At 71.2% G+C, this 115,343-nt stretch carries 88 protein-coding genes, 1 tRNA gene and 1 pseudogene (2 of these 90 running past the window's edge); 56 read left to right on the top strand and 34 right to left on the bottom strand.

The genetic code is table 11. The features are described 5' to 3' along the window. From ACZ60E_RS07450 to ACZ60E_RS07440, 3 genes are all read right to left on the bottom strand, one after another. Positions 1 to 926, bottom strand: partial view of an FAD-dependent oxidoreductase gene (locus tag ACZ60E_RS07450; protein WP_469438902.1) — the 5' portion only. It extends 706 nt beyond the left edge of the window; only the first 926 of its 1,632 coding nucleotides appear in the window; the start codon lies at positions 924 to 926; the stop codon falls past the left edge of the window. A gap of 50 nt (positions 927 to 976) precedes the next feature. Next, positions 977 to 1,948 carry an AurF N-oxygenase family protein gene (locus tag ACZ60E_RS07445; protein WP_384804768.1) on the bottom strand — a complete coding sequence of 324 codons (972 nt, stop codon included), beginning with the start codon at positions 1,946 to 1,948 and terminating at the stop codon, positions 977 to 979. A 122-nt stretch (positions 1,949 to 2,070) separates the two neighbouring features. Then, entirely contained in the window at positions 2,071 to 3,606 is a 1,536-nt protein-coding gene (locus ACZ60E_RS07440) for a flavin-containing monooxygenase (protein WP_469438901.1), read from the bottom strand. Positions 3,607 to 4,017: 411 nt separating this feature from the next. On the opposite strand from ACZ60E_RS07440, the gene ACZ60E_RS07435 reads away from it, so the two are divergent. The 16 genes from ACZ60E_RS07435 (at position 4,018) to ACZ60E_RS07360 (ending at position 24,948) form a co-directional block, all read left to right on the top strand. After that, positions 4,018 to 5,199 carry an ROK family transcriptional regulator gene (locus ACZ60E_RS07435; protein WP_107016858.1) on the top strand — a complete coding sequence of 394 codons (1,182 nt, stop codon included), beginning with the start codon at positions 4,018 to 4,020 and terminating at the stop codon, positions 5,197 to 5,199. Between the two features lie 196 nt (positions 5,200 to 5,395). Continuing rightward, entirely contained in the window at positions 5,396 to 6,913 is a 1,518-nt protein-coding gene (locus tag ACZ60E_RS07430; RefSeq protein WP_469438900.1) for a sugar ABC transporter ATP-binding protein, read from the top strand. After that, a complete protein-coding gene (locus ACZ60E_RS07425) occupies positions 6,910 to 7,929 on the top strand; it encodes an ABC transporter permease (RefSeq protein WP_384804762.1) in 1,020 nt (339 codons plus the stop codon). The genes ACZ60E_RS07430 and ACZ60E_RS07425 overlap by 4 nt, the downstream gene beginning before the upstream one ends. Positions 7,930 to 8,042: 113 nt before the next feature. Then, positions 8,043 to 9,080 carry a substrate-binding domain-containing protein gene (locus ACZ60E_RS07420; RefSeq protein WP_107016861.1) on the top strand — a complete coding sequence of 346 codons (1,038 nt, stop codon included), beginning with the start codon at positions 8,043 to 8,045 and terminating at the stop codon, positions 9,078 to 9,080. 156 nt (positions 9,081 to 9,236) lie between these two features. Further along, positions 9,237 to 10,469 carry a Gfo/Idh/MocA family protein gene (locus ACZ60E_RS07415; protein ID WP_469438899.1) on the top strand — a complete coding sequence of 411 codons (1,233 nt, stop codon included), beginning with the start codon at positions 9,237 to 9,239 and terminating at the stop codon, positions 10,467 to 10,469. A 15-nt stretch (positions 10,470 to 10,484) separates the two neighbouring features. Then, complete coding sequence (locus ACZ60E_RS07410; protein ID WP_384804758.1) at positions 10,485 to 11,489, top strand: sugar phosphate isomerase/epimerase family protein; 1,005 nt, start codon at positions 10,485 to 10,487, stop codon at positions 11,487 to 11,489. Positions 11,490 to 11,579: 90 nt separating this feature from the next. Beyond that, complete coding sequence (locus ACZ60E_RS07405; RefSeq protein ID WP_469438898.1) at positions 11,580 to 14,141, top strand: PQQ-dependent sugar dehydrogenase; 2,562 nt, start codon at positions 11,580 to 11,582, stop codon at positions 14,139 to 14,141. Positions 14,142 to 14,176: 35 nt separating this feature from the next. Continuing rightward, positions 14,177 to 15,562, top strand: a complete 1,386-nt coding sequence (locus ACZ60E_RS07400; protein WP_469438897.1) for a ThuA domain-containing protein — start codon at positions 14,177 to 14,179, stop codon at positions 15,560 to 15,562. Positions 15,563 to 15,685: 123 nt separating this feature from the next. Beyond that, on the top strand, positions 15,686 to 16,897 hold the full coding sequence (locus tag ACZ60E_RS07395) for an inositol-3-phosphate synthase (RefSeq protein WP_469438896.1): 1,212 nt from the start codon (positions 15,686 to 15,688) through the stop codon (positions 16,895 to 16,897). Positions 16,898 to 17,190: 293 nt separating this feature from the next. Beyond that, positions 17,191 to 18,294 (top strand): SCO3242 family prenyltransferase, encoded by a 1,104-nt coding sequence (locus tag ACZ60E_RS07390; RefSeq protein ID WP_469439010.1) that lies wholly within the window; start codon positions 17,191 to 17,193, stop codon positions 18,292 to 18,294. Continuing rightward, complete coding sequence (locus ACZ60E_RS07385; RefSeq protein ID WP_469438895.1) at positions 18,291 to 19,271, top strand: sugar phosphate isomerase/epimerase family protein; 981 nt, start codon at positions 18,291 to 18,293, stop codon at positions 19,269 to 19,271. The genes ACZ60E_RS07390 and ACZ60E_RS07385 overlap by 4 nt, the downstream gene beginning before the upstream one ends. Next, positions 19,268 to 20,005, top strand: a complete 738-nt coding sequence (locus ACZ60E_RS07380) for an EboA domain-containing protein (RefSeq protein ID WP_469438894.1) — start codon at positions 19,268 to 19,270, stop codon at positions 20,003 to 20,005. Before ACZ60E_RS07385 ends, ACZ60E_RS07380 begins: the two co-directional genes overlap by 4 nt. Further along, positions 20,005 to 20,910 (top strand): TatD family hydrolase, encoded by a 906-nt coding sequence (locus tag ACZ60E_RS07375; protein ID WP_469438893.1) that lies wholly within the window; start codon positions 20,005 to 20,007, stop codon positions 20,908 to 20,910. Before ACZ60E_RS07380 ends, ACZ60E_RS07375 begins: the two co-directional genes overlap by 1 nt. Before the next feature lie 3 nt (positions 20,911 to 20,913). Continuing rightward, entirely contained in the window at positions 20,914 to 22,083 is a 1,170-nt protein-coding gene (eboE, locus tag ACZ60E_RS07370) for a metabolite traffic protein EboE (RefSeq protein ID WP_469438892.1), read from the top strand. A gap of 89 nt (positions 22,084 to 22,172) precedes the next feature. After that, entirely contained in the window at positions 22,173 to 23,579 is a 1,407-nt protein-coding gene (locus ACZ60E_RS07365; protein ID WP_469439009.1) for a nucleotide pyrophosphatase/phosphodiesterase family protein, read from the top strand. Between the two features lie 187 nt (positions 23,580 to 23,766). Beyond that, complete coding sequence (locus ACZ60E_RS07360; protein ID WP_469438891.1) at positions 23,767 to 24,948, top strand: sugar phosphate isomerase/epimerase family protein; 1,182 nt, start codon at positions 23,767 to 23,769, stop codon at positions 24,946 to 24,948. 238 nt (positions 24,949 to 25,186) lie between these two features. Here the strand turns inward: ACZ60E_RS07360 and ACZ60E_RS07355 are convergent, their stop codons facing one another. From ACZ60E_RS07355 to ACZ60E_RS07340, 4 genes are all read right to left on the bottom strand, one after another. Continuing rightward, positions 25,187 to 26,575, bottom strand: coding sequence for an OFA family MFS transporter (locus ACZ60E_RS07355; protein WP_384804738.1), 1,389 nt, complete (start codon positions 26,573 to 26,575; stop codon positions 25,187 to 25,189). 123 nt (positions 26,576 to 26,698) lie between these two features. Then, positions 26,699 to 28,843 (bottom strand): acetate--CoA ligase family protein, encoded by a 2,145-nt coding sequence (locus ACZ60E_RS07350; RefSeq protein WP_469438890.1) that lies wholly within the window; start codon positions 28,841 to 28,843, stop codon positions 26,699 to 26,701. A gap of 3 nt (positions 28,844 to 28,846) precedes the next feature. Further along, entirely contained in the window at positions 28,847 to 30,100 is a 1,254-nt protein-coding gene (gene frc, locus ACZ60E_RS07345) for a formyl-CoA transferase (RefSeq protein WP_384804865.1), read from the bottom strand. Positions 30,101 to 30,131: 31 nt separating this feature from the next. Next, the gene (locus tag ACZ60E_RS07340) at positions 30,132 to 31,817 is read right to left on the bottom strand and encodes a thiamine pyrophosphate-binding protein (protein ID WP_469438889.1); all 1,686 of its coding nucleotides are present in this window, start codon (positions 31,815 to 31,817) and stop codon (positions 30,132 to 30,134) included. 187 nt (positions 31,818 to 32,004) lie between these two features. Between ACZ60E_RS07340 and sucC the strand changes: the two genes are divergently transcribed. The 5 genes from sucC (at position 32,005) to ACZ60E_RS07315 (ending at position 37,059) form a co-directional block, all read left to right on the top strand. Further along, a complete protein-coding gene (gene sucC / locus ACZ60E_RS07335) occupies positions 32,005 to 33,135 on the top strand; it encodes an ADP-forming succinate--CoA ligase subunit beta (protein WP_469438888.1) in 1,131 nt (376 codons plus the stop codon). A gap of 11 nt (positions 33,136 to 33,146) precedes the next feature. Then, positions 33,147 to 34,046 (top strand): succinate--CoA ligase subunit alpha, encoded by a 900-nt coding sequence (gene sucD / locus ACZ60E_RS07330; RefSeq protein ID WP_469438887.1) that lies wholly within the window; start codon positions 33,147 to 33,149, stop codon positions 34,044 to 34,046. 221 nt (positions 34,047 to 34,267) lie between these two features. Then, positions 34,268 to 35,833 (top strand): aldehyde dehydrogenase family protein, encoded by a 1,566-nt coding sequence (locus ACZ60E_RS07325; protein WP_469438886.1) that lies wholly within the window; start codon positions 34,268 to 34,270, stop codon positions 35,831 to 35,833. Between the two features lie 203 nt (positions 35,834 to 36,036). Beyond that, positions 36,037 to 36,121, top strand: a tRNA-Leu gene (locus ACZ60E_RS07320). 239 nt (positions 36,122 to 36,360) lie between these two features. Beyond that, positions 36,361 to 37,059, top strand: a complete 699-nt coding sequence (locus tag ACZ60E_RS07315) for a response regulator (RefSeq protein ID WP_453793686.1) — start codon at positions 36,361 to 36,363, stop codon at positions 37,057 to 37,059. A 3-nt stretch (positions 37,060 to 37,062) separates the two neighbouring features. On the opposite strand, the gene ACZ60E_RS07310 is transcribed toward ACZ60E_RS07315, so the two are convergent. Both ACZ60E_RS07310 and ACZ60E_RS07305 read right to left on the bottom strand, forming a co-directional pair. Continuing rightward, positions 37,063 to 38,715, bottom strand: coding sequence for an aKG-HExxH-type peptide beta-hydroxylase (locus tag ACZ60E_RS07310; RefSeq protein ID WP_469438885.1), 1,653 nt, complete (start codon positions 38,713 to 38,715; stop codon positions 37,063 to 37,065). 105 nt (positions 38,716 to 38,820) lie between these two features. Then, the gene (locus ACZ60E_RS07305; protein WP_263973071.1) at positions 38,821 to 38,955 is read right to left on the bottom strand and encodes a hypothetical protein; all 135 of its coding nucleotides are present in this window, start codon (positions 38,953 to 38,955) and stop codon (positions 38,821 to 38,823) included. A gap of 392 nt (positions 38,956 to 39,347) precedes the next feature. Between ACZ60E_RS07305 and ACZ60E_RS07300 the strand changes: the two genes are divergently transcribed. From ACZ60E_RS07300 to fusA, 4 genes are all read left to right on the top strand, one after another. Then, entirely contained in the window at positions 39,348 to 40,988 is a 1,641-nt protein-coding gene (locus tag ACZ60E_RS07300; RefSeq protein ID WP_469438884.1) for a serine/threonine-protein kinase, read from the top strand. Then, positions 40,989 to 41,828: an N-formylglutamate amidohydrolase gene (locus tag ACZ60E_RS07295; RefSeq protein WP_469438883.1), complete on the top strand. Its 840-nt coding sequence runs from the start codon at positions 40,989 to 40,991 to the stop codon at positions 41,826 to 41,828. A gap of 1 nt (position 41,829) precedes the next feature. Further along, complete coding sequence (locus ACZ60E_RS07290) at positions 41,830 to 42,714, top strand: DUF429 domain-containing protein (protein ID WP_469438882.1); 885 nt, start codon at positions 41,830 to 41,832, stop codon at positions 42,712 to 42,714. Positions 42,715 to 43,035: 321 nt separating this feature from the next. Further along, positions 43,036 to 45,180, top strand: a complete 2,145-nt coding sequence (gene fusA / locus ACZ60E_RS07285; RefSeq protein ID WP_469438881.1) for an elongation factor G — start codon at positions 43,036 to 43,038, stop codon at positions 45,178 to 45,180. A 339-nt stretch (positions 45,181 to 45,519) separates the two neighbouring features. Here the strand turns inward: fusA and ACZ60E_RS07280 are convergent, their stop codons facing one another. After that, positions 45,520 to 48,216, bottom strand: a complete 2,697-nt coding sequence (locus ACZ60E_RS07280) for a hypothetical protein (RefSeq protein WP_469438880.1) — start codon at positions 48,214 to 48,216, stop codon at positions 45,520 to 45,522. Positions 48,217 to 48,800: 584 nt separating this feature from the next. Here ACZ60E_RS07280 and ACZ60E_RS07275 point away from each other — a divergent pair. The 5 genes from ACZ60E_RS07275 (at position 48,801) to ACZ60E_RS07255 (ending at position 53,451) form a co-directional block, all read left to right on the top strand. Then, positions 48,801 to 50,687: a sensor histidine kinase gene (locus tag ACZ60E_RS07275; protein WP_469438879.1), complete on the top strand. Its 1,887-nt coding sequence runs from the start codon at positions 48,801 to 48,803 to the stop codon at positions 50,685 to 50,687. 185 nt (positions 50,688 to 50,872) lie between these two features. Continuing rightward, complete coding sequence (locus ACZ60E_RS07270; protein ID WP_210888142.1) at positions 50,873 to 51,280, top strand: roadblock/LC7 domain-containing protein; 408 nt, start codon at positions 50,873 to 50,875, stop codon at positions 51,278 to 51,280. Further along, positions 51,277 to 51,639 (top strand): DUF742 domain-containing protein, encoded by a 363-nt coding sequence (locus ACZ60E_RS07265; protein ID WP_384804710.1) that lies wholly within the window; start codon positions 51,277 to 51,279, stop codon positions 51,637 to 51,639. Before ACZ60E_RS07270 ends, ACZ60E_RS07265 begins: the two co-directional genes overlap by 4 nt. Next, the gene (locus ACZ60E_RS07260; protein WP_469438878.1) at positions 51,620 to 52,237 is read left to right on the top strand and encodes a GTP-binding protein; all 618 of its coding nucleotides are present in this window, start codon (positions 51,620 to 51,622) and stop codon (positions 52,235 to 52,237) included. Before ACZ60E_RS07265 ends, ACZ60E_RS07260 begins: the two co-directional genes overlap by 20 nt. After that, entirely contained in the window at positions 52,234 to 53,451 is a 1,218-nt protein-coding gene (locus tag ACZ60E_RS07255; protein ID WP_384804706.1) for a cytochrome P450, read from the top strand. The genes ACZ60E_RS07260 and ACZ60E_RS07255 overlap by 4 nt, the downstream gene beginning before the upstream one ends. Before the next feature lie 55 nt (positions 53,452 to 53,506). Here the strand turns inward: ACZ60E_RS07255 and ACZ60E_RS07250 are convergent, their stop codons facing one another. The 6 genes from ACZ60E_RS07250 to ACZ60E_RS07225 form a co-directional block, all read right to left on the bottom strand. Then, positions 53,507 to 54,307: an ABC transporter ATP-binding protein gene (locus tag ACZ60E_RS07250; protein ID WP_469438877.1), complete on the bottom strand. Its 801-nt coding sequence runs from the start codon at positions 54,305 to 54,307 to the stop codon at positions 53,507 to 53,509. Beyond that, on the bottom strand, positions 54,304 to 55,128 hold the full coding sequence (locus ACZ60E_RS07245) for an ATP-binding cassette domain-containing protein (RefSeq protein WP_469438876.1): 825 nt from the start codon (positions 55,126 to 55,128) through the stop codon (positions 54,304 to 54,306). The genes ACZ60E_RS07250 and ACZ60E_RS07245 overlap by 4 nt, the downstream gene beginning before the upstream one ends. Beyond that, positions 55,125 to 56,006 (bottom strand): ABC transporter permease, encoded by an 882-nt coding sequence (locus ACZ60E_RS07240; RefSeq protein ID WP_453794531.1) that lies wholly within the window; start codon positions 56,004 to 56,006, stop codon positions 55,125 to 55,127. Before ACZ60E_RS07240 ends, ACZ60E_RS07245 begins: the two co-directional genes overlap by 4 nt. Further along, positions 56,003 to 56,968 (bottom strand): ABC transporter permease, encoded by a 966-nt coding sequence (locus ACZ60E_RS07235; RefSeq protein WP_384804698.1) that lies wholly within the window; start codon positions 56,966 to 56,968, stop codon positions 56,003 to 56,005. Before ACZ60E_RS07235 ends, ACZ60E_RS07240 begins: the two co-directional genes overlap by 4 nt. Continuing rightward, a complete protein-coding gene (locus ACZ60E_RS07230) occupies positions 56,968 to 58,494 on the bottom strand; it encodes an ABC transporter substrate-binding protein (protein WP_384804696.1) in 1,527 nt (508 codons plus the stop codon). Before ACZ60E_RS07230 ends, ACZ60E_RS07235 begins: the two co-directional genes overlap by 1 nt. A gap of 83 nt (positions 58,495 to 58,577) precedes the next feature. Beyond that, entirely contained in the window at positions 58,578 to 59,306 is a 729-nt protein-coding gene (locus ACZ60E_RS07225) for a DUF1684 domain-containing protein (RefSeq protein WP_469438875.1), read from the bottom strand. A 409-nt stretch (positions 59,307 to 59,715) separates the two neighbouring features. Here ACZ60E_RS07225 and ACZ60E_RS07220 point away from each other — a divergent pair, with 409 nt between their 5' ends. Both ACZ60E_RS07220 and ACZ60E_RS07215 read left to right on the top strand, forming a co-directional pair. Further along, positions 59,716 to 61,746, top strand: coding sequence for a glycosyltransferase (locus tag ACZ60E_RS07220; protein WP_469438874.1), 2,031 nt, complete (start codon positions 59,716 to 59,718; stop codon positions 61,744 to 61,746). Positions 61,747 to 61,789: 43 nt separating this feature from the next. Continuing rightward, a complete protein-coding gene (locus ACZ60E_RS07215) occupies positions 61,790 to 63,007 on the top strand; it encodes an LCP family protein (RefSeq protein ID WP_469438873.1) in 1,218 nt (405 codons plus the stop codon). Here ACZ60E_RS07215 and ACZ60E_RS07210 read toward each other — a convergent pair. Then, positions 62,958 to 64,205, bottom strand: coding sequence for a N(5)-(carboxyethyl)ornithine synthase (locus tag ACZ60E_RS07210; protein WP_469438872.1), 1,248 nt, complete (start codon positions 64,203 to 64,205; stop codon positions 62,958 to 62,960). The two genes, ACZ60E_RS07215 and ACZ60E_RS07210, sit on opposite strands and share 50 nt — an antisense overlap. A gap of 552 nt (positions 64,206 to 64,757) precedes the next feature. Here ACZ60E_RS07210 and ACZ60E_RS07205 point away from each other — a divergent pair. Continuing rightward, positions 64,758 to 64,961 (top strand): cold-shock protein, encoded by a 204-nt coding sequence (locus ACZ60E_RS07205; RefSeq protein ID WP_384804684.1) that lies wholly within the window; start codon positions 64,758 to 64,760, stop codon positions 64,959 to 64,961. A 123-nt stretch (positions 64,962 to 65,084) separates the two neighbouring features. Continuing rightward, on the top strand, positions 65,085 to 66,185 hold the full coding sequence (locus ACZ60E_RS07200; protein ID WP_453794536.1) for a fatty acid desaturase family protein: 1,101 nt from the start codon (positions 65,085 to 65,087) through the stop codon (positions 66,183 to 66,185). Position 66,186: 1 nt separating this feature from the next. Here ACZ60E_RS07200 and ACZ60E_RS07195 read toward each other — a convergent pair whose 3' ends face one another. The 3 genes from ACZ60E_RS07195 to ACZ60E_RS07185 form a co-directional block, all read right to left on the bottom strand. Beyond that, positions 66,187 to 66,858, bottom strand: coding sequence for a response regulator (locus ACZ60E_RS07195; RefSeq protein ID WP_453794537.1), 672 nt, complete (start codon positions 66,856 to 66,858; stop codon positions 66,187 to 66,189). Next, positions 66,827 to 68,206, bottom strand: a complete 1,380-nt coding sequence (locus ACZ60E_RS07190) for a sensor histidine kinase (protein WP_469438871.1) — start codon at positions 68,204 to 68,206, stop codon at positions 66,827 to 66,829. Before ACZ60E_RS07190 ends, ACZ60E_RS07195 begins: the two co-directional genes overlap by 32 nt. 127 nt (positions 68,207 to 68,333) lie before the next feature. Further along, positions 68,334 to 68,912 carry a TetR/AcrR family transcriptional regulator gene (locus tag ACZ60E_RS07185; RefSeq protein ID WP_384804676.1) on the bottom strand — a complete coding sequence of 193 codons (579 nt, stop codon included), beginning with the start codon at positions 68,910 to 68,912 and terminating at the stop codon, positions 68,334 to 68,336. A gap of 357 nt (positions 68,913 to 69,269) precedes the next feature. On the opposite strand from ACZ60E_RS07185, the gene ACZ60E_RS07180 reads away from it, so the two are divergent. Beyond that, on the top strand, positions 69,270 to 70,757 hold the full coding sequence (locus tag ACZ60E_RS07180) for an MFS transporter (protein ID WP_469438870.1): 1,488 nt from the start codon (positions 69,270 to 69,272) through the stop codon (positions 70,755 to 70,757). 44 nt (positions 70,758 to 70,801) lie between these two features. On the opposite strand, the gene ACZ60E_RS07175 is transcribed toward ACZ60E_RS07180, so the two are convergent. Then, the gene (locus tag ACZ60E_RS07175) at positions 70,802 to 71,713 is read right to left on the bottom strand and encodes a helix-turn-helix domain-containing protein (RefSeq protein WP_469438869.1); all 912 of its coding nucleotides are present in this window, start codon (positions 71,711 to 71,713) and stop codon (positions 70,802 to 70,804) included. A 166-nt stretch (positions 71,714 to 71,879) separates the two neighbouring features. Between ACZ60E_RS07175 and ACZ60E_RS07170 the strand changes: the two genes are divergently transcribed. Beyond that, on the top strand, positions 71,880 to 72,752 hold the full coding sequence (locus ACZ60E_RS07170) for an oxidoreductase (protein WP_385833366.1): 873 nt from the start codon (positions 71,880 to 71,882) through the stop codon (positions 72,750 to 72,752). A 250-nt stretch (positions 72,753 to 73,002) separates the two neighbouring features. On the opposite strand, the gene ACZ60E_RS07165 is transcribed toward ACZ60E_RS07170, so the two are convergent. Next, the gene (locus tag ACZ60E_RS07165) at positions 73,003 to 73,776 is read right to left on the bottom strand and encodes a CDP-alcohol phosphatidyltransferase family protein (RefSeq protein ID WP_469438868.1); all 774 of its coding nucleotides are present in this window, start codon (positions 73,774 to 73,776) and stop codon (positions 73,003 to 73,005) included. A gap of 144 nt (positions 73,777 to 73,920) precedes the next feature. Between ACZ60E_RS07165 and ACZ60E_RS07160 the strand changes: the two genes are divergently transcribed. The 5 genes and pseudogenes from ACZ60E_RS07160 to ACZ60E_RS07140 all read left to right on the top strand — a co-directional run. Beyond that, on the top strand, positions 73,921 to 74,913 hold the full coding sequence (locus tag ACZ60E_RS07160; protein WP_469438867.1) for a zinc-dependent alcohol dehydrogenase: 993 nt from the start codon (positions 73,921 to 73,923) through the stop codon (positions 74,911 to 74,913). Positions 74,914 to 75,234: 321 nt separating this feature from the next. Beyond that, positions 75,235 to 75,633, top strand: a complete 399-nt coding sequence (locus tag ACZ60E_RS07155; protein WP_055513514.1) for a 6-pyruvoyl trahydropterin synthase family protein — start codon at positions 75,235 to 75,237, stop codon at positions 75,631 to 75,633. A gap of 23 nt (positions 75,634 to 75,656) precedes the next feature. After that, a complete protein-coding gene (locus ACZ60E_RS07150; RefSeq protein WP_469439008.1) occupies positions 75,657 to 76,757 on the top strand; it encodes a glycosyltransferase family 4 protein in 1,101 nt (366 codons plus the stop codon). After that, the gene (locus ACZ60E_RS07145) at positions 76,754 to 77,749 is read left to right on the top strand and encodes a class I SAM-dependent methyltransferase (RefSeq protein ID WP_469438866.1); all 996 of its coding nucleotides are present in this window, start codon (positions 76,754 to 76,756) and stop codon (positions 77,747 to 77,749) included. The genes ACZ60E_RS07150 and ACZ60E_RS07145 overlap by 4 nt, the downstream gene beginning before the upstream one ends. Then, positions 77,749 to 78,741 (top strand): annotated as a pseudogene (locus ACZ60E_RS07140) (lysylphosphatidylglycerol synthase transmembrane domain-containing protein); the annotation flags it as partial. The gene ACZ60E_RS07145 and the pseudogene ACZ60E_RS07140, both read left to right, overlap by 1 nt. A gap of 212 nt (positions 78,742 to 78,953) precedes the next feature. Here ACZ60E_RS07140 and ACZ60E_RS07135 read toward each other — a convergent pair. Continuing rightward, positions 78,954 to 79,772, bottom strand: a complete 819-nt coding sequence (locus ACZ60E_RS07135) for a creatininase family protein (protein ID WP_469438865.1) — start codon at positions 79,770 to 79,772, stop codon at positions 78,954 to 78,956. A gap of 39 nt (positions 79,773 to 79,811) precedes the next feature. On the opposite strand from ACZ60E_RS07135, the gene ribA reads away from it, so the two are divergent. From ribA to ACZ60E_RS07115, 4 genes are all read left to right on the top strand, one after another. Continuing rightward, the gene (ribA, locus tag ACZ60E_RS07130; protein WP_210888079.1) at positions 79,812 to 80,480 is read left to right on the top strand and encodes a GTP cyclohydrolase II; all 669 of its coding nucleotides are present in this window, start codon (positions 79,812 to 79,814) and stop codon (positions 80,478 to 80,480) included. A 127-nt stretch (positions 80,481 to 80,607) separates the two neighbouring features. After that, positions 80,608 to 81,753 carry an NAD(P)/FAD-dependent oxidoreductase gene (locus ACZ60E_RS07125; protein ID WP_469439007.1) on the top strand — a complete coding sequence of 382 codons (1,146 nt, stop codon included), beginning with the start codon at positions 80,608 to 80,610 and terminating at the stop codon, positions 81,751 to 81,753. After that, entirely contained in the window at positions 81,750 to 82,841 is a 1,092-nt protein-coding gene (locus ACZ60E_RS07120) for a saccharopine dehydrogenase (protein ID WP_469438864.1), read from the top strand. The genes ACZ60E_RS07125 and ACZ60E_RS07120 overlap by 4 nt, the downstream gene beginning before the upstream one ends. Beyond that, positions 82,834 to 84,027: a saccharopine dehydrogenase family protein gene (locus ACZ60E_RS07115; RefSeq protein WP_469438863.1), complete on the top strand. Its 1,194-nt coding sequence runs from the start codon at positions 82,834 to 82,836 to the stop codon at positions 84,025 to 84,027. The genes ACZ60E_RS07120 and ACZ60E_RS07115 overlap by 8 nt, the downstream gene beginning before the upstream one ends. An 11-nt stretch (positions 84,028 to 84,038) precedes the next feature. Here ACZ60E_RS07115 and ACZ60E_RS07110 read toward each other — a convergent pair whose 3' ends face one another. Further along, positions 84,039 to 85,268, bottom strand: a complete 1,230-nt coding sequence (locus tag ACZ60E_RS07110; RefSeq protein ID WP_469438862.1) for a serine hydrolase domain-containing protein — start codon at positions 85,266 to 85,268, stop codon at positions 84,039 to 84,041. Positions 85,269 to 85,778: 510 nt separating this feature from the next. Between ACZ60E_RS07110 and tgmA the strand changes: the two genes are divergently transcribed. Both tgmA and tgmB read left to right on the top strand, forming a co-directional pair. Then, positions 85,779 to 85,970, top strand: coding sequence for a putative ATP-grasp-modified RiPP (gene tgmA / locus ACZ60E_RS07105; protein ID WP_107016910.1), 192 nt, complete (start codon positions 85,779 to 85,781; stop codon positions 85,968 to 85,970). Positions 85,971 to 85,986: 16 nt separating this feature from the next. After that, positions 85,987 to 86,985: an ATP-grasp ribosomal peptide maturase gene (tgmB, locus tag ACZ60E_RS07100; RefSeq protein WP_469438861.1), complete on the top strand. Its 999-nt coding sequence runs from the start codon at positions 85,987 to 85,989 to the stop codon at positions 86,983 to 86,985. A 351-nt stretch (positions 86,986 to 87,336) separates the two neighbouring features. On the opposite strand, the gene ACZ60E_RS07095 is transcribed toward tgmB, so the two are convergent. Further along, positions 87,337 to 89,346, bottom strand: coding sequence for a phosphatase PAP2 family protein (locus tag ACZ60E_RS07095; protein WP_469438860.1), 2,010 nt, complete (start codon positions 89,344 to 89,346; stop codon positions 87,337 to 87,339). Between the two features lie 139 nt (positions 89,347 to 89,485). After that, entirely contained in the window at positions 89,486 to 90,532 is a 1,047-nt protein-coding gene (locus ACZ60E_RS07090) for an N-acetylglucosamine kinase (RefSeq protein WP_469438859.1), read from the bottom strand. A gap of 271 nt (positions 90,533 to 90,803) precedes the next feature. On the opposite strand from ACZ60E_RS07090, the gene ACZ60E_RS07085 reads away from it, so the two are divergent. The 5 genes from ACZ60E_RS07085 to ACZ60E_RS07065 all read left to right on the top strand — a co-directional run bounded on the left by ACZ60E_RS07085 (position 90,804) and on the right by ACZ60E_RS07065 (position 97,739). After that, the gene (locus ACZ60E_RS07085; protein WP_469438858.1) at positions 90,804 to 91,925 is read left to right on the top strand and encodes an ROK family protein; all 1,122 of its coding nucleotides are present in this window, start codon (positions 90,804 to 90,806) and stop codon (positions 91,923 to 91,925) included. A gap of 375 nt (positions 91,926 to 92,300) precedes the next feature. Further along, positions 92,301 to 93,632, top strand: a complete 1,332-nt coding sequence (locus ACZ60E_RS07080; protein ID WP_469438857.1) for an ABC transporter substrate-binding protein — start codon at positions 92,301 to 92,303, stop codon at positions 93,630 to 93,632. A gap of 289 nt (positions 93,633 to 93,921) precedes the next feature. Continuing rightward, the gene (locus tag ACZ60E_RS07075; RefSeq protein ID WP_384804644.1) at positions 93,922 to 94,899 is read left to right on the top strand and encodes a carbohydrate ABC transporter permease; all 978 of its coding nucleotides are present in this window, start codon (positions 93,922 to 93,924) and stop codon (positions 94,897 to 94,899) included. Between the two features lie 65 nt (positions 94,900 to 94,964). After that, positions 94,965 to 95,873 carry a carbohydrate ABC transporter permease gene (locus ACZ60E_RS07070; protein WP_384804642.1) on the top strand — a complete coding sequence of 303 codons (909 nt, stop codon included), beginning with the start codon at positions 94,965 to 94,967 and terminating at the stop codon, positions 95,871 to 95,873. A 6-nt stretch (positions 95,874 to 95,879) separates the two neighbouring features. Continuing rightward, on the top strand, positions 95,880 to 97,739 hold the full coding sequence (locus tag ACZ60E_RS07065) for a hypothetical protein (protein ID WP_469439006.1): 1,860 nt from the start codon (positions 95,880 to 95,882) through the stop codon (positions 97,737 to 97,739). A gap of 150 nt (positions 97,740 to 97,889) precedes the next feature. Here ACZ60E_RS07065 and ACZ60E_RS07060 read toward each other — a convergent pair whose 3' ends face one another. Together ACZ60E_RS07060 and ACZ60E_RS07055 are read right to left on the bottom strand one after the other, a co-directional pair. After that, on the bottom strand, positions 97,890 to 99,245 hold the full coding sequence (locus ACZ60E_RS07060; RefSeq protein ID WP_469438856.1) for an MFS transporter: 1,356 nt from the start codon (positions 99,243 to 99,245) through the stop codon (positions 97,890 to 97,892). A 240-nt stretch (positions 99,246 to 99,485) separates the two neighbouring features. Next, the gene (locus ACZ60E_RS07055; RefSeq protein ID WP_469438855.1) at positions 99,486 to 100,151 is read right to left on the bottom strand and encodes a TetR/AcrR family transcriptional regulator; all 666 of its coding nucleotides are present in this window, start codon (positions 100,149 to 100,151) and stop codon (positions 99,486 to 99,488) included. 194 nt (positions 100,152 to 100,345) lie between these two features. Between ACZ60E_RS07055 and ACZ60E_RS07050 the strand changes: the two genes are divergently transcribed. The 3 genes from ACZ60E_RS07050 (at position 100,346) to ACZ60E_RS07040 (ending at position 105,056) form a co-directional block, all read left to right on the top strand. Next, positions 100,346 to 101,224 (top strand): shikimate dehydrogenase, encoded by an 879-nt coding sequence (locus ACZ60E_RS07050; protein WP_469439005.1) that lies wholly within the window; start codon positions 100,346 to 100,348, stop codon positions 101,222 to 101,224. 287 nt (positions 101,225 to 101,511) lie between these two features. After that, entirely contained in the window at positions 101,512 to 103,362 is a 1,851-nt protein-coding gene (locus ACZ60E_RS07045) for a bifunctional sugar phosphate isomerase/epimerase/4-hydroxyphenylpyruvate dioxygenase family protein (RefSeq protein ID WP_469438854.1), read from the top strand. Between the two features lie 131 nt (positions 103,363 to 103,493). Continuing rightward, on the top strand, positions 103,494 to 105,056 hold the full coding sequence (locus ACZ60E_RS07040) for an acetolactate synthase large subunit (protein ID WP_469438853.1): 1,563 nt from the start codon (positions 103,494 to 103,496) through the stop codon (positions 105,054 to 105,056). 72 nt (positions 105,057 to 105,128) lie between these two features. On the opposite strand, the gene ACZ60E_RS07035 is transcribed toward ACZ60E_RS07040, so the two are convergent. Then, positions 105,129 to 106,508: a hypothetical protein gene (locus ACZ60E_RS07035; RefSeq protein ID WP_469438852.1), complete on the bottom strand. Its 1,380-nt coding sequence runs from the start codon at positions 106,506 to 106,508 to the stop codon at positions 105,129 to 105,131. After that, the gene (locus ACZ60E_RS07030; protein WP_469438851.1) at positions 106,495 to 109,395 is read right to left on the bottom strand and encodes a peroxidase family protein; all 2,901 of its coding nucleotides are present in this window, start codon (positions 109,393 to 109,395) and stop codon (positions 106,495 to 106,497) included. The genes ACZ60E_RS07035 and ACZ60E_RS07030 overlap by 14 nt, the downstream gene beginning before the upstream one ends. Positions 109,396 to 110,119: 724 nt before the next feature. Between ACZ60E_RS07030 and ACZ60E_RS07025 the strand changes: the two genes are divergently transcribed. Beyond that, a complete protein-coding gene (locus ACZ60E_RS07025) occupies positions 110,120 to 111,418 on the top strand; it encodes a lipase family protein (protein ID WP_469438850.1) in 1,299 nt (432 codons plus the stop codon). Positions 111,419 to 111,453: 35 nt separating this feature from the next. Here ACZ60E_RS07025 and ACZ60E_RS07020 read toward each other — a convergent pair whose 3' ends face one another. The 4 genes in view from ACZ60E_RS07020 to opcA are tightly spaced (at most 15 nt apart) and all read right to left on the bottom strand, a layout consistent with a single transcriptional unit that may run on beyond the window. Continuing rightward, complete coding sequence (locus ACZ60E_RS07020; RefSeq protein WP_384816470.1) at positions 111,454 to 112,041, bottom strand: histidine phosphatase family protein; 588 nt, start codon at positions 112,039 to 112,041, stop codon at positions 111,454 to 111,456. 5 nt (positions 112,042 to 112,046) lie between these two features. Next, a complete protein-coding gene (gene gnd, locus ACZ60E_RS07015; protein ID WP_469439004.1) occupies positions 112,047 to 112,925 on the bottom strand; it encodes a phosphogluconate dehydrogenase (NAD(+)-dependent, decarboxylating) in 879 nt (292 codons plus the stop codon). 15 nt (positions 112,926 to 112,940) lie between these two features. Then, the gene (pgi, locus tag ACZ60E_RS07010; protein WP_469438849.1) at positions 112,941 to 114,590 is read right to left on the bottom strand and encodes a glucose-6-phosphate isomerase; all 1,650 of its coding nucleotides are present in this window, start codon (positions 114,588 to 114,590) and stop codon (positions 112,941 to 112,943) included. Further along, positions 114,583 to 115,343, bottom strand: the 3' portion of a protein-coding gene (gene opcA, locus ACZ60E_RS07005) for a glucose-6-phosphate dehydrogenase assembly protein OpcA (RefSeq protein WP_469438848.1). It continues 172 nt past the right edge of the window; the window shows 761 of its 933 coding nt (coding positions 173–933); its start codon lies off the right edge, out of view — the gene reads right to left on this strand; the stop codon is at positions 114,583 to 114,585. Before opcA ends, pgi begins: the two co-directional genes overlap by 8 nt.

Here is a 115,343-nt window from a genome sequence, read left to right as displayed (position 1 = left end):
AGTTCGGGCACGGTGAAGGCCGCCTGGGCGGGGCCGCGCCGGCCCAGCAGAACGACCTCACGGACCTTGCTGGCGCGGAGCGCGGCGAGCGCGCGGTCGGAGATGTCGGTACGGGCCAGGACGTCGGGGTCGGCGGTGAGGATGCGGGCGACGTCGAGAGCGACGTTCCCGTTGCCGATGACGACGGCCCGCTCGGTGTCCAGGTCGTACGCGTCGTGCGCACGGTCGGGGTGGCCGTTGTACCAGGCGACGAAGTCCGTCGCGGAGGCGCTGCCCCGCAGGTCCTCGCCCTCGATACCGAGGCGCTTGTCGGTCGCGGCGCCCACTGCGTAGATCACCGCGTGGTGCTCGCGCAGGAGATCGGCGTGCGTGAGGTGGGTACCGACCTCGACGCCGAGGCGGTAGCCGAAGCCGGGCTGGGACTCGATGGTCCGGAAGAGCTGGGTGACCTGCTTGGTGTCCTGGTGGTCCGGTGCAACACCGGCCCGCGCGAGACCGTACGGCGTGGGGAGGCGGTCGTGGACCGTGACGCGTACACCGGGATGGCGCAGCAGCTCGTCGGCGGCGAAGAGACCGGCGGGACCCGCGCCGACGACGGCGACGGACAACTCGCCCGCCGGGAGCGCGCGTTGCCGGGGCACGACGTACATGGGTGTGCGGTCGGCGTGCGGGTTCTCCTTGTAGTAGGAGGCGTTCAGTTCCAGGAACGGCAACTCGGGCTCGCCGAGGGCCGTATGGGGCTTGAGCGCGTCCACCGGGCAGGCGGTCGTGCAGGCGCCGCAGTCCACGCAGGTGAGCGGATCGACGTACAGCATCTCGGCCGTCGCGAACCCGGCTTCGCCCGGCGCGGGGTGGATGCAGTTGACCGGACAGGCCAGCACGCAGGAGGCGTCGGCGCAGCAGGATCGGGTGACGACGTACGGCACGGCGGGCTGGTCTCCGTTCGGGGGAAAGGCGAGGCGCGACTGGTGGCGGCTCAGTCGGTGTGCAGGGCGGCGGGCTCACCGCGGAAGCGCGCCGGGCGGCCGTCGATGCGCAGGGCCTTCCACAGGGGCCGGGACACCTTGTTCATCAGGCCGATGTCCTGGGCGAGCATCCGCACGTCGGAGAAGAGGTCGTGGAGCATGCGCTGCCCGGCCTCGGACTTCCAGAAGACGTCCTTGACCACCCAGGCCGGGATGCCGACCTGCGCGGCGGACTTCCGGTCGGGGATCATGATGACGTCGCACAGGGACCGCATGATCAGCGGGAAGAGGACGGACAGGGCGCCGCGGCGGACCTTGCCGAAGCGCGGCACCCGCAGACGCAGGAACTCATGCGCGAAGGAGATGTGCCGGGCCTCCTCGGCGATGTGGATCTGCATGATCCGCTGCGGGAGGGGGTGCACCGGCTCCCCGCTGCGCAGGGCGCCCTTCTGCAGATGGTCGATGGGCTCCTCGCCGGCCAGGATGCCGGTGAAGAACGCCTCGGGGTAGAGCGAACCGGCCAGCGGCAGGATGCGGCTGAGCTGCCGGAACCAGCGCTTGCCGCCCGCGGTGTCCACGCCGGTGCGGTTGACCAGCTCCTGGAACATCTGGGTGTGGTGGGTCTCCTCGGTGATCTCGTGGGTGAGATACCTGAACTCCTGGTCCCGGTTGTCCAGTTGGTAGATGTAGTCGAGGGCTCCGCGCATGAGGAGGTTCTCGAACTGCATGCCGACCTTCGCGATCACCGCCCAGCGCCAGATCCCGATCCGGATGCGGGCTTCGAGCGACTGCTCCTGGTACCAGGGGTGGGCGCCCAGGGCGTCCGCGCTGGTGAGCACCCAGCGCGGGTCGTCGAGGTCCACGGCGAACTCGGGGTCGTCCCACCTGATGTCGACGAAGGCGTTGAAGTTGACGTTCACGGAGCCCTCGGACAGGGTCCGCAGGCGCTCGTCGTAGAGCTTCCTGGTCAGGTGCGCTGTCATCTTCGTCCTCGGTTGTCTGCTCGGCCGCCATGGGGGGGGAGGCGGGTGCGCGGGCCGGTGCGTTGCTGTGCAGTCGTACGGGGCTGGGGGCGGGGTTCTTTTTTGGGGGGCGGGTCGGACGGTCAGGCGACGCGGGGGGCTTCCTGGGCGCCGGCCGCGGTGTCCGTCGCGGGCGTGCGTACGGAGGTCTGCGGCCCCGCCGTGGTGAAGTGCAGCGGGCCGTCCTCGATGGGGGCGTCCCGGAGCATGGCGCGGTCGCGGTAGTAGCTGTTCCACAGTCGCCACGGGGCGCGGGTGCCCTGGCGCGGCATGACCTCGTCGGCGCGGGTGATGTAGCCGGAGGTCAGCGCCTCACCCATGACGGAGGCCGCCGAGCGGTCACCGTCGGAGGCCACCGGGGTGGCCACGTCATGCCCTTCGCGCCGCATGTGCGCGATGAGCCGGGCGGTGTAGTCGGCCGCCAGGTCCGCCTTCAGGGTCCAGGAGGCGTTGGTGTAGCCGATGACGAGGGACATGTTGGGGACGCCCTCCAGCAGGACCGCCTTGTAGAGGACGCGGTCCTTGACGTCCACCGGGCGGCCGTCGACGGTGAGCGCCATGCCGCCCAGGAGGCGGACGTTCAGGCCCGTGGCGGTCACGACGATGTCGGCCTTCAGCTCCTCGCCGGACTTCAGCCGGATGCCGTCGGCGGTGAAGGTGTCGATGTGGCCGGTGGCGATCGACGCCTTCCTGCTCCTGAGCACCTTGAACAGGTCGCCGCCGGGGACGACGCACAGCCGCTGGTCCCAGGGCTTGTACGCCGGGCTGAAGTGGCGCATGTCGACGCCCTTGCCGGCCCGGACCCGGACCAGCCCGAGAAGAATCCTGCGGGCGAGACGGGGGTACTTGCGGCAGAAGACGTAACTCCCGCGCTGCAGCGCGATGTTGCGGGCGCGGGCGATCCTGTGCGTCAGCCGGGCCGGGGCGCGCAGCAGCTGCAGGACCCGGGTGAGCGGGTCGATCTCGGGCAGCCCGAGGACGTACGTGGGGGAGCGCTGCAGCATGGTGACGTGTGCCGCGTCGTCGGCCAACGCGGGCAGCAGGGTGATGGCGGTGGCCCCCGAACCGATGACGACCACGCGCTGCCCGTGGTGGTCGAGATCGGCCGGCCACTGCTGCGGATGGACCAGGGTGCCCCGGTAGTCGGCCTCGCCCGGGAACTGCGGCCGATAGGGGGTGTCGTAGTCGTAGTAGCCGGTCGATCCGATGACGTAGCCCGCGCTGTAGGACTCGCGCGCGCCGGTGCTCTCGTCCTCGACCTCGACGGTCCAGCGGCCGGTGGCGTGCGAGAAGTCTGCGCCGATCGCCCGGCGGCGGAAGCGGATGCGCTCCAGCACACCGTCGTGGGCCGCGGTGTCCTCGACGTACTGCCGGATCTGCGCGCCCTCGGCGAGGATGCGCGCGTCGTGCCAGGGGCGGAACCCGAATCCGAAGGTGTGCATGTCGGAGTCGGAGCGGACACCGGGATACCGGAAGAGGTCCCAGGTGCCACCGACGCGGGCACGGCGTTCCAGGACGACGAGCGACGCGCCCGGGACGGCACGCAGTACGTGGCATGCGGCACTGACACCGGAGATTCCGGCGCCGATGACCAGGACGTCGACGTGCTGCTGCTCCATCGCGAAGGATCCTCACTGACGACTGACGACTGACGGCTACTCAGAAACATGGCTCGACTTCAGCGCGCTCCCCGCAATTTACCTGCGACACCATGTTTCAGATACCCCCGGTAACGTGTCGTAAATCACAGTGGCGACCTCGCGGATGGTCGATTCGCGCCGGTCTGCACCCCATCAGGGGCGCGGGGAACTGCGCGACCAGCCCCGACGCACCCGCAGCCAAAAAACCACCCCCGGGCGGAGCCCGAACTGCCCCGCGAGCCCCCGGCGCACGCTTCTTTGTCCACTCAGTGGAAAAAGTAGGAGGTAATTCCTGCGCAACTTCTTCCCACCCCCGGCAGCCACTGCTACGTTCCCCTCGAAAGACAACGACGGCGGTGCCGATGAGGCGGGGAGGGGCTCGTGAGACGTATGACAGCGCGACCCGGGAACGCCCACCAGGCGCGCCTGCTCAGACTGCTGCGTGACGGCGGCCCCAACTCACGGGCGCAGCTGGGGGATCAGGTCGATCTCTCCCGGTCGAAACTGGCCGTGGAGGTCGAACGGCTCCTGGAGACCGGCCTCGTGGTGGCCGACGGACTCGCCGCCTCCCGCGGCGGCCGCAGGTCCCACAACATCCGGCTCGCTCCGGCGCTGCGTTTCCTGGGCGTCGACATCGGGGCCACGTCGATAGACGTCGCCGTCACCAACGCGGAGCTGGAGGTGCTGGGACACATCAACCAGCCCATGGACGTACGCGAGGGCCCGGTCGCGGTCTTCGAGCAGGTCCTGTCCATGGCGGCGAAGTTGAAGGCATCGGGACTCGCCGAGGGGTTCGACGGCGCCGGCATCGGGGTACCCGGTCCGGTTCGCTTCCCCGAGGGTGTCCCGGTCGCCCCGCCGATCATGCCGGGCTGGGACGGATTCCCCGTCCGCGAGGCGCTGAGTCAGGACCTCGGCTGCCCCGTCATGGTCGACAACGATGTGAACCTGATGGCGATGGGGGAGCAGCACGCGGGCGTGGCCCGCTCCGTGGGCGACTTCCTCTGCGTCAAGATCGGTACCGGTATCGGCTGCGGGATCGTCGTCGGCGGAGAGGTCTACCGCGGTACGACGGGCAGCGCGGGCGACATCGGCCACATCCAGGCCGTACCGGACGGCCGCCCGTGCGCGTGCGGCAACCGGGGCTGCCTGGAGGCCCACTTCAGCGGAGCGGCCCTGGCCCGCGACGCCACGGACGCTGCCCACCAGGGACTTTCCCAGGAACTCGCGGCACGACTGGAGGCGGCGGGCGCCCTGAGCGCCATCGACGTCGCCGCCGCCGCTGCCGCGGGGGACGCCACCGCGCTCGATCTGATCCGCGAGGGCGGTACCCGCACCGGCCAGGTCATCGCCGGACTCGTCAGCTTCTTCAACCCGGGCCTGGTGGTCATCGGCGGCGGAGTGACCGGCCTCGGCCACACCCTGCTCGCCGCGATCCGCACCCAGGTCTACCGCCAGTCGCTGCCTCTCGCGACCGGCAATCTGCCCATCGTCCTGGGGGAGTTGGGCCCCACCGCCGGAGTCATCGGCGCGGCCCGCCTCATCAGCGACCACCTGTTCTCACCCGCGTAACACCCGCTTCCAGAGCCGCACACACGCCACTTCTCCCTGAGCCGACCCCGGAACCAGCAGCCAGTCACCAGTAAGCGTCTCTCCCAGAGCCGCACTCTTCCCGAGCCGCATTCCTTCCGAGCCGCCACCCACCTGGCTTCGCCCTGCCTCACTCCGCCCTGCCCTGAAACCGGCCCACATGCCGAGGGGAACCGTCATGGCACCAGAACCACCCCTTCTCACGATGTCCGGCATCACCAAGTCGTTCCCCGGTGTCCGGGCCCTCGACGGCGTCGACCTCGACGTCCTGACCGGCGAAGTGCACTGCCTGCTCGGCCAGAACGGCGCCGGAAAGTCCACGCTCATCAAGGTCCTGGCCGGCGCCCACCAGCCGGACGACGGCGCCATCGGCTGGCGCGGCGAGCAGGTCACCCTGCGCTCGCCGATCGCCGCCATGCGCCTGGGCATCGCCACCATCTACCAGGAACTCGACCTGGTGGAGGGCCTGTCGGTGGCCGAGAACGTCTACCTCGGCCATGAACCGACCTCCGCCGGATTCGTCGTACGCGGCAAGGACGCACGGGCCTCAACTGCCGCGCTCCTCAAGCGACTCGGTCACCCCGAGATCGATCCGGGGCGGCTCGTCGGTGAACTGTCCGCCGCCCACCAGCAGATCGTCTCCATGGCCCGGGCGCTCTCCCACGACGTACGCCTCATCGTGATGGACGAACCGTCCGCGGCCCTGGACCCGGACGAGGTCGACAACCTCTTCCGCATCGTCGGGGACCTCACCGCCGAGGGCGTCGCCGTCGTCTACATCTCGCACCGCCTGGAGGAGATCCGCCGCATCGGCGACCGGGTCACCGTCCTCAAGGACGGCCGCGCGGTGGCGAACGGCCTGCCCGCGAAGTCGACGCCGACCCGTGAGGTCGTCGCGCTGATGACCGGCCGGAACGTCGAGTACGTCTTCCCGCCGCGCCCGGGGCACCAGGACCTGCCCGAGCCGGTGCTTGAGGTCCAAGGTCTCTCGCGTCAGGGCGAGTTCGAGTCGCTCGACCTCACCCTGCGCCCCGGCGAGATCGTCGGCCTCGCGGGACTCGTCGGCTCCGGCCGCTCCGAGATCCTGGAGACCATCTACGGCGCCCGTAAGCCCAGCACCGGACAAGTACGGGTGCAGGGAAAGCAGTTGAAGCCCGGCAGCGTCCGGGCCGCCGTCGCCGCAGGACTCGGCCTCGCCCCCGAGGAACGCAAGGCGCAGGCCCTGCTGATGCTGGAGTCCGTCACCCGGAACGTCTCCGTGTCCTCCATGTCCCGGTTCTCGTACGGGGGTTGGCTGGACCGGACCGCCGAACGGGACGCGGCGCGCAAGGCGACCCGCGAACTGTCGCTGCGCCCGGACAACCCGTCCGCCCTGATCCGCACCCTCTCCGGCGGCAACCAGCAGAAGGCGGTCCTCGCCCGCTGGCTGCTGCGCGGCTGCCGGGTGCTGCTGCTCGACGAACCCACCCGCGGCGTCGACGTCGGCGCCCGCGCCGAGCTGTACGCCGTCATCCGCCGCCTCGCCGACGAAGGCCTGGCCGTGCTCATGGTCTCCAGTGAAGTACCCGAGGTCCTCGGCCTCGCCGACCGCGTCCTGGTGCTCCGAGAGGGCCGGGTCATCCACCGGGCGCCCGCCCAGGAGCTCGACGAACACCGCGTACTCGACCTCGTCATGGAAGGAAGCCCGGCGTCATGACGCAGCCCGTGTCCCCGCCCCGGGACGACACCCCGAAGCTGTCATCGCAGGCGGAGCGCAGCCCCTGGCGGGCGGTCGTGGCCCGCGCCGACGTCCGCACCCTGTCACTGCTCGGCGTGCTCGCCGCCCTGATCCTCATCGGAGGCATCACCAAGCCCGACGAGTTCCTCGACACCCGCAACCTCCAACTCGTCCTCACCCAGGCCTCGGTGATCGGTGTCGTCACCGTCGGGATGACCTTCGTCATCATCTCCGGCGGCATCGACCTGTCCGTCGGCGCGATCGTGGCCCTCGCCTCGGTCTGGGCGACCACCGTCGCCACCCAGGACTTCGGCTTCATGGGGGTCCTCTTCACGGCGGTGCTCGTCGGTGTCGGCTGCGGCCTCGTGAACGGGGTGCTGATCGCGTACGGCGCCATGGTCCCGTTCATCGCGACCCTCGCCATGCTCGCCTCGGCCCGCGGCCTCGCCCTGCAGATCACCGACGGCAACACCCAGGTCGTCACCATCGACGGCATCCTCGACCTCGGCGAGCGGGACTCCTACATCCTCGGTGTCCCGCCGCTGGTCCTGATGTTCGCGGTCGTGACGATCATCGGCTGGCTCGTGCTCAACCGCACCACCTTCGGCCGGCGCACGGTGGCCGTCGGCGGCAACGCGGAGGCGACCCGCCTCGCCGGTATCGACGTACGCCGCCAGCGCCTCTACCTCTACCTGCTCTCCGGACTGTGCTGCGGCATCGCGGCCTTCATGCTGATCATCCTGTCCGGCTCGGGCCAGAACACCAACGGCAACCTGTACGAGCTCGACGCGATCGCCGCCGCGATCATCGGCGGCACCCTGCTCACGGGGGGACGCGGCACCATCGTCGGCTCGGTGCTCGGGGTGCTGATCTTCACCACGATCACGAACATCTTCGCTCTGAACAACCTGCAGAGCGACGTCCAGCAGATCGCCAAGGGCGCGATCATCGTCGCCGCCGTACTCGTCCAGCGCCGCACCGCGAACACCACGTAGAGCCGCAGGTGAAGCAGCACACCAAGCAGTACGTGCAGCAGCACACGAAGCACTCCGCACAGCACCGCCCTGCACGACCCGAGGGACTCGCCTTGAGGAAAGGGACCACCGCCATGCCAGAGCTCACGAGCCGCAGAGGACTGCTCTTCGGCACCGCCGCCGTCTCGGCCGGTGTCCTCCTCGCCGGTTGCACCAGCAACGACTCCGACGACGAGCCGGCCTCCAACGACCAGCCCGCCGCCGACGACAAGAAGGGCAAGCAGGTCACCATCGGCTTCGCCGGCCCGCAGGCCGACCACGGCTGGCTCAACGCGATCAACGACAACGCGAAGAGCCGCGCCAAGAAGTACGAGGACGTGACGCTGGAGATCACCGAGGGCTCCAACGACACCGCGGCCCAGATCGGCCAGATAGAGACGCTGATCAACAAGAAGGTCGACGTCCTGGTCATCCTGCCCGCCGACGGCAAGGCCCTCACCCAGGTCGGCCTCAAGGCCATGCGGGCCGGCATCCCGGTGGTCAACCTCGACCGCATTTTCAACTCCCCGCAGGCGTACCGCAGTTACATCGGCGGCGACAACTTCGGCATGGGTCTCAACGCCGGTCACTACATCGGCGAGAAGCTCAAGGACAAGAAGAACGCCAAGGTCATCGAGCTGGCAGGACTCGACAACCTGGAACTCACCAAGCAGCGCACGGCCGGCTTCGACGCGGCCCTCAAGAACTACCCGAACATCAAGAAGGTGGCCCGCCAGGCCGCCGAGTTCACCGTCGAGTCGGGACAGGCCAAGATGTCCCAGCTGCTGCAGGCCCAGTCGAGCTTCGACGCGCTGTGGAACCACGACGACGACCAGGGCGTCGGCGCCCTGCGCGCCATCGAGCAGGCCGGCCGCGACGACTTCCTGATGGTCGGCGGAGCGGGCGCGCTGTCCGCCATGCAGGCCATCGAGTCGGACAACAGCGTCCTCAAGGCCACCGTCCTGTACCCGCCCACCATGGCCGCGTCCGCGATCGACCTCGCCCGCGCGCTCGGCCAGGGCAAGGGCATCAGCGGCCTCGCGGAGTTCGAGATCCCCTCGTCCCTGACGCTCTACTCGGCGGTCGTGGACAAGGAGAACGTCAAGACGTACCTGCCCACGGGGTTCAAGTAGAGCCCGGCCTCGTCGAGGGCGCCCGCCAGGGGCGCCCTCGAGGGGCGCGGGGAACTGCGCGACCTGCCATGACGAACCCGCAGGTCCCCACCCGCCGTAACCCGCGGAGCGCTCCGTACACCCCCACCGCGCCATGACGAAGAGGAGGACCTCCCGATGGGACAGCCGCAGCAGCCTGACGAGGAACAGGCCGGGGCGCAAGCCGGGGCACAGACGGGCAGACCCCCGCTGGGCGTCGGCATGGTCGGATACGCGTTCATGGGCGCCGCCCACTCCCAGGGCTGGCGTACCGCGGACCGCGTCTTCGAGCTACCGCTCCGACCCGTCCTCGCCGCCGTCTGCGGCCGTGACGCGACAGCCGTGAGAACGGCGGCCGACCGGCTCGGCTGGGCCGCCGCCGAGACCGACTGGCGCGCCCTGATCGCCCGCGACGACGTCGACCTCGTGGACATCTGCACCCCCGGCGACAGCCACGCCGAGATCGCCATCGCCGCGCTCGCGGCGGGCAAGCACGTGCTGTGCGAGAAGCCCCTCGCCAACACGGTCGAGGAGGCCGAGGCGATGACCGCGGCCGCCGAGGCCGCCGAGGCGCGCGGCCAGGTCGCGATGGTCGGCTTCAACTACCGCCGGGTGCCCGCTACGGCGCTGGCCAGGAAGATGGTCGCCGAGGGCCGCATCGGCGCACTGCGGCACGTACGGGTGACGTACCTTCAGGACTGGCTGGTGGACCGGGAGTTCCCGCTGACCTGGCGGCTGCGCAAGGAGACCGCGGGCTCGGGCGCGCTCGGCGACCTGGGCGCCCACATCGTCGACCTCGCGCAGTACCTGGCGGGCGAGCCGGTGACCGGGGTGTCCGCGCTCACCGAGACGTTCGTACGGGAGCGGCCACTGCTCTCCGGGGCGTCCAGCGGCCTCTCGGCGGCCGGCGGGGGCGAACTCGGGCCCGTCACGGTCGACGACGCCGCCCTGTTCACCGGACGGTTCGCCTCCGGAGCCCTCGCGTCCTTCGAGGCCACCCGGTTCGCGACCGGCCGCAAGAACTCCCTGCGCATCGAACTCAACGGCGAGAAGGGCTCGTTGGCCTTCGACCTGGAACGCCTCAACGAACTCCAGTACCACGACGGCACGGAGCCCGCCACGCACGCGGGCTTCCGCCGCATCCTCGTCACCGAACCCGACCACCCGTACCTGGAGGCCTGGTGGCCGCCGGGCCACGGGCTGGGCTACGAGCACACCTTCGTGCACCAGGCCCGCGACCTGGTCCACGCGATCGCGGGGGGCGGCCGGCCACTGCCGTCCTTCGCCGACGGGCTGCAGGTGCAGCGCGTGCTCGCGGCGGTCGAGGAGAGCGCCGAGAAGAACTCCGTCTTCACCCCCATAGCCAGCTGAGGAGGGCAAGTCCCGATGCCGCGCACCTTCACGCTCTTCACCGGCCAGTGGGCCGACCTGCCGCTCGAAGAGGTCTGCCGCCTCGCCCGCGACTTCGGTTACGACGGCCTCGAACTCGCCTGTTGGGGCGACCACTTCGAGGTCGACAAGGCTCTCGCGGACCCCGGATACCTGGACTCGCGGCGGGAACTGCTCGACAAGTACGGCCTCAAGTGCTGGGCCATCTCCAACCACCTGGTCGGCCAGGCCGTCTGCGACGCCATCATCGACGAACGCCACCAGGCGATCCTGCCCGCCCGCATCTGGGGCGACGGCGAGGCCGAGGGCGTACGGCAGCGGGCGGCGGCCGAGATCGCCGACACCGCGCGGGCCGCCGCGGCCTTCGGCGTCGACACCGTCATCGGCTTCACCGGCTCCGCGATCTGGCACCTGGTCGCGATGTTCCCGCCGGCCCCCGAGTCGATGATCCAGCGCGGCTACGAGGACTTCGCCGACCGCTGGAACCCCATCCTCGACGTCTTCGACAACGAGGGCGTGCGGTTCGCCCACGAGGTCCACCCCAGCGAGATCGCGTACGACTACTGGACGACCAAGGAGGCGCTCAAGGCGGTCGACCACCGGCCGGCCTTCGGGCTGAACTTCGACCCGTCGCACTTCGTCTGGCAGGACCTCGACCCGGTCGGCTTCCTCTACGACTTCCGCGACCGGATCTACCACGTCGACTGCAAGGAGGCGCGCAAGCGCCTCGACGGCCGCAACGGCCGCCTCGGCTCGCACCTCCCGTGGGGCGATCCCCGCCGCGGCTGGGACTTCGTGTCCGCGGGCCACGGCGACGTGCCGTGGGAGGACGTGTTCCGGATGCTGCGCTCCATCGACTACACGGGACCGATCTCGGTCGAGTGGGAGGACGCGGGCATGGACCGCCTCCAGGGCGCCCCCGAGGCACTCACCCGGCTGAAGGCCTTCGACTTCGACCCGCCCACCGCGTCCTTCGACGCGGCATTCGGCGGCAACGACTAGCCACCCCCCTCGCAGAGTTCTCTCCGGGGTGACGGCGCACCCCGGCGTATCGCACCCGCATGTACCACCAGCCCCATTCTGGAGGCACCCGTGCACGCGAACGACCCCACCAGCACCAATAGAACCGACAGCCACAGAGCCGAGAGTCACAGAGCCGACAGCCATGGCTCCGACAGTCGCCGAGGCCGCCCGAAGATACGGGTCCGCAAGGCGCTGGCCCTGCTCACCGGCGCACTCCTCGCCGGTGCCTCACTCACCCTCGCCACACCCCCGGCGGGCGCGGCCACCGCGGACCCGGGCGCGGCGCCCGCCGCGCCGGTCGCCGCGGAGGACTTCCAGCAGGTCACCCTCGCCAAGGGCGAGCCCGAGACCGGCGAGCCCATGTCGCTCGCCGTCCTCCCGGACCGCTCGGTGCTGCACACCTCGCGCGACGGCGAGCTGCGGATCACCGACAGCGCGGGCAACACCCGCCTGGCCGGCAAGCTCGACGTCTACTCGCACGACGAGGAAGGCCTGCAGGGCGTCGGCATCGACCCCGGCTTCGCCGACAACCGCTTCATCTACCTCTACTACGCCCCGCCGCTCGACACCCCGGCGGGCGACGCCCCCGAGACGGGCACCGCGGCCGACTTCGCGCCCTTCGACGGCGTCAACCGCCTCTCGCGCTTCGTCCTGAACGCCGACGGCACCCTCGACAACGCCAGCGAGAAGAAGGTCCTCGACGTCCCCGCGACCCGCGGCATCTGCTGCCACGTCGGCGGCGACATCGACTTCGACGCGGACGGCAACCTCTACCTGTCGACCGGCGACGACTCCAACCCGTTCCAGTCGGACGGCTACGCGCCCATCGACGAGCGCGCCGACCGCAACCCCGTCTTCGACGCCCAGCGCACCTCCGGCAACACCAACGACCTGCGCGGCAAGATCCTGCGCGTCAAGGTGAACGCCGACGGCTCGTACGGCATCCCTGACGGCAACCTCTTCGCGCCCGGCACGGACAAGACGCGGCCCGAGATCTACGCGATGGGCTTCCGCAACCCGTTCCGCTTCAGCGTCGACAAGAAGACCGGCATCCTCTACGTCGGTGACTACGGCCCGGACGCCGGTGCCGCGGACCCCGCGCGCGGCCCCGCAGGACAGGTCGAGTTCGCCCGCGTGACCGAGCCCGGCAACTTCGGCTGGCCGTACTGCACCGGCGACAACGACGCCTACGTCGACTACGACTTCGCCACGAAGACCTCGGGTGCCGCCTTCGACTGCGCCGCGCCCAAGAACACCTCGCCGAACAACACCGGTCTCACCGACCTGCCGCCGGCCCAGGCCGCCTGGATCCCCTACGACGGCGGTTCCGTGCCCGAGTTCGGCACCGGCTCCGAGTCCCCGATGGGCGGACCGGTCTACCACTTCGACCCCTCCCTCGACTCGCCGGTCAAGTTCCCCGAGGCGTACGACGGCGACTTCTTCGCCGGTGAGTTCGGCCGCCGCTGGATCAAGCGGATCTCGTCGGACGGCGACGGCACCGTGCAGTCCATCAACGACGTGCCGTGGACCGGCACCCAGGTCATGGACATGGCCTTCGGCCCGGACGGCGCGCTCTACGTCCTCGACTACGGCGTGTCCTGGTTCGGCGGCGACGAGAACTCCGCCCTGTACCGCATCGAGAACGCCACCGACGGCCACTCGCCCGTCGCCCAGGCCACGGCCGACAAACAGTCCGGACAGGCGCCTTTGAAGGTCACGTTCTCCTCGGCCGGCTCCACGGACGCCGACGGCGACACCCTCACGTACAGCTGGGACTTCGGCGACGGCGGCACATCCACCTCGGCCAACCCGACGTACAAGTACAAGACGAACGGCACCTACACCGCGACCCTGACGGCGAAGGACCCCGACGGCCGCACCGGCAGCTCCAGCGTGCAGATCGTCGTCGGCAACACCGCGCCCAAGGTGACGCTCCAACTCCCCGAGGACGGCCAGCTGTTCGCCTTCGGTGACGCGGTGCCCTTCAAGGTGAAGGTGACCGACCCGGAGGACGGCACCATCGACTGTGCCAAGGTGAAGGTCACCTTCGTCCTCGGCCACGACAGCCACGGCCACCCGGTGACCTCGGCGAACGGCTGCTCCGGCACCATCCAGACCAGCGCCGACGGCGGCCACGACGAGGACGCCAACATCTTCGGTGTCTTCGACGCGGAGTACACCGACGGCGGAGGCGGCGGCCAGCAGGCGCTCACCACCCACGACCAGTCCGTCGTCCAGCCCAAGCACCGCCAGGCCGAGCACTTCGGCACGTCCGAGGGCGTGACCGTCACGGCCAGGACCGGCGCACACGGCGGCAAGACCGTCGGTGACATCAACAACAAGGACTGGATCTCCTTCGAGCCGTACGTCCTGAGCAACGCCACGAAGCTCACGGCACGCGTCTCCTCCGCGGGCACGGGCGGCAAACTCGAAGTCCGCGCGGGCTCGCCCACCGGACGCCTCCTGGGCAGCGCGACCGTCCCGGTGACCGGCGGCTGGGAGACCTTCCAGGACGTCACCGCCTCCCTGTCCAAGGCACCGCGCGGCACGACCACGCTCTACCTCGTCTTCAAGGGGCGTGGCACCGGGGCCCTGTACGACGTGGACGACTTCACCTTCACGACCCGCTGACCGCCGATCCGCTGATTCGCTGAGGGAGGTCTTTCATGCGAGCAACTGGCCGTACCGTGACCGCGGTGGTCGGCGCCGCCCTGCTCATCGGGTGTGTGTCGGGCCCGGCGGCGTCGAAGGGACCGAACGGGCCGAAGGGGCACTCGGCCGGCGACCGGGTCCTGGTGTTCTCCGAGACCGCCGGGTTCCGGCACGACTCCATCCCCGAGGGCATCGCCGCGGTGAAGGCCCTCGGAGCCGAACACGGCTTCGCGGTCGACGCCACCGAGGACTCGCGCGCCTTCTCCGCGCGAAACCTCGCCCGGTACGACGCCGTGGTGTTCCTCTCCACGACCGGGGACGTCCTCACCGACGGACAGCAGAAGGCGTTCGAGCGGTACATCGGGCAAGGCGGCGGTTACGTGGGCATCCACGCCGCCGCCGACACCGAGTACGACTGGGAGTTCTACGGCGGCCTCGCCGGCGCCTGGTTCCAGTCGCACCCGGCGATCCAGCCCGCCCGCGTCGAGGTCGAGGACCGGGCCCACCCGGCCACCTCGCACCTCGGGGAGTCCTGGAACCGCACGGACGAGTGGTACAACTACCGCTCCAACCCGCGCGACCGGGCCCATGTACTGGCCTCGCTCGACGAGTCGTCGTACACCGGCGGCACGATGAGCGGCGACCATCCGATCGCCTGGTGCCAGGAGTACCGGGGCGGCCGTTCCTTCTACACGGGCAGCGGCCACACCAAGGAGTCGTACGCCGATCCCGCCTTCCGGCAGCATCTGCTGGGCGGCATCCGCTGGGCCGTCGGCGACACCCAGGCCGACTGCCGTCCGGAGAAGGGCTACACGCCCCTCTTCGACGGGAGTGCCGAGTCGCTGGCCGACTGGAAGCAGGCGGGACCTGGTGCGTTCTCGCTCTCGGACGACGGGACACTCACGTCGTCCGGCGGCCTGGGCATGCTCTGGTACGGCGCCTCGGAGTTCACCTCGTACTCGCTGAAACTCGACTGGAGGATGGCGAGTTCCTCCGGTGACGACAACTCCGGTGTCTTCGTGGGCTTCCCGGCCTCCGACGACCCGTGGTCGGCCGTCGACAACGGGTACGAGATCCAGATCGACGCGACCGACGCCCCCGACCGCACCACCGGGGCCGTGTACAGCTTCCAGTCCGCCGACATCAAGAAGCGCGACCGTGCGCTGAACCCGCCGGGGGAGTGGAACACGTACGAGATCCGCGTGGAGGGCGAACGACTCCGCGTCTGGCTCAACGGCGTGAAGATCAACGACTACACCAACACCGATCCGGCGCGGAGCCTGCGGGACGGTCATGTCGGCATCCAGAACCACGGTGCCGACGACCGGGTGTCCTTCCGCGACGTCCGGATCAAGCAACTGCCGGTGCGATCGGTGCGAACCGCCGCACAGGGCGATTGAGCGGCGGCGGGCGGGGGACGCCGGACCCCCGCCCGCCGTCTTGACCTCTCCACCTCCACCCTCCGGCACCGGCTTTTCCGCGTTGCGTTCGCGCCGAGTTCGCGTTTGAGAGGGAGGCTGCCCATGTCCGCCGAACCGTCTGTTTCCCCTTCTCGGGTCGGAGTGTGGCTGATCGGAGCGCGAGGCTCCGTCGCCACGACCGCCGTCGCGGGCTGCGCGGCCGTCACGGCCGGGCTCCATCCACCGACCGGCATGGTGACCGAGACCGGCGCCTTCCACGAGGCCGGCCTGCCCTCCCTGCCCTCGCTCGTCTTCGGCGGCCACGACGTCGTCGACTGCCCACTCCCGAAAAGGGCCGAGTCCCTCGCCGCGGGCGGTGTCCTGCCCCACGACCTCCCGTCCGCCGTCGGTGCCGAACTGGCCGCCGCCGACCGGGAGATCAGGATCGGCGGCCCTCTCCCCGGCGACACCCGGACCGAGGACGAACTGATCGAGGCCCTCGCCCAGGACATCCGCGACTTCGCCCACCGGAGCGGCGTCGCCAGAACCGTCGTCGTCAACGTGTCCTCCACGGAACCCGTCCCCGAGGGCGACGCCCTCCCCGCCAGCTCCCTGTACGCCGCCGCCGCACTGCGGGCCGGCTGCCCGTACGTCAACTTCACACCGTCCGCAGGCCTGCACCACCCGCGCCTCGCACCGGCGGCGGCCTCGTCCGGACTGCCGTACGCCGGCCGCGACGGCAAGACCGGCCAGACCCTGCTGCGGTCGGTCCTCGGCCCGATGTTCGCGCAGCGCGCGCTCGCCGTCCGTGCCTGGTCCGGTACGAACCTGCTGGGCGGCGGTGACGGCGCGGCCCTCGCCGACCCGGCCGCCGCAGCCGCCAAGAACGCCGGCAAGGAACGCGTCCTCGCCGACACCCTCGGCACGGTCCCCGAGGGCGAGACCCACATCGACGACGTACCGTCCCTCGGCGACTGGAAGACCGCCTGGGACCACATCGCCTTCGACGGCTTCCTCGGCACCCGGATGGTCCTCCAGACGACCTGGCAGGGCTGCGACTCCTCCCTCGCCGCCCCCCTGATCCTGGACCTGGCCCGCCTGGTCGCCCGCGCCCACGAGCTGGGCGTCTCGGGCCCGGTCGCCGAACTCGGCTTCTACTTCAAGGACCCGGTGGGGGAGGGCCCCGCGTCCCTGGGCGAGCAGTACGCCCACCTCATCGGCTTCGCCGACCGCCTGCGCGAACTCGCGCAACCGCCGGGGCGGGGGGTTCCCGCGGCGGACCACGCGAACCCGGACGGCACGACCCCGCAAGGGACAGCGGGGGAGCCCCGATGACCGGCTTGCGCGGGCTGATACGACCCGGACGGGGTGCGGGACCCGGGGCCAGTGGTGGGCCCGGGGCACGTGGCGCGTCCGGGGCGGGGGGTGGGTCCGGATGGCGGGAGCGGCTCGGGTGGCCCGCCGGGCAGGGGACACCGAACGGCTCCGGTCCCGGAACACCACGACGGCCCGAAGCCGTCGCTGTCGCCGTCGCGGGGGCACCGCGGCAGCCCGACGCCGAGCCGACCGCGACCGCGACTGCTACTGCGACTGCTGCGCCGAAGACAGGGCCGGCTGGGCAGTCGCCGATACCGGGGCAGCGGCCAAGGCCTGGTCCGCGCCCGGCGGGTTCGGGACTGCGCGCCTGGGTGGAACTCCTGCGCCTGCCCGCCCTGTTCACCGTCCCCGGCGACGCGCTCGCGGGCGCCGCCGCAGCGGGGGTCCGCCCGAACCCCCGAACCCTGCTCGCCATCGGTTCCTCCCTCTGCCTGTACGAAGCCGGTATGGCTCTCAACGACTGGGCCGACCGCGCCGAGGACGCCGTCGACCGCCCGCACCGCCCGCTGCCCTCCGGCCGGGTGAAGCCGGCCGCCGCCCTCGCGGCAGCCGGGGGCCTGACCCTGGCGGGCCTGGCCCTCGCGTCCCGCGCGGGCCGCCGACCGCTCGCGGTCGCCGGCGCCCTGGCGGCCACGGTCTGGTCGTACGACCTGGTCCTCAAACGCACGCCCGCGGGCCCCGTGGCGATGGCCGCGGCCCGGGGCCTGGACCTCCTCCTCGGCGGGGTGGCCTCGGGCGGCGACACCCGCAAGGCGGTGCCGTCCGCCCTGACCCTGGCCACCCACACCCTGGCCGTTACCACGGTCTCCCGGCACGAGACCCAGGGCGGCTCCGCCTGGGCCCCGCTGACCGCCCTGGCCACGACGACAGCCCTGACCTGGTCCCTGACACGCGACAACCGGACGAACGCCGACCTGTCCCGCGATGACCTGTCACGCGCCGACCGCACGCGCGCCGCCCTGACGCGTGACGACCTGACACGTGACGACCGGAGGGGCGCCACCCGTACGAACGCCACCCGTACCGGCGGCCGGCTGCTGGAGCACGCCCCGCCGGGCGCTCCCAGCCTCAGGCACCCCCCTCCTCCCAGGTCCAGGGGAGTCACCCTGAACATCGCCACCTTGAGCGGAGCACTCACCACCCTCTACGCCGTGACCTCCGCCCGCCCCCTCCTCCATGCCGCCCTCAACCCGTCGCCCCCACTGACACAGAGGGCCGTCGGCGGCGGAATCCGCGCCATGATCCCGCTCCAGGCGGCCCTCGCCGCCCGTTCCGGAGCCCCCGTCACGGCCCTGCTGACGGCAGCCCTCGCCCCGGCCGCCCGCAGGTTCAGCCGAAAGGTGAGCGTGACATGACCCCTCCGCCGAGCCCTCTGCCGAGCCCTGCCCCCGCCGCCCGGCCGACCTCCCACCCCCTCCGCTTCTCCTACGGCACCAACGGTCTGACCGACCTGCGCCTGGACGACGCCCTCTCCCTTCTCGCCGACCTCGGTTACGACGGCGTGGGACTGACCCTCGACCACATGCACCTCGACCCGTTCGCTCCCGGCCTCGCCGCCCGCACCCACGGGATCGCCCGCAGGCTGGACGAACTGGGCCTGGGCGTCACCCTGGAGACCGGCGCCCGCTACGTGCTCGACCCCAGGCGCAAGCACGGCCCGTCCCTGCTCGACCCGGACCCGGACGAGCGGGCCCGGCGCGTCGACCTCCTCGTCCGTGCCGTCCGGATCGCGGGCGACCTCGGCGCCCACGCGGTGCACTGCTTCAGCGGCGTCCTCCCGAAGGAGGAGTCCGGAGCGGTCGCCGAGGACACCGCCTGGAAGCGTCTCGCCGAAGCACTCACCCCCGTCCTCGACGTGGCCACCGACGCCGGAATCCCCCTGGCCGTCGAACCCGAACCCGGTCACCTCCTCGCCACCCTCGACGACTTCCACCGTCTGCGCACCACACTCGGCAGCCCCGACGCCCTCGGACTCACCCTCGACATCGGCCACTGCCAGTGCCTCGAACCGCAGTCACCCGCCGACTGCGTACGCGCCGCCGCGCCCTGGCTGAAGCACGTCCAGATCGAGGACATGCGCCGCAGCGTCCACGAACACCTCCCCTTCGGCGACGGCGAGATCGACTTCCCGCCCGTACTCGAAGCCCTCGCCGCCGTGGGCTACCAGGGCCTGGTCTCCGTCGAACTGCCCCGCCACTCCCACGCCGGCCCTCATTTCGCCCAGCAGTCCCTCCCGTTCCTCCGGCACGCGGCCTCGTCCTTCGTCCCCCAGGGCCTCCCTGACCACCCCCGGCCGGCCGCCGAAGGCGTCCTTGAAGGGAGAACCTCGTGAACGACCTCCACGACGCCCCCGGTGCCGCCCGCACCCCCTTCCCGGCGGAGACCCCGCCCGCCCTCACCACGCTGCACGCCCGCCTGAACTCCGTCCTCGGCGGCGCCGCCCGGGCCTGGCTCGACCAGGCCCTCGACGAGGCTGCCGCCCACCCGGGCACCCACGGCCCCATCTCCGTATGGGAGTTGCGCATCGCCGAGGCGGGCCGGCGCTGCGGACCCGAGTACGCGGAGGCGGCCCGCGTGCTCCTCCTGTACGCGGCCCGAGCCGACGCCCCCACACTCGCCCGCGTCTACCGCCAGGGCACCGCCGACGAACGCCGGGCCGTCCTGGAGGCACTGCCTCACCTGGTGACCGGACCCGAGGGCCTGCCGGTCGTCGAGGACGCCCTGCGCACCAACGACACCCGGCTGGTGGCCGCAGCCGTCGGCCCGTACGCCGCCCGGCACCTGGACGCCCACAACTGGCGGCACGCCGTCCTGAAGTGCCTGTTCACCGGGGTGCCCGTGGACGCCGTTGCCGACCTCCCCGACCGGGCCCGCGACGACGCCGAACTCGCCCGCATGCTCGGCGACTACGCCGCAGAACGCACCGCCGCCGACCGTCCCGTCCCCCACGACCTGCACCGCGTCCTGGCCCTCACCGGGCACCCGGCCACCCCCACCGGAACCGACACACCGGGGGACCCGACCACCCCCGACGGTGTGCGCGGCACCGAAGGCAAGGAGTCCTGATGCGCATCTTCGACCCCCACATCCACATGACGTCACGGACCACCGACGACTACGAGGCCATGCACGACGCCGGCGTCCGTGCCGTCGTCGAACCCGCCTTCTGGCTGGGGCAGCCGCGCACCTCACCCGCCTCCTTCTTCGACTACTTCGACGCCCTCCTCGGCTGGGAGCCCTTCCGTGCGGCCCAGTACGGCATCGCCCACCACTGCACCATCGCCCTGAACCCCAAGGAGGCCAACGACCCGCGCTGCATGCCCGTCCTCGACGAACTGCCCCGCTATCTCGTCAAGGACCACGTGGTGGCCGTCGGCGAGATCGGCTACGACTCGATGACGCCCGCCGAGGACACCGCGCTGGCCGCACAGCTCCAGCTCGCCGCCGAGTACGCGCTGCCCGCGCTGGTCCACACGCCCCACCGCGACAAGCTGGCGGGCCTGCGCCGCACCCTCGACGTGGTCCGGGAGTCCGCACTGCCCATGGACCACGTCCTGATCGACCACCTCAACGAGACGACGGTCAAGGAGGCCAAGGACGGCGGCTGCTGGCTCGGCTTCTCGGTCTATCCGGACACCAAGATGGACGAGGAGCGGATGGTCGCGGTCCTGCAGGAGTACGGACCGGAGAAGGTGCTGGTCAACTCCGCGGCCGACTGGGGCAAGAGCGATCCCCTGAAGACCCGCAAGGTCGCCGACGCCCTGCTGAAGGCCGGGTTCACCGAGGACGACGTCGACCAGGTGCTGTGGCGCAACCCCGTCGCCTTCTACGGCCTCAGCGGGCGCCTCGATCTCGACATCGCCGGCACGGACGCCACCCACGAAGGCAACTCCATCCTCCGAGGAGTCCCGAAATCCACCCCGGAAACCCCGACCGGGACCGGGACCGAGCCCGCGACCACGGAGGCGTGACCGATGCGCTTCCGCCACCCCGACGGCTCCACCGTCCACCTCGCCTACTGCACCAACGTGCACCCCGCGGAAACCCTCGCCGGGGTCCGCGCCCAGCTCCGCGACCACTGCGAACCCGTGCGCAAGCGGCTCGGCCGCGACCGGCTCGGCATCGGCCTGTGGCTCGCCAAGGACGCCGCCCGCGCTCTCGTCACCGACCCGTCCGCCCTGCGCGGCCTGCGTGCGGAACTCGACAGCCGAGGCCTCGAAGTCGTCACCCTCAACGGCTTCCCCTATGAGGGCTTCGGTGCCGAGGAGGTCAAGTACCGCGTCTACAAGCCGGACTGGGCCGACCCCGAACGCCTCGACCACACGACGGCCCTCGCCCGCCTGCTCGCCGGACTGCTCCCCGACGATGTCACCGAGGGCACCATCTCCACCCTGCCGCTCGCCTGGCGCACCGTGTACGACGACGACCGCGCCGCCCTGGCCCACACGGCCCTGCGCACGCTCGCCGAACGACTCGACGCACTGGAGGAGCTGACCGGCCGCTCCATCCGCATCGGCCTGGAACCGGAACCCGGCTGCACCGTCGAGACCACGGCCGACGCCATCGCCCCGCTCGCCGCCATCGGCCGCGACCGCATCGGCATCTGCGTCGACACCTGCCACCTCGCCACCTCCTTCGAAGATCCGCACACCGCCCTGGACCGGCTGGCCGCCGCCGGCGTCCCTGTCGTCAAGTCCCAGCTGTCGGCCGCCCTGCACGCCGAACACCCTCACCTCCCCGAAGTCCGCGAGGCCCTCGCCGCCTTCGACGAACCCCGCTTCCTGCACCAGACCCGCACCCTCACCGCCGCCGGGCTCCGCGGCACCGACGACCTCGGCGAGGCCATCAAGGAGGACGCGCTGCCCGACGCCTCCCCGTGGCGAGCCCACTTCCACGTGCCGCTGCACGCGGCCCCCGCCGCGCCCCTCACCTCCACGCTGCCCGTACTCAAGGACACGCTGACCCGGCTGGTCGGCGGCCCGCAGCCGCTCACCCACCACCTTGAGGTCGAGACCTACACCTGGCAGGCGCTCCCGCCGGAACTGCGCCCCCGGGCACGGGCCCAGCTCGCCGACGGCATCGCCGCCGAACTCATGCTCGTCCGCGACCTGTTGACGGACCTCGGCCTGAAGGAGCTGCCGTGAGCATCCCCGAATCCCCGGCCGAGACCGGGGCCGCGACCGAGTCCGGGACCGTGACCTCGTCGCCGGCCGCCGACGCAGCCGAGCCCCGGATCGAGCCGACTGCCACCGCCGCCGCCCCGTCTTCCCCCACTCCCCTCCTCGTCCTGGACGTGGTCGGCCTCACCCCCCGGCTCCTCGATCACATGCCCCACCTCAAGTCCCTGGCCCAGTCCGGCTCCAAGGCCCACCTGGGGACCGTCCTGCCCGCCGTCACCTGTGCCGCCCAGTCCACGTTCCTGACCGGCACCCACCCCTCCGAGCACGGCATCGTCGGCAACGGCTGGTACTTCCGCGACCTCGGTGACGTCCTGCTGTGGCGCCAGCACAACGGCCTGGTGTCCGGGGACAAGATCTGGGACGCCGCCCGACGCGTCCATCCCGACTACACGGTCGCCAACATCTGCTGGTGGTACGCCATGGGCGCCGACACCGACATCACCATCACCCCCCGTCCGGTCTACTACGCCGACGGCCGCAAGGAACCCGACTGCTACACCCGGCCCCCGGCCCTGCACGACGAACTCACCGAGAAATTCGGCACGTTCCCGCTCTTCCACTTCTGGGGTCCCGGCGCCGACCTCGTCTCCAGCCAGTGGATCATCGACGCCACCCGTCACGTCATCGCCACCCGCCGGCCGGACCTGACCCTCTGCTACCTCCCTCATCTCGACTACGACCTGCAGCGCTTCGGCCCCGACGACCCGCGCTCCCTGAAAGCGGCCGCGGACCTGGACGCGGCCCTGGCCCCACTGCTCGACGACGCCCGCGCGGAAGGCCGTACCGTCGTCGCCCTGTCCGAGTACGGCATCACCCGCGCGGACCGTCCCGTCGACATCAACCGCGCACTGCGCCGCGCCGGACTCCTTGAGGTGCACACCCAGGACGGCATGGAGTACCTCGACCCGATGACGTCACGGGCCTTCGCCGTCGCCGACCACCAGATCGCCCATGTCTATGTGCGCCGCCCCGAGGACATGGAAGCCACCAGGGCGGCGCTCGCCGACCTGCCCGGCATCGAGCAACTCCTCGACGACGAGGGCAAGAAGACCCATCACCTCGACCATCCCCGCTCCGGCGAACTGGTCGCCGTCGCGGAGCCGGACGCCTGGTTCACGTACTACTACTGGCTCGACGACGCCCGCGCGCCCGACTTCGCGCAGCTCGTCGAGATCCATCGCAAACCCGGCTACGACCCGGTCGAGCTCTTCATGGATCCGCTCGACCCGTACGTCAAGGTCAAGGCCGCGGGCGCGCTGGCCCGCAAGAAGCTCGGCATGCGCTACCGCATGGCGGTCGTGCCCCTCGATCCCTCACCTATTCGAGGCAGCCACGGCCGCCTCCCCCTGAGCGACGACGAAGGTCCGCTCATCATCTGCTCCACCCCCCGCGCTGTCGGCGACCGCGTCGCGGCCACCGATGTGAAATCCCTGCTGCTCGATCTGGCCGGCCTCGGGTGACAGCACCCGGGAACGACCGGACGGGCGAACACGAAAAGTGAAACACACGGCACCGACACCGTGCCCGGCCTGTGGATAACTCTCGTACGCCTCGCCGTTTCCCCTGGCCAGAGGCTTACCGTCCCAGCCGGACGCCGATCCCGCACACGGCCGTACACGGTCGTGCACCAACCGAAAGAGAGACACCGTGACCGCGTTCAACGACGAATCCGGATCCGGCGACGCCCTGCGCCGCACGCTCGGCGTCCACCGCCGCCGCTTCCTCAGCACCTGCACCGCCGTCGCCGCCGGGGCGGTCGCCGCCCCGGTGCTGGGAGCCTCACCCGCCCTGGCCCAGGACCGGGGCAGAGGCCACGGCCACGGCCATGACCACGGTCACGGCCGCGGGCACGTCCTCGTCCCGGCGGGCAAGCGCGGCATCATCCTCTACACCGTCCGTGACGCCACGGCCCGCGACCCGCTCGCCTCGGACCTGCCCTCCGGCTTCCGCGAGGTGTTCAAGCAGCTGGCCCGTCACGGGTACCGCCAGGTGGAGTTCGCCGGTTACAACCAGCACGCCAACGCACCCGGCGGTGCCAGCCTGGAGTCCGTCGCCGGCGCCAGGCTGCTGCGCTCCTGGCTCGACGAGTACGGGCTGCGCGCTCAGGGCAACCACGGCTTCATACCGCCCTCCTGGCCGCTGACCAGCGCCGACCTGGACACCTTCAAGAAGCACCTGGAGATCGCCAACATCCTCGGCATGGACCACATGGGCACCGGTGGCGACCCCACCGGCAGCTCCTACCGCGCCGACTGGGACGTGGCGGCCGAGAAGTGGAACGCGCTGGGCAAGATCGCCCGCCGCGAGGGCATCAAGCTGTACACGCACAACCACGACGCGGCGTACGGCTTCCTGCTCGACGGGGGCCCGCTGGACGCACAGGGCCGGCCCACACGCAGCTCCGGCATCCGCAAGCTGGAGTACTTCCTGAAGGTCACCGACCCGAAGCTGGTCTGGCTGGAGATGGACATCTTCTGGGCGCACGTGGCCCAGTACAAGTTCCACACCTACACCGCCCACGACGGCTCCACCCGCGAGAAGGTCTTCGACCCGGCGGGGCTCGTCTCCCGTCACAACAAGCGCTACCCGCTGTTCCACGCCAAGGACGGTGTCGTGAGCACCACCAACGGCATGGGCTACGACATGGTGCCCTTCGGAACAGGCGTCATCGACTACACCACGTTCTTCTCGCGGGTCGGCGAGCGGAACTACCACAACCCGATGGTCGAGGACGACAACTCGCCCAGTGCCACCGACCCGGCGCAGTCGCTGCGCGAGGCCAAGATCAGTTACGACAACCTCGCGGCCCTGCGCGCCAAGAAGCACTGACCCGGGGCGCGTCCCGCACGCACCCCGCACGGCGCAGTCCGGACGTACAACAGCCGGACATGCAAAGGCCGGACGTACAACGGCCGTACGTACAACAGCCGGACGTACCACGGCCGGACGTACAACAGGCGGTCCTTCCCACGCACTGTCGTGGGGAGGACCGCCGTCGTTCTCAAGAACTGAAGCGGATCTCGGGGTTTCCGGATGTCGGGGACGGATGCGGCGTGGGGAACACCGGTCAGGCCATCTCCTCACCGATGGGGTGCGGGTTGGGTACGACGCTCTTGGCGCTGGGACGGCCGGGAGCCCGCAGGAAGAGCGCCAGGACCGCGGAGCCGAGGCCGATGCTGCCGGCCAGTGCGAAGGCGCCCCCGTAGCCCCAGGCGCTCACGACGATCGCCCCCACGCCGGAGCCGACGAGACCGGAGATGAGCTTGGAGCTGTAGACCATGCCGTAGTTGGAGGCGTTGTTGTTCTCTCCGAAGTAGTCCGCCGTCATCGCCGCGAACAGCGGGAAGATAGCGCCGCCGCCGAAGCCGGAGATCATCGAGCAGACCAGGAAGAACGGCATCGAGCCCAGGTTCCCGGAGAAGAACACGCCGAACTGCGAGCAGCCGAGCACGACACAGACGATGACGAGGGTGTTCCGGCGGCCGTAGCGGTCCGAGATCCAGCCGATGACACCCCGTCCGGTGCCGTTCACGATGGCCTTGAGCGACATGGCGGTGGCCACGATGCCGCCGGCGAACCCCATCTCCTTTCCGAAGGGGACCTGCATGGCGATACCGAAGATGTTGATGCCGGCCGTGCACAGCAGACAGAACCACATCATCCACAGCACGGGCGTCCTGGCTGCCTCGCGCGGTGTGTACTGCTTGACCGCCGGCGGGTTCTTCGCCAGCGCCCGTACGACCCGCGGGTCGGTCGAGGTCTTCAGCGGGTCCACGTGCGCGGGCCACCAGTTCTTCGGCGGGTCCTTGAAGAACCAGCCGGCGAACGCGACGACCGTGCAGCAGATCACGCCTACGAAGACGAGCACCGTCTCGTAGTTGGACAGGTCCATGTACGAGGTGAACAGGAACACGAAGGGCACGGAGCCGTAGGCGAAACCGCCGTTGACCATGCCGGTCTTGCCGCCCTTGCGCTCCGGATACCACTTGCCGACCATGTTCACACAGGTCGCGTAGACGAGTCCGGCGCCGATGCCGCTGAACATGCCGAAGCCTATGTAGGCGACGATCACATGTGGCGCGAACGCCAGCGAGAGATAGCCCAGAAGTGTGCCGCACGCGCCCAGCATCATGGCGTACCGCGCGGGGAGCCGTCCGCTCTCGCGCAGTTGGCCGGCCGGGAAGGCCACGGCCGCCTGGAAGAAGATCCAGACGCCCATCAGCCAGAAGATGTGCCCACTGTTCCAGAGGTGGGCCTCGTGCAGGGTGTCCTCGGCGGAGGTGAACGCGTACTCCGAGGAGCTGATGCCGAGCATGCCCATCCAAGGGAAGAGCACCATGGTCCAGCGTGGTCGCCCCATGATGTCCCGGTCGGTCTCGCCGATCCGGTAAAGGCGGCCGTTGCGGTCCGTCACCTCCCTGTAGGGGACGGGTGTAGTGAAGTCGGTGGTTGTCATGTCTCGTAGCACCCCTTGCGTCGAAAGATCTGGCCAGCGCCCCCTGTCCAATGCCTTTCGTGTGCGCACGGGTCCCGGGGCGGGCCGACGCGCACCGTCGGCCCGCCCCTTCACCGGGTCAGGTCATGAACCGCCCCCCAACAGCCCCGCCGCCCGCGCCCAGCGGTACTTCGCACCGAGCACCGCCACCGGCTTCTCCGTGGTGTACGGGTAGGCCACGACCCCGTGCTCGTAGAGGTACTGGCAGGCCTCCTCGACCTCGACGTCGCCCGCGAGCGACGCCACGACGGGCTTCTCGATCCCGCGCTCCCTGAATTCGGCCACCACGCGCGCGGTGAGCTCGGCGAAGACCATGGGAGGGGTCACGATGGTGTGCCAGTAGCCGAGGACCAGCGAGTGGATCCGCGGGTCCTCCAGACCGAGCCTGATCGTCGCCTCGTACGTCGACGGGGGCTCGCCGCCCGTGATGTCCACCGGGTTGCCGGCGGCCCCGAAGGGCGGGATGAACTTCCTGAAGGAGGCGTCCAGGTCCGGCGGGATCTCCATCAGGGTCAGGCCGTTGTCGGTCACCGCGTCGGACAGCAGTACGCCACTGCCGCCGGCGCCCGTGATGATGACGATGTTGTCGCCCCGGGGAGTCGGCAGCACCGGCAACGCGCGCGCGTACTCCAGCATTTCGTTCAGGCCGGGCGCCCTGATGACACCGGCCTGCTTCAGGATGTCCTCGTACACGGCGTCGTCGCCCGCGAGGGCGCCCGTGTGCGAGCCCGCGGCCTTCGCCCCGGCCGCCGTACGGCCCGCCTTCAGGACGACCACCGGCTTCTTGGGCACGGTCGCCCGCGCGGCCTCCACGAAGGCCCGCCCGTCCTTGAGGTCCTCCAGGTGCATGGCGATGCACTTGGTGTTGGGGTCCTCGCCGAACCAGGTCAGCAGGTCGTCCTCGTCGAGGTCCGACTTGTTGCCGAGCCCCACGATCGCGGAAACACCTGTCTTCGTGGTGCGCGCGAAGCCCAGAATGGCCATCCCTATGCCACCGGACTGCGAGGTGAGGGCGACACCGCCCTTCACGTCGTACGGCGTGCAGAACGTGGCGCACAGGTCCTGCCACGTCGAGTAGTAGCCGTAGATGTTCGGCCCGAGCAGCCGGACGCCGTACCGCTCGCCGATGGCCACGATCTCGTCCTGGAGTCCCTGCTCACCGGTCTCCGCGAAGCCGGAGGGGATCAGTACGGCGTTGGGGATCCCCTTGCGTCCCACCTCCTCCAGGGCCGAGGCCACGAACTTGGCCGGGATGGCGAAGACCGCCACATCCACCTCACCGGGAACGTCGGTGACACTCTTGTACGCCTTGCGGCCGAGAATGTCATCGGCCCGGGGGTTCACCGGATGGATCTCTCCGGAGAAACCGCCGTCGATGAGGTTGCGCATGACCGAATTGCCGATCTTGCCCTGTTCGTTGGAGGCGCCGATCACGGCCACCGACGACGGCTGCATCAACCGGCGCATCGAAGTGAGGATCTCGTCGCGGCCGTACTTTCGGCGGGGCTTGGGCACCGACTCGGCGAGGATGACCCGGATGTCCGCGGCCATCGCGCCCTCCGGGGTGGCGATCACCGGGTTCAGGTCCACCTCGGCGATCTCGGGGAAGTCCGCGACCAGTTCGGAGACCCGGCGGATCTGCTCGGCGACCGCCCACCGGTCCACCGCCGGCGCGCCCCGTACCCCCCGCAGGATCTCCGCGGCCCGGATCGAGTCCAGCATCGACAGCGCCTCGTCCGGGTCGACGGGCGCCAGCCGGAACGTGACGTCCTTCAGGACCTCGACCAGCACACCGCCGAGCCCGAACGCCACGACCTTCCCGAACGTCGGATCGGTCACCGCGCCGACGATCACCTCCTGCCCCTGGGGCAGCAGTTCCTGCACCTGTACGCCCTCGATGCGGGCCTGCGCGTCGTACGCCCGGGCGTTCTCGACGATCTTGTGGAAGGCGGCGCGTACGTCCGCCGCGCCCTCCACGCCGACGATCACGCCGCCCGCGTCGGTCTTGTGGAGGATGTCCGGAGAGACGATCTTCATCACGACGGGACCGCCGAAGCGCGCCGCGTACGCGACCGCCTCGTCGACGTCGGTCGCCAGCTCCTCACCCGGAACGGCGATCGCGTACGCGTCGGCGACCACCTTGCCCTCGGGTGCGGTCAGCGCCGTCCGTCCTGAAGCCCGCACGGCGTCGAGGAGCCTGCGTACCCTCAGCACCCGGTCTTCGGCCATCAATCAGATCACTCCGTTCGACTTGAGCAGGCGCAGCTCCTCGTCGCCGAGCCCGAGCTCGCCGACGTACACCTCTTCGTTGTGCTCGCCGAGCAGCGGCGAACTGGTCACGTCCACGGGGGAGTCGGAGAGCTTCAGGGGGCTGCCCACGGTCACGAAGTCGCCCCGCTCGGGGTGCGGCACCGTCACGACCATCTCGTTGGCGACCAGCGACTCGTCCTCGATGATCTCCTTGGTGGAGAGGATCGGGCCGCACGGGATGTTGTGGGCGTTGAGCTTCTCCAGCACCTGCCACTTGGGGAGCGTGGACGACCACTCCTCGATCAACTGGAACATCTTGGTGAGCTGGGGAAGGCGTGCTTCCGGCGTGGCCCACTCGGGGTCGTCCGCCAGCTCCGGCCGCCCGATCAGCTCGGAGAGCGGCTTCCAGCCGACGGGCTGCACGATGACGTAGACGTAGTCGTTGGGGCCGCCCGGCGCGCACTTGACGGCCCAGCCGGGCTGGCCGCCGCCGGACGCGTTTCCGGACCTGGGAACTTCGTCGCCGAAGTCGTCGTTGGGATATTCAGCCAGCGGCCCATGCCCGAGGCGCTGCTGGTCCCGCAGTTTCACCCGGCACAGATTCAGTACCGCGTGCTGCATCGCCACGTTGACGCGCTGCCCGCGTCCCGTGTTCTCCCGCTGGAACAGGGCGGCGAGGATCGCGGCCACCGCGTGGATGCCCGTGCCCGAGTCACCGATCTGGGCTCCCGTCGCCAGCGGCGGCCCGTCCTCGAAACCGGTGGTCGACATCGACCCGCCCATGGCCTGAGCGACGACCTCGTACGCCTTGAAGTTGGTGTACGGGCCGTCCCCGAACCCCTTGATGGAGGCATAGACGATCCGCGGATTGATCTCCTGGATGCGGTCCCAGGTGAAGCCCATGCGGTCGACGGCGCCCGGTCCGAAGTTCTCGACCATGACGTCCGAGCGCCGGATCAGCTCGGTGAGGATCTCCTTGCCGCGCTCGGTCTTGGTGTTGAGGGTGATGCTCCGCTTGTTGCAGTTGAGCATCGTGAAGTAGAGGGAGTCGACGTCGGGAAGGTCGCGCAGCTGCTTGCGTGTGATGTCCCCGGTCGGCGCCTCCAGCTTCACGACGTCCGCGCCGAGCCAGGCGAGCAGTTGGGTGGCGGAGGGACCGGACTGGACGTGCGTCATGTCGAGGACACGGACGCCTTCTAGGGCCTTGGCCGAGGCCGCCGGCGTCGCCGTGGGCATCGTCGCTGTCGTTGTGGTCAACGGTTCCACCTCACTTGTACATCGTCTGGTTCATGGTTCCGGGGGCGTACGCGTCCGGGTCGACCCAGACGTTGATGAGCGACGGCTTGCCCGACTCACGGGCGCGCTGGAGGGCGGGGCCGATGTCGGCGGGGTCGCGGACCTCCTCGCCGTAACCGCCCAGCATCTGCGCGAACTTGTCGTAGTGGACGTCGCCGAGGGTGTTGCCGACGCGCTCGCGCTCCAGGCCGTACTTGGCGGCCTGGCCGTAGCGGATCTGGTTCATGGAGGAGTTGTTGCCGACGATGCCGACGAAGGGGAGGTCGTAGCGGACGAGGGTCTCGAAGTCCCAGCCGGTGAGGGAGAACGCGCCGTCCCCGAAGAGGGCGACGACCTCCTTGTCGGGCCGCGCCTTCTTGGCGGCCAGCACGAACGGGATGCCGACGCCGAGCGTGCCGAGCGGGCCCGGGTCCATCCAGTGCCCGGGTGACTTGGGCTGCACGACCTGCCCGGAGAAGGTGACGATGTCGCCGCCGTCGCCGATGTAGATGGAGTCCTCGGTCAGGAAGTCGTTGATCTCGCTCACCAGCCGGTACGGGTGGATGGGCGAGGCGTCGGACTTCAGGCTCGGCAGCCGCTTCTCGATGGCGGTCTGCTCGGCGGCGCGCAGCTCGTCGAGCCACTCCTTGCGCTTCGACGCACCTCCGTTGAGGCGCCCGGAGGCGGCCTCCGCGACGGACTTCAGGACGAGCCCCGGGTCCCCGACGATGCCGAGGTCGATGTCCCGGTTCTTGCCGACGGTCCGGTAGTCGAGGTCGATCTGCACGACGGTCGCGTCCTGCGACAGCCGCTTGCCGTAGCCCATGCGGAAGTCGAAGGGCGTGCCGACGATCACGATGACGTCGGCGTTGGAGAAGGCGTACCGGCGCGAGAGCTGGAAGTGGTGCGGGTCGCCGGGCGGCAGCGTGCCGCGTCCGGCGCCGTTCATGTAGGCGGGGATGTTGAGGGTGCGTACGAGATCGATGGCGGACGCGGTGCCCCGGGTCGTCCACACCTGGCTGCCCAGCAGGATCGCCGGCTTCTCGGCGTGCACGAGGAGATCGGCGAGCTTCTCGATGGCCTCGGGGTCACCGGCCGAGCGGGTCGAGGCCCGGTACTTCCCGGCGGCGGGCACCCGGGCCTTCTCCACCGGCACCTTGGCGTCCAGGACATCGCGCGGGATCTCCAGGAAGGACGGGCCCGGCGCCCCGTGGTAGCACTCGCGGAACGCCATGGACACCATGTCGGCGGCCCGCGCGGTGTCCGGCACGGTCGCGGCGAACTTGGTGATCGGCGTCATCATGTCGACGTGCGGCAGGTCCTGCAGGGACCCCATCTTGTGCTGGGTGTGGGCCCCCTGGCCGCCGATCAGCAGCATGGGGGACTCCGCGCGGAAGGCGTTGGCGACACCCGTCACGGCGTCGGTCGTGCCGGGGCCTGCGGTGACGACGGCGCAGCCGGGCTTGCCGGTGATGCGTGCGTAACCGTCGGCGGCGTGGGCGGCGACCTGCTCGTGGCGTACGTCGACAACCTCGATGCCTTCGTCGACGCAGCCGTCGTAGATGTCGATGATGTGGCCGCCACAGAGGGTGTAGATGACCTCCACACCCTCCGCTTTGAGTGCCTTGGCGACCAGGTGCCCACCGGAGATGAGGTTCTGGCTGTTGTCGTCGGGCATGGCGAAGTCCTGTCCCTTCGTAGGGGATGTGGCGCGCGGAAACGCAGCTCATACGGGGTGCGCGCACTGTTCGTGGATGCCGTCGCGGTACATTGCATACAGTCGACGAATACTGTATGAAGCTTGTTATCCCGCATCCGGTGGGTGGTGTCCAGGGGGCGTGCGGCACTTTTAAGAGGGAGCCGAGATGGACCTGTTCGAGCACCAGGCAAGGGAACTCTTCGAAGAACACGGCATCTTGGTGCCGAGGGCGGAGGTCACCGACTCGCCCAAAGAGGCACGCGAGATGGCCCGCAGGCTGGGCGGCCGTGTCGTCGTCAAGGCGCAGGTGAAGACCGGTGGGCGGGGCAAGGCGGGCGGCGTCAAACCGGCCGCCGATCCGGCCGCCGCCGAGCTGACGGCACGCCAGATCCTCGGCATGGACATCAAGGGCCACACGGTCGGCAAGGTGATGCTGGCCCAACCGGTCGACATCGAAGCCGAGTTCTACGTCAGTTACGTACTCGACCGCGCGGCCGGCCGGTTCCTCGCGATCGCCTCGGCCGAGGGCGGCATGGACATCGAGGAGGTCGCCGCCACCCGCCCCGACGCGGTGGCGCGGATCCACATCGACCCGGCCGAGGGCGTCACCTCGGCGAAGGCCGCCGAGATCGCCGAGGCCGCGGGGCTGCCCCCGCAGACCGTCGACGTCCTGGTCAGGCTCTGGGACGTACTCACCCGAGAGGACGCCGTACTCGTCGAGGTCAACCCTCTCGTCCGTACGGCACAGGGGCAGATCCTCGCCCTCGACGGCAAGGTCACTCTCGACGACAACGCCCGCTTCCGGCAGGCGCGTTGGGGCGGTCAGGAGGCGGCGCACGGCGACCCGCTGGAGGCGGCCGCGGCGGCCAAGGGCCTCAACTACGTGAAACTGGACGGCGAGGTCGGCATCATCGGGAACGGCGCCGGTCTGGTCATGTCGACGCTCGACGTGGTCGCCGGCTGCGGCGCGCGCCCCGCCAACTTCCTCGACATCGGCGGCGGCGCCTCCGCCCAAATCATGGCCGACGGCCTCTCCGTCATCCTCTCCGACCCGGCCGTCAAGTCCGTCTTCGTCAACGTCTTCGGCGGTATCACCGCCTGCGACGCGGTCGCCGACGGCATCGTGCAGGCCTTGGACACCGTCCAGTTGACCAAACCGCTGGTCGTCCGGCTCGACGGCAACAACGCCGTCCGGGGCCGCGCGATCCTCGACGACCGCGCGCATCCCCTGGTCCAGCAGGCCACCACCATGGACGGCGCCGCGCGCCGCGCCGCCCAACTCGCCGACGCAGCCTGAAGGAGCGGGACATGGCCATCTACCTCACCAAAGAGAGCAAGGTCCTCGTCCAGGGAATGACCGGCGGCGAGGGCATGAAGCACACCCGGCGCATGCTCGCCGCGGGCACCGACGTCGTCGGCGGCGTCAACCCGCGCAAGGCCGGCCGGAGCGTCGACTTCGACGACCGTGCCGTCCCCGTCTTCGGCTCCGTACGCGAAGGCATCGAGGCGACCGGCGCCGACGTCAGTGTCGTCTTCGTCCCACCGGCCTTCGCCAAAGCGGCAGTCGTCGAGGCGGCCGACGCGGGCATCGGCCTCGCCGTCGTCATCACCGAGGGCATCCCGGTCCACGACTCCGTCGCCTTCACGACGTACGCGAAGTCGAAGGGCACGCGGATCGTCGGCCCCAACTGCCCCGGTCTGATCACCCCGGGCCAGGCCAACGCGGGCATCATCCCCGCCGACATCACCAAGCCCGGCCGTATCGGTCTGGTCTCCAAGTCCGGCACGCTCACCTACCAACTCATGTACGAGCTGCGGGACATCGGCTTCTCCACCTGTGTCGGCATCGGCGGCGACCCCGTCGTCGGCACCACCCACATCGACTGCCTCGCCGCCTTCCAGGACGACCCCGACACCGAACTCATCGTCCTCATCGGGGAGATCGGCGGCGACGCCGAGGAACGCGCGGCCGCGTACGTCCGCGACCACGTCACCAAACCCGTCATCGGCTACATCGCCGGCTTCACCGCCCCCGAGGGCAAGACCATGGGCCACGCCGGCGCCATCGTGTCCGGCTCGTCCGGCACCGCCCAGGCCAAGAAGGAGGCCCTGGAGGCGGCCGGCGTCCAGGTGGGCGGCACCCCGACCGAGACGGCCCGGCTGGTACTGGCCCGCCTCGAAGCGGAACGTGATGTCACTCATAGTTGACCTGACGTCACTTATGGACGCCATGATCCGTCGCTAGCGTCGCCGGTACGAAGCTACGAAGGTACGCGGGTCCGTAGTCCCTGACGGCTTTCCCTGACGACCTTCCAGCACGACGTTCCCGTACGACGTCTCCGTGCCGAGCACGCACCGCCGGTGCTCGCGCACGCGGGACCAGCCATGAACGACCGCCCCCGACTGTGCACCGAGAGCGGAGCAACCGAATGGCACCCACCCTCACACCCGACCTCACGCCCACCCTCACCCTCAAGGCCCACACCTCGTGGACCGACGCCTGGCAGCGCTGCCTCGCCGTGGCACCCGAGGCCTTCCAGGACGACCGCGTCCGCAACCTCTGGGGCGCCGCCTGGCAGGCGGACGGCCGGACACTGCCCGCCACCAGCCCCGTCGACGGCAGTCCCATCGCCGGACCGCCGCGACTGGACGGCGCCACGGCCCACCAGGCCGTCCGTGCCGCCCTCGACCACCACCGCGCCTGGCGCCACGTACCCCTCGAAGAACGCCGGGCCCGCGTCGCGGCCACCCTCGACGCCCTCACCCAGCACCGGGAACTGCTCGCCCTCCTCCTCGTGTGGGAGATCGGCAAGCCCTGGCGGCTCGCGCAGGCCGACGTCGACCGCGCCATCGACGGCGTGCGCTGGTACGTCGACGGAATCGAACCCATGCTCGCGGACCGGACCCCGCTGGACGGACCCGTGTCCAACATCGCGAGCTGGAACTACCCGATGAGCGTGCTCGTTCACGCAATGCTGGTACAGGCACTGGCAGGCAACGCGGTCATCGCCAAGACCCCGACCGACGGCGGCGTCGCATGCCTCACCCTGGCCTGCGCGCTCGCCGCCCGTGAGGGGATACCCGTCACCCTCGTCAGCGGCAGCGGAGGCGAACTGTCCCAGGCGCTCGTGCGCGCGCCCGAGATCGGCTGCGTCTCCTTCGTCGGCGGCCGGGACACGGGCGCCGCAGTGGCCACGGCCGTCGCCGACCTCGGCAAACGGCACGTACTCGAACAGGAGGGACTGAACACCTGGGGCATCTGGAACCACACCGACTGGGACGCGCTGACGGCCGTCGTCCCGAAGCTCTTCGACTACGGCAAGCAGCGCTGCACGGCCTACCCGCGCTTCGTCGTCCAGCGTGAGCTGTTCGACGAGTTCCTCGCGGCGTACCTCCCGGCGGTCGAGACCCTCCGCGTCGGCCACCCGCTGGCCGTCGAGCACCCTGACGATCCGTACCCGCAGCTGGACTTCGGGCCGGTGATCAACGCGGCCAAGGCGAAGGAACTGCACGACCAGGTAGCCGAGGCCATCGACCGCGGCGCCGTCCCCCTGCACCGCGGCAAGCTCGCCGACGCCCGCTTCCTGCCCGGCCAGGACACCTCGGCGTACGTCCAGCCGGTCACGATCCTGAATCCGCCCCCCTCCTCCCCGCTCCACCACGCGGAACCCTTCGGCCCGGTCGACACGATCGTCCTGGTCGACACGGAGGCGGAACTGCTGGCCGCGATGAACGCGTCGAACGGCGCGCTGGTCGCGACCCTGTCCACGGACGACGAGGCCACGTACAAGCGGCTGGCCCCGCAGATCCGTGCCTTCAAGGTCGGCCACGGCAAGCCCCGCTCCCGGGGCGACCGCGACGAGCTGTTCGGCGGCTTCGGCGCGTCCTGGCGCGGCGCGTTCGTGGGCGGCGAACTGCTGGTGCGCGCCGTCACGCACGGGCCGGCGGGGGAGCGGCTGCCGGGGAACTTCCCGGAGTACCACCTGATGCCGTGACCCCGCCGTGACCCCTGATGCCGTGACTATCCTCACCCGGCCCGTAGCTTTTCGGTCACCCAGAGTGAGGTCCTAGAGCGTCGTCCGCGCCCCGAGCGGCACCCCGCCGGGTCGCGGAAACGCAGGTGAAAGCCACTCCGAAAGCTTGGTATTGTTGTCCATGTCGCCACGGGGAACACCCCCGTACAAGCGGCAGACACCTGGTCCGGGTGGCGGAATGGCAGACGCGCTAGCTTGAGGTGCTAGTGCCCTTTATCGGGCGTGGGGGTTCAAGTCCCCCCTCGGACACTCACCACAGCGGTACGCGGATGAGGGCTACGACCTGAGGGTCGTGGCCCTTTTCGTATGCCGTCGCCACGGCCCACCTGCCGGACCGCGTGATTTCCCGGAGTCCTCGGAACTGCCGTCGCGGCGCAACAGCCCGTCGTGCGACAGGAGTTCTACGCTGCAACCGGACGCTGATCATGACGGCGTGAGGTAGCGCTCCGTAACGCCTCACGCCAGTCCGGGTGTGAGGAAGAACGAGAATGGCCGAAGAGGTCCACGACGCCGATACGTCTGTGGTGTTGATAGAGAGCATTCCCCTGGTCCTGAGCGGCTTGCGTTCCGCGCTTGAGGACGGCGGGATCGGCGTCGTCGCGGGCACCCACGATCCGCACGCCGGCGTCCGGGCGGTCCGGGAGGAGAAGCCCGACGTGGTCCTCGTCGACCTCGACCTGCCGGCCCACGCCGGAATCGGACTGCTTCAGCAGTTGCGCCGACAGAGCCCGCCCCTGCGGCTGGTCGCCATGGTCTCCCCGGACCACGACGACGACAAGTTGCTGCTGACCGCGTTGATGGCGGGAGCCACGGGCTACCTGCTCAAGAACACGGAGACGGCAGACCTGCTGCGTACCGTACGAGCCGTGCGACGCGGGTACGTCACGCTGGGGCCCCGGACCGGCAGCGAACTCTTCACGTTGCTGAAGCGCCTGGCGGAGGCCGATGAGACGCTCCCGTTCCCGGCCCTGACGAACCGGGAACGAGAAGTGCTGCGACTGGTCTCCCTCGGCTACGGCAACCGCCGGATAGCCCAGGAGCTGTTCATATCGGAGAAGACCGTACGCAACTACGTCTCCGCCATCCTGCCGAAGATCAACGTGTCGAACCGGCTGGAGGCCATCGTGTCCGCCCGGCTGACCGGCCTGGAGACGACCTATCCGGACACGGGTTCCGTGGGTGTGTAGGTGTCACTCGTCATGGGTGACCAGGCCGGAGGCCACGAGCAGGCGCAGGCTGTCGCCGACCTGCCGGCCGACCTCCTCCGAGCCGGGAGTGAGACCCGCCGCCCGCGCGTAGGCGGTGTGCAGCGAGCCGAGGTCGCGTCCGTCGCACAGGGAGTAGACGGTCCAGGAGCGCGCGTTCAGCCAGTGCATCCGGGCCGACCGCGCGGGGCTGACGACGAGTTGCCCGAGGCCGGGCAGGGCGCACGCGTCCACCGGCGTCACGCGCTGGAGCGCGCCTGTGGGACCGCTCTGCTGAGAAGGCCCCGGTTCGGCGGGCCGGGTCGTGGCCGCCCGCTCACTAGGCTGCGGCGCGTCCTCGTCCACCAGACGCAGGGCGGTGAGGAGCCAGCGGGCGAACCGGTGCCCGTGTTCGGTGAGTGCCTCGTCCGGCAGCGACAGTACGCACTCGGCGAGGTAGCGGGCCCTTTCCCCACTGGTGCGGTACTCGCCGTTCAGGGCGGCGGGGGTACCCGCGCTCGGCTCGTCGAGGTCCTCGGCGGGCGGGGGCGGACCGAACCGCTCACGGACCGCTTCACCTGCCGCGTCGGCCGCCGCCCGGAAGACCAGCAGGTGCACGTAGAAGTGCAGGGCGACGAACACCCGGATGACCGTCCAGGAGCCGATCCGCCACGGGATGGGGACCTGTTCGGTGGCGTTCCTGACCACGGAACCCGTCCGCAGCGCGTCGAAGAGCTTGAGGTGGGCGCCCTCGTGCAGCAGGCTCTCGGCGGCGAGCCACGGAGACGTGCAGCGTTCGGGCGCGAGCAGCACGGTCGAGGGGAGCGGATCGCCGCCCGACATGGACTGCAGGGGACCTTCCTCGCTCTCCCGGCTGGTGAAGCCGACCACGCCGACGTGTCCGAGCACGCCGGCTCCGGCGGCGGGCAGCAGGGTGGCGAGGAGTTCCGCGCCGTCCCGCAGAACGGCGAGGGTCTCGTCCGTCGGATCGACGGGGCCCGCTGCCCGCCCGTCGCCGAGCGCGTCCCGGTACAGCTCCATGAGGCGCTCGGCCAGCAGCTTCTGCGCGTCACCCTGCGGTGCGGGTTCGGCCAGTACCCAGGCTCCCCCGAGACCGGGCCAGGCGGGCCGGTGCGGACGCATGAGGGCTTCGGAGGGACCTGCGGAGGGCGCCGCGTCCGTGGCCGGAGCAGCTGTGGCGGGCGTACCCGCGGTCGGCGTGCCCGCGGCCGGACCGGTCAGGTGGCCGCGCACATACGCACCGAACGAGCTGTGTTCGAACCGGCCGCTGTCCAGCCGCGCGAGGTCGACCTCGAAGCAGTTGCGCAGCACGGGGTCGTAAAGGAGGGGGCGCAGACGTTCGTCGGATGCGGCGGCCGTCTCCCGCAGCACGTCCGCGGCCTCGCCGTCATGCCGCGCCAGCATGGTGAGGCCGAGGCGGAACCGGGCGAGATTGCGCTCGCCGATCGCGGGGGAGTCGCCGAACTGCCGGTCGGCACAGAGCAGAGCGTCGGCCTGCGCCACCCGGTCGGCGGCCGGCCCTGCGGTGGCCTGTCCTGCGGTGGCCGGTTCAGTGGCGACCGGTCCGGCGGGGGCCGGCGAACCCGGCCGGTCGGTGGAGGCTGAGGCCGACTGGGCGGCGGAGAGCGAGGAGGACAACGACGGACCGTCCTTCGGGGGCGCGGGCGAGATGACGGACGTGAGACCTGGGACGACCGGCACCGGACCCGTCACGGGTCCGGTGCCGACCGAACGCGTCGGACGTCAGGCGGCGCGGACCGCCTGGTACGACGGGAGCCAGGCGCGCTCCTCCGGTGCGTCGACGGCCACCAGCGGCGACTCGTCGTCGAGGTACGTCTGCGGAGCCAGCTCGGGGGTCTCGATGAGGTCCACCAGCATGTCTTCAGTCCCTTCGGTCGTGTGCGGACGGAATGTTCCCGGCGAGGGATCACCCCACCAGGAACATCATCTTCCGCTACCGCACGTCCCACACCGAGGGGAGTGTTGTCCCGGAACCTGTCCCGTACACGTGTCGCGGATAGCGGCAAAAGAAGGCTGATGGGACCCATGTCGCGCCCTGTTCCCCACCACCGCGGTGTGACGGGTGCGGCACGTCCGGTAGCCCTGTCGTCCGCCCCGCGACGCGGCCCGGCTCCGGTCCGGCCTCCCCGCGGCCCACTTCCCTCGGCCGTCGTTCCGACGTCAGTTCCCCCCGCTATGCTCGCCGGTGTTCGAGTGATACATGGGGCCGGTGGCGAGGACGCCATCGGGAGGGGCGTGAGGCGGGCGTGTTGTCCGGCAGTGATGATCAGCAGGGTGCGGCGCACGCGGCACGGGGTGCCGGGCGTCTGATCGCGGGTCGGTACCGGCTGACCGACCAACTCGGCCGGGGCGGCATGGGCACCGTCTGGCGGGCCCACGACCAACTGCTCGCGCGCGATGTCGCGGCCAAGGAACTGCACGTCTTCACCCAGGGCGACGAGGACCGCCGCGTGTGGCTGCGCCGTGCCGTACGGGAGGCGCGGGTGGTGGCCAGGGTGCCGCACCCGCATGTGGTCGGAGTCCACGACCTCGTCGAGTACGAGGACCGGCTGTGGATCGTCATGGAACTCATCGACGGCCCCTCACTCGCCCAACTCATCGCACGGAACGGCCCGTTGGAGCCCACGAAAGTCGCCGAACTGGGTGCCCAGCTGCTCGGCGCGCTCGACGCCGTGCACGCCGCCGGAGCCCTGCACCGGGACGTCAAACCGGCCAACGTCCTGCTGCGCCGCGACGGCAGCGCCGTCCTGACGGACTTCGGCATCGCCGTCGTCGACGACGGCGAGGCGCTCACCAACTCAGGCGAATTCGCGGGCTCCGTCGAGTACATGGCGCCCGAACGCGTCAACGGCGGTGATGTCGGGCCCGCTTCGGACCTGTGGTCGCTGGCCGCGACACTCGTCACCGCCGCCACCGGGGCGTCCCCCTTCCGGCGCCCCGCGCACGCGGCCACCCTGCACGCCGTCGCGTACGAACAGCCCAACCTCCCGGCGCGGTTGGGCCCGCTGCTGCCGGCCGTCGAGGCACTGCTGCGCAAGGCGCCCGAGGAGCGGCCCTCCATCCCCGACGCGACGACCGCCCTGCGGCACGCCGCCGAGGGACTCGCGGCCGACCCGAGATCGCTGCCGTCGGCCACCGTCCGGATCGCCATCCCGGCCGGAACCTCCCTCGCGGACGCGGAGACCCGGACCCGTCAGCACGTCCCGTGGACGGACCACGTGGCACCACCCACGTCGCGGTACGACGCCGCGACCGCGTCCGCGCTGATGCGCAGGGACGAGATCCGGCGCGACAGACGGGTCATGGGGCTGGTGGTCTCCTCGGTCGCCCTCGTCTTCGCGGGGACCGGTCTCGGCCTCTTCCTCGCCGGGGTGCCGCCGTTCGAGAGGTCCGCCCAGGCCGACGCGTCGGACGGCAAGGAACCGGGCAGCGAAGCCGGCATCTCCCTCCCGGCCGGTACGCCCCTGCCGGCGACGCCCGTCGTCAACGAATCGGTGGTCCACGCCGCCGAGGGCTGGCAGCGGGTCACCGACACCCCCATCCAGTCCGGCGACACGGTCACCATCCGCTTCACCTCGGGGCAGTGGACCGTGGACGACCCCGAGATGCCACTGACAGGACCTGACGGCTACGACCCCGAGACCGACAAGTCCCTCGCCTTCGCCGCGGCCGACTGCAAGGTCAACGAATCGGCTCCCTTCGGCGCGCTCCTCGGGCGTTTCACCGAGGCCGGGGAGGGCGAGGAGAGCCACATCGTGGGGAAGCAGTGGACCTTCGAGGCGGCGGCCGGGGGCACGCTCGAACTGCGCATCAACGACGGCGACAACGGCTGCGTCTCGGACAACTCCGGCGACCTCTCCGTGACGGTGACCGTGGCCAAGGGTGCCTAGATGAACGGCACTTCGGACCCGTACACCCTCGTACCGGGCGACCCCGTCTCACCGGTGATCCTGCACGTACCGCACTCCTCGCGGACCGTCCCCGGGGACGTACGGAACGGCATCGTGCTCGACGATGCCGTCCTGGAGCGGGAGTTGGATCACATCACCGACTCGCACACCGCGCGGATCGCCGCGGAGGCCGCCGTCCGGTGTGCCGCGCCGCCCTGGCGGTTCGTCAACCAGCTGTCCCGGCTGGTCATCGACCCCGAACGCTTCCCGGACGAACGGGAGGAGATGCGGGCGGTGGGCATGGGCGCCGTCTACACCCGCACCACGCACGGCGAACCGCTCCGACCGGTCGACGACCCGGACCGCCCCGGTCGCCCTGGCTTGGTGGCCGAACAGCCGCTGCTGGAACGCTACTTCCACCCGTACGCCGCCGCCATGACCGACGCCGTGACGCAGCGGCTGGCAGCCGCCGGGCGAGCCGTGATCATCGATGTGCACTCCTACCCCACGGACCGGCTGCCGTACGAACTCCACGGCGACGGCCCCCGCCCGCCCGTCTGCCTCGGAACCGACGCCTTCCACACCCCGCCCGACCTCCTCGCCCACGCCGAGAAGGCCTTCGCGGGCTTCGGCGGTACGGGTGTCAACAGCCCCTTCGCCGGAACGTACGTACCGCTGAAGTACTACGGCACCGACCGGCGGGTCGGCGCCCTGATGATCGAGATCCGCCGCGACGTCTACATGACCGAGCCGGGTGGCCCGGCGGGGCCCGGCCTCGCCCGCGTGGCGGCCGCGCTGGCGGACCTGGTCGAGACGGTCACCGGAACGCGCGAGGCCTGAGATGGTGATCGAGCGGTTCATCGGCATCGACCTGGCCTGGGCGCACGGCGGAACCCGCAGGCCCAACGAGACGGGCGTCGCCGCTGTCGACGGCTCCGGCGCGGTCATCGACTGCGGCTGGACCCGCGGCCTCGACGAGACGACGGAATGGCTGGCCGGGGCGGCCGTCGACGGATCGACCCTGGTCTTCGTCGACGCGCCGCTGGTCGTCGACAACCTGGCAGGTCAGCGCCCGTGCGAGCGGGAGGTGGGCCAGCGGTACGGCCGTTGGAAGGTGAGCGCGAACAGCACCAACCTGGGCTCCCCGCGCCAAGCCGGTGTGCTCCTGCTGGAACGGCTCCGAGAGGCGGGCTGGGCCTACGACGACGGCAGGCAGGGCCCGCGGGCCGGCGGCCTCGTCCTGTCCGAGTGCTACCCGTACACGACACTCGTCGGAGCGGCCGAGCTGGGCTACGACCTGGAGCGCCCCACCTACAAACGCCGCCCGGCGCGCGTACCGTCGGCCGACTGGCGAGCGGTGCGCGCGCTGGCGTGCGACGAGTTGATCGGCCGGGTGGCGGGCCTCGCCACCGCCGACCCACCCCTTCAGCTCGCCTCGCATCCCGTCTCCCGCCGGCTGACCGAGGAGCCTTCGCCCCAGCGGGCGGCCGACTACAAGCACCGGGAGGACCTCGTCGACGCGCTGCTCTGCGCGTGGACGGCCGCGCTGTGGTCCCGGCACGGACTCACCCGCTGTCAGGTGCTCGGTGCGGGCAGCCCCGCCCCGCAGGGGTACGCGCCCACGATCATCGCTCCGGCCCGCACCGAGCAGCGCCGGGACGGACAGCCCGGGACTGTGGAACCCGGGACCGTCGAGCCAGGGATCGTGGAGCCCGGACGCGAATAACCCGGTGCACCGGGCCAGTTCGGTTCCCTACACTCGCCCCACAACACGCGCCGCACACCACCGCGACGCGCCCCCGTGACCAATGAGAGGAGCCCGGCCATGCGGTACCGCACCGCTGTCGTCGTTCCTCTCTCGCGGTACGAGGTGATCCTCGTGTCTTCGCGGAACCGGTGCGTGCTGCGCGGCCCGCACCGGATGCCCGTCTCGAACGTCTGACCCTGACCTGCGTACGTCTTTCTGCGGGCTCACACGTCACTTCACGCTTCGAACGGGAATCGCGCCGACCCCATCCGGATCAGTAGTCCTGGAAGGCCCTGGGCCGTGCGTACCGAACTCCACCCTCTCGACCATCGCTTCTCGCATCCCGACGACCCGCTGGGTGCCGTCCGCAATCTCGGCATCCTCGCCCACGTCGACGCGGGCAAGACCACCGTCACCGAACGGATCCTGTATGTCACCGGGACCACGCACAAGCGTGGTGAGGTCCATGACGGCACGACCGTCACCGACTTCGACCCCCAGGAACGCGACCGCGGGATCACCATCTTCGCCGCCGCCGTCAGCTGTGACTGGGACGGGCACCGGATCAACCTGATCGACACTCCGGGGCACGTCGACTTCTCCGACGAGGTCGTACGGTCGCTGCGCGTGCTGGACGGGGCGGTGGCGGTGTTCGACGCCGTCGCGGGGGTCGAACCGCAGAGCGAGTCGGTGTGGCGGCAGGCCGACCGGTTCGGCGTGCCGCGGATCGCCTTCGTCAACAAGCTGGACCGGGCCGGGGCCGACCTCGACTCGGCGGTCGCGTCCATCAGGGAACGGCTGCATCCGGCGCCGCTGGTCGTGCAGTTGCCCATCGGTTCGGAGGACGGGTTCCGCGGGGTCGTCGACCTGGTGCGGATGCGGGCGCTGGTCTGGGCCGAGGGTGCGGGGAGCGCCGAAAGGATCGGCGGGGTCGAGGAAGGGCCCGTACCCGAAGCCCTGTCGGAGGAGGCGGGCCGGCGGCGACGGCTGCTGGAGGAGGCCGTCGCGGAACTCCACCCCGGCGCCCTTGAGGAGTTCTGTACGCCGGCGGGCCTCTCCGCGCAGACCCTCGCGGGCGCGCTGCGCGACCTGACCCGTACCGGTGACGGTGTGGTCGTGCTCTGCGGCTCGGCCTACCGCAACCGGGGCATCGAGCCGCTGCTGGACGCCGTGGTCGCGTATCTGCCCTCGCCGTCGGACGTGCCCGCCGTACGCGGCACGCTGGACGGTGCCGAACAGGTGCGCGCCGCCGATCCGGACGCGCCGTTCGCGGCCCTGGCGTTCAAGGTGCACTCCACCGCCACCGGGCGGCTGACCTGTCTGCGGGTGTACTCCGGGACGATCCGGAAGGGAGAAGTGGTGGCCGTGCGGGACGCGAGTGCGACGCGCACCGAACGGATCGGCCGGATCCTGCGGGTCCAGGCCGACCGGCACGCCCAGTTGGACCTGGCCGTGGCCGGGGACATCGTCGCCGTGGTCGGACTCAAGTCCGCCCGCGCGGGATCGACCCTGTGCGCGCCCGGTGCCCCGCTCGTCCTCGAACCGCCGGCCACCGCCGAACCCGTCGTCTCGGTGGCGGTCGAGGCCCGGACGAGCACGGACACGGATCGTCTGGTGGCCGCGCTGGCACGGCTCGTCGAGGAGGATCCGTCGCTGGTGGTGCGGACCGACGACGAGACCGGGCAGACCGTGCTGTCCGGCATGGGCGAACTGCATCTGGAGGTGGCGGTGGAGAAGATCCGCCGCGCCCAGGGGCTGGACGTCCGGGTCGGCCGGCCGAGGGTGGCCTACCGGGAGACCGTCGTACGCGGGGTCGCCGGGCTCGTCTTCCGGCATGTCAAACAGGACGGCGGGGCGGGCCAGTTCGCCCATGTCGTGCTGGACGTGGAGCCGTTGGAGGGCGACGCCGAACGGGAGGACGGGGGCAGCGTGACCGGGTTCGAGTTCCGGTCGGCCGTCGTCGGCGGCCGGGTGCCGCAGGAGTACGTACGGGCCGTCGAGGCCGGCTGCCGGGACGCGCTGGGCGAGGGTCCGCTCGGCGGGCATCCCGTGACCGGGCTGCGGGTCGTCCTGCGGGACGGGGCGACCCATGCGAAGGACTCGTCGGAGATGGCGTTCCGGACGGCCGGACGGCTCGCCCTGCGCGAGGCGCTGCGGGCCAGCGCGATGGCGGTCCTGGAACCGGTGGTCGAGGTCACGGTCACCGCTCCCGACGAGGCCGTCGGCGGGGTCCTCGGCGACCTGGCGGCACGGCGCGGCCGGGTCACCGGATCGGCCACGCGGGCGGGTGCGGCAATCGTCACAGCCACGGTGCCCCTGGCCGAGCTGTTCGGCTACGCGACACGCCTGCGAAGCCGCACGCAGGGCCGGGGGGTTTTCACCACCCGCCCCACGGGGTACGCCCCGGCGCCGACACCGCCACCGGGGACACCCGCACCCCGGTAGTCGGGGCGGACTCCGGAGCGGGGTGCGTCCCACGGGGTACGTCCTGGCGCCGGGGCCGGGGACACTCGCGCTCCGGTAGCCGGGACGGGCTCCGGAGGGGGTGTGTCCCACCGGGGTACGCCCCGGTGTTGGCGCCTGGGCGTACCCGCGCCCCGGTATCCGGATGTGTTCCGGAGCGGGGGTGTCCCACCCGGGGGTACGCCCCGGCCCCGGCCCCGGACCCGGACCCGGACCCGGCCCCGGCCCCGGCCTCGGGGGCGGGGGCGGGGGCCCCGCCCCGTCGCCCCGACCGGCGGTCCCGCCCATTTATGGGCGGGACCGCCGGTCACCGCGCGGGGGTCAGCGCAGCGCGTCCCTCAGCAGTCGCGTGTTCCTCACCAGCAAGCTCGACCCCTTGCGGTCCGCCGTCGTCGTGACCTCGGGGATCGCGCCCTTCGCACCGCAGCGCGACACGCATTCCACCGCGAGCGCCAGCAGGTCGCCCACGCCCCGGACCGGGGTGTCCCGGAGCAGGCCGGGCAGGGCCGCCGCCAGGACGGACCACACGGTCGCGTACGCACCCGTCTCGGCGACGAACCGCAGCGACTCGGCCGCCCGGCCCGCGCCGGGCCACTCGTCGTTCAGTAACGCCTCCAGCTGCCGTCCGAGCAGCCCGCTGTCCAACTGCCCTCGCGAGGCCAGGACCAGCAGGGCGTCCACCACCGCGGGGGTGTCGATGCGCCAGATCAGCCCGAAGGCCACGGCCAGGTGCACCGACCAACCCGCCGGTCCGCCGGACTCCGCGACGTGCGGCAGGACGCGGGGCCACCCCGTCTGGGACGTACGCGACTCGAAGTAGTCCCGTGCCATCAACTCCTCGCGGTGGTGCGGCAGCTGGGCCACCCAGAACGGTCGGATCGGGTCGGCGAGGCCGTTGTTGCCGGCGTACGGCCCGACCAGCGCCGCCGCGGCCAACGGGAACTCGGGATCGAGGGCCGCCCCCGGCCGCGCGGGCGTCCACCAGCCCTGCGAGGCGGGCTTCGGCGGCTTGCAGTGGGGCCGGCCCTTCGGCTCCGAGTCCTGGTGCGGAAGCCCGCCCGCGCGCAGCCAGTGCGCCAGCCGCCGGCCGGCGGGGGAGTCGAGGGCCCCGGCCGCGCGCAGCACCTCGTCGTCCGCCGTCGGGGTGACCCGCAGCAGGGCCTGGGCCAGGTCGACCGGCGCCGGGTCGACACCGAGTGCGTCGAGCGCGGAGATCCGTTCCAGGAGGACGGCTGCGTCCAGCGCGCCGGTGGAGAGGGTGGGCACGGCCAGCAGGAACGGCTGTGTGCCGGACTCGACGATCTCCATCGCCTCGGCCAGCCGTGCGGCGAGCATCGAGCCGGCCAGGGAGAAGCTGCTGCTCGGGCGGGTCCGGCCGAGGTGGACGACCCGGTGCAGCAGGCCGACGCGTGACCGCGGTTCGTCGCCCCGCACTGCCGCCGCCACGTCGTAGAGGTCCGCCGGCACCCAGTCGTAGGCGTCCTTCGGTTGGCTGCGCATGACCGGTTCCAGTGCGTCGGACAGTGCGGGCCGGTCCAGGTGGGCGTGGCGGATCAGTCCGTCGAGGGCGCGTTCGAAGGCCGCCACGTCCTGGTCGCCCGCGACGACCGCCGCGACCTCCTGCGCGACTTCGGTGGCCGTCGGAAGGGGCCCCGGCACCGGGCTCGGAACCGGCACGGGGGGCAGCGTGTCCGCGTACGACTCGGTGGCGACGGCCTCCGGCGTGCCGCCCAGGTCCTCGTGTGCGCCGGACAGGCCGAACAACTCGGCGGCTCGCGCCGCGAGTCCGGGACTGAGTCGTTCGGCGGCCTGCCGAAGCTCCGGGAGCACCGACTCCCCGGCAGAACGGAGGTGACGAGCTGTCAGGTTCAGTGCGCGCTCCTGTATCGCCAGATCCCGGTGCTCGAAGGCGATGGACAGGTCGACGAGCAGCCTGTCCGTGCGCGCCGGGTCCCGCCGGATCGCGCGGTCGAGCCAGGTCAGTTGGGCGCGGACCAGCTTCTTCTCGGGTCGGACCAGAACCCGTTCGCACGCTTCGGTGAGCGCGCCGGGCTCCAGCAGGCCCGACTCGTCCAGGCCGGTCAGGGTCTCCTGGGCGTGGGCGGCCACCGGCAACGACCCGTCGAGCAGCGCCAGATGGCCCCGTACCAGGAGCGCGTTCTCGGCCGGTGCGCAGTTCAGGGCCCGCAGGAACTCCAGGAACGGCGCGGTCTCCATGCGTGTGCCGTCGGCCGGCAGGCGCCCGAGGAGCTGTCCGGCCAGCGCGGCCCGTGCGGGGGCCACCCGGGCGTGTTCGGCCGGGGTGAGCGCGAGTGTCTCCAGCAGGGCCGCCGCCTGGGCGCCGTCCGGCGGATCGGCGACCAGGTCCGCGAAGAGGTTGTCGACCAGCTCGTCACGGTCGGCGAACCCCTCGGCGGTGAGGGCGACGAGAGCTTCCAGCAGCCACCCCGGACGGCCGAAGACGACCCGCCCCGGTCTCTCCACGGCCAGGGGTACGAGTTTCGGGGTGAAGGCGTCCGCGCGCAGCCGCTCCAGAAGGTCGCCGCCCGGGACCCCGCCCAGTACCCGCGCGGGCCGCTCCCGGTCGTTCGCGCGGTTGGAGAGCCAGGCCAGGACGAACTTCCGGGAGGCCGGCAGCGGGCAGCCGGTGTCATGGACGAGGTGCTCGGTGATCGTATACACCGTGTCCGAGGCCGTCGCGCTGTCGCCGAGCCGTGCCACCAGCTCGGCGCGCCAGGCGAGGGGGTACAGGTCCAGGACGTCCACCGTCCAGGTGTCCACCTTGAAGTACCGGTACGTCAGCAGCCAGGCCGCCGCGGCCCCGGGGGTGACCTGGCAGCCCAGTTCGGCGGCGAACAGGCATGCCTTCACCTCCGCGGTGTTCACCCGCCGGGAGATCGCCTCGCGGTGGGCCTTCAGCCCGGCCGCGCACGCCCCGCGCCGCTCCGGCGGCAGGGCGCCCAGCTCCCGGACCACTCCGGCGAGGTCGCCGGCCTCCACGAGTTCGACCAGTCTCATCGTGCCGCTTTCGTCCTTTCCGTCATCCGCTGCTGCCTCTGTCTCTGCGTCTACATCTGCGGCTGCGTCTGCGCTCCGCAGGGCGAGAGGGGGTCCGGCTGCGTGCGGGTGCTCGGCCGATGGGCTCAAGTCGGTTGCTTGATGGGGGAGTTGGGTCACGTGCACACGCTAGGGCCGGACACCGACAGGACGAAGAAAGCGTTCAAGAGGCAACCAGTGCGCGCCCTCTTGAACGACCGGGTCCGCCGATGCCGGCTTGTCGCCCGGCGAGGACACCCTCGGTGTTCCTGACCGGACGAACCTCTTTCAGCCACCTCCGATCCCGGGCCGCTCCTCCCGCGTCCGACCTGTTCGCGTTGGTTACACGTGTGTGTAGATGTGAAAAGTAAGACCAAGACCTTTTCACTGTGATCGTAAAGTCCCATATAGTGACCGCCAGATGCGCAGAGGTGAAGGCTCACACCTGTATGTAGTGAGCCGAAAAACTACTGGCAGCCTGCTGCAGGGACTTGTCCCAAGGAACCGACCCGAAGGCCATCCGAGATCACGGTGAACGCCCTCGGAACCGACCGAGGAAACGAGCGATGACTTCCCCCACGCACCCGGGCGAACGGCCCGCCACCCGCGGCCTGCTGACGGCTTTCGTGCTCACGGCGGTACTGTCCGGGCTCGCGGTCGCGGGCGCGGTCGTCATCGCGCCGCCCGGCGTGCGCCTGCCTCTCGCCCTGGGCGGCAGCGCGGCGGGCCTCCTGCTGTGCGCGGCCGTCGTCGTGGCCGTCTACGCAGTCCTGTCCGGCCGGACGATGCGCCGGCGGCTGGAGACGCTGACCCAGGACGTCGGCCGGATGCTCCAGGAACGTGTCCGGCTGACCGAGGACACGCGTCTCGAACGCGTGCGGCTGACGGGTGAGCTGGAGAGGGAACGGGCCCGCCTGACGGCGGAACTGGCCCAGGAACACGCCCGGCTGACCGACTCGCTGGCCGCCGAACGCGCCCGCATCGTTCAGGAACAGGGCGCGGAGCACGCCCGGCTCGCCGACTCGCTGACTGCCGAACGCGACCATCTCGCCCGGGAGCACAGCACGAAGAGTGCCCGGCTCGCCGAGGAGAACGCGCAGCTCACGGTGCGGCTGCGGGAGGCGAACGCCTCGCGCACCGCCGCCGTCTCCGCCACCGCCAACGCGGCGGGGCGCATGCAGGCCGTGGCCACCGCGATGCTCGCCGACCTGCGGGCCATGGAGGAGCGGCACGCCGACGAGGACGTCCTCGCCGACCTCCTCCACCTCGACCACCGCACCGCGCAGGCCGGCCGGCTCGCGGACTCCCTCGCGGTGCTGACCGGAGCCCGCTCGGGCCGACGCTGGGCGCGGCCGATCGGCATGGAGTCCATCCTGCGTGGCGCCATGGGCCGGATCGGCAGCTACCAGCGGGTCCGGGTCCACTCCGCCAGCCAGGCCGCCGTCGCCGGGCACGCCGCCGAGGCCGTGATGCACGCGCTGGCCGAACTGCTCGACAACGCCGCGAACTTCTCCCCGCCGACCGCGGAGGTGCACGTCTACGTGGAGGAGGTGCCGGCCGGTGTCATCGTGTCCGTCGAGGACAGCGGCCTGGTCATGAGTGACCTGCAACTGCGCCGCGCCGAGGAGGCGGTCACCGGCCGGGGCAGCGAACTCGGCGGTCTCACCGGCACCCGGCTGGGCCTCGCCGTCGTCGGCAGGCTCGCCCACCGGTACGGCCTCAAGATCTCCTTCCGCCCCTCGGCCCGCGGCGGCACCGGCGTTCTGCTGCTCGTTCCGCAGGACATCCTCGTCGTCCAGGGCACCTCGATCCCGCCGGCCGACCGCACCCCGGAGGTACCGGCCGCCCGGAAGCCGTCGGCCACCGCGGGCACCACGACCGCGCCCGCTGCCCCGGAACTGCCCCGGCGCCACGGTGGGTCCGTGGCGCCCGCCCCGGAGAAGGGTGCCGACGCGGCACGGGCTCTCGCGCCCGGCCGTGACCTCGATTCCGGCCCCGGCCCCGCCCCCGCGCACGCATTCGCCACCTCCGACACCCCTGCCCCCTCCGGCACCCCTGGCCCGGCCATCGGTGAGGAGGAGTCGGTGGAGGATCTGCCCCGGCGCCGCCGCGGACGGACCCTCGCCGAGGCCGAGGCCGAGCGGGCGCGTGTGGCGGCGCACTCCACCACACCGCACACCGCGCCGTCCGCCGTGGACGTACAGGTACGCGCCGCCCGCTTCGGCAGCTTCCGCCAAGCCGTGCGCGGGGTTCCCGCCGCTGCCGAGCAGCGCGCTACGGCCGGGGCGGACACGGCGGGTACTGCGGGTACGGCGGGCACGGCGGGCACGGCGGACCAACCGTCCGGCACCGCACCCGCGCCCGGCACCGCACCCGCCACCGAGCCCGGTGCCAGCGCCAGCACCACCGCACCCGACACCCGTCAGTCCCCACCCGCCCCCATGAGTGGCTGAGGCCGACGCCCGACAACTCCTCGTCCGACGGCGGCCCCTGCCGGAACAACCGGAACGGCCGTGACGGGCCGGGAACGTACCGGCCGCCCGGTCCGCCTCCGCCACCCCCGGCACCACCGCCCGCACGCTCCCCGCCCGAGATCCTCCGTCCCCCCGCAGTCTCACCCGGAAGGCGACACCACCTCATGACCGGCACGACGACCGCCGACGACAAACTCACGTGGCTCATCGAGGGCCTGCTCAAGCGCACCCCGGGCGCACGGCACGCGCTCGTGCTCTCCCGTGACGGCCTGAAACTGTGCCGCACCCCGGAACTCTCCGCGGACCAGGCCGACCAGCTCGCCGCGATAGCCGCCGGCATCCAGTCCCTGTCGCACGGCGCGTCGGTGGAGTTCGGCGACGGCACCGGCGGCGTCCGTACGGCCATGGCCGAGTTCTACGGCGGCGTGCTGTTCATCGTCGAGGCGGGCCAGGGCGCGCATCTGGCCGTCGTCACGGACGAGGACGCCGACGCGGGCCTCATCGGACACAACATGAGCGAGTTGATCGAGCAACTCGGCGAACACCTGACGGCCCCGCCCCGGGCCTCATGACCGCGTACGCCGGCAGGCCGGGCAGGGACGACGCTCCCGACCGGTTCTACACCCTGACCTCGGGGCGCAGCCGGGTCGGCGCGGACAGCCCTCTGGACCTGGTGACCCTCGTGATCGCCGAGTGCGACCCCGTGCCCGGCATGCAGTCCGAGCACGCGGCGATCCTGCGGATGACCGAACGCCCCACCGCGGTCGTGGAGATCGCCGCCGAACTGCGGCTGCCGGTCGGCATCACCAAGATCCTGCTGTCCGACCTCCTGGCGGCGGGCCGCGTCAGCGCCCGTCACCCCCGCCGGCAGCAGGCCCTACCCGACCTCGACATCCTGGAGCAGGTGCTCGTTGGACTCCGTAATCTCTAGAGCGAGCGCTCCCCTGAGCGCATCCGCCGACAACGGACTGAAGATCGTGGTCGTGGGCGGCTTCGGAGTGGGCAAGACCACCCTGGTGCGCTCGGTCAGCGAGATCCGCCCGCTGAACACCGAGGAGACGATGACGCAGGCGGGAGCGGACGTCGACGATCTCACCGGCGTCGGCGCCAAGACCGCGACCACCGTCGCCTTCGACTTCGGCCGCATCACCCTCGACGCCCGCAACGTGCTCTACCTGTTCGGGGCGCCCGGCCAGCAGCGCTTCTGGTTCCTGTGGGACCGCCTCTTCTACGGGACCCTGGGAGCGGTCGTCCTCGTCGACACCCGGCGCATCGACGACTCCTGGTACGCGATCGACCGCCTGGAGAAGCACGGCACCCCGTTCGTCGTCGCCTGCAACGACTTCGGCGGCCCCGCGCACTCTCCCGAGCGGATCCGCCAGGCCCTCGACCTGGACGCGCACGTCCCGCTGATCGGCTGCGACGCCCGTTCGCGCGAGTCCAGCAAGCAGGTCCTGATCACCCTGGTCGAGTACGTCCACCGACTGCACACCGATCATGTCCGCAACTCGCCTCAGGAGCTGGTGTGAGTCCCATCCCCCTGCGCGGTCCGAGCTCGCACGAGGAACCGGCCGAGCTGTACCGGCAGATGCGGCGCAAGCACGGCCCGGTGGCACCGGTCCTCCTCGACGGCGACATCCCCGCCTGGCTGGTGCTCGGTTATCGTGAACTGCACCAGGTCACCAGCGACTCGGGGCTCTTCAGCCGGGACTCCGAGCTGTGGAACCAGTGGGACAACATTCCCGAGGACTGGCCCCTGGCGCCGGTCATCGGGCGCAAGCAGCCGTCCATCCTCTACACCGTCGGCGAACGGCACCGCACCCGCTCCGCGATGCTGAGCAACGCTCTGGACGGCGTCGACCCCTCCGAACTGCGGGCGCACGCCGAGCAGTTCGCCGACGAGTTGATCGACTCCTTCTGCGCCGCCGGCAGCGGCGATCTGATCGGCCAGTACGCCAAGCTGCTCCCGGCCCGCGTCCTGGCCCGTATCTACGGCTGGGACGACACCAAGGCCACGGCACTGGTCGCCTCCCTCACCGACATGATCGACGCGGGGGACAGGGCGCTGGCGGGCGAGCAGCATCTGTACACCGCCGCCCAGCAGTTGGTGGCCGAGAAGCGCATCGCGCCCGGCGACGACGTCGCCTCCCGCATCCTGGCCGACCGGAGCGGGTTCAGCGACGAGGAGATCGTCCAGGACATCATGATCCTGCTGTCGGCGGGCCATCAGCCGACCGCCGACTGGATCGGCAACTCCCTCCACCTCATGCTCACCGACGCCCGTTTCGCGGCCTCCCTCTTCGGTGGCCGGAGCAGTGTCACCGAGGCCATGAACGAGGTCCTCTGGGAGGACACCCCGACCCAGAACATGCCCGGCCGCTACGCCACCCGCGACACCCACCTCGGCGGCGTCCGCATCAACACCGGCGACCTGCTGCTCCTCGGACTCCAGGCCGCCAACTCGGACCCGCACATCCGCGCCGACCACGCCGCTCTGACGGGCGGCAACAACGCGCACTTCTCCTTCAGTCACGGTGAACACCGCTGCCCCTTCCCCGCACAGGAGGTGGCGGAGGTCATCGCGCGGACGGGGATCGAGGTCGTCCTCGACCGGCTGCCCGACATCGACCTCGCGGTACCGGCGGAGTCCCTGAAGCGCCGTCAGTCACCGTGGCTGCGGGGCCTCACCGAACTGCCCGTGCGGTTCGCCCCGACACCCGCCCTGGGCGGCACGGGCGCCTGACCGGGACCGTCGTGCGGCGGCTGCTCGTGCGGCGGCTGTTCGTGCGGTGCCCCGCTCAGACCGGCAGCCGCGGCACGCTGTCGATCAGGCGCCGGGTGTACGGGTGGGCCGGGTCGCCCAACACCTGGGCGGTGTCGCCCTGTTCGACGAGCCGGCCGCTCTCCAGTACCGCCGTGCGCTCGCACAGGGAGGCGACGACCGACAGGTCGTGGGAGACCATGACGAGGGTCAGCCGCCGCTCCTCCTTCAGCTCGGCCAGCAGGTCGACGACCTTGACCCGGGTGGTGACGTCGAGCGCGCTCACGGGTTCGTCGGCGAGCAGCACGCGCGGGTCGCACACGATGGCGCGGGCGATCGCGATGCGCTGACGCTGGCCGCCGGAGAACTCGTGCGGGTAGCGGGAGGCCGCGTCGGCCGGAAGCCCGACCCGTTCCAGCGCGGCGGCCACCTTCGGCGCGGCGCTCGTCCGGGAGTCGAGCCCCAGGGAACGCAGCGGCTCCGCGACGATCGCGGCGACGCGGCGGCTGGGGTCGAGGGAGGAGTACGGGTCCTGGAACACGCACTGGACACCCCGCCGGAAGCGGCGCATCTGCCGCCGGTCGCGCGGGGCGAGCGGTTCACCGTCGAAGCGGACGGTACCGGCGGTGGGACGGGCGAGCCCCAGCAGGATCCGCAGCAGTGTCGTCTTCCCGGCGCCGGACTCCCCCACGAGGGCCAGCGACTGCCCCGGCTCGACGGCCAGGGACACGCCCTGTACGACGTCGGCGGCGGCGCCCCGGTAGCGTACGGCCACGTCCGTGAGCTCCAGCACGGATGTCGCCCGCGCCCCGTCCGTCGGCTTCGGCTCGGGGGTCATCGCGGGCTCCTCAGGTCCAGGGCGGACTCCAGTTTCCGGGCGCCCGCGACGAGGGCCCGGGTGTACTCGGCCTTCGGCGCGGTGACGACGTCCAGGACGGGGCCCTCCTCGACGGCCCGCCCGTCCTTCAGCACCAGCACCCGGTCGGTCACCTTCGCGACCACCGCGAGGTCGTGGCTGACGAACAGCACGGCCATCTCACGTTCGCGGACGAGGGTGTCGAGCAGTTCCAGCATCTCGGCCTGGACGGAGACGTCGAGCGCGGTGGTGGGTTCGTCGGCGACGAGCAGGCTCGGTTCGCAGGCCAGCGCCATGGCGAGGGCGACGCGCTGGCGCTGGCCGCCGGAGATCTCGTGCGGGAAGGCGTGGGCGATGCGGTCGGGCTCGGGCAGCCGTACCCGTACGAGCGCGTCGGTGACGGCGGTGCGCAGGTCACGGCCCTTGAGGCCGGTCCTGCGGGCCAGCGGCTCGGCGATCTGGCGGCCCATGCGCATCAGCGGGTCGAGGGCGGTCAGGGGCTCCTGGAAGACCACGGCCGCGTCCCGGCCGCGTACGGCGGTGAGGCGCTTCTCGGGGGCACCGACGATCTGCGTGCCGGCCAGTTCGACGCTGCCGGTGGCGGTCATGCCGTCGGGCAGCAGACCCAGCAGGGCGAGCGTGGTCAGGGACTTCCCGGAGCCGGACTCGCCGATCAGACCGAGCCGTTCGCCGCTGCCCACGGTGAAGGAGAGGCCGTCGACGAGGGTGCGGCCGTCGTCGGTGCGCACGGTCAGGCCGCGTACGTCGAGCAGGGGGCCGGGGGGAGTGTCTCGGGGGGTCATGTGCGCCTCCGGCGGGTCGCCGGGTCGAGGGTGTCGCGCAGTCCGTCGGCGACGAGGTTGACGCCGACGACGAGCACGACCAGCAGGATGCCGGGGGCCAGCGCGCCCGCGGGTGCGGTGGTGAAGGTGGCCTGTGCTTCCTGGAGCATGCGGCCCCAGGAGGCGTTGGGCGGCGGGGCGCCGAGGCCGAGGTAGGACAGTCCGGCCTCGGCGAGCACGGCGAGGCCGAACTGGAGGGCCAGGTTGACCACGAGGGTGGGCCAGATGTTCGGCAGGATGTGCGCCGCGACCGTACGCGGCCAGGAGGTGCCCGAGGTCCGGGCGGCGGTGACGTAGTCCTGCGCCAGGACCCGCTTGACGAGGATCCGTACGAGGCGGGCGACCACCGCGCTCTGGGCGAGGCCGATCGCGAGGATCGCGGAGCCGAGGGTGGCCGAGCGGGCGGCGACGACGAGCATCGCCAGCAGCAGCGTCGGGAAGGCGATGAGGATGTCGAGGAACGCGGCGAGGGTGTCGTCGAGCCAGCCCTGCGCGAACGCGGCGAGCACGCCGAGGGTGACCCCGACGAGCGCGGCGATGGCGACGGAGCCGAGACCGGCCTGCACGGCGATACGGGCGCCGGTCATCAGCTGGGTGAGCAGGTCCCGGCCCAGCTTGTCCGTACCGAGCAGATGTCCGTCGCCGGGGCCCGCGAGCCGGCCGCCGGAGGTGTCGTCGGTGTCGAAGGGCAGCCAGACGAGCGAGACGAGGGCGAGCAGCACGATCAGGGCGGTCAGCGAGCAGCCCGCGAGCAGTGTGACGGAACGGCGGCGGCGGGAGACCGGCGTCGTCGACTCCGTGGGCTCGGTCTCCTTGAGCGGGGCGGCCGGCAGGGTCATCGGGAACCTCCGGAGAGCCGTCCGCGCAGCCGCGGGTCGATGATCCGCTGGACCAGGTCGGCGGCGAAGCCGATCAGGAGGACGGCGAGGGTCGAGACGAACAGGACGCCCTGGACGACCGGGTAGTCGTGCTGGGCGATACCGGTGGCGAGCAGCGAGCCGAGGCCGGGCAGCGCGTACACCGACTCGACGACGACCGCGCCGAGCAGGGTCGAGGCGAGTTCGATCCCGAGGATGGAGATCACGGGGACGGAGGCGTTCCGCAGCCCGTGCCGCCACATGGCCCGCGGGAAGGACGCGCCCAGAGCCCGGGCGGTGCGCAGATAGTCGCTGCCGAGGACGTCGAGGGTGGCGGAACGCACGTACCGGATCAGGGAGGCGCCCATCACGAGCGCGATGGTGACCACGGGCAGGACCAGAGAGCGGACGGCTTCGGCAGGTGCGTCCCAGCCGTCCTGCGGGAAGCCGCCTGACGGGAGCCAGCCCGCGTTCAGCGCGAACACGGCGATGAGGATCATGCCGAGCCAGAACACCGGCACGGCGATGCCCAGCTGGGAGATCCCGCTGAGCACCGCCCCGTACCAGGTGTGACGCTTGTACGCGGCCACGAAGCCGACCGGTACGGCGATGACGACGGCCAGCACGAACGCTGCCAGGGTCAGCGGGACGGTGACGTTCAGCCGGGCGCTGACCTCGGGGCCGACCGGCAGCGAACTGACGAACGACGTGCCGAGGTCGCCGCTCGTCAGCTGCCCGAGCCAGTGGGTGAACTGTTCGGGCAGCGGACGGTCGGAGCCGATGGAGTGGCGGGCCGCGGCGATCTGTTCCGGACTGGCGCCCACCGAGGTGAGCGCGTTGGCCGGGTCGCCGGGGAGCAGGCGCAGCAGTACGAAGAGCACCACGCTCGCCAGGGCCAGCGACACCAGGAGGAACGCGAGGCGGCGCAGGAGATAGCGCCCCATCAGCCCTTCTTCTTGATGTCGTAGGCGTAGAACTGCGAGTTCAGGCCGTTGAGCGGGTACCCGGAGAGCTTGCTGCTGGCGACGACGATCTGCGGGTAGAGGTAGAGCCAGTCGCTGGCCGCGTCCTCGGCCGTCTTCTGGTTGACCTTCTTCAGCAGCTCGGTCTGCTCCTCGGTCGTGGAGGCCTCCTCGGCCTGCTCGACCCACTGGGTGACCTGCTTGTTGTCGTAGCCCCAGTAGAAGTCGGGGTTGCCGTACCAGACCAGGTCGCGGTCGTTGACGTGCTCCTGGAGCGTGGCCGTGAAGTCGTGGTTCTTGTAGACCTTCGTGTACCACTCGTCCGGCGTGATCGTGTTGATCTTGACGGTGATGCCGACCTTGGCGAGCTGCGACTTGATGAAGGTCGCGGCCGTGGGGTGCGGGTCGTAGTTCGGCGTGTCGAGGGTGAAGGAGAAGCCCTTGGCGTAGCCGGCCTCGGCGAGCAGCTTCTTGGCCTTGGTGACGTCGTACGCGTTGACGTCGGTGAGGTCCTCGTACCAGGGGTCGGTCGGCGGCACCATCGAACCGATGAGCTTGCCGTAGCCGCCCCACACGGATTCGAGGAGCTTCTTGTCGTCGATGGCCGCGGAGACGGCCTGGCGGACCTTGACGTCCGTGAAGGGCTTGGCCTTGTCGTTGAAGGCGAGGAGCAGCTTGGTGGTGGAGTCGCCGTCGTTGACCTTGTAGTTCTTGTTGCTCTTGAACTGCTCCAGGGCATCGGGCGACTGCTCGCTGGTGACCACGTCGACGGCGTTGGTCAGCAGCGCGTTGTTCAGCGCGGAGGCGTCCTTGTAGTAGTGGTAGACGGCCTTCTTGTTGGCGGCGGCGTCGCCCCAGTAGCCGGCGAAGCGGTCGAGGCTCAGCGCGGAGCCGCGGGTCCACTTGGCGAGCTTGTACGGGCCGGTGCCGTCCTCGGTCGTCTTGAGGTTCTTGGCCTCGGAGTTGATGATCCAGACGTAGGAGAGGTTGTAGACGAAGGAGATCGACTTCTTCGACAGGGTGACCTTGACGGTCTTCGCGTCGGGGGTGGCGATGTCCTTGACGACTTCGAGGTTGCTCTTGCGGGCGGACTGCGAGTCCTTCCCGAGGACCTTCTCCAGGCTGTACTTGACGTCCGCGCTGGTCAGTTCCTTGCCGCTGTGGAACTTCACGCCGTCGCGCAGGGTGAAGGTGTAGGTGAGGCCGTCCTTGCTCACCTCGTGGTTCTGGGCGAGGAGCTTCTCGACCTTGCCGTCGTCCGTGAGCTTGAACAGACCCTCGTAGACGTTGCCGTTCAGGGCCTCGGTGACGCCCTGGCCGCCGCCCGCGGTGTTGTCGAGGTTCTGCGGCTCGTAGAGGGAGCCGATGTTCACGGTGGCGTTCTTGTCCCAGGTGCCGGACGAGGCGCTGCCGCCGGAGCCGCCGCCGCAGGCGGTGAGGCCGAGGGCGAGGGTGGCCACGGTGGCGGTGCCGTAGAGGGACGTTCTGGTCCTGCTGTTCTTGCTCATGGGTTCAGGTGCCTTCGCTACGAGGAGCCGCGGGGTGCTGCCGGGAGCTGCCCGGTGCTGCGGGATTCAGTGTGGAGGGTCGATCAGTGCCGGTCCGGGAAGCCGTCGCGGAAGAGGGGAAGCTTCTCACCGGCCTGGACGGCCAGGTGGAAGCGGTTCTGCCGCGGCGGCATCGGACAGTTGTACTGATCGGAGAACCCGCAGGGCGGCACGAAGGCCCGGTTGAAGTCGAGGATCACCCGGTTGTCGTCCTCGGTACGCCGTACGAACAGGAAACGGCCGGCCCCGTAGGTGGTGTCCCCGTTCGTGGGGTCGCCGAGGACGAGGAGCAGGGTGCCGTCGTCGTCGAAGGCGCTGAGGGTGTACTCGCGGCCGTCGACGGTGAGCGTGATGTCGCCCGGGACGACCAGCTCACGGGTGCCGCCGTTGTCCCTCAGATGCTCGAACGCGACGCGGCGGGCGCCGGACACGGGGGTGTAGGCCGCCTCCAGGACCCACGCCGGGTCGTACGGGAAGGCACTGACGCCCTCGAAGTGCCGGATGGCGGGCGATTCCGCGTCCCAGAGGCGCAGGCCGTGCTCGGGTGCGCCGGTGACGAGGTCGGTGCGCCGGAGCGTGGTGACCGTCACGCTGTCCGGCTGCCCGGCGCGGGCGGCCTCGACGTCGGGTTCCTCACCGGCGGGCAGCCAGCGGGTCTCGACGAGGGCGAGGTTCCCGGTCGGCGAGGTGAGTGAGCTGTGGCGCTCGGCGCGCCAGGCCTGCCACTCCTCCCCGGGGTCGACGGAGGCCGGGGCGGCGGTGGACTGGGGCACGGCGGGCTCATTCGACTAGGAGGGCAGCGGCGATCCCGGATCGCCGGTGGGGCGAACACGGATCGTTATTACATGGTCAAAGCATGTCCTTTATCGTTCATAAGGTCACCTAATGTCAAACATGGGTCTCAGGATACGGGACGGCTGGTCTCATATCTCAGCACCCAACCGGATTCCTCCCTTCCTGTGAGGCTCGGCAATGACCCCGTGCGGACGCAGGGCTGTGGCTAGACTCGCGCCCCATGCGTAGCCCCGTGCGTGACTCCGGCCCCACCGGCCACTGCCGGCAGACCTCTTCCGGCGCATCGGCCACCGACGCGGGGGAGGGCAGAGGAACGGCCGGGCGGAGGGGCGGCGCTTGGTGAGGGCCCGGCACAAACAGACCCGCGATCCGCGAGGGCACTGGCTGTTGCTGATACTCGTCCTGCCCGCGATGTTCGCCGCCCTCCTCTTCGAGGGCTGGACCAACCACGAGGTCGACGCCGCCGACACCCGCTCCGCCTGCACCTCGCCCGCCCCCGACGCCGTGGCCCGCGGCGGCCCCGTCATCGGCATCAACCGCAACGGCGTACAGACCGCCTCGATGCCCGCCCGCACCGTCGCGCTCACCTTCGACGGCGGCCCCGACCCCGTCTGGACCCCGCGCCTCCTCGACCTGCTGAAGAAGCACCGGGCCCGCGCCACCTTCTTCCTCCTGGGCTCCCGGGCGGCCCGCCACCCGGACCTCGTACGGCGGATCCGCGCCGAGGGCCACGAGATCGGCTCCAACACCTACACCGGAGCCGTCCTGGGCGAGACGTCAGCCCTCCGCTTCTCCGCCGAACTGGACCTGACGCAGAGCGTGTTGGCGAGCACCGCCGACCTGCGCACCAATCTGCTGCGGATGCCGCGGACCACCTCGCCCGACACCCTGTGCGGCCGTGAGTGGACGGCGGCCCGGCAGGCCACCGCCCAGGGCTATGTGCTGGTCGCCGCCGACAAGGCGTCCCGCAAGCCCGCGCAGGGCATGGTCCGCCAGTTCAGCCAGACGGCGACCGCGTACCGGGAGACCGAGAAGCTGCTCCGCAACCCGGGCGTCGACCGCTACACGACGGTCTCGGCCGGGACCCGGCTGGCGCCGTACCAGCGGGTGTCGGCCGTCGAGCGCTGGAGCGGTACGGCCCTGATCAGGACCGCCTGGCTGGGGCGCGCCTTCTCGGAGGCGATGACCTGGACGCTCGGCGTCGCCGGGGCTCTCGGCGTGCTGCGGCTGCTGCTGCTCGTCCACTTCGCCCGCGCCCATGTGCGCCGGCTCGAACGGTCCCGGCCCGGCGCGCCCTGGCTGCGGGAGGTGACGGAACCGGTCACCGTGCTCGTCCCCGCCTACAACGAGGAGGCCGGGATCGAGGCCACCCTCCGCTCACTGCTCGCCTCCGACTACCCCCGGCTGCAGATCGTCGTGATCGACGACGGCTCCACGGACCGTACGGCCGAACTCGCCGAAGGCGTCGGTGACGCGCGGGTACTGGTGATCCGCAAGGCCAACGCGGGCAAGGCCGCCGCCCTCAACACCGGCCTGGAGTACGCCCGTCACGACATCCTCGTGATGGTCGACGCCGACACCGTCTTCGAACCGGACGCCGTCCACCACCTCGTCCAGCCGCTCGCGCACCCGGCCGTCGGCGCGGTCAGCGGCAACACCAAGGTCGGCAACCGGCGCGGACTGCTCGCCAAGTGGCAGCACCTGGAGTACTGCTTCGGCTTCAACCTCGACCGCCGCATGTTCGAGGTGCTGGAGTGCATGACCACCGTGCCCGGCGCGATCGGGGCCTTCCGCCGGGACGCGCTGGCCGGGGTCGGCGGGGTCAGCGACGACACCCTCGCCGAGGACACCGACCTCACGATGGCCCTGTGGCGGGCCGGCTGGCGCGTCCTCTACGAGGAGTCCGCCGTCGCCTGGACCGAAGTGCCCACCTCGTTGCGGCAGTTGTGGCGCCAGCGCTACCGCTGGTGCTTCGGCACGATCCAGGCCATGTGGAAGCACCGCGGCGCCGTGCTGGAGACGGGCGTGGCCGGACGCTTCGGCCGGCGCGGACTCACGTACCTCGCGATCTTCCAGGTCGCGCTCCCGCTGCTCGCCCCGGTCATCGACGTGTTCGCCCTGTACGGCGTGCTGTTCCTCGACCCGATCGCCTCGGCCGCGGTGTGGTTCGCCTTCATGGGCGTCCAACTGCTTTGCGCCGGTTACGCGTTGAGGCTCGACGGTGAGCGCGTACGGACGCTGTGGTGGATGCCGTTCCAACTCGTCGTCTACCGGCAGCTGATGTATCTCGTCGTCATCCAGTCCGTGGTCGCCGTGCTGCTCGGCAGCCGGCTGACATGGCAGATCATGAAGCGTTCCGGCACCGCCGCTGAACAGATCGGCGACCCCGCCCCGTATAAGAGCGTGCCCATGGGATGACCCCGCGACCGGGGTGACGGACGCCGAGGGACTGGACAGGCGGATGAACGACCGGACCGACCACGGGACCGGCCACGGTGCGTGGCCGGGGCGCGGGAACGGCGCCCCGCCCTCGACCCGTACGGCACCACTGCCCGGCATGCCCTCACCGGCCACCCCGGGCCGTACGCACGAGGGCCGCACGGGCCAGGGTCGTACGGGCCAGGGTCGTACGGACGACGGGGGCCTGCCCCGTCGGAGCGCGACCGGCGGCAGGTCTCCGAAGCCCCGACCCACCCGGCGCCGCAGGGCCGTGCGGCTGGCGGTCCTGCTGCTCGCCGCGCTGGTCGCGGCCTCCGCCGGCACCTACGTGTGGGCCGACACCGAGCTGGACCAGGAGGTCGACCTGGGCGCGCTCCCGGACCGTGCACCGGCCGGAAAGGGCACCAACTACCTGATCGTGGGCTCCGACAGCCGGGCGGGCCTGTCCGAGCAGGCCAAAAAGGACCTGCGCACCGGCTCGGCCGAGGGGCGCCGCACCGACTCGATGATCCTGCTGCACACCGGCGCCAACGGCACCACCATGCTGAGCCTGCCGCGCGACTCCTGGGTGACCGTCCCGCCGTACGTCCGCCCCGAGACCGGCCGCAGCTACCGCGCCGAGCCGAACAAGCTCAACGCCGCGTTCTCCCTCGGCGGCCCCGACCTGCTCGTACGGGCCGTGGAGAGCAACACCGGGCTGCACGTCGACCACTACGCGGAGATCGGCTTCGCGGGCTTCGTCGGCGTGGTGGACGCGGTCGGCGGGGTGGACATGTGCCTGGACCGGGACGTCAAGGACCCCAACTCGGGCGCTGACCTGCGGAAGGGCTGCCAGACCCTCGACGGCTCCGAGGCGCTGGCGTTCGTCCGGCAGCGCAAGCAGGAGGCCCAGGGCGACCTGGGCCGAACCCGCAACCAGCAGAAGTTCCTGACCGCCCTCGCCGAGAAGGCGGTCACCCCCGGCACCCTCCTCAACCCCGCCAGGTCCTTCCCGACCCTCGGCGCGGGCCTGGACACGCTGGTGGTCGACAAGGGCACGGGCCTGCGGGACCTCATGACCCTGTTCCGCGCGATGCGGGGCGTCACGGCGGGCGGCGGCCGTCAGCTCAACGTGCCCGTGTCCGACCCCGCGCTCGCCACCTCCAAGGGCAGCGCGGTGCAGTGGGACGACCGCCGCGCCCGCACCCTCTTCACCGAGCTGAGGAACGACCGCCCGGTGACGCTCCCGCGGGAGAGGTGACTCCGTCCTTCGGCGCAGGGGGAAGCACCGGAGCCGTCGGGAGCGCGGCGGCCGGGACCTCGACGGCGTGCGGGTACACGGCCGACCGCTTCTGGAAGGAGAGGATCTTCGGATTCAGGACGACACCGTCGCGGATCTCGATGGCGTTCTTGACCGTCGCGTCACCGTCCCAGGCCGCCGGGCCGCTCAGCACCTTGCGCAGATACGGCAGAAGCGCCTCGCTGATCTCCCAGGTGGCCGAGTTCCACAAATGCGACGGGCTGTGGTCCACGCCGTAGTAGTGACAGCCCGGGCCCACCGCGGGCATCGGGTCCTCGAACGTGGTCGGCCGGGCCCATTCGAAGCCCATGCCCTCGTCGCAGGAGACATCGACGAAGAAGGTGCCCGGCCTGAACAGGGCCAGTTCCTCCTCGGTGACGAACGTGAGCGGCGCGTCGGTGTCCTGCCTTATGCAGTTGACGATCACGTCGAACCCGGCCAGATACTCCGCGAGCGGCACGCGGCCGGACCCGGTGAGGGCCTCCAGCCGGGACGGGTCGTCCTCACGCTCGGCGAAGTGGCCCATCACGACCGACGGCATCGGCGAGGCGACCGCTGCGGCGGCACGCTGGGTCAGCACCGTGACGTCCGAGATCCCCATGGCTCCCAGACCCGTCACCGCCCCGCGTGCCGTGGCCCCGAAGCTGATGACCACCGCGCGCATCCGGCGGCCGTAACTGCCGGTCAGTCCGCCGAGCTGCAGGGCGTGCAGCACCGAGCAGTAGCCGGCCAGTTCGTTGTTCTTGTGGAACACATGGACGCTGAAGGCGCCCGTGGAGGTCCAGTGGTTCATGGCCTCCCACGCGATGAGGCTCAGCCGCCGGTCGATGGCGAGCTGCGTCATCCGCTCGTCCTGCACACAGTGCGGCCAGCCCCACAGCACCTGGCCCTGGCGCAGCTGGGCCACGTCCTCGTGCATCGGCTTGGGCAGGAGGAGCACATCGCACTCGTCGAGAAGCTGCTCACGGGAGCGCAGTCCGCCCACCAAAGGCCGCAGCGCGTCGTCACCGACACCGAACCTGCTGCCGTAACCCTCTTCCAGGAAGATCTTCGCGCGTACGTCGGGAGCGATCCGGTCGAGGTGACCGGGGTGCAGTGGCAGCCGGAACTCGTTCTCCTTGCGGGAGGAGGCAAGTACTCCGAGACTCAACAGACTCATGCGCGTCCTTCTATTTCGTTGTCGTCGTGCTGGTTCGATCGTGGTGCCGCTTCGATCGTCGAGCTGGTTCCGTCCGGGGTGTGCAACGCAGGACCGACCGGATCGGGAACGGTCTTGCCGGTGCCTGCGCACACGTTCGGCCGGCGGGAGGGCCGTCTCGCCGCAGAGCGGGGAAGGTCGCTATCGGCGGGTGCGGAAGGGGCTGCGGAACGGAGTGGGGGAGACGGCGGGGCGGTACGAGCCTGAAGGCATCGTGCGGCTCATTTCCGGCCGGAATCGTTCTGCGTCGGCCATTGCCGTTCTCCGAGTGCGACGCCGAAACGGGTGACGGCGTACGAGGTGCGCCCGGTGCCGCAACCGTACTCCCTCCCGCATTCGGCGCCGACCCGCAGGGAAGGGGCCGAAGCCGGGCCCCTGGGCTTTTTCGCCCATCGGGAACGTATCCGGCACACCGGACGTTGTGAGAGTGGTTGTAGTTGAAGTTCGCGAAGTGTTTTCGACGGTTTTCTTCGACAGCTGGCCACCAGCATCTCGACTCGAAGGAGACATCACATGGCTCTTGGAACTGTGAAGTGGTTCAACGCGGAGAAGGGCTTCGGCTTCATCGCCCCCGATGAGGGCGGCGACGACATCTTCGTGCACCACTCGGCCATCGACACCGAAGGGTTCCGCTCCCTGGAGGAGAACCAGAAGGTGGAGTTCACGGCCAGCCAGGGCCCCAAGGGGATGCAGGCGGACCAGGTCCGCCCGCTCTGAGGAGCGCCCTTCCCGAGCCTTCTTTCACAAGGCAGGCCCTTTCCGAGGCAGGCCCGTACGCGGGCCTGCCTCGGCGTGCATCCGGCGCCGGGCCGACAAGAGCCGCACCCCGAGAGGACACACGTGAGCACCACCGACACCATCGACCGGGGCGCCGATCCGGCGGATCCCGCCCGGACGACCAGGCCTCCTCCCGCCCGCCGGGGCAGCGACTACGCCGCGCTCTGCCGCGAGGTCAAGCAGAGCGGGCTGCTGAAGCGGCGCCCGGTCTACTACGCGGTCAAGGTCGGGGCGAACCTGCTCCTGCTGGCCGCCGGCTGGACCGCCTTCGCGCTGATCGGACCGTCGTGGTGGCAGCTGGTGACCGCCGCGTTCCTCGCGGTGATGTTCACCCAGACCGCGTTCATCGGGCACGACGCGGGACACCACCAGATCGCCGCCTCCAAGCGCGTCAACAACGTGCTCGGCCGCGTCCACGCCGACCTGCTGGTCGGCCTCAGCTACGGCTGGTGGATCAACAAGCACACCCGGCACCACTCCCACCCCAACCACGTCGACCGCGACCCCGACATCGCCGACGGCGCGATCGCCTTCACCGAGGACCAGGCCCGCGTCCGCAGCGGCGCGTACGCCTGGCTGGGCCGCCACCAGGCCTGGCTGTTCTTCCCCATGCTGCTCCTTGAGGGCCTCGCCCTGAAGGTCGCCGGCGTACAGGCCACCTTCGAGCGCGGCCGTACGCGGACCGGGCGCGCTGCCAGGCTCGCCGAGGCGGCCATGCTGGCGGCGCACATCGGCGGCTATCTCGCCGCCCTGTTCCTGGTCCTGACCCCGCTCCAGGCCGTGGCCTTCATCGCGGTGCACCAGGGACTCTTCGGGCTGTACATGGGGTGCTCGTTCGCCCCCAACCACAAGGGCATGGCCCTGTTCGGCAAGGACGACAAGGTCGACTTCCTGCGCCGGCAGGTGCTGACGTCACGCAACATCCGCGGCCACCGGCTCACCGACCTGGCCCTCGGCGGACTGAACTACCAGATCGAGCACCACCTGTTCCCGTCCATGCCGCGGCCCAGCCTGCGCCACGCCCAGGAACTCGTCCGCACCTTCTGTGCCCGGCACGGCATCGCGTACCACGAGACGAGCCTCCTCGACTCGTACGCCCAGGTGCTGAGGCATCTGCACACGGTCGGCGGCCCACTGCGCCTGCGGCCGGAACTGGAGTACTGACTCACCGAGGACTGCGGGGCACCACCAGTCCGCAGTCGTACGCCAGGATCACGGCCTGCACCCGGTCGCGGAGCCCGTACTTCTCCAGGATGTGCGCGACGTGCGTCTTGACCGTCGTCTCTCCCACGCCCAGTTCCAGCGCGATCTCCGCGTTGGACAGTCCACGGGTCAGGGCCCGCAGGACATCGAGTTCACGGCTGGTGAGCGCGCCCAGGCGCGACGGCACGTCGGGGGTCGCGGGCGCGCCGAGATGGGCGAAGCGGTCGAGCAGCCGGTGGGTGACCCGGGGCGAGAGCACGGCGTCACCGGCGGCCACGGTACGGATGGCGCCGACGAGCGAGTCGGCCGGTCCGTCCTTGACGAGGAAGGCGCTGGCCCCCGCGCGCAGGGCGTCCACCACGTGTGCGTCCAGGTCGAACGTGGTCAGGATGACGACGCGGCTCGGTGACCCCGTCTCCGCGATACGGCGGGTGGCCTCGACGCCGTCCATGTTCGGCATCCGGATGTCCATCAGGACGATGTCCGGGAGCAGGGACAGGGCGCTGTCGACGGCCTCGACGCCGTCCGCCGCCTCGCCGACGACCGTGATGTCCGGTTCTGCTTCGAGGATGAGCCGGAATCCCGTCCGGATCATGGGCTGGTCATCGACCAGCAGGACGCGGATGGCTTGCATGCGGGGGATGCCCTTCGTAGTGCCCTGCGAGGTCGAATGAAAGATCGTCCGATGCCGATGCCGCCGGTGTCGGTGCTTCTGTTCGTACGGGTGACAGCGTCGGCGTCGACGACGGCAGCGGTACGACCGCGTGCACGCAGTAGCCGCCGCCCGGACGCGGGCCGGTGTGCAGCGAACCGCCCACGGCCCCGATGCGTTCCCGCATGCCGAGCAGTCCATGACCGGGCCCGTCGGGCAGGCCTGCCGGGCGCGGCGCCGCCCCCTCGCCCGGCCGGGGCCCGTCGTCGCAGAGCCGGACGGTGAGCCGCCCGTGCCTGCGTTCCCAGGCGACGGTCAGCTCGGCGTGGGTGCGGCCCGCGTGCTTGAGCGTGTTGGTGAGCCCTTCCTGCACGACGCGGTAGACGGTCAGGTGCGAGCCCGCGGGCAGTTCGGCGGGTGCCCCGGTCGTCGTGAAGTCCACGGTGAGGCCCGCCGCGCGCACCGCGTCCACCAGCGCGGGCAGGGCCTGCACGGTGGGCTGCGGCGGCTCCCTGCTCGGGTCGGCGTCCGCCTCGTCCTCCGTACGCAGGACGTCGAGGAGCCGGCGCAGTTCCGTGACGGTCGCCCGGCCCGTCTCCTCGATCGTGCCGTGCAGCTCGTGGGCCTTGTCGCCGTCGCGGTCCTGGATCCGGTCGGCTGCGATCGTCTGGACGACCATCAGGCTGACGTTGTGCGCGACGATGTCGTGCAGTTCGCGGGCGATCCGGGCCCGTTCCTCCATGACGGCGGCGCGCGCGTTGGCCTCCTGCGCGCGTTCCAGCGCGGCGGCCCGCTCCAGCACCTGGTCGCGGATGGCGGCGCGCGCCCGGGTCAGCCGGCCGAGCGCCCAGGCCCCGACCAGCAGCACGGCGTCCGCCAGCAGGGTGGCGATGCGGTGCCCGTGCGGGGCGAGGACCGCCTCGGCGACGGCCGCGGCCGGGATGACCACGGCCACGACCAGGCTGGCCGTCCTGGGCGCGCCCCGCCGGGCGGTCAGCAGGACGGCCGTGGCCACGCCCAGGTAGGAGGGCCCGATGGAGGTGCCCTGGGGTCCCGAGAGGTGCGGGATGTAGTGCCGTGCCTGGAGCGCGGCCACCGCCACCGTCATGACGAGCAGCACCGGCAGGGGGAACCGCCGGTGGACGGCCAGCGGCAGGGCGGACAGCAGGGCGAGTACGAAGAACAGGGCGTCCGGAGTGCGCAGCTCGGGCACGTCGGCCGGCATCGGCGCGAGCGGGACGAACGCGCCCGCGGTGAAGAGCAGGGCCAGACCCGCGTCCGTGACGGCCGGGGGCACGCGCCGTCCGGCGAACGAGTCCATCAGGGTCATGGTCCCCACGGTAGACGGACCGCCGGGGCCGCCCCTCTGGCCTGGGGAGGAACGGTTCGTGGCCGCCTCCTCCGTGAAGGCATCCTCCGCAGGGAGGAGAGCCCGCCGGGACCCCTGGGCGGGCACGTCAGTGGGTGACGCGTACGCCGTCCAGGGCGATGGCCATCACCCGGTCGCGCTGGGTGTCGTCGTCGAAGGTCGTCGCGGTGATTCCGGCGACCATGCGCAGCAGGTCGACGAAGGTCATGTCCGTGCGGGCCTCGCCGGCCCGCTGGGCCCGCTCGAACAGGGGGGTGCCCGCCGCGTACATGGACTCGCGGCAGGCGGCGAAGATCTCCGACTCGTCGTTCAGGGCCTCGCGCACGGCCCGCTTGGTCACCATGTAGCCGGCGAACCGGTCCAGCCAGGCCGTCAGCGCCTCCCACGGTGCGAGGTCCGCGACCTCCTCGGCGACCTCGCACAGCGAGTTGACCTCGTCCGCGTACAGGCTCTCGAAGAGGTGTCTGCGGGTGGGGAAGTTGCGGTACAGCGTGCCGATGCCGACCCCCGCGCGACGGGCGATGTCCTCCAGAGAGGCCTCGGCGCCCTGCTCCGCGAAGGCCTCACGGGCGGCGGTGAGCAGCGCGTCGTAGTTGCGGGCCGCGTCCTTCCGGTGGGGCCGCCGGGTCGCGACGATCTCGCTGATGGGGAACGGCTGGGCGGTCACTTGCTGCCTCCCGGGCGGGACGAGGTTGAAGCGGAGGTATGCCTCCGCTACAGTGGAGGGGTACCTCCACTTTAGCAGTGCGGGGTGCGTCCACCGGGGACACGTGCGGCCGCACGCGCCACCGGCACGACGTACCCCCGTCTCCGTCCGGGCGCCGTGCCGAGCGCACCGCCCGCTCACCCGACACTCCCTGACACCTTCCGCGACCTCCCCCTGCTCCCGGCTGCCGCTTCCGGCCGCGCTCGGACAGGGGGCCCGTCCCACGACCACCGCCGCGTCCCGTGCCGCTCCGGCATGCGCGGACGACGCGAACGTGACGACAGGACCGGGGCCGCAACCAGTTCGGAGAGGCTTTTCATGCCCCGCAAGTCCACCCGCCTCACCTTCGCGGTCCTCGCGACCGGTGCGGGCGTCTTCTCCATGCTCCAGTCGCTGATCGCGCCGGCCCTGCCGACCGTCCAGCACGAACTGCACACCTCGCAGTCCACCGCGACCTGGGTGATGACGGCGTACCTGCTGTCCGCCTCGGTCTTCACACCGATCCTCGGCCGGGTCGGCGACCTCATCGGCAAGAAGCGCACCCTGGTCGCCGTCCTGGTGACCGTGATGATCGGCTGTCTGATCGCCGCGCTCGCCCCGAACATCGGGGTACTGATCGTCGCCCGGGTCGTCCAGGGCATAGGCGGCGCACTGTTCCCGCTGTCCTTCGGCATCATCCGCGACGAGTTCGCCGCGTCCCGGGTGAGCCCCAGCATCAGCAACCTGTCCGCCGTGATCGCCGCGGGCGGCGGTGTCGGCATGGTCGCGGCCGGACCCATCGTGACCGCGCTCGACTACCGGTGGCTGTTCTGGCTGCCCGTCGGAGTCGTCGCGGTGACCGTCCTCATCGCCGTCCGGTACGTCCCCGAGTCGCCCAGGCGCGCCGAGGGCCGCGTGAACTGGCTCGGCGCGATCCTGCTGTCGGCATGGCTGGTGGCGCTGCTCCTGCCGCTCAGCCAGGCGACCCAGTGGGGCTGGGGCTCGGGCAGGGTCATCGGGCTGTTCGCCGCCGCGGTCGTCCTCTTCGTCCTGTGGCTGCTCGCCGAGGCGCGCTCCCGCTCGCCGCTGATCGACCTCAAGGTCATGCGGCTGCCCGCCGTGTGGACCACGAACACCGCCGCGCTGCTGTTCGGCGCGGGCATGTACTCGATCTGGTCCTTCCTGCCCGCCTTCGTCCAGACACCCAGCTCCGCCGGGTACGGGTTCGGCGCGAGCGTGACCGCGTCCGGACTGCTCATGCTGCCGATGCTGGTCGCCATGTTCTTCTCGGGCATCCTGAGCGGCCGGCTGGAACCCGTCGTGGGAGCCAAGAAACTGCTCACGACCGGTGCCGCGCTCGGTGCGGTCGCCTGTGGATTCCTCGCCCTGTGGCACGACGAGCAGTGGCAGGTCGCCTTCGTGTCAGGCGTGTTCGGCCTCGGCATCGGCCTCGCGTTCGCCTCGATGGCGAACCTGATCGTCGGCAGCGTCCCGGCCGAGCAGACCGGCGCCGCGACCGGGATGAACGCCAACATCCGCACCATCGGCGGGTCCATCGGCGCCGCGGTCACCAGCGTCCTGGTCACCGGCCATCTGCAGTCCTCGGGGCTGCCGGAGGCCTCCGGCTACACCCACGGGTTCACGCTGCTGGCACTGCTGCTCCTGGCCGCGGCCCTGGCGGCGCTGCTCGTCCCCGTCCGCCACGTACGCCGTATCACCGGCGCGCCCCGCGCCACCGGCGGCCACGAACCGGACGCGGACCTGGAGGTGGAGTCGGCCCTGGCGCGTACGAACCAGGAGACCATCGCCCCCGCCGTACGCAACTGACGTCTTCGTACGCACCTGACGTCACCGGTCGTACGCAGCCGACGTCACTGGTCCTCGACGGCCCGGCGGCTCTCGGAGCCTGCCGGGTCCCGGTCCGCCTCGCCGGACGCCGTCAAACTCCCCAATATGGCGAGCAGTTCGGCGTCCCGGCTGCCCGGTGCGGCCTGGAAGACCTTGAGGACCAGACCGTCCGCCCCGACGATGCCCAGCTTGCTGGCGTACAGCTCGAAGTCGCCGACCTTCGGGTGCCGCAGCCGCAGGACACGTGACTGCTTGGGGTGCACGTCGTGGCGGCCCCACAACTGCCGGAAGCGTTCACTGCGTACGGACAGCTCGCCCACGAGTTCCACCAGGCGGGGGTCGTCGACGTCGGGCCCGACATTGGCCCGCAACGCGGCGATCCCCGCCTCCGTCAGCTCCTCCCAGTCCCGGCGCAGCTCCCGTTCGCTCTCGTCGAGGAGGACGGCCCGCACGATGTTGCTGCCGGGGGCGTGGTTCGGGGACAGGGCCCTGGCCAGCGCGTTGGCGGCCAGTACGTCGGTGAACTTGTTCTCGACGTAGGCGGGGTTGTTCGGCCAGGCGTCCATGAGCTGGAGGATGTCGGGCGGCACGGTCTCGGGCCTGCGCGCGGCCCCGCGTCCGCGGCCGGCGGCGGCACCCGCCTTGTGCGCCTGCGACGGCCGGACCTGGGCCAGCCCGATCAGATGCTCCGTGGCATCGGCGTCCAGATGCAGGACGTCGGCCAGGGCTTCGAGGACCTGGAGCGACGGATTGCGGTCGCGGCCCTGCTCCAGACGCAGGTAGTAGTCGGCGCTGATGCCGGAGAGCATCGCGACCTCCTCGCGGCGCAGGCCCGGGACGCGCCGCAGGCCGCCGCCGCGGATCCCCGCGTCCTGTGGCCGGACCAGGGCACGGCGGGCGCGCAGGAACTCTCCGAGGACGTTCGTGCCGTTCATACCTCCACCGTAGTTCCGCCCCGGCGCGGATGACTGTCCCTGTCACTCCCAGGAACAGCGGGGTACTGCCGTCCGCGTCCGGCCCCGCGCAGAGTCGAAGAGCAAGGCACGAAGAAGGCAACGCGAGAAACACAAGAAACACATGAAACACAGCGAGAGGCACACCATGACGGACGTGACCGGCACACTCTCCGGCGGCACCCTCACCCCGGCCGACGGCCTGACCCTCACACGCATGGGGTACGGGGCCATGCAACTGGCGGGTCCCCACGCGTTCGGGCCGCCCAAGGACCGGGACGAGGCCGTCGCGGTGCTGCGGGAGGCCGTCGAGCGGGGCATCACCCACATCGACACGAGCGACTTCTACGGGCCGTACGTGGTCAACGAGATCATCAGGGAGGCCCTGCACCCGTACGCCGACGATCTGCGCATCGTCACCAAGGTCGGCGCCCGCCGTGGCGACGACGGGGCGTGGATCTTCGCGCGGGAACCCGAGGACCTCAAGGCCCAGGTCCGGGAGAACCTCCAGCGCCTCGGCGTGGAGACGCTCGACGTGGTGAACCTGCGGGTCGGCTCCGCCGAGGGCACGGACGAGGAGCCGCTGAGCGACCAGTTCGGGGCGCTGGCGGAGCTGCGGGAGCAGGGGCTGATCCGGCACCTCGGTGTCAGCTCGGTGTCCGACGCGCAGCTGACCGAGGCGCAGGCCATCGCGCCGGTCGTCACCGTGCAGAACCTCTACAACCTGGCCAACCGCCAGGACGACGCGCTCGTCGAGCGGTGTGCGGCGGAAGGGATCGCGTTCGCGCCGTTCTTCCCGCTGGGCGGGTTCAGTCCGCTCCAGTCGTCGATCCTGACGGACGTCGCGACGCGCCTGGACGCATCGCCCCAGCAGGTCGCCCTGGCCTGGCTGCTCCAACGCTCCCCGTCGATCGTCCTGATCCCGGGCACGTCGTCGAGGGCGCACCTGCGCGAGAACATCGCATCCGCAGAGCTGGTCCTCCCGGACGAGGAGATCACTGAACTGAACAAGATCGCCTAAGCGATTCCGAACGTCGTATGCCGTCTGCGGGCCGGTGGGGGCGGGCCGCGCAGTTCCCCGCGCCCCTTACGGGGCTGTGGCGCGGGCGTGCGTGGTTCTGCCGGGGAGATTGCCCAACTGAGCAAGATCGCTGGGGGATTCCCACCTAAGGGGCGCGGGGAACTGCGCGCTCAGCCACGCGCGACCGGCAGCCGACGACGTACGCCGTCTGCGGGTCCGTGGGGGTGGGCCGCGCAGTTCCCCGCGCCCCTTACGGGGCTCCGACCGTCGCCGTCTCTCGGACGAGGTCCAGCTCGGTCAGAGCCACGGCAGGGCCCCGCGTGCGCCACAGCCAGCCGATGTCCCGGCCGAACGACCAGGTCAGCAGGGCGAGGGCGAGGGCGACGACCCCGAACGTCAGGGCGTACGGGAGGATGCCGGCGCCCGCGAGGAGCAGCAGGACACCCTGCAGCGCGGCCACCGTCTTGCGCGCAGTGCTCGGCGGGAGCGCGTTGTTCAGCCAGGGCAGGAACCGCGCGGCCGCCACGAAGGCGTACCGCATGCCGCCTATCAGCAGGGCCCACGCCCCCACCGTCGTGGCGACGTACACGCTGAGCACCAGGATGAGGAACGCGTCGACCTCCATGTCGAAGCGTGCCCCCAGTGCCGTGGAGGATCCGGTGCGCCGGGCGACCTTGCCGTCGACCGCGTCGAGGATCAGGGCCATCACGGTGAGCGCCACCAGGACCGTGACCGGCGGCGGGCTCTGGAAGGAGTCGGCGACCAGGGCGGTCACCCCGCCGACCAGGGTCGCCCGGCCGAGCGTCACGCGGTTGGCGGCTCCGAAGGAGCGGGGCCGCGTGCGGTGCAGGGCGCGTGAGAGCACCGCCCAGGTCGCGAGTCCGAACGCCAGCCCGGTGAGCCAGCCCGCGGGGCCCAGGCCGATCGCCGTGCCGAGCACGGTCAGCAACAGCAGTTGCACGCCCGCTCCCACGGCCGTCTCCTGCTGCAAGAGCCTCGCGTCGTACGTGTTGTTCAGGGCCACCGCACATCCTCCGGCCAGGTGACAGAGTCGATCATTGCCGCGTACCTTGTGCGCGGCTTCGCAAAGGTCGGTACGTGGCCCGCCGCCCGATCGTTCAGCCCGTTCCCTCAGCCGATTCACATGAACTACTCAGGAGGATGCCGAATGGACCGCTCCGCCCGCTCCTTCTGGCTCAGCTCTCCCGGCCGTGGTGAACTGCGGGACACCCACCTGCCGGAACCCGCCGAGGGCGAGGTCGTGGTGCGCACACTCTTCTCCGGTGTGAGCCGCGGCACGGAGACGCTCGTGTTCCGCGGAGGGGTCCCGGAGAGCCAGTACGCCGCCATGCGCGCGCCCTTCCAGGAGGGCGACTTCCCCGGCCCCGTCAAGTACGGCTACCTGAATGTGGGAACCGTGGAGGAGGGACCCGCGGACCTCCTCGGACGGACCGTCTTCTGTCTCTATCCGCACCAGAGCCGGTACGTCGTGCCCGCGAGCGCGGTCACCCCCGTGCCCGAGAACGTGCCCGCCTCCCGCGCCGTACTGGCCGGCACGGTGGAGACCGCCGTCAACGCCCTCTGGGACGCGGCCCCTTTGATCGGCGACCGGATCTCCGTCGTCGGCGCGGGCATGGTCGGCGCGAGCGTCGCCGCACTGCTGGCCCGGTATCCCGCCGCCCGCGTCCAGTTGGTCGACGCCAACCCGGCGCGCGCGGAGATCGCACGGGCCCTGGGTATCGAGTTCGCGCTCCCGCAGGACGCCGCGGGGGACCGCGACCTCGTCGTCCACGCGAGCGCCACCGAGGCCGGGCTCTCCCGCGCGCTCGAACTCCTCGCCCCGGAGGGCACGGTCCTAGAACTGAGCTGGTACGGCGACCGCAAGGTCACCCTGCCGCTCGGCGAGGCGTTCCACTCCCGCCGGCTCACCATCCGCAGCAGCCAGGTCGGGTCCGTCTCACCCGCGAGAAGCGCCCGCCGCACCTACGCGGACCGGCTGGCCCTCTCCCTCGAACTCCTCGCGGACCCCGCCTTCGACACCCTGATCACGGGCGAGTGCGCCTTCGAGGACCTGCCCGAGGCGATGGCGGGGCTCAGTACTGGCGAGACGACCGCGATGTGCCATCTCGTGCGATACGGCGCAGACTCGACCACGATGTAGACCCGACCACGACGTGGACCCGACCACGACGTGGACCCGACCACTACCTGGACCCGACCGCTGCCCGGACCCGAGTACGACGTGGTCCTGCACCGGGGCCGACATCCCACTCCCCTCGCAAGCGGTCACGTCCGCACACCGAGTAGCCAAAACCCAACGCCGGTAATCAAGTTCGCACCACGCGCCCAACTGGCACCCCTGTCCCGGTGAACGTGTCCGAAACTCCGACCCGAACCCTCTGAACACGGAGAACGGACCGGCCGTACTACACGGCACGCCCCGGCAGAGGGGTCAGACGCACCGCACCTGGAGGGTCGTCCGTTGTTCAGCATCACCGTCCGCGATCACCTGATGATCGCCCACAGCTTCCGCGGAGAGGTCTTCGGACCCGCGCAGCGACTGCACGGAGCGACGTTCCTCGTGGACGCCACGTTCCGCCGCGCCGAGCTGGACGACGACAACATCGTCGTCGACATCGGACTGGCCACCAGGGAACTGGGGGAGGTGGTGGCCGAGATGAACTACCGGAACCTCGACAACGAGCCGGTGTTCGCCGACACCAACACCTCCACGGAGTTCCTGGCGAAGGTCGTCGCCGACCGTCTCGCCGAGCGAGTGGAAAAGGGAGCACTGGGCGAAGGAGCCCGCGGACTGGCCGGCATCACGGTCACCCTGCACGAGTCGCACATCGCCTGGGCGAGTTACGAGCGTGCCCTGTGAGCTCATACGCCGACATCATCCCCATGTCCCTGCGCGCCATGCACTTCGTGATGCCCGGCGGGGTCAACGACTCGACCATGCCGAGCGGCGGGAACGTCTACGACGCCCGCGTCAGCCTCGATCTGCCCGGCTTCGGCTGGCAGGTGCACAAGCACGCCATCGACGGCAGCTGGCCCCGCCCCGGGACGGCGGCCCGTGACGAACTGGCCCGCACCCTCGCGGAACTGGCCGACGGCACGGTCGTCCTGCTCGACGGGATCGTCGCCTGCGCGGTCCCCGAGATCATCATCCCGGAGGCCGAACGACTGCGGCTGGTCGTCCTCGTCCACCTCCCGCTCGGCGACGAGACCGGGCTCACGCCCGAGGTGGCCGCCGACCTGGACGCCCGGGAGCGCCACACCCTGCGGGCCGTGCCCGCCGTCGTGGCCACCAGCGAGTGGGCGGCCCGCAGACTCGTCGCCCACCACGGCCTCGCGCCCGACCGCGTCCATGTCGCCACCCCCGGCGCCGACATCGCGCCCCTGGCCCCCGGCACAGACGGCGTCTCGCGGCTGCTGTGCGTCGCCTCGGTCACCCCGCGCAAGGGACAGCACCGGCTCATCGAGGCCCTCGCCACCGTCACCGATCTGCCCTGGACCTGCGCCCTCGTCGGCGGCCTCGACCACGACCCCGAGTACGTGGCCGGACTGCGGGCTCTGATCGAGCGGCACGGCCTCGGCGACCGGCTGCAGCTCACCGGCCCCAGGTCCGGTGCCGCGCTCGACGCCAGCTACGCCTCCGCCGACCTGATGGTCCTCACCTCGTACGCCGAGACGTACGGCATGGCCGTCACCGAGGCGCTGGCCCGCGGAATCCCCGTACTGGCCACGGACGTCGGCGGTCTCCCCGAGGCGGTCGGGCGCGCGCCCGACGGCGGGGTGCCCGGCCTGCTGGTCCCGCCGGAGAACCCCGCGGCGCTCGCCGCGGAACTGCGCGGCTGGTTCGGCGAGGCCGACGTACGCCGGCGCCTCAAGGCCGCCGCGCGGGCCCGCCGGGCATCCCTCGGCGGCTGGGCCGCGACGGCCCGGAGTCTGTCGGGTGTCATGGGGCGACTGAAGAGCGAGGCAAGGAGGGGGGCGGCATGAGCAGCACCAGCACCAGTACGAGCACCACCAGCAGCAGTACGAGTACGAGCGCGGGCGTCAGTACGAGCGCGACGCCGGCGGAGGGCCCGGGGGCGGGGGAGCGCGTACGGGACACAGGAACGATTCGGCTGGGCGACCGCACCCGCGGTGAGGCCACCGACGACACCACCCGTTACGCCCCCGAGTGGCTGCAGCTGCGAGAGGGCGTCGACGCCTCGGCCCGGTCGTCCGAGCTGCTCGATCCGCTGCGGATCCGGCTCGCGAACCTGCCGGGACGGGCGGGCGGGTTCGTCATCCACGACCTCGGCTGCGGCACCGGCTCCATGGGACGCTGGCTCGCGCCCCGGCTCGACGGCCCCCAGCACTGGGTGCTGCACGACCGGGACCCGTATCTGCTGCACTTCGCGGCCGTCGGCTCGCCCCGTTCGGCCGCCGACGGCAGCCGGGTGACGGTCGAGACCCAGCGCGGCGACGTCGGCCGGCTGACCGCCGACGCCCTGGCCGGCGCCTCGCTGGTGACGGCCTCCGCACTCCTCGACGTCCTCAACACCGACGAGATCGAGGCGCTGGCCGCGGCCTGCGCCGGAGCCGGCTGCCCCGCCCTCCTCACCCTCTCGGTGGCGGGCCGGGTCGAACTCACCCCGGCCGACCCGCTGGACGCCGAGATCGCCGACGCGTTCAACGACCACCAGCGGCGCGGGGGCCTGCTCGGCCCGGACGCGATCAGCGCGGCCTGTGACGCCTTCTCCGGGCACGGCGCGACGGTACGGGTGCACCCCAGCGCCTGGCACCTCGGCCGGGACGAGTCCGCGCTGACCGCGGAGTGGCTGCGCGGCTGGGTCGGCGCGGCCGTCGAGCAGCGACCCGAACTGGCCGCCCGCGCAGAGACGTATCTGCGCGAGCGTCTCGCCGCCTGCGAGGCGGGCGAGCTGACCGTGGTGGTCCACCACAGCGATCTGCTCGCACTGGCCCGACCGGCCGGGGGCGTGTGATGGGCGCGGGAACCGTGGCGCGCGAGGAGCGGTCACTGGCCGCCCTGGACGAAGAGCTGTCGGCGGCGGTCCGCGACGGCGACCCGGACGAGGCGACGGAGCGGACCCACACCGGCGCGGACCCCGGCGAAGCCGCCGGGCGTCCGCGCGGCGGCCGGACGGGCACCGCCCGCTCCGGCGTCCGGTTCCTGCGCACCCACTTCGGCACGATCGCCGGCGTCGTCATCCTCACGGTGCTGACCTGGCGGCTGGGCACCGGAGTCTTCCTGGACGGCCTGCGCCGCATCGACGGGGTCACCCTCCTCGCGGCGCTCGGCATCGGCCTGCTCACCACGGTGTTCAGCGCCTGGCGTTGGTGCGTGGTGGCCCGGGGCATGCGCCTCGAACTGCCGCTGGGCGCGGCCGTCGCCGACTACTACCGCGCGCTGTTCCTCAACGCGGCCCTGCCCGGCGGCGTCCTCGGGGACGTGCACCGGGCGGTGCGGCACGGGCAGAGCGCCGGGGACGTCGGGCGCGGAGTGCGCGCGGTCGTCCTCGAACGGGTCGCGGGACAGGCCGTCCTGGCCGCGGTCGGCATGGCCGTCCTGCTCACCCAGCCCTCGCCCGTCCTGTCGGAGACCCGGCACCTCGTCGCGCTGCTGGCCGTCGTCTCGGTGTGCGGGGTCGTCACCGTCGGTGCCGTCCGCGGCAGGGGCAGGGCGCCGCGCACCTCCCGCCGCTACCGGGCCGTACGGGGCGCGCTCACCGAGGCCCGCGGGGCTCTGCTGGCCCGCGGGAGCTGGCCGGGCGTGGTGATCTCGTCCGTCGTGGTCCTCGCGGGACACGTCCTGATGTTCCTGCTCGCGGCCCGGGCGGCCGGATCGGACGCGTCCGCCGCCGAGTTGGTGCCCCTGGCGCTGCTCGCCCTGATCGCCATGGGACTGCCGCTGAACGTCGGCGGCTGGGGGCCCCGGGAGGGCGTCACCGCCTGGGCGTTCGGCGCCGCGGGCCTGGGCGCGACCCAGGGCCTGACCGTCGCCGTCGTCTACGGCGTCCTCAGCTTCGCCGCGAGCCTGCCCGGCGTCGCCGTCCTGGTCGGGCGCTGGTACGTGGGACTGCGCGGCCCGCGGGAGAGCGGCGGGGCGGCGCCCGGCGCGGCCCCGGACGCGCGGCCGCAGTCACCGGGAGAACCGCTGCCGGCCCGCGCCGAGGGGAACGGGGACGCTCAGAGCGGATCGACGGCCGGCGGTACCCGCGGTGCGAGCGGCACCAGCGGTACGTCGGAGTCGGATGTCAGTAGCGAGAAGTACGCTCCGAAGGAGTCGGCGAGCGAAGCGAGAAGTTCCTTCCCCTTCTCGGCGGACGCCCTCGAAGGGCGGCCGATGACACCGGACTTGGTATAGGCCGACATGCCGAGGGAGAGCAGATGCCGACGGTCGTCGGCGACGAAGTCGGAGGTCTCGTAACCAGGCCTGAGGTATTCGGGATCGGTGTGCAGCAGAATGGAGGTCTCGATTTCCCCCGCATGCATATCGGTGAGCAACGAGGTCTCCACCCCGGCCGCCTCCCGCGCTGTTTCCCAGTCCTCGGCCGCCGGGAACAGAGCCATTCGAGCACCGGCCGCGGAGGATTCCTGAACGACATTGCCCAACACGTAATTGCCGCCATGACCATTGATCACTACGAGTGTGTCCACGCCCGACCGACGCAGCGAATCGGCTATGTCCCGCACCACCGCATGGAGTGTCACGGAGGAAATGCTCACCGTTCCCGGCCAGGCCGCGTGTTCGTGGGAGCAGGAGATCGTCACCGGAGGAAGGAGATGAACGGGGAATGCGGCAGCGACCTCCCGGGCGATCGCGCACGCCACGAGCGTGTCGGTCGACAGCGGAAGATACCGGCCGTGCTGCTCGAAGCTGCCCACGGGGAGCACGGCGACCTGCCGTGCGACACCGGCGCCTCGCGTACGCACATCCTCCGTGGTGTCCGTCGGCAATGGCCCTGACGCCGTGAGCCGTATTTCCGAACCGTCCGAATTGACCATGTTCTCGCGACCTTTCGTCTCTGCTTAGGAACCAGAATCATGACAGAAATAGATGGCGTACTCGCCGGGAAATCCCAGTCCGCAGGCGTCGAGCGGGTCGTAAGTTCTCCGCTGCCCACTGTGTACGGCGATTTCGAGGCCGTCGGCTACCTGGACCGTACTCGCGGAGACGAACAAGTGGCCCTGGTGTACGGCGACATACGGGGCGCCCGGGGTGAGGGAATACTCACCCGGCTGCACTCCGAGTGCCTGACCGGTGACGCGTTCGGGTCCCGGCACTGCGAGTGCGGCCCGCAACTCACCACCGCCCTGCGGGAGATCGCCGCGGAGGGCCGCGGAGTCCTGATCTACCTCCGGGGTCACGAGGGCCGGGGTATCGGTCTGCTGGCCAAGCTTCAGGCGATGAAGCTCCAGTCGGAGGGCCTCGACACCGTGGAGGCGAACCTCGCGCTCGGCCTGCCCGTGGACGCCCGTGACTACGGCGTGGGCGCGGACATCCTGCACGACCTCGGTGTCCGCTCGGTACGGCTGATGTCCAACAACCCGCGCAAGCGGGAGGCGTTGGTCCGCAACGGCATCAGGGTCGACGCCCAGGTGCCCCTGCTGATCCCGCCCTGCGACGACAACATCACCTATCTGCGCACCAAGCGCGAGCGCCTGGACCACGACCTGCCGCACCTGGACGCGGTGGTGGGCCACCGGGTCTGACCCACCCGCCCGGCCGCCCCCCCCCGCGGACCGTCCGCCCGCCGCGCCGGATGTGGTGACACCGGCGCGGACAGGGGAAGGGATGGGGGATGACCTCAGACCTCAGAACGGTCCGCCCGTGACCGCCCTGCCGGGGCGCGCGGAAGTCGTCGTCATCGGGGGCGGGGTGATGGGGACGAGCATCGCCTGTCACCTGGCGCGCGCCGGTGTGCCCGACGTGGTGCTGGTCGAGCGCGACGAACTGGCCTCCGGATCCACCGCGCGCGCCGCCGGAGGCGTCCGCGCGCAGTTCTCCGACGAGCTCAACATCCAGCTCGGCGCCCGCAGCCTGGAGGCGTTCGCCCGCTTCGAGGAGGAGACGGGCCACGACATCGGACTGCACCGCGTCGGCTATCTCTTCCTGCTGTCGACGCCCGGGGAGGTCGAGGCGTTCGAGGCCGGGGTCCGGCTGCAGAACGGCCTCGGGGTGCCCAGCCGGATGACCGACCCGGCCGAGGCACGCAGGCTCGCACCGCTGATCACCACCGACGGCCTGCTGGCCGCCGCCTTCTCCCCGGACGACGGCCACTGCACACCCGAGGCCGTGGTGCACGGATACGCGGCCGCCGCCCGCCGCCACGGCGCGACGATCGTCCGGCACTGCGAGGTCACCGGCATCGAGAGGCGCGGCGACGACATCACGGCCGTCGTCACCCGACAGGGCCGCATCGCCACGTCCACCGTCGTCTGCGCGGCCGGCGCCTGGTCCCGGGCCGTCGGCGCGATGGCCGGCGTCGACCTGCCGGTGGAACCGCTGCGCCGCCAGATAGCCGTCACCGAACCGATCCCGGACCTCCCGCCCGGCCTCCCCATGACCATCGACTTCACCAGCAGCCTGTACTTCCACACCGAGGGCCCCGGCCTCCTCGTCGGCATGTCCGACCCCGACGAGCGCCCCGGTTTCGCCACCGAGACGCACGACCGCTGGATTCCCCGCCTCTACGAGGCCATGGAGCGCCGGGCCCCCTCCCTGCTCGACGTACGGAGGACGGGAGGCTGGGCGGGCCTGTACGAGATCACCCCGGACCACAACGCCCTGATCGGCGAGACCGCCCAGATCTCCCGCTTCCTGTACGCGACCGGATTCTCCGGACACGGATTCCTCCAGGGACCCGCCGTCGGAGAGGTGGTCCGCGATCTCTACCTGGGGCAGGATCCGTTCGTCGACATCACCCCGCTGCGTGCCGACCGGTTCGCCGCCGACGCCCCGAGACCGGAGGTCAACCTCGTATGACCGAGCTCCACCTGTGGCTGCGCCACGAGACCCGTACGACCGAGCGGCGCACCCCGGTCGTGCCGTCCGACGCCCGCCGGCTCGTCGAGGCAGGCGTGACACTCACCGTCGAGGAGTCCCCGCAGCGCGTCTTCCCCGCCGAGGCGTACGAGGCGGCCGGCTGCCGGGTCGTCGGGGCGGGCTCCTGGACCGGGGCACCGGCGGACGCGGTGATCGTCGGACTCAAGGAACTGCCGGACGCACCCGACGGGCCGGGGGAGTCCCCCGACGAGGGCGCGGCGTTGCGGCACCGGCACATCTTCTTCGGGCACGCGTACAAGGCACAGCCCGGCGCCGGGGCGCTGCTGCGCCGCTTCGCCGCGGGCGGCGGGACCCTGTTCGACCTGGAGTACCTGGTGGACGAGGACGGGCGCAGGCTCGCCGCGTTCGGCTACTGGGCGGGCTATGTGGGTGCCGCCCTCGCGGTCCTGCACCACCGGGGCAGGCTGACGGCCCCGCTGCGGCCCCAGTCGAAGAAGGAACTGGACGACGGACTCCACCCGGCCCCCGGCGACGAACGGTTCGCCTCGCTGGTGATCGGCGCGCTGGGCCGCTCCGGACGCGGGGCGCGGGCGGCGCTCGCCGAGGCGGGCCTCGAACCCACCTGCTGGGACCTCCCCGAGACCCGCGCCCTGGACCGACCGGCCCTGCTGGCCCACGAGTTGATGGTGAACACGGTGCTCACCACCGGCCCCTCCACACCGTTCCTCACCGACAAGGACCTGGCCGAGCCGGACCGCGGTCTGCGCACGGTGTGCGACGTGACTTGCGACGTCGGCTCCCCGTACAACGTCCTGCCGGTCTACGACACGGTCACCGACTGGGCGCACCCCGTACGGCGGCTGCACGAACGGCCCGCCCTCGACCTCATCGCCATCGACAACCTGCCGTCCCTGCTGCCCGAGGAGGCGAGCACGGACTTCTCGGCGGCGCTGACACCTCTGCTGCCGGGGTTCGGGGTGGGCGGGGAGTGGGGCCGCTGCCTGAACCGGTTCACGGAGGCCTGCCGCGAACTCGACTCCCGCGACGAAGGGTTGGGCGATGCCTGAGACCACCGCACCCGACCCCGGCCCCATACCCGACCCCGGCCTCGTGCCGCCCTCCGGGACCGTCCACTGGATCGGCGCGGGCCTGTCCACCGGCAGCGGGCTCGCCGTGCTCTGCGAGACGGCCGACCGCGTACGGCTGTGGCACCGCACCGAGGAGCGGGCCGGGCAGGCCCTGGCGGCGCTCGGCCTCACCGGTCGCGCCGAGGCCCGCGCGTACACCCTGGAGGCCCTCACCGCCGAACTGGCCCCCGGGGACGTGGTGGTCTCCATGCTGCCCGCCCCCGAGCACACGGGGCTGCTCGCCGCCTGTGTGGCGGGCCGCGCGCACTTCGCCTGCTCCAGCTATGTCTCCGACGCGGTACTGGACCAGGTCCCGGCGGCCACGGCGGCCGGGATCGTCGTCCTCACCGAGGCGGGCCTCGACCCCGGCATCGACCACCTCTTCGCGCACAGCCTCATCGCCCGCGCCCGCGCGGAGATCGGCGCGGACACCGCGGCCGAGGTCAGCCTCACCTCGTACTGCGGAGGCGTCCCCGCCGTCCCGAACGACTTCCGATACCGCTTCAGCTGGGCCCCGGCGGGCGTCCTCAACGCCCTGCGCTCGCCCGCCCGTTACATCGAGTCCGGCGCCGAGACGACGGCTCTGCGCCCCTGGGAGGCCACCCGGGCCCATGTGGTGGACGGGGAGTCCTTCGAGGTCTACCCGAACCGCGACAGCGTCCCGTTCGTCGGCCAGTACGGGCTGCCGCCGGCCTGGAAGCCGCAGACGTTCGTCCGCGGCACGTTGCGCCTCGCCGGCTGGTTGGAGGCGTGGCAGCCGGTCTTCGCGCAACTCGCGCACGGAGACGACCGGTTGATCGCCGACCTGGCCCGCGACCTGGCAGCCCGCCACCCGACCACGGACGCCGACCGCGACCGGGTGGTGCTGGCGGTGACCCTGCACGTACGGGACGGCTCGGGACGATCCTGGTCGGGTCGCTACCTCCTGGACATGGAGGGCGACGCGCAGGAGAGCGCGATGGCCCGATGCGTCTCGCGGACGCTGGCGGTCGGCGTGCGGGCGATCCTGCGAGGCACCCTGCCACCGGGCCTCAACCGCGCGGCGGAGACCCCGGAGCGCTCGGAGGACTGGCTCACCGAACTGCCGGGCGAGGGAATCGACTTCACGCTCCGGACCGACGGCTGAGGCACGGACTCTCAGCCCCCGAGGGCCTCGTGCACGAAACTTTTCAGTTCGTGGAAGGTCAACATTCCCGCGGGTCGCACCTGTGTCATGAACTGCACGGTCAGGTCGTTGCGGGGGTCGACCCAGAAGGTCGTGCCGCCCGCGCCGCTCCAGCCGTACGAGCCCTCGCTCTCCGGGGACGGTGTGCGGTCCGCGTCCACCACGACCGAGACGCCGAGGCCGAAGCCGAGGCCCGCGTTGCCCGGCTGCCCGTGGACGGGTTTGCTGCCGAAGGCGTGCAGGTCGGCGGGGAGATGGTTCGCCGCCATGGTGTCCACGGTGTCGGCGGAGAGGAGCCGTACGCCGTCGAGTTCGCCGCGCCGGCGGAGGAACTCCATGAAGCGGTGGTAGTCACCGGCCGTTCCCACCAGCCCCCCGCCGCACGAGAGCAGCCGCGGACGCTCGTGCACCGGCGGGCCCGGGAGGGGGACGATCCCGCCGTCCTTGTCCTGCGCGTCCTCCTCGTAGAGGGCTGCCAGCCGGTCGGCCCGCTCTCCTGAGACCCAGAAGCCCGTGTCGGTCATGCCCAGGGGCGCGAAGATCCGGTCGGCGAGGAACGCGTCCAGCGGACGACCCGTCACCACCTCGATGAGGCGGCCCACCACATTGGTCGCGACCGAGTAGTTCCACTGGGTCCCCGGCTCGAACTGCAGGGGCAGGCTCGCGTACACCTCGCACGCCTCGGCGAGATCCGCGTCGTCCGGCGCCTGGATCTCGACGCCCGCGGCCCGGTAGAGGGCGTCCACGGGGTGGGTGCGGTAGGCGCCGATGGTCAGGCCCGCGGTGTGGGTCAGCAGATGCCTGACCAGGAGCGGGCCGTCGGCCGGGCGAGTCCTGAGGCCGTCGCCCGCGCCGCTCTCGTAGACCTGGAGGTCCGCGAAGGCCGGCAGATGGCGGGAGACGGGATCGTCGAGGCCGAGCAGGCCCTCCTCGTGGAGCATCAGCGCGGCGACGGACGCCACCGGCTTGGTCATCGAGTAGAGCCGCCACACCGTGTCCGCGGTGACGGCGAGGCCTGCCTCCCGGTCGCGCAGACCGTACGACGTGAGATGTGCGACACGTCCGTGACGACTCACGGAAACGAGGTACCCGGGAAGGAGGCCGTCGTTCACGCGACGGGCGAAGAACCGGTCGAGACGATCCAGGGCCGCCGGGTCCAGACCGACCTCCGACGGATCCACTTCTTGCTGCAACTGGTCCATGTCTGCCTCCGGTTGACGGCCTGAAAGCGGTGGGAAAGCGGCGAATAGGGATATCGGCAAGCGGTCGGCGATGAGGCGTGGAGATCGGGAAGCGCTACGAGAGTAGCTGTGTGGGGGGTGTCCTCCGAATGAAATTCTCGGCCGAGGCCGGGCCCGTACGAGGGCTCGTGGACCGGTGTGCCCACGTACCACCGGCCCCGGGACATCACACCGGCGTGCGGGGCGCGCGGCGGGCGAACGTGTGCGTCAGTGCGCTGAACTGCGGCTCCACCTCGGATCCGTAACGCTCGGACCTGCGTCTCCAGAGGTGAATGGCTGTCCCGTGCACGGGCGATCGGCGCGGCTGGATCACGTCACGGACCGTACCCGTCCGATGACTACGCAGCGTGAGGCAACCATTCGCCAGTTCGATTCGTATATCTCCGTGGAAGCCCTGTGGATCCGCCAGGTAACGTGACGCCGGAGCGTCACGATCCGCTTGGTCGGATCTGCACCGAGCAAGGAGAACCGATGCGACCGTTCGCGCTCAACTACGCCCGTCCGGCCCAGCAGTTGGAGGTCAGCGCTCCGTATGCCTATGACTCCAGACTGCAATTGAATGTGTTTCCCGACGGGCGGCTGGCCGCGCATGACTACGCCGTGTTGCGGGAGTTGGGGTCCACGACTTCCACAGCGGGCTCAAAGACCCACTTCGACGACTGATTTCGGACCCCCGACGATGACGGTTCTGATCCTGACGTGCGAACAGGATGTGACCGCGGACATGGTGGTGGCGGAGCTCGACAGGGGCGCTGTCCCGGTCGTCCGCCTCGATCCCGCGGACCTTCCCGGCCCGGTGGCCCTGTCCGGAGAGTACGTGCGCGGCACCTTTCGCGGGCATCTGTCCGCCGGCGGCAGGCTGGTGAGCATGGGCGGTCTGCGGTCCGTCTGGATCCGCAGGCCCGGTACGGCCGCCTCCCATGCCGCCGAGCCCTCCGACTGGCTGACCGAGGAGTCCGCGCAGGCGCTCTACGGCATGCTGCGCTCCACCGACGCACGCTGGATGAACCACCCCGACGCGGCCCGCCGGGCCCGTCACAAGCCCTGGCAGCTGTCCCTGGCGCAGCGCTGCGGTCTGCCCGTACCCGCCACTTTGATCACGACGTTCCCGCAGGCGGCCCGTGACTTCGCGGACCGGTTCCCGGATCTCGTGGTCAAGCCCGTGTCGGGAGCGCATCCGCAGGAACCGCCCAGGGCGGTACCCACCAGTCGGGTCGCGCCCGACACCGACTTCGCGGCCGTCGCCTTCGGTCCCACCCTGCTCCAACGGCGGGTGGTCAAGCGGGCGGACATCCGGCTGACCTGTGTCGGCGACCGGATGTTCGCCGCGCGCAAGGCGGTCGCGCCGGACGCAGACCCCGACGAGGTGGACGTCCGGTTCGCGGCTTCGGAAGCCCTGTGGCAGCCGGTGGACGCGCCGTCCTCCGTCGCGGCGGGCGTCCGCACCTACCTCCGGGAGGCCGGGCTGGCCTACGGAGCGTTCGACTTCGCCGAGGACGCCGAGGGGATGTGGTGGTTCCTGGAGTGCAACCAGTCCGGGCAGTTCGGGTTCGTGCAGATCGAGTCGGGTCAGCCGATCGCTGCGGCGGTGGCGGACTGGCTGTCCGCGCCCGACGTCCCCACGGCGCGCGGGGTGCGCGCGAAGGGTGCCCGGGCGTGGGCCATCGAGGGCCACTGACCCGCTCCGCGCGGGGGCGTGTTCCCGCCTGCGGGCCGGCGGGGGCTGGCCGCGCAGTTCCCCGCGCCCCTTCGGGGCGTTCGTCTGCGGCCCCGGTGGGGGTTGTTCGCGCAGTTCCTCGCGCCCCTTTGGGGTGCCACCGGGGTGTGCTTGGCTGCGGGGCGGTGGGGGTGGCCCGCGCAGTTCCCCGCGCCCCTTAAGGGGCAAAAGCTGGGGCGCAGCCCCGTTTTTGAGGGGCGCGGGGAACGGCGCGCTCAGCCCACACCCACCCGCAGACGAATCAGAGGCTTGTGGGGCCCCAAAGGGGCGCGGGGAACTGCGCGGCCCGCCCCCACCCACCCGCAGCCGACGTCATGGGGTTCGGATCGACAGGCCCCGTGACGTGAATACCGTCTCCGCTCGGACCCCGTCCATCACGACCTCTTCGAACCGCCCGCGCAGCGACCGCGTCTCGATCACGGGGAGGATCGTGCCCCGTCGCGGCCGGTACGACCCGGCGAGGTGGACGACGAGCCGGCCGCGGTCGAGCAGCACACGGTGGTCCACCGTGAGCGCCGCCCCGGACCCCGCGAGCGTCACCTCCAGCGTCGTACCGGACCCCTGCGCGTACGCACCCCGCACCCGCAGCGGCGAAGCCACCCGCAGGGTCCCCCCGTCCACCCGTACGTCACCGCGTCCCAGCGCCGAGGCCGAGGCGGTCGCGAGGACGCCCGCCTCCAACACGGTGCCGCCGGCGTACGCGTTGTCGCCGGCAAGGCACAACGTTCCGCTGCCGCGCTTGACGAGCCCACCCCGTCCGCCGATGTCGTTGCGCCAGGTGTCGGCGGCACCGAAACCCCCCGCGGCGGCGTCCAGCAGGACCTGGGTGTCGGAGTCGAAGGCCCCGTACCCGTCGGCGGCGGCGAAGAGGTTCAGCCGCCCCCACTTCTCGAAACCGTCCAGCAGGACGTATCCGGCGGGCAGCGCGGTCGTCCGCAGCACCTCGCGCCGCTGGGCCGCGGACAGATACGGCAGCCGCGTCTCCAGCAGCACCTCGGCGCCCTTCGGCACGCTCATACGATCGTGCGCGTCGTGCCCTTCGTGCGCGGCCCGTCTGGGCAGCACGTACGTCAACCGGGGCCCGACCGCGGCCCGGTTGGCGGCACGGTCCGCGTACGGGTCGGTGTCCGGGCCCGCCGAATGCGCGTAGGCGTAGAGAGTGTCCGCGGTCGAACCGGTCCGCTCCTGGAAGTACGCCGCGGCCTGCGCCCGGGCCGCCGCCTTCAGGCCGGCGTTCGCGGGATCGGTGAGCGCCGCCGCCGCGAGGGCCGTCGCGAGGACCCGGCCGCCCACCACGTCGACGGTGGAGTGCATGCCCGACACGACGCGGGTGTGGGCGAGTTCGGAGGCGCGGGCAACCAACTCCTGGAACCGCTCGGGAACCGCGTACGCCAGGGACAGGGCCGCGAGGTAGAAGGCGTTCGTGTGGCCGCTGGTGAAGCCCCCGTCGTCGGCCGGGTCGGTGCCGCGCTGCCTCAGCAGCTGCGGGACGACCACGACGTCGGACTCGTAGACGGGGAAGCCCAGTTCGTCGGTCGTGCCCGTGGCGACGATCCGGCTGCCCTCGGTCATGCGCCACGGACGCGGGTACTGGTAGGCGAGTTTGGACGGGTTGCTCGACGCGAACGGGCCACGCACGGTGTCGACCAGTTCCGCCACCTTCCCGAGGTCCGAGGTGTGCGAACCGGCGCCCAGCGCGGAGCCCCCGGGCGCGTCGGCGGGGAGCGTGTCGTTGATCCGTCCCGCCGGAATGCCGTCCGGCGCCGAGGTGATACCGGTGACGGCTTTCGCCCCGCTCCGGTACAGGCCGGCGAGCGGGCCAAGGCCGGCGATCACCGCGTAACTCTGGTGCTGGCGGTCCTGGACGAAGGCCGTGCGCGCCTCGGCGTCGGTGCGGCGCCGGGTGACGCGGGCGCAGTAGCGCATGTTGGCGCGCAGGACCTCGGGCATCAGCGGGGTGCCGGTGTCCCAGGCCGCGCCCGTCTTCCAGATGCGCGCGAAGCCGTCGAGGATGTGCACGGCCGCGTTGGTCTCGGAGGTGAGGTTGCCGACGACGTTCGTGGTGTACGCGTCGACGAAGGCGGCGGACGTGTTCGTTGCGGCGGCGGCAACCGTGGCAGTTGCTGCCGTCGAGGCCGTCGAGGCCGCCGCGGTGGCGGGCCAGGCCGCGGCCGCGGGCGCCGCGATCAGTCCGGCCGAGACGCCCACGGAGCCCCGCAGGAACACACGCCGGTCGATACTGGTACCCGCATCGGTATTGGTACCGGTACCGGCATCGGTGTCGGCTGTGCCGCGAGGGGGACGGGGGTGCGCACCGGGCATGGAGGTGCCTCTCCTTCTGATCGCGCTGAAGTCCGTGCTGAAGTCCGTGCTGAAGTCTGTGTTGACGGTCGTACCGGAGGTCGTGCTGAAGTCATGACGGGCGGGATGGACTCGGCCGTGCCGGTCGGGCCGCCGCGCCTCACACCAGCGCCCGGGCCAGTGCCACGGCCCCCTCCACCGGCGGCACCCGCAGCGGCCTCGGCCGTGCCGACGGCAACGCCCCGGCGAGCGCGGCGGTGAACGCCTCGTACAGCGCAGGGCGGCCCAGGACCGCCCCGCCCGCCACCACCACGTCGTCCACGGGGACTCCGCGTCCGGCGAGCAGGACGACGAGCCGCGCCAGCGCCCGGCCGCCCTCGGCGATCACCGCGCGGGCGAGCGACGAGCCTTCCTCGGCCGCCGCGAACACACTGGGGGCATGGCGTCCCCATTCCGCGGAGACATCGGCCGCGCTCTCCAACGCCGCGCCCAGCGCGGGCACTTCGGGCACCCCGAACGCGGCGGTCAGCCGGTCCGCGAGGACGTCCGGCGGTTCACCGCGGTCGCGCGCCGCCCACACGGCCCGCGCGGCCTCCCGTACGAGACCCGCCGAGCCGCCCTCGTCACCGAGCACCGCGCCCCAGCCGCCCACCTGGATCGTGGTGCCGTCGGCCAGCAGTCCCACCGCGACCGAGCCGGTGCCGGCGACGAGGCCGACGCCCTTGTCCAGTCCTGCCGCGGGGACGAGGAGTTCGGCGTCGCCGACCACACGGCAGGGCACGTGCAGGAGCGCCTGGAGAGCGGAACGGATCTCCTCGCACTGGCGGGGTGTCTCGCAGGCGTGCCCGCCGACGGCCACCGCGGCCGGGCGGGTGCCCCGGGGCGGTACGTCGTCGATGAGCGCGGCCAGCCAGGCGGCGGCCGACGCCGGATCGTGCGGTCTCCACCCCGTGCTGGCGCGCACATGATCGGCGACCGTGCCCGCCGCAGCCGCAGCCGCAACGGCAGCCCCAGCCGCAGAAGCCGCAACGGCAGCCACCGACTCAGTCACGGAGCCGGGGACCGCGCCGGCGTCCGTGAGCCGATCCGGCCCGGAGCCGGAGCCCAAGCCGGAGCCGGGGTCGGCGCCACCCCCGGCTCGCGCGCGCACATGTGTCTTGGTGCCGCCCACGTCGATACCGACGGCGACGGGCGTGAAGTCCGGCACGGAGTCTCTTTCGTCGGAGCGCGACGCCGCGGTACGCGGTGCGCGCAGGCGAAGCGAACGGCGGGCGAGCCGTGCCTGCGGATACGGCCTAGGGAAGCCCCGGGACGGGCTTCGGGGGAGTGCGGCAGGCGAGTACCGCACGAGTTCGTTAGGAAGTTAACTAACGAAGTAGGGTGCGTCAAGGGTTGCGGAACCCATGCCGTACAACGGTTGCGACGAGGGCCGGACGGACCCGAGCGGCGGACCGCCGCGGCATGACCTGAGGGAGAGCATGAACCTGAGCGAGAGCGCCCGCGCGGTGTTCGCCGTACTGGCCGCGACGGGCACCGCCACCCGCCCCCAGCTGGCGGCCGGCGCGGGTCTGTCCAAACCGACCGTCTCCACCGCCGTGGCCGAACTGGAGGGCGCCGAGCTGGCCGCCTGTTCCGGCACCGCCTCCGGCGGCACCGGCCGTTCCGCCGCCGTCTACGGCCTGGGTCCGGCCGCGGGCGCCGTGCTCGCCGTCGATCTCGGCCCCACCCACACCCAGGTACGCGGCTGCGCCCTGGACGGCACCCTGCTCGCCCGGGGCACCGGACCGCGGGCGGACTCCGCCGACACGGTCCGGGCGGCCCTCGGCGCCCTGCCCGCCGGAGCCCCGCTGCGCGCCGTCGTCGTCGCCGTCGGGGACGTCACCGCACGGGACCGGGACGGCACCGGGATGCGCCCCGCGACCGAGAAGGCGGGCCCCGCCTTCGACGCCATGGCGGTCGCGCTGCCGCCGGAGGTCCCCGTCCACCTCGAGAACAACGTCAACTGCGCCGCACTCGCCGAACTGCACCAGGGCGCCGCCCGCGGCCGTGACTCGTTCGGCTATCTGCGGATCGGTGTGGGGATCGGCCTCGGCATCGTCATCGGCGGCCGGGTGCTGCGCGGCGCGAACGGGGCCGCGGGCGAGCTGGCCCGGCTGCCCTACCCGTGGGACGACGGCCGTGAACCGCGCCGGGAGGCCCTGGAGGAGCGCATGGGTTCCCGTTCGCTCCTGCGCCGGGCCGCGGAGGCCTGGCGGGGCGCCGACGGCCCCTGCCCCCGTACCCCCGAGAAGCTCTTCTCCCTCGCCGAGGAGGGCCACTCCACGGCCCGTGCCGTGGTCGGGCACCACGCCGCCGACATCGGCCGGCTGGCCGCCGCGGTGGTCGCGGTACTGGATCCGGGGCTGATGGTGCTGGGGGGCGCGATCGGCGCGTTTCCGCAGCTCCTGCCCGGTGTACGGGACGAGCTGGCGCGGCTCAGCTGGCCCACCGAGGTGGTCAGCAGCATGGTCGGCGACAGCGGCACCGTGGCCGGTGCGAGCCGCCTCGCCGTGGCCCATGGAATCGAAACCGTGACCGGTGGGGTGCGAGTCAAGCATTGACGGGTCAGCCGCGGGTCTGCCAATGTCCGGACAAGCGCTTTCCATGGCCGGCGGGACCCGGCCCTGGGTGAGGCGTCCCGCCGTACACGACGTACGGCAGCCGTGCGAGGGCGCGCTCGTGCGGCTGCGGCCTCCGAGGCCTGTCGTCACATTCCCTCCCCGAGCCATCGGCCGGGAGGCGCCCCACCCGGGCGCCGCCCCGCCCGCTCTCCCGGCGGACCACGCGAATGTGACGGCGGACCCCGGGCCGGGGACCCCCACTCGTCAGAGCGATGCGGCCGGGCGAGGCCGCACGCCGGAAGGCCTCACCCCAGGGACAAAGACCCGAGCCGCTCGACGGCCAGGGGATCCGTTACGCACATTCAGGAGGACCCGGTGGGTCACCAGATCTCGCGCAGAACCCTGTTCCGCTCCGCGAGCGGCATCGCAGTCGCCGGCGCGCTCGGCACCTCGCTGAGCGCCTGCAGCGGAGGCACCGGCGCCGGCAGCACCAGCAGCGACCTGACCATGATTTGGTGGGGCAGCGACGACCGGCACGCGGCCTACAAGAAGGTGCTGGCCGCCTTCCAGAAGAAGAACCCGAAGATCAAGATCCGGCCGACCTACTCCGGGTACGACGGGTACTTCGACAAGTTCAACACCAACATCGCCGGCGGCAGCGCCCCCGACCTGCTGCAGATGGACACCGCGCTGGTCGCGCAGTACGCCCGCAAGGGTGTCCTCGCCCCGATCGACTCGTACGTCGGCAAGAGCCTGGACCTCACCGGGTTCTCCAAGACGCTCCTCGCCGCGGGCACCGTCGACGGCAAGCTCTACGGGGTGCCGTCCGGCATCGGCGTCAACCAGCTCACCGTCAACCGCACCGGCCTGGAGAAGCTCGGCCTGGAGCTGCCCGACCGTGAATGGACCTGGGCCGACCTGAAGAAGATCGGCACCGAGGTCCACAAGAAGAGCGGCGGCAAGATCTACGGCGTCGACGACGGCGGTGGCTCCACCCTCCAGTGCTTCGAGGTCTTCGCGCGGGAGAAGGGCGAGACCTTCTTCACCGAGGACGGCAAGAAGCTCGGCTTCACCGCGGACACCCTCCAGGAGTGGTGGGAGTACTGGGCCGGGATGCGCAAGGCCAACGCCTCCCCGCCGCCCGCGATCACCTCCGCCGCGCACAACGACCTCACCAAGAACGCGGTCGTCATCGGCAAGGCGCTGTTCACCTTCGACTCCGGTGTGTACGGCGCGGGCGGCTCCATCACCGACGCGCAGCTCGACTTCCTGCCCACTCCGCAGGGCGACTTCTCCGGGGCCCGCGAGGGCAACTTCGTCAACGGCGGTGTGCTGCTGAGCGCGACGAAGGCCAGCAAGAAGGTCGCCGACTCGGTGAAGATCATGTCGTACTTCGCGCAGGACGAGACCGCGATCAAGGACATGCAGCTGCTGCGGGGGATTCCGCCGACGGAGAAGGCGCGGGGGCTGATCGCCTCGGGGCTGACCGAGACGGACAAGCTCAACATGGCCAATGCGGACTACATCGCGCAGCGGGTCGGTAAGGCGGGCGATGCGCTTGCGGCGCCCGCGCCTCCGCCGCAGGGGGCCGATCAGATCTGGGATCTGCTGTTCCAGTCGAACCTGGCGGTGGCCTTCGGGAAGAAGTCGATCAAGGCGCAGCTCGGGGCGTTCTTTGACCAGTCCGCGGGGATTCTTGGGGGCTGAGGGTTCGGGTCGGCTGGGGTTGCGTTCGGAGCTGCGGGCCGGTGGGGGCCGGTCGCGCAGTTCCCCGCGCCCCTAAAAGACTGCGCAGTTCCCCGCGCCCCTGAAGGTGCCGGTGGCCGCGCTGCTGAAGGCGTCGGTGGCCGCGCCGCTGAGAGTGCTGGTGCCCGCGCCCCCTGAAAGCGCTGATGCCCGTCCCTCGAAGGCGCCGGAGCCGTGGCCGGCTTCGTAGGGGACGGCTCAGTCTTCGCTGTACGAAAGCATGATGCGAGAGGGTCAGGGAGAGATGAGTATGACCGCCGCCAAGAGTGACGAGGTCGTCGGGGAGCAGGGTGCTTCCGTGGCCCCGTCCGACCAGCGGGAGCGTGACCGTATGCGCCGCCGGCTCGCCAGACGGCGGGGCGGGGGCTGGTGGCCGTACGCCTTCCTGGCTCCCTGGTTCATCGGGCTGTTCGGGCTGACGATCTATCCGATGCTGGCCTCGCTGTATCTGTCCTTCACCGACTTCGACCTGCTGACGCCCGCGCAGTGGGTCGGAGTGGACAACTACGACAAGATGTTCACCCAGGACCCGGTCTTCTGGGACTCGGTGCACGCCACCCTGCTGTACGTCGTCGTCTCGGTGCCGCTGAAGCTGGCCCTCGCCCTCGGCGTGGCGATGCTACTCAACCGCGACCTGCGGGGCATCGGCCTGTACCGGGCCGCCTTCTATCTGCCGTCCCTGCTCGGCGGCGCAGTGGCCATCGCCATCGTGTGGCGGCAGGTCTTCGGCGGCGACGGCCTCTTCAACGACTTCCTCGCCTGGTTCGGCATCGAGGGCCAGGACTGGATCTCCAGCCCCGACACCGCGATCTACACGCTGATCCTGCTGGCCGTCTGGCAGTTCGGCACCCCGATGGTCATCTTCCTCGCCGGCCTCAAGCAACTGCCCAAGGACGTGTACGAGGCCGCCGCGATCGACGGCGTCACACCCGTCACCCGGTTCTTCAGGATCACCCTGCCGCTGCTGACACCGATCGTCTTCTTCAACGTGGTCCTGCAGATCATCGACGCGTTCAAGACGTTCACCCCCGCCTTCGTCATCAGCAACGGCTCCGGCGGACCCCTCAACTCGACCATGCTGTACAGCCTCTACCTGTACAAGAAGGGCTTCACCGACCTCCAGATGGGATACGCCTCGGCGCTCGCCTGGGTGCTGTTCCTGGTCATCGCGGGGTTCACGGCGGTCAACTTCATCGCCAGCCGCTACTGGGTCCACTACGACGACTGACGTCCGACGACGACCGACGTCCGACCGACGCCGGACCGACGTCTGAGCGAGGAGCCTTCCATCCCATGTCCGCCATCACCCCGACCCGGCCCTCGAAGTCGCCGCCGCGGAACTCGAAGCCATCGCTGCGGAATCTGCGTTCGGCCACCGGATCGCGCCGCATCTTCATCCACACCGTGCTCATCGGCGTGGCGATCGTCATGCTCTATCCGCTGCTGTGGATGCTGAGCAGCTCGCTCAAGCCCGACACGGAGATCTTCACCCAGCCGGGGCTCGTCCCCGGTTCGCTGCGCCCCGAGAACTACTCCGAGGGCTGGAGCGGCTCCGGCAACTCCTTCTCCCTCTACATCACCAACTCGCTGATCGTCACGATCGGTGCGGTGATCGGGAACGTCATCTCGTGCTCGCTGGCCGCCTACGCCTTCGCGCGCTTCGAGTTCCGCGGCAAGAAGATCTGGTTCGGCCTGATGCTCGGCACCCTGATGCTGCCCACCCAGGCCGTGCTGATCCCGCAGTACACGATCTTCTACAACCTGACCTGGATCAACACGTACCTGCCGCTGATCGTGCCGAAGTTCCTCGCGGTGGACGCCTTCTTCATCTTCCTCATGGTCCAGTTCATCCGGTCCATCCCGCGTGAGCTGGACCAGGCGGCCATGATGGACGGAGCCAACCCCTTCCAGATCTACTGGAAGATCATCCTGCCCCTGATGAAACCGGCGCTCATCACCACCACGATCTTCACCTTCATCTGGACGTACGACGACTTCCTGCACCAGCTCGTCTACCTCCAGCAGAACGACAAGTTCACCGTCCCCCTCGGCCTGACCCTGTTCCTGGACCAGACGAGCGGCTCGTCGTACGGCGCGATGTTCGCCATGTCGACGCTCGCCCTGCTGCCCACCCTCATCTGCTTCCTGATCTTCCAGAAGCGGCTCGTGGAAGGCCTGGCCACCTCCGGTATGAAGGGCTAGATGTACGTGCACCTCCTCCACCAGCGCGGCCCGCTGCACGACCTCGCGGACGAACCGGCCGCGTACGACGCCGTACTGACCGGTGTCACCGAGACCGCCCTGGCCCGGCTCACCCCCGAAGGCAACCTTGAGCACCCGGCCGCGGGCGAGGACATCGGCGACACCTCGCTCGGCATCACCTCCCTGCTCGCGCTCGCCTGGCAGCGCACCAAGGACCCGCGCCTGCCGGAGGCCGTGCGCCGCAGCCTCGGCTTCCACCTGCGCGAGCGCGTCTTCACCGAGGACAACCCCGGCTACCCGAACCTGACGGCACGCGACTCCGGTCTCCCGTACGCCCGTTACGTGCTGGAGCCCGGCGCGCATCCCATCGGGGACTGGCCGAGCACGGTGTGGGCGCTGCTCCAGGCCGTCAACGTGCTCGACACGTCCTCCGGCGGGCTCGTCGACGACGAGCAGTACCGCGAACTCCTGGGCGTTGCGGGCGGATACTGGCGCTGGCTGACCGAGGCCACGGTCTTCAACCCGCAGGACGCCGCGAACCAGGCCATCGGCTGTGTCGTCGGCGGGCTGATGCTCGCCCGCCATCTCCCGTCCGACGAGGGGGAGTCGGTCCGGCAGCGGGCCCTGCGGCTGTACCTCGACGAGATCCGCGCCCGGCGCGTACGGGACCGGGGGGCGGCGCTGCCTCCCGAGCACGGGGGCGCGTACGACAACAACTACGGGCCCATCTCCCTGTCCTTCCTCGCCCAGGCCCACCGGGTCAGCGGCGAGGAGGTCTTCGCCCAGGACGGCGACACACTCGCCCGCTACATCGACGCGCGGGTGTGCGGGAGCGGCTTCGACATCGGCGGCCCGCGCTACAGCGAGCAGCACTCCGCCTTCGAATCCGTGCTCGGACTGCGGTACTTCGGGCGCCGTATCGGCGCGGACATCGGCCGTTACGCCGGCGACTCGCGCTGGGGCCGGCACGCGGTCGGGGCCGACGGCGGCGTCGACGGGCACTTCGCGTTCATGCTCGTCTGGCAGATCCAGGACACCCCGGGCTGGCACCGCGCCCCGAGCACGGCACCCGCCTGCCACCAACTGCGCTCCGGCACGGTCACGGTGTCGTTCGACGACCGGATGACCCCCTCGGTGATCGAGGCCGGCGGTACGGCACTCATCGCCGCCGCCGTCAACCGGCAGCACGGCTTCGGGCCCGTCATCGGCGTCGCCTCGGACGGCTTCCTGCTGTGCCGTCCGATGGGCGCGGTGCGGGTCGCGGACCATCGTGTCGGCGGGCTGGCCGCCAAACTCGTGACCAAGCCCGTCGTCGGGCGGGACCATGTGCTGCGCCACGTACGGTCGTTGTACGTCACCGACGGCACGCGGCTGTGGATGACCGTGATCGTCGAACGGCTCGGCGGGGAGCGGTATCTGCTCGCGGGGATGCCGTACGTCACCGCCGACGGCGACCGGTTCCGGCGGGTGGCCGACCTTCCGCTCGTCGCGGCGGTCGGGGAGCTGCGGCTCACCCATCCGCAGCGGGGTGGTGCGGATTCCTTCGACGCGCGGAGCGAATTCACGCAGCAGCAGGCCGCGTTCGCTCTGGCCGCCGATCCTCGGGGGTACGGGGACCCTGATGCCGGGTGGCGGCATGTGCGGGTGACCAGTGCGCTGGAGGTGGGCGTCTCGGCTGACTCGCCCGAGGGGCTTGACGTGTTCGCCGTGAGGTACGGGGCTGTGGCTGCCGAGCCGTTGAGTGTGGTGTGTGAGCGGGTTGAGGGGGAGGGGGTCGTGGTGCGGGCGGGGGTGTTCACCGCTGTGCTCGGGGTGGCGGATGCCTTTGGGGAGCCGGGGCTCACGTTGACCTCCGGGGGGAGCTGAGCTGAGGGGGTGGGGGGAGGAGGGGGTGGGTGGGGGTGGCCGAGGGGTTTTCGCCCCCGCCGCCCCTACCCGTCCCGTCACCGACTCGGGGGCCAGCCCCCGAACCCCCCGGTCCTCAGACGCCGGACGGGCTGAGAGTGCCGGCGGTCCTCAGACGCCGGACGGGCTCAGTACGTCCGGTGACTCCTGACGGGCTTGCTCGCCCAGTTGGGCCGTCGGGAGTTTGTGGGTTTCTCGGGCCGTCAGTGCGGCTATCACCGGGGGGACGCACAGTGCGGCCGTGAACAGGGCCACCGACAGCCAGTCGTCGCCGTCCGGGCCCGCGATCTGCGCGGCGAACGTCACCGCGAAACCCGCTATCGCGAAGCCGATCTGCGTGCCGATGGCCATGCCCGACAGACGGACCCGGGTGGAGAACATCTCTCCGTAGAAGGACGGCCAGACACCGTTCGCGGCGCTGTAGACGACGCCGAAGGTGACGATGCCGAGGACCAGGACCAGCGGGTACGAGCCGGTGGAGATGGCCCACAGGTAGAGGAACATCAGTACGCCGCTGCCCGCGGCGCCGATCAGGAAGACCGGGCGGCGGCCGATGCGGTCGGACAGCGTGGCCCACAGCGGGATCGCGCCGAGCGCGACCAGGTTGGCCAGCGCGCCCACCCACAGCATCGACGTGCGGTCCATGCCGACCGCGTCACTGGTCGCGTAGGCCAGCGCCCACACCGTGAAGATCGTGCTGACCGAGGCGACCAGGGCCGCCGCGACCACCCGCAGGACATCCGCCCAGTGCTCGCGCATCAGCACGGCCAGGGGCATCTTCGCGACGCCCTCGGTGGCGGCCTGCTGTGTGAAGGTCGGCGTCTCCTGGAGGGTGCGGCGGATCACGTAACCCACGACGGCGACCGCGATGCTCATCCAGAACGGGATGCGCCAGCCCCAGGCGAGCAGCTGGTCCTCGGGCATCGCGGCGACCGGGATGAACACCAGCGTGGCGAGCAACTGGCCGCCCTGGGTGCCGCTGAGCGTGAAGCTGGTGAAGAAGCCGCGTTTGTCCGGTGGCGCGTGTTCCAGGGACATGGAGTTGGCGCTGGCCTGCTCGCCCGCGGCCGAGATGCCCTGCAGGACCCGGCACAGGACCAGCAGTACCGGCGCCAGTGTGCCGACCTGGTCGCGCGTCGGCAGACAGCCGATGAGGAACGTCGACACGCCCATCAGGATCAGCGTGAAGACCATGATCTTCTTGCGGCCGACCTTGTCGCCGAAGTGCCCGAGGAACAGGGCACCGACCGGGCGGGCCGCGTACGCGACCCCGAACGTGGCCAGCGACAGCAGGGTCGCCGTGGCCGGGTCGGACTCGTCGAAGAAGACCTCCGGGAAGATCAGCGCTGCCGCGCTCCCGTAGATGAAGAAGTCGTAGTACTCCAGCGCGCTGCCGATCCAGGCGGCTGTCGCGGCCTTCCTCGGCTGGCCCGGTGGCGCGTCGAGGGGTGCTGCGGGGACGGACACGGCGGTGCTCCTTCGGGGGAACTCCAACGTAGACGGAGTGAGCGGGAGGAGGGCGGTGAGCGGAGTGAGCGATGAGCGGAGCAGAGGGGAGATGCAGCGGGGCCCTGGGGTGGTGGGACCGCCGTGCCGGGGTGCTGCCCGGTTAATTAACCCACTGGGTAGTTAGTAGTGGCTGGCTACGGATGTTGCGCTCACGTTTCCCGGGTGTCAAGAGGTCGTGCCGAAGGATCTTGCCGATACTCAGCCGGCCGTGCGGTCCGCCGTCAGATAGGCGATGACCATGTCGCCGAGCATGCTCCGGTAGTGCTCGCGCTGCGCCGGGTCGACCAGGTCGCGGCCGAACAGGGCGCCGAACGTGTGCCGGTTGGCGACCCGGAAGAAGCAGAACGAGCTGATCATCGCGTGCAGGTCCACGGCGTCGACGTCGGCCGTGAACAGGCCCGACTCCCGCCCCGACTCCAGGATGCGGCGGATCACGTCGAGCGCGGGCGAGCCGATCCTGCCGAGCTTCTCGGACCCGGCGATGTGCGCGGCTCCGTGAATGTTCTCGATGCTGACCAGGCGGATGAAGTCCGGGTGCGCCTCGTGGTGGTCGAAGGTCAGCTCCGCCAGCCGCCTGATGGCCGCGACCGGGTCCAGATGTTCGACGTCGAGCCCCTGCTCCGCCTCACGGATGACGCCGTACGACCGCTCCAGCACAGCGGTGAACAGCTGCTCCTTGCCGCCGAAGTAGTAATAGATCATCCGCTTCGTGGTCCGGGTGCGGGCGGCGATCTCGTCGACCCGTGCCCCGTCGTAGCCGGCCCGCGCGAACTCCTGGGTCGCCACGTCAAGGATCTCGGCCCTCGTGCGGGCGGCGTCACGGATGCGTCCGTTCGGCCTTGCCGGTTCTTCGACGCTGGTCATCGGGTTCCTTCGGGTTCTTTCCGGCTCTTTCGGGGTCTCTCGGGCGAGGGGCCGGTGCCCCGCGATTCTAGAAGCAGGCGGCGGCGCACGGCTCCGGGTGTCCGGCGCCCCTTTCCGTGGCCGCGGGATGCTGGTATAGCTAACGTACTGGTTCGTACATTAGTGAGCTGCTCGGGAGGTCCGCCGTGGTCGCCGTGGTCAAGGACTCGTATCTCGTCGGACTGATCGGCGCGGGCATCGGCCCGTCCCTCAGCCCGGCCCTGCACGAGCGGGAGGCCGACCGGCAGGGCCTGCGCTATCTGTACCGGCTCATCGACATCGACGCGCTCGGTGTCGCGCCGGAATCGGTGGGCGACCTGGTACGGGCCGCCCGCGACCTCGGTTTCGACGGGCTGAACATCACCCACCCCTGCAAGCAGCTCGTCATCGAGCACCTGGACGCGCTCTCCCCGCAGGCCGAGGCGCTCGGCGCGGTGAACACCGTCGTCTTCGCCGGCGGGCGCGCGATCGGGCACAACACGGATGTCACCGGGTTCGCGGCGAGCTTCGCGCGCGGGCTGCCCGACGCTCGGCTGGAGCGGGTGGTGCAGCTGGGCGCGGGAGGCGCGGGGGCCGCCGTCGCGCACGCCCTGCTGACGCTCGGGGCGGGGTCCGTCACCGTGGTGGACGCGCTGCCGGACCGGGCCGGGGCGCTGGCCGCGCAGCTGAACCGGCAGTTCGGGGCGGGACGGGTGGACGCCGGCGGTCCGGAGCGGCTGCCCGCGCTGCTCGCCGGGGCCGACGGCGTCGTGCATGCCACGCCCATGGGGATGGCCGCGCATCCCGGGCTGCCGTTCGCGGCGGAGTTGCTGCGGCCGGGGCTGTGGGTGGCCGAGGTGGTCTACCGGCCGCTGGAGACCGAGTTGCTGCGGGTCGCCGGGGGGGTGGGGTGTGCGGTGCTCGACGGCGGGGGGATGGCTGTCTTCCAGGCCGCGGACGCGTTTCGGTTGTTCACGGGACGGGACGCGGACGCTTCGCGGATGTTGCTGGATATTTCCGAGCTGGCCAGAGCCGGGGTACTCCGGGCCCCGTAAGGGGCGCGGGGAACTGCGCGCCCAGCCCCCACGCGTCTGCGGACGAAAACGGGACGGGACCTGCCGCGACGGCCCGTGTACCCGCTGCGGGTGCGTGGAGCCCCGTAAGGGGCGCGGGGAACGGCGCGGCCCGCCCCTACGCGTCCGCGGGTGAAAGCCGGACGGGATCTGCCCCGGCACGCTGTTTGCCGTCTGCGGGTCCGTGGGGGCTGGGCGCGCCGTTCCCCGCGCCCCTTACGGGGCCCGGCCTCAGCCTTGTTGTGAAGTGCGAGTGGAAAGGGATTGACGTGCGTACGTCCATCGCGACCGTTTGTCTCAGTGGGGCCCTTACCGAGAAGCTCACCGCTGCCGCTCGGGCCGGGTTCGACGGGGTCGAGGTCTTTGAGAACGACCTGTTGGCCAGCCCTCTCGCGCCGGAGGAGATTCGGGCGCGGTGCGCCGATCTCGGGCTGAGCATCGATCTCTATCAGCCGATGCGTGACATCGAGGCCGTCCCGCCGGACGAGTTCCGGCGCAATCTGCGCCGCGCCGAACACAAGTTCCGGCTCATGGAGCGGCTCGGCGCCGACACCGTCCTGGTGTGTTCCAGCGTCTCGCCCCTCGCCGTCGACGACGACGCGCTCGCCGCCTTCCACCTCCGCAGGCTCGCCGAACTCGCCGAGGGCCACGGCATCCGCGTCGCCTACGAGGCCCTGGCGTGGGGCCGGCACGTCAGCACGTACGACCACGCCTGGCGCATCGTCGAAGCCGCCGACCATCCGGCGCTCGGCACCTGCCTCGACAGTTTCCACATCCTGGCCCGCACCTCCGATCCCAGGGATCTCGAAGGGATCGCGGAGATTCCCGGCGAGAAGATCTTCTTCCTTCAACTGGCCGACGCGCCTCTGATGGCCATGGACGTCCTGCAGTGGAGCCGCCACCACCGCTGCTTCCCCGGACAGGGCGGCTTCGACATCGCCGGGCTCCTCCGGCAGGTGATCAAGGCCGGATACCAGGGGCCGCTCTCCCTCGAAGTCTTCAACGACGTCTTCCGGCAGGCCGAGGCCGGGCCGACCGCCGTCGACGCGCAGCGCTCGCTGCTCGTGCTGCAGGAGAGCGTCGGCCTCACCGCGCCGCCCGCGCCCGTCGTGCCGACCGGCATCGCCTTCGCCGAACTGGTCAGCCCCGACGTCGAACCGATCTCGGAACTCCTCGAAGCACTCGGTTTCACCCGGACCGCCCGGCACCGCGGCAAACCGGTCGACCTGTGGCAGCAGGGCGAGGCCCGTGTGCTGCTCAACACCGGTCCGGGCGCCCGTCGCGACGGTACGCAACTCGCCGCCGTCGGGCTGGAATCGCCGGACCCGGCGGGCGCGGCCAAGCGGGCCGAAGCGCTGCTCGCCCCCGTGCTGCCGCGCCGCCGCACCCCCGAGGACGTGCCCCTGGACGCCGTCGCCGCACCCGACGGCACGGAACTCTTCTTCTGCGCCACCGGCCGCCCCGGACTGCCCGACTGGACAAGCGACTTCGTGCCCGCGGAGCCCGCACAGTCTGCGCAGTCCGCAGAGCCCGCAGAGTCTGTTGAGCATGCTGCGGCCACCCCCGGTGGCCTCCACCGCATCGATCACCTCGCCCTCACCCAGCCCTGGCACCAGTTCGACGAGGCCGCGCTCTTCCATCGCAGCGTGCTGGGGCTCGGCGCCCTGGAGAGCGTGGACGTCGCCGATCCGTACGGGCTTCTGCGCAGCCGGGCCGTCACCAACGCCGACGGCAGCGTCCGTATCGCCCTCGGTGTCGGTCCGGCCCCGAGCGCCGACGACGGCGACCGCGCCCAGCACCTCGCGCTCGCCACCGACGACCTCGTGTCGGCGGCCCGCCGCTTCCGGGCCGCGGGCGGCCGGCTGCTGACCATCCCCGCCAACTACTACGACGACCTCGCGGCCAAGTACGAGTTCGCCGACGGCGAGTTGGAGACCTTCCGGGAACTCGGCATCCTCTACGACCGGGACGCGGACGGCGCCTTCCGGCACTGCTACACGGAGACGATCGGCCGGGTCTTCTTCGAACTGGTCCAGCGCAACGCGGGCTACCGCGGTTACGGCGCCCAGAACGCCCCGGTACGGCTGGCGGCACAGCACGCACGGAGGCCCGTGCGCTGAGCCGGGGCGGCCGGTCACGCGGCTCCGCTACGGTCCGGATGTCCGGAATTTTGGCTGACGCCCCGTTCCGAAGCTGGTGAGACTGGCAGGCACACACCCCTGACAGGCACGAGCAGCAGAGGCGGACCGTCATGCCGAACGGAGCGCAGACCCTCGTGGAAGGCCTCGTGGACGCGGGCGTCGAGGTGTGTTTCGCCAACCCCGGTACCTCCGAGATGCACTTCGTGGCAGCCCTGGACGAGGTGCCGGGCCTGCGCGGAGTGCTCTGCCTCTTCGAAGGCGTGGCCACGGGCGCGGCCGACGGCTACGGGCGCATGGCGGGCAAACCCGCCTCGACCCTCCTGCACCTGGGTCCCGGACTCGCCAACGGCCTGGCCAATCTGCACAACGCCCGCCGCGCCGGCACCCCCGTCCTGAACGTCGTCGGCGACCACGCCCTGCACCACAAACGGCTCGACGCGCCCCTGGAGTCCGACATCGGGTCCCTCGCGCGTACCGTCTCCGGCTGGACCCGGCGTACGTATCGCGCCACCGACCTCGCGAGCGACGCGGCCGAGGCCGTCGCCGCCGCGTACGGGCCGCCCGGTTCGGTGGCGACCCTGCTGGTGCCCGCCGACGTGTCCTGGTCGGAGGCGGGCAAGTCCGGCCGGCCGCCCGTACGGACCGGGCCGCGCCCCGGAGCCGTGTCCGCGGCGGCCGTCGAGGAGGCGGCCGGGGCGCTGCGCTCCACCGGGCCCGCCGCGCTGCTCCTCGGCGGCGCGGCCACGCACGGGCGCGGGCTGCGCGCCGCCGCCCGGGTGGCCGCCGCCACCGGCGCCCGGCTGCTGTGCGAGACCTTCCCGGCCCGGCTGGAACGCGGCGCGGGACTGCCCGCGGTCGGCCGGCTCGCCTACCGGGAGGCGGACGCCGCCGCCCAACTGGATGGCACACGCGTGCTGTTGCTCGCCGGAGCGGCCGAGCCGGTGACGTTCTTCGCGTATCCGGGGCAGAGCGGCCGGATCGTCCCGGACGGATGCCAGGTGCTGTCGGCGTCCCTCGGGACCGAGGACGTGACGGCCTCGCTCGAGGCACTCGCGGAGCTGGTGAAGAGCGACGTGACCCCCATCCCGCAGGCGCCCCTGCGGCCCGGGCGGCCCACCGGGGCCCTGACCGGCGAGAGCGCCGCCGCGGCGATCGGCGCGCTGCTCCCGGAACACGCGATCGTCGTCGACGAGGCGAACACCTCGGGCATCTGGCTGCCCGCCGCGACGGCGGGCGCCCCACCCCACGACTGGCTCAGCCTCACCGGCGGAGCCATCGGACAGGGGCTGCCCGCGGCCGTCGGCGCCGCGCTCGCCGCGCCCGACCGGCCCGTACTCGCCCTGGAGGCGGACGGCAGCGCCATGTACACCCTTCAGGCGCTGTGGACCATGGCCCGCGAGCAGCTCCACGTCACCGTCGTGCTCTTCGACAACCGCGCGTACTCGGTCCTCAATCTGGAGCTCCAGTCCGTGGGCGCGACCGCCGCGGGCCCACGGGCCGGCGATCTCCTCGACCTGTCCCGTCCTGACCTGGACTTCGTGGCCCTGGCCCGCGGCATGGGCGTACCCGCCGAACGGGCCGTCACCGCCGAGCAGTTCGCCGTCCTGCTGGACCGGGCCCTCGAAGAGCCCGGCCCCTGTCTCATCGACTGCGTCGTACCACCACTGGCTTGACCTGACCTGACCTGACCTGACGTGCCTGACTGCCTGGCCAAGACCCGTCCCTGGCCCCGTGACGAAGTGGTCTCAGCCGTCCCAGACGCCGGAGTGCTCGCGGTGCGCCGGCGTCAGCCCGTTCACGAAGAAGCGGTCGTAGTACTCCTCCTCGATGTGGTGCGCCTGCAGCCAGACCCCCGGCACGTGGATCGCGTCCGTGTGCGCGGGGAACCGCCGGTGCGTCGCGATCACGTACTCGCACACGTCACGGGCGCAGTCCACGACCCGTGACTCGTACTCACTGGCCTCGGCGAGATAGCGCTGCCCGTAGTCCTCCTTGTAGATCCGGGTGAAGACCTCCTTGTCCGTGTACGTGCCGCCGGGCCCGAACTTGGCCTCGATGATCGCGTCCACGGCCGCCGACATCGACGGGTGCGCGGGCGGGCAGGCGGCCTCGATCAGGGGCTCGCCCTCCGGGGAGGTGAGACCCACCGGGTGCGAGCGCAGGTTCGCGTACTTCGGCAGCGGTACGTGCCAGCGCCACACGTCGGCGAGCCGCCAGCGCGGGGTGACGAAGGTGAAACCGAGCATCCTGCCGTACGCCTTCGAGAACTTCGGGTCGCCCAGGGCGATCTGCGGGTTCATCGAGGCGTGGATCCAGGCGCCCAGGCCCATCGCCTCGGCGGTGAGCATCAGGTTCTGCAGGAGCAGGTCCGCCTCGATCTGGGTGCGCATCGGGCCGAGCGCGCCCAGCGGCAGCTTCAGATCGGCGTTCAGGAAGCCGTTGCGCACCCACTTCCGTACCCCGGCGGGACGGTAGAGGTTGCGGTCGTCGACGAAGGTCGGGCGGGCCCCGTCCGGTTGCGTGAGCAGGTACATCAGCGCGTTGACGTACTGGTGGGACAGGTCGACCACCGGCAGGAACAGCGTGGTGCCGGGCAGGTTGGACAGGAACCGGTTCGAGTCGAGGTACGCCGGGAAGTCGCGCATCCCCTCGGCGACGTCGAGACGGTGGTCCAGGATCCGCACCTTCGCCCGGTGGGCCCTCGCGACCAGCGTGGCGGCGTCGAAGGGCTCGTGCGGGGCGGGCTCCAGCTTGCGCAGGTAGTACGTGCCCGAGTCGTTGATCATGAAGAAGTGGGTGCCCTGCGCGTTGTCCGGGCTGCCCGCGGTCCGGCCCGCCATCGTGAGATTGGGCTTGGCCATGATGGGCTTGCCGTCCCGCGGATCGTCGAAGGGCCGGTCCGGCATGGTCAGCCCGGTGGCGCCGGTCAGCGCGATCAGCACCGCCTCCTCCAGCTCCGACAGGGGCTGCGGGGAGTGCGTGGAGCGGTGGCTCATGGAGCCGGCCGGCACCGAAGCGCCCCGGCTGACCCGGTGGGTGCGGCGGCGCCACAGGGTCTCCAGAAGAGGACGCGCCAGCAGATCGTCGAGCCCCGGGTGTCCGGAGCGGTGCTCAGCCCGGCTCACCGTTGCCTCCGCTGTCGTTGCCGTCGGCGTCGCCGTCGTCCGTCGGGCGGACCGCCCGCCAGGGCGCGAACGCGCTCGCGTCGCGCGGCAGCAGAGCCGCCAGCTCCGGGCAGTGCCGCAGGATGACGGAGTCCATGCCGCCCTTCTCGACCCAGTCGATACCGAGCGGGGTGTAGACCTCGGGCCGGTAGTCGACGGTCAGGAAGCGGTCGCTCTGCAGACGCCGGGTCGCCATCAGGATGAAGATGCGGAAGGCCGTGTCGCTGAAGCCGAAGCCCGTCGGCGGGTTCTCCGCGAACAGGCCCACCACCGTGTCGATCTCGTCGACCGAGCGGTACACCTCCTTGAGCCGTGCCAGCGACTCGGTGCTCTGCGTCAGTTCCTCGAAGGAACGGATGCGCTGCTTGTGCAGACCCTCACGGAAGTCGTTGTAGCGCGGCACACCCCGCCGCCGCGTCCGTACGAGGTCCACCACCGACAGGTCGATGATCTCGCCGTCCCGCTCGAACCGCTGCAGCGCCTGCGGGTAGTTGTGCAGGGTGATCGCGCCGGGGTGGGCGATCCCGAACGAGTACAGCGCGTTCGCGAGCCCCGTCTTGCGGATCTGCGACTCGGCCGCGCCGCCCTGGATGTCCATGAACCCGACCGTCTCCAGCCGGTGCCCGAAGTGGTGCTCCCGCAGCTCGAAGTCGTCGGGGACCAGCGGATGCATGCGGTACACCGTGACGAAGTCCTCGGTCAGCGAGTACGGCGTCCCGTGGTGGTCCGGCATGGTCTGGGGGATGCCCTTGAGCGAGTGCGCCTCCAGCAGCCACAGCCCCAGCTGGTTCAGCCAATTCTTCGGCGGTCCCTGCCAGTTGGTCTTCAGGCCGATGTCGATCGCCTTGGTGGCGAGGATCGCCGGGGTCCACTCCACCGTGTGAATCTTCGCGATGAGCGCGGACACCACCAGCCGGGCCGTGTGGTAGATCCGCTCCTCGCCCATCGACGGGTACTCGGCGCGCAGCGCGTCACAGACCGCGTTGTGCTCCCGCGCGAACAGGGTGTGCATCGCGCTGAGGCCCATCCACCAGCTCTCGTTGAACCCGGTGAGCGGAATGCCGTTCTGAGCCCCCGGCAAGTGACCGTCCTCCAGGCGGAGTTTGGCGCCGCCGTCGGGCTCGCGCAGGAAACGGGCGGTCTCCTCGTCGCCGCCGTACACCTCGGAGCCGTCCCACCAGTGCGAGGCCATGTTCCCGAACAGGATCGGCGGGCGGTTCCCCGACTGGGCCAGCCCCTCGTTGTCGGTGAACCGCATCACGTTCTCCGCCGACCCGCCGGGCGAGTTGTGCCAGGGGTCGCTGCCGGGCGGCAGCGGCACCTCCACGGACGGGCCGCCGGCCGGATACCTGCGATGGTTGACCCAGTCGTGCACCTGGAACTGGATCCAGGCCGCCGCCAGCACGTTCAGCGAGGTCGCGGGCAGGAAACTGTCCCGCCGCAGCAGCTGACGGCTGGCCGTGACCGGGTTGGGCGTGTCGAACTGGTCGGGCCGGTAGTCGGGCTTCAGATTCCGTCCGAAGGCCGCGCCCACGGCACCCATCCGCGGCTCGGACAGATCGTTGTACGACCCGTCGTACGAGCGCTCGGTACGCAGCCGCTCCTCGATGGGCCGCGGAACGGGCTGTGCCCTGGGCGGGGCCTCGCGCACCTCGGAGTCGATGAGGTTGAACCGGCGCAGCACCTTCCGCAGGAACACCAGGTTGAGCAGGCTCAACTGCAACGGCAGCCGGTGCCAGGGCACATACCGGTTCAGCCGGGTCAGCACGGCGCCGACGGGCCGGCCGAGGATCCGGTTGCGCAGCGGCTCCTCGGTGACGAAACGCAGCCCGAGCCGGTGCGCGCCGCTCGCCTGGTACGCGGCCTTGCGGGCCCGGTTGAGATTGCCGAGCGGACGGAAGTCGTCGGTGGTGTACCAGGGGTTGAACACCAGGTCCTCCACCCGCCGGGCCGCCGCCCGCGCCTCGGCCTCGTCCAGAACCTGGGCGGGTACGGTGAGCCGGGCCACCGGGATCGGCGGCGAGACCGCGTCCTTCCACTCCACCGAGGTGTTCTCGACCGGGGTGCGCAACTCGTCCACGTACCGCTGCACGCACAGCTCGAAGGACACGTCGGCCGAAGCGAGCCGGCGGGCCAGCTCATGGTGCAGGAAGTCGGGGTCGCGGCGGTCGGGCGGGGGAGCCGGCGGGGTTCCGGCGGCCGGGCGCAGCAGATAGCGCACCGGGCCCGCCTCGCCCCAGAGCATCGCCCCGCGGCTCCAATAAGTCTGCGTGGCAAGAGAGGTGACGGTCTGTCGGGTCGCCGCCTGCACATTGCGCCGCATACGGGTGGCGGTCTCGAACCCCACCGCGAGCGGGAGCTTCACCAGCAGCGCGAACGCCTTCTGGAGCGGGTTCCGGGCGCCCGCCATCGCCTTCGCGAAGGCCACGAACTCACGGGCGTCGCGGGCGTGCGACACGGGGTGGCTCGTGGCGAGCAGATCATGGCTCTCCTCGTCCGACACCCGCACGCGCAGGGCCGCGCCGCGCAGGTCGGGGGTGCCGTCGCCCTGGCGGATGCCGCTCGCGTTCGACAGCCGCAGGGTCACCGGGTAGTCGGCGCCGGGGCGGGCGAAGCCGACGCGGAGAGCGGCGGGGAGGTCGTCGTGGAAGCGGAGCCGGGCGTTCTCCACGCCCAGGGGGGCCTTGGCGTGGATGGCGCGGGCGGTTCCGCCGCCGCCGGCCCGGCGGTTCTTCACCTGTACGTCCATCAGCTCCCGGGCCAGCCGATCGAAAACCAGCCGTTCCGCCTCGGGGCTTCCGCCTTCGTAGTGTTCGTACCGCTGATCGTACTGCCCGGTATCGGCCATCGGTCGTTTCCTTCGTACGGATGCGTACGGGACGGGGGCAGCACGCTACCGGCGGGGTGGGGTGGTCGGCAGGGGTGGTTCCCGCCGATGCGTGGTCCCTGGCGGTGGCCGTCGGTGCGCCGCATCGGCCCACGTCAGGGCCCCGCGGGCCCCCTGCGCCCCGCGCCCGCCCACCCCGAGAGACCCCGGCCCCACAACAGCCACAGCCGGTGGGGGTGGGGGTGGCCGGGGAGTGCCGCCCTGCGCCTGTGCCGGCGGGGGCGGGTGCGTTGGTCGTCTGCGGGCCGGTGGGGGCGGACCGCGCAGTTCCCCGCGCCCCTGAGGGGTGGGGCCGGCCGGCGTGTCGATTGTCTGCGGCCCGGTGGGGGCCGTTCGCGCAGTTCCCCGCGCCCCTCAAAAGCGGGGCTGCGCCCCAGCCTTCGCCCTGAAGGGGCGCGAGGAACGGCGCGGCCCACCCCCACCGGCCCGCAGGTAAGGGGGCGCGGGGAACGGCGCGGCCCACCCCCACCGGCCCGCAGGTAAGGGGGCGCGGGGAACGGCGCGGCCCACCCCCACCGGCCCGCAGATATAGGGGCGCGGGGAACTGCGCGAACGGCCCCCACCGGGCCGCAGGTGGAAGTCGGGGCCAGGGCCCAGCCCCTGAGGGCCCCCACCGGACCCGCAGCCGTATTGACGGTGCGCCATCGTGGTGGTGTGCTCGGCGGACGGTGAGGGGAGGACGGGGATGCGTAACGACCGTCATGCCAAAGGCCCGAGTTTCGCCGAGCTGCGCCCCCTCAAAACCGCCCCCGACCAGCCCGGCTTCCCCGTCTACCCCGACCTCGTCGAACACCTCACGCAGGACAAGGACCACCCGGACCCCGACGGAGTCGTCCCGCACACCATGGCGACCTGCGCCGCCTACGCGTACGCCGGATTCGCGCAGCGCGCCGACCCCGACACCGTCGCCATGATCATGACGCGCCTCGGCCTGGAGGAGAACGACTGCCAGGTCTTCGAGCAGCGCGTGGACGCCATGTACATCGCGTCGGCCGCGTACCTGATCCAGGACCGCGACCGCAGGATCGCCGTCCTGCGCTACCGCGGCACCCAGCCCGAGGACGTCATCAGCATCCTCACCGACGCGGACGTCCGCCCCGAGATGCTCGACGTCGAACTGGACGGCCGGCGCCACGAGGTCCACGCCGGCTTCTACCGGAACGTCCGCGCCACCCGCTACCTGGTCGTCGAGGCCCTGGACCGCGCGCTGCGCGGCGAGTCCGTGGTCCCCGGCGCGACGGGCACCCGCGGCCACGGCCTGGAAGCGCTCTACATCACCGGCCACAGCCTCGGCGGCGCGATGGCCGCGCTGATGGGGGTGATGCTCACGATGGAGCCCCGCTACCGCCGCATCGCCGACAAGCTCCGCGCCGTCTACACCTTCGGGCAGCCCATGGTCGGCGGCCCGGACTTCGCACGGGCCTGCGAGGAGGCCACCGGCCCGTACGGCAGCCGGCCCCTGCGCGAGCGGATGCTCCGTTACATCTTCGACCGTGACGTCGTACCGGCCCTGCCGCCCCGCCCGGTCGGACCGTACGCGCCGTTCGGCCGGGAGTTCCACTACCGCAGGTCGCGCGGGCCGATGGACACGGCCCTGGCCTTCGCGGCGGACTCGGCGCTGGAAGCGGTGACCCTGCCCGGCGAACTGCTGCGCACTCTGATCAGCAACCCGCTCCACCGACCGGCGGCCCGGATGGGGGAGTTGACGGTCCGTACGGCCGAGTCGCTGCGGCGTTCCGTGCGGCCCCTGCTGCGCGTGCGGCACGAGGGCTGGCAGGAGAGCGGCGAACCGGGCCTGCACTACCCGCAGATGGACTCGCTCGCCGGTCTCGCCGTCGTGGCGCCGCTGGCGTTCCTGGCGACCCGGCTGGCACTGACCCGGACCATCCCCTTCAAGTACTCCTTCGACGACCACGGCCCGGGCCACTACGTCAACTCCCTCGCTCCACCAGGGGTGTTGAGCGAGTTCGGAGACGTCCTGTAGCCCGGGCCGGGGTGCCCGCGATCCGGGGAGACCGCCTACGGCTTGGCGTTCCACTCCGCGAGGACGGGGCGGCCGTGCTCCAGCGAGAGCCGGCTCACGGTGGCCGTGTCCAGCCGGAACAGCCGTCCGTCCGAGGCGGGCAGTCCGAGCCGGCGCGCGGTCAGGACACGCAGGAAGTGCGAGTGGGCCACCAGGACCACGTCACCCTCGTCGAGTGCCTTCGCCGCGTGGGCGAGCACCCGGTCGGCACGCTCGCCCACCTCGGCGGGCGACTCGCCTTTCTGCCCGTCCGGGCCGGGCGGCACCCCGTCGTTCCACAGGTACCAGTCGGGACGGGTCCGGTGGATGTCGACGGTCTTGACGCCCTCGTACGCCCCGTAGTTCCACTCGTGCAGATCGGGGTCGACGACGGCCCCGGTCAGCCCCGCCAGCTCCGCGGTCCGTATCGCGCGCTGGAGGGGGCTGGTGAGCACGAGGGCACAGGACCGTCCGGCGAAGAGCGGGACGAGGGACTTCGCCTGTTCCTCGCCGTGGGGGGTGAGGGGCAGGTCGGTCCAGCTGGTGTGCTGTCCCGATCTGCTCCACTCGGTCTCGCCGTGTCTGACGAGGAGAAGGTCGCCCATGACTCCTACTTCGCGGACTCGACGGCGTGGCCGCCGAACTGGTTGCGCAGTGCCGCGATCATCTTCATCTGCGGCGAGTCCTCCTGCCGGGACGCGAAGCGGGCGAACAGCGACGCGGTGATCGCGGGCAGCGGTACCGCGTTGTCGATGGCCGCCTCGACGGTCCAGCGGCCCTCGCCGGAGTCCTGCGCGAAGCCGCGCAGCCGCTCCAGGTGCTCGTCCTCGTCCAGCGCGTTGACCGCCAGGTCCAGCAGCCAGGAACGGATCACCGTGCCCTCCTGCCAGGACCGGAAGACCTCACGCACATCGGTGACCGAGTCGACGGCCTGGAGGAGTTCCCAGCCCTCGGCGTAGGCCTGCATCATGGCGTACTCGATGCCGTTGTGGACCATCTTGGAGAAGTGCCCGGCGCCGACCTTGCCCGCGTGCACGAACCCCGCGTCGCCCTCCGGCTTGAGGGCGTCGAAGACCGGCTGGACCTTGGCGATGTGCTCGGCGTCGCCGCCGACCATCAGCGCATAGCCGTTCTTGAGGCCCCACACACCGCCCGAGACGCCGGCGTCGACGAAGCCGATGCCCTTGGCCGCCAGCTCCTCGGAGTGCTTCTCGTCGTCCGTCCAGCGCGAGTTCCCGCCGTCCACGACCACATCACCCGGCTCCAGGAGGTCACCGAGCTCGTCGACGGTGGACTGCGTCGCGGCACCGGCCGGGACCATCACCCACACCACACGCGGACCTTCGAGCTTGCCCACCAGCTCGGCCAGGCTGCTCACGTCGGCGAGCTCCGGGTTGCGGTCGTATCCGATGACGGTGTGGCCCGCGCGGCGAATGCGCTCGCGCATGTTGCCGCCCATCTTGCCGAGCCCGATGAGACCGAGCTGCATCGCAGTCATGTCAGTTCACTTCTTCCGGAGAGTGCGGTACGTGGCCACGAGGGCGCTGGTGGAGGAGTCGAGGCCGGGGACGTCGGCGCCCTCGGTGAGGGCGGGCTCGACGCGCTTGGCGAGGACCTTGCCGAGTTCGACGCCCCACTGGTCGAAGGAGTCGATGTGCCAGATCGCGCCCTGCACGAACACCTTGTGCTCGTAGAGGGCGATCAGCTGGCCGAGGACCGAGGGGGTCAGTTCGCGCGCGAGGATCGTGGTGGTCGGGTGGTTGCCCCTGAACGTCTTGTGCGCCACCAGGTCCTCGGTCACGCCCTCGGCCCGCACCTCCTCGGGTGTCTTGCCGAAGGCCAGCGCCTGGCCCTGGGCGAAGAGGTTCGCCATCAACAGGTCGTGCTGGGCCGCGAGTTCGCCGCCCAGTTCGGCGACCGGGTTGACGAAGCCGATCAGATCGGCCGGGATCGTCTTCGTGCCCTGATGGATCAACTGGTAGTACGCGTGCTGCCCGTTGGTGCCGGGCGTGCCCCAGACGACCGGGCCCGTCTGCCACTCGACGGGGTGCCCGTCACGGTCGACGGACTTGCCGTTGGACTCCATGTCCAGCTGCTGCAGGTACGCCGTGAACTTGGACAGGTAGTGCGAGTACGGCAGGACCGCGTGCGACTGCGCGTCGAAGAAGTTGCCGTACCAGACACCCAACAGACCGAGCAGCAACGGCACGTTGGACTCGGCGGGCGCCGTGCGGAAGTGCTCGTCGACGAGGTGGAAGCCGTCGAGCAGTTCCCGGAAGCGCTCCGGGCCGATCGCGAGCATCAGCGAAAGGCCGATCGCGGAGTCGAACGAGTACCGTCCGCCGACCCAGTCCCAGAACTCGAACATGTTCGCGGTGTCGATGCCGAAGTCGGCGACCTTCTCCGCGTTCGTCGACAGCGCCACGAAGTGCTTCGCCACGGCCGCCGGTTCACCGCCGAGCCCGGCGAGCAGCCAGGACCGCGCCGAGGTCGCGTTGGTGATCGTCTCGATCGTGGTGAAGGTCTTCGAGGCGACGATGAACAGCGTCTCGGCCGGGTCCAGGTCCCGCACGGCCTCGTGCAGGTCGGCCCCGTCGACGTTCGACACGAACCGGACCGTCAGATCCCGGTCGGTGAAGGCGCGCAGTGCGTCGTACGCCATCGCCGGGCCCAGGTCGGAGCCGCCGATGCCGATGTTGACGACGTTCTTGATGCGGCTGCCGGTGTGGCCGGTCCACTTGCCGGAGCGGACCTGCTCGGCGAAGCCGGCCATCCGGTCGAGCACGGCGTGCACCTTCGGCACGACGTTCTCGCCGTCGACCTCCACGACCGCGTCGCGCGGGGCGCGCAGCGCGGTGTGCAGGACCGCCCGGTCCTCGGTGACGTTGATCCGCTCCCCGCGGAACATCGCGTCCCGCAGCCCGAACACATCGGTGGCGGTGGCGAGTTCCTGGAGCAGCGCGAGCGTCTCGTCGGTGATCAGGTGCTTCGAGTAGTCGATGTGCAGGTCGCCCACGCGCACGGTGTAGCGCTCGGCGCGCTCCGGGTCCGCCGCGAACAGCTCACGCAGATGCGCGTGCAGGAACGGCCCGGCCCGGTGGTCCTCCAGAGCGGTCCACTCGGGACGGCGGGTGAGCTTCGGTGAGTCAGACACGGCTCTCCCTCCGGGCGTCGTCCCCGCGCAGGGCGACGGCGTACATCTCGTCCGCGTCGAGCCGCCGCAGCTCCTCGGCGATCAGCTCGGAGGTGCTGCGGACCTTCAGCGCGAGGGTGCGCGAGGGCTGGCCCGGCAGGGACAGCGTCGCGAGGGGGCCCTCGGGGCGGTCGATGACGATCTCGCCGTTCTCGGTGCCGAGCTTCACGGCGGTGACCACGGGCCCCGCGGTGACGACCCGGTCGACCGAGACCTGCAGCCGGGCTTCCAGCCAGCGGGCCAGCAGTTCGGCGCTCGGGTTCTCGGCCTCGCTCTCGACGGTGGCCGTGATGATCCGCGTACGGGCCTGGTCGAGGGCGGCGGCCAGCATGGAACGCCACGGCGTGAGCCGGGTCCAGGCCAGGTCGGTGTCGCCCGGCGCGTACGCGGCGGCACGCGCCTCCAGGGCGTCCAGCGGGGTCTCCACGGCGTACATGTCCGTGATCCGGCGCTGCGCGAGGGCGCCCAGCGGGTCCTTCACCGGGACCTTCGGCGCGTCCACCGGCCACCAGACGACGACGGGCGCGTCCGGGAGCAGCAGCGGCAGGACCACCGAGTCGGCGTGGTCGGACACCTCGCCGTACATGCGCAGGATGACCGTCTCGCCGGTGCCGGCGTCCGCGCCGACCCGTACCTCGGCGTCGAGGTGGGAGTTCGTGCGGTCGCGCGGGGTACGGGCGTGCCGCTTGATGACGACCAGGGTGCGCGAGGGGT

This window comes from Streptomyces sp. NPDC102514 (assembly GCF_055584525.1).
The sequence above is the reverse complement of the archived record's forward strand: the minus strand, read 5'-3'. Positions and strand labels throughout refer to the sequence as shown.

Excerpts from the sequence above, each read along its gene's own strand:
- tgmA (WP_107016910.1), top strand. The coding sequence starts at position 85,779 with ATGCGACCGTTCGCGCTCAACTACGCCCGTCCGGCCCAGCAGTTGGAG.
- ACZ60E_RS07075 (WP_384804644.1), top strand. The coding sequence starts at position 93,922 with ATGACCGCCGCCAAGAGTGACGAGGTCGTCGGGGAGCAGGGTGCTTCC.
- ACZ60E_RS07430 (WP_469438900.1), top strand. The coding sequence starts at position 5,396 with ATGGCACCAGAACCACCCCTTCTCACGATGTCCGGCATCACCAAGTCG.
- ACZ60E_RS07270 (WP_210888142.1), top strand. The coding sequence starts at position 50,873 with ATGACCGGCACGACGACCGCCGACGACAAACTCACGTGGCTCATCGAG.
- tgmB (WP_469438861.1), top strand. The coding sequence starts at position 85,987 with ATGACGGTTCTGATCCTGACGTGCGAACAGGATGTGACCGCGGACATG.
- ACZ60E_RS07240 (WP_453794531.1), bottom strand. The coding sequence starts at position 56,006 with ATGACCCTGCCGGCCGCCCCGCTCAAGGAGACCGAGCCCACGGAGTCG.
- ACZ60E_RS07190 (WP_469438871.1), bottom strand. The coding sequence starts at position 68,206 with ATGACCCTGATGGACTCGTTCGCCGGACGGCGCGTGCCCCCGGCCGTC.
- ACZ60E_RS07305 (WP_263973071.1), bottom strand. The coding sequence starts at position 38,955 with ATGCTGGTGGACCTCATCGAGACCCCCGAGCTGGCTCCGCAGACGTAC.
- ACZ60E_RS07120 (WP_469438864.1), top strand. The coding sequence starts at position 81,750 with ATGACCGAGCTCCACCTGTGGCTGCGCCACGAGACCCGTACGACCGAG.
- ACZ60E_RS07375 (WP_469438893.1), top strand. The coding sequence starts at position 20,005 with ATGCGCATCTTCGACCCCCACATCCACATGACGTCACGGACCACCGAC.
- ACZ60E_RS07180 (WP_469438870.1), top strand. The coding sequence starts at position 69,270 with ATGCCCCGCAAGTCCACCCGCCTCACCTTCGCGGTCCTCGCGACCGGT.
- ACZ60E_RS07265 (WP_384804710.1), top strand. The coding sequence starts at position 51,277 with ATGACCGCGTACGCCGGCAGGCCGGGCAGGGACGACGCTCCCGACCGG.
- ACZ60E_RS07400 (WP_469438897.1), top strand. The coding sequence starts at position 14,177 with ATGCGAGCAACTGGCCGTACCGTGACCGCGGTGGTCGGCGCCGCCCTG.
- ACZ60E_RS07410 (WP_384804758.1), top strand. The coding sequence starts at position 10,485 with ATGCCGCGCACCTTCACGCTCTTCACCGGCCAGTGGGCCGACCTGCCG.
- ACZ60E_RS07145 (WP_469438866.1), top strand. The coding sequence starts at position 76,754 with ATGAGCAGCACCAGCACCAGTACGAGCACCACCAGCAGCAGTACGAGT.
- ACZ60E_RS07110 (WP_469438862.1), bottom strand. The coding sequence starts at position 85,268 with ATGGACCAGTTGCAGCAAGAAGTGGATCCGTCGGAGGTCGGTCTGGAC.
- ACZ60E_RS07245 (WP_469438876.1), bottom strand. The coding sequence starts at position 55,128 with ATGACCCCCCGAGACACTCCCCCCGGCCCCCTGCTCGACGTACGCGGC.
- ACZ60E_RS07280 (WP_469438880.1), bottom strand. The coding sequence starts at position 48,216 with ATGAGACTGGTCGAACTCGTGGAGGCCGGCGACCTCGCCGGAGTGGTC.
- ACZ60E_RS07115 (WP_469438863.1), top strand. The coding sequence starts at position 82,834 with ATGCCTGAGACCACCGCACCCGACCCCGGCCCCATACCCGACCCCGGC.
- ACZ60E_RS07435 (WP_107016858.1), top strand. The coding sequence starts at position 4,018 with ATGACAGCGCGACCCGGGAACGCCCACCAGGCGCGCCTGCTCAGACTG.
- ACZ60E_RS07250 (WP_469438877.1), bottom strand. The coding sequence starts at position 54,307 with ATGACCCCCGAGCCGAAGCCGACGGACGGGGCGCGGGCGACATCCGTG.
- ACZ60E_RS07355 (WP_384804738.1), bottom strand. The coding sequence starts at position 26,575 with ATGACAACCACCGACTTCACTACACCCGTCCCCTACAGGGAGGTGACG.
- ACZ60E_RS07030 (WP_469438851.1), bottom strand. The coding sequence starts at position 109,395 with ATGGCCGATACCGGGCAGTACGATCAGCGGTACGAACACTACGAAGGC.
- ACZ60E_RS07295 (WP_469438883.1), top strand. The coding sequence starts at position 40,989 with ATGAACGGCACTTCGGACCCGTACACCCTCGTACCGGGCGACCCCGTC.
- ACZ60E_RS07445 (WP_384804768.1), bottom strand. The coding sequence starts at position 1,948 with ATGACAGCGCACCTGACCAGGAAGCTCTACGACGAGCGCCTGCGGACC.
- ACZ60E_RS07290 (WP_469438882.1), top strand. The coding sequence starts at position 41,830 with ATGGTGATCGAGCGGTTCATCGGCATCGACCTGGCCTGGGCGCACGGC.
- ACZ60E_RS07440 (WP_469438901.1), bottom strand. The coding sequence starts at position 3,606 with ATGGAGCAGCAGCACGTCGACGTCCTGGTCATCGGCGCCGGAATCTCC.
- gnd (WP_469439004.1), bottom strand. The coding sequence starts at position 112,925 with ATGCAGCTCGGTCTCATCGGGCTCGGCAAGATGGGCGGCAACATGCGC.
- ACZ60E_RS07040 (WP_469438853.1), top strand. The coding sequence starts at position 103,494 with ATGCCGAACGGAGCGCAGACCCTCGTGGAAGGCCTCGTGGACGCGGGC.
- ACZ60E_RS07385 (WP_469438895.1), top strand. The coding sequence starts at position 18,291 with ATGACCCCTCCGCCGAGCCCTCTGCCGAGCCCTGCCCCCGCCGCCCGG.
- eboE (WP_469438892.1), top strand. The coding sequence starts at position 20,914 with ATGCGCTTCCGCCACCCCGACGGCTCCACCGTCCACCTCGCCTACTGC.
- frc (WP_384804865.1), bottom strand. The coding sequence starts at position 30,100 with ATGCCCACGGCGACGCCGGCGGCCTCGGCCAAGGCCCTAGAAGGCGTC.
- ACZ60E_RS07055 (WP_469438855.1), bottom strand. The coding sequence starts at position 100,151 with ATGACCAGCGTCGAAGAACCGGCAAGGCCGAACGGACGCATCCGTGAC.
- ribA (WP_210888079.1), top strand. The coding sequence starts at position 79,812 with ATGACAGAAATAGATGGCGTACTCGCCGGGAAATCCCAGTCCGCAGGC.
- sucD (WP_469438887.1), top strand. The coding sequence starts at position 33,147 with ATGGCCATCTACCTCACCAAAGAGAGCAAGGTCCTCGTCCAGGGAATG.
- ACZ60E_RS07025 (WP_469438850.1), top strand. The coding sequence starts at position 110,120 with ATGCGTAACGACCGTCATGCCAAAGGCCCGAGTTTCGCCGAGCTGCGC.
- ACZ60E_RS07350 (WP_469438890.1), bottom strand. The coding sequence starts at position 28,843 with ATGGCCGAAGACCGGGTGCTGAGGGTACGCAGGCTCCTCGACGCCGTG.
- ACZ60E_RS07170 (WP_385833366.1), top strand. The coding sequence starts at position 71,880 with ATGACGGACGTGACCGGCACACTCTCCGGCGGCACCCTCACCCCGGCC.
- ACZ60E_RS07230 (WP_384804696.1), bottom strand. The coding sequence starts at position 58,494 with ATGAGCAAGAACAGCAGGACCAGAACGTCCCTCTACGGCACCGCCACC.
- ACZ60E_RS07020 (WP_384816470.1), bottom strand. The coding sequence starts at position 112,041 with ATGGGCGACCTTCTCCTCGTCAGACACGGCGAGACCGAGTGGAGCAGA.
- ACZ60E_RS07340 (WP_469438889.1), bottom strand. The coding sequence starts at position 31,817 with ATGCCCGACGACAACAGCCAGAACCTCATCTCCGGTGGGCACCTGGTC.
- ACZ60E_RS07315 (WP_453793686.1), top strand. The coding sequence starts at position 36,361 with ATGGCCGAAGAGGTCCACGACGCCGATACGTCTGTGGTGTTGATAGAG.
- ACZ60E_RS07235 (WP_384804698.1), bottom strand. The coding sequence starts at position 56,968 with ATGGGGCGCTATCTCCTGCGCCGCCTCGCGTTCCTCCTGGTGTCGCTG.
- ACZ60E_RS07175 (WP_469438869.1), bottom strand. The coding sequence starts at position 71,713 with ATGAACGGCACGAACGTCCTCGGAGAGTTCCTGCGCGCCCGCCGTGCC.
- ACZ60E_RS07195 (WP_453794537.1), bottom strand. The coding sequence starts at position 66,858 with ATGCAAGCCATCCGCGTCCTGCTGGTCGATGACCAGCCCATGATCCGG.
- ACZ60E_RS07205 (WP_384804684.1), top strand. The coding sequence starts at position 64,758 with ATGGCTCTTGGAACTGTGAAGTGGTTCAACGCGGAGAAGGGCTTCGGC.
- ACZ60E_RS07325 (WP_469438886.1), top strand. The coding sequence starts at position 34,268 with ATGGCACCCACCCTCACACCCGACCTCACGCCCACCCTCACCCTCAAG.
- ACZ60E_RS07070 (WP_384804642.1), top strand. The coding sequence starts at position 94,965 with ATGTCCGCCATCACCCCGACCCGGCCCTCGAAGTCGCCGCCGCGGAAC.
- ACZ60E_RS07395 (WP_469438896.1), top strand. The coding sequence starts at position 15,686 with ATGTCCGCCGAACCGTCTGTTTCCCCTTCTCGGGTCGGAGTGTGGCTG.
- sucC (WP_469438888.1), top strand. The coding sequence starts at position 32,005 with ATGGACCTGTTCGAGCACCAGGCAAGGGAACTCTTCGAAGAACACGGC.
- ACZ60E_RS07210 (WP_469438872.1), bottom strand. The coding sequence starts at position 64,205 with ATGAGTCTGTTGAGTCTCGGAGTACTTGCCTCCTCCCGCAAGGAGAAC.
- ACZ60E_RS07420 (WP_107016861.1), top strand. The coding sequence starts at position 8,043 with ATGCCAGAGCTCACGAGCCGCAGAGGACTGCTCTTCGGCACCGCCGCC.
- ACZ60E_RS07415 (WP_469438899.1), top strand. The coding sequence starts at position 9,237 with ATGGGACAGCCGCAGCAGCCTGACGAGGAACAGGCCGGGGCGCAAGCC.
- ACZ60E_RS07160 (WP_469438867.1), top strand. The coding sequence starts at position 73,921 with ATGGACCGCTCCGCCCGCTCCTTCTGGCTCAGCTCTCCCGGCCGTGGT.
- ACZ60E_RS07085 (WP_469438858.1), top strand. The coding sequence starts at position 90,804 with ATGAACCTGAGCGAGAGCGCCCGCGCGGTGTTCGCCGTACTGGCCGCG.
- ACZ60E_RS07150 (WP_469439008.1), top strand. The coding sequence starts at position 75,657 with ATGTCCCTGCGCGCCATGCACTTCGTGATGCCCGGCGGGGTCAACGAC.
- ACZ60E_RS07275 (WP_469438879.1), top strand. The coding sequence starts at position 48,801 with ATGACTTCCCCCACGCACCCGGGCGAACGGCCCGCCACCCGCGGCCTG.
- ACZ60E_RS07215 (WP_469438873.1), top strand. The coding sequence starts at position 61,790 with ATGAACGACCGGACCGACCACGGGACCGGCCACGGTGCGTGGCCGGGG.
- ACZ60E_RS07135 (WP_469438865.1), bottom strand. The coding sequence starts at position 79,772 with ATGGTCAATTCGGACGGTTCGGAAATACGGCTCACGGCGTCAGGGCCA.
- ACZ60E_RS07095 (WP_469438860.1), bottom strand. The coding sequence starts at position 89,346 with ATGCCCGGTGCGCACCCCCGTCCCCCTCGCGGCACAGCCGACACCGAT.
- ACZ60E_RS07425 (WP_384804762.1), top strand. The coding sequence starts at position 6,910 with ATGACGCAGCCCGTGTCCCCGCCCCGGGACGACACCCCGAAGCTGTCA.